The 87,163-nt window shown below is 73.5% G+C and carries 71 protein-coding genes and 2 riboswitches; of the genes, 46 read left to right on the forward strand and 25 right to left on the reverse strand.

Annotation, left to right across the window (positions count from 1 at the left end; all coding sequences use genetic code 11):
* Positions 1 to 270 precede the first annotated feature (270 nt).
* Positions 271 to 2,430, forward strand: a complete 2,160-nt coding sequence (locus tag AB0M29_RS31450) for a primosomal protein N' (RefSeq protein WP_365388938.1) — start codon at positions 271 to 273, stop codon at positions 2,428 to 2,430.
* Between the two features lie 115 nt (positions 2,431 to 2,545).
* Here the strand turns inward: AB0M29_RS31450 and AB0M29_RS31455 are convergent, their stop codons facing one another.
* The gene (locus AB0M29_RS31455; RefSeq protein WP_365388815.1) at positions 2,546 to 3,070 is read right to left on the reverse strand and encodes a hypothetical protein; all 525 of its coding nucleotides are present in this window, start codon (positions 3,068 to 3,070) and stop codon (positions 2,546 to 2,548) included.
* 234 nt (positions 3,071 to 3,304) lie between these two features.
* On the opposite strand from AB0M29_RS31455, the gene def reads away from it, so the two are divergent.
* From def to AB0M29_RS31470, 3 genes are read left to right on the forward strand one after another with little or no spacing between them, the layout of a single operon-like run.
* The gene (gene def, locus AB0M29_RS31460) at positions 3,305 to 3,871 is read left to right on the forward strand and encodes a peptide deformylase (RefSeq protein ID WP_365388817.1); all 567 of its coding nucleotides are present in this window, start codon (positions 3,305 to 3,307) and stop codon (positions 3,869 to 3,871) included.
* Positions 3,872 to 3,903: 32 nt separating this feature from the next.
* Positions 3,904 to 4,845 (forward strand): methionyl-tRNA formyltransferase, encoded by a 942-nt coding sequence (gene fmt, locus AB0M29_RS31465; protein ID WP_365388820.1) that lies wholly within the window; start codon positions 3,904 to 3,906, stop codon positions 4,843 to 4,845.
* A gap of 55 nt (positions 4,846 to 4,900) precedes the next feature.
* Positions 4,901 to 6,379 (forward strand): transcription antitermination factor NusB, encoded by a 1,479-nt coding sequence (locus tag AB0M29_RS31470; protein ID WP_365388822.1) that lies wholly within the window; start codon positions 4,901 to 4,903, stop codon positions 6,377 to 6,379.
* Positions 6,380 to 6,458: 79 nt separating this feature from the next.
* Here the strand turns inward: AB0M29_RS31470 and AB0M29_RS31475 are convergent, their stop codons facing one another.
* Entirely contained in the window at positions 6,459 to 8,612 is a 2,154-nt protein-coding gene (locus AB0M29_RS31475; RefSeq protein WP_365388824.1) for an MMPL family transporter, read from the reverse strand.
* Between the two features lie 210 nt (positions 8,613 to 8,822).
* Here AB0M29_RS31475 and rpe point away from each other — a divergent pair, with 210 nt between their 5' ends.
* From rpe to AB0M29_RS31490, 3 genes are all read left to right on the forward strand, one after another.
* Positions 8,823 to 9,488 carry a ribulose-phosphate 3-epimerase gene (gene rpe / locus AB0M29_RS31480; protein ID WP_365388827.1) on the forward strand — a complete coding sequence of 222 codons (666 nt, stop codon included), beginning with the start codon at positions 8,823 to 8,825 and terminating at the stop codon, positions 9,486 to 9,488.
* Between the two features lie 122 nt (positions 9,489 to 9,610).
* Positions 9,611 to 10,597 carry a sugar-binding domain-containing protein gene (locus tag AB0M29_RS31485; RefSeq protein ID WP_365388941.1) on the forward strand — a complete coding sequence of 329 codons (987 nt, stop codon included), beginning with the start codon at positions 9,611 to 9,613 and terminating at the stop codon, positions 10,595 to 10,597.
* A gap of 45 nt (positions 10,598 to 10,642) precedes the next feature.
* The gene (locus AB0M29_RS31490; protein WP_365388829.1) at positions 10,643 to 11,107 is read left to right on the forward strand and encodes a barstar family protein; all 465 of its coding nucleotides are present in this window, start codon (positions 10,643 to 10,645) and stop codon (positions 11,105 to 11,107) included.
* Between the two features lie 27 nt (positions 11,108 to 11,134).
* On the opposite strand, the gene AB0M29_RS31495 is transcribed toward AB0M29_RS31490, so the two are convergent.
* On the reverse strand, positions 11,135 to 12,244 hold the full coding sequence (locus tag AB0M29_RS31495) for a hypothetical protein (protein ID WP_365388943.1): 1,110 nt from the start codon (positions 12,242 to 12,244) through the stop codon (positions 11,135 to 11,137).
* A gap of 211 nt (positions 12,245 to 12,455) precedes the next feature.
* Between AB0M29_RS31495 and AB0M29_RS31500 the strand changes: the two genes are divergently transcribed.
* The 5 genes from AB0M29_RS31500 to AB0M29_RS31520 all read left to right on the forward strand — a co-directional run bounded on the left by AB0M29_RS31500 (position 12,456) and on the right by AB0M29_RS31520 (position 18,225).
* Positions 12,456 to 13,160 (forward strand): hypothetical protein, encoded by a 705-nt coding sequence (locus AB0M29_RS31500; RefSeq protein WP_365388832.1) that lies wholly within the window; start codon positions 12,456 to 12,458, stop codon positions 13,158 to 13,160.
* Positions 13,161 to 13,409: 249 nt separating this feature from the next.
* Positions 13,410 to 14,849, forward strand: coding sequence for a GuaB1 family IMP dehydrogenase-related protein (locus AB0M29_RS31505; RefSeq protein WP_365388833.1), 1,440 nt, complete (start codon positions 13,410 to 13,412; stop codon positions 14,847 to 14,849).
* Between the two features lie 114 nt (positions 14,850 to 14,963).
* Complete coding sequence (locus AB0M29_RS31510; protein WP_365388945.1) at positions 14,964 to 15,416, forward strand: Lrp/AsnC family transcriptional regulator; 453 nt, start codon at positions 14,964 to 14,966, stop codon at positions 15,414 to 15,416.
* A 229-nt stretch (positions 15,417 to 15,645) separates the two neighbouring features.
* Positions 15,646 to 16,446 (forward strand): carbon-nitrogen hydrolase family protein, encoded by an 801-nt coding sequence (locus AB0M29_RS31515; RefSeq protein WP_365388836.1) that lies wholly within the window; start codon positions 15,646 to 15,648, stop codon positions 16,444 to 16,446.
* Between the two features lie 60 nt (positions 16,447 to 16,506).
* Positions 16,507 to 18,225 (forward strand): NAD(P)/FAD-dependent oxidoreductase, encoded by a 1,719-nt coding sequence (locus tag AB0M29_RS31520; protein WP_365388837.1) that lies wholly within the window; start codon positions 16,507 to 16,509, stop codon positions 18,223 to 18,225.
* Positions 18,226 to 18,241: 16 nt separating this feature from the next.
* Here AB0M29_RS31520 and AB0M29_RS31525 read toward each other — a convergent pair whose 3' ends face one another.
* Together AB0M29_RS31525 and AB0M29_RS31530 are read right to left on the reverse strand one after the other, a co-directional pair.
* Positions 18,242 to 18,922 carry a DUF5995 family protein gene (locus tag AB0M29_RS31525; RefSeq protein WP_365388839.1) on the reverse strand — a complete coding sequence of 227 codons (681 nt, stop codon included), beginning with the start codon at positions 18,920 to 18,922 and terminating at the stop codon, positions 18,242 to 18,244.
* A 45-nt stretch (positions 18,923 to 18,967) separates the two neighbouring features.
* On the reverse strand, positions 18,968 to 19,849 hold the full coding sequence (locus tag AB0M29_RS31530) for an NAD(P)-dependent oxidoreductase (RefSeq protein ID WP_365388841.1): 882 nt from the start codon (positions 19,847 to 19,849) through the stop codon (positions 18,968 to 18,970).
* Positions 19,850 to 20,011: 162 nt separating this feature from the next.
* Here AB0M29_RS31530 and AB0M29_RS31535 point away from each other — a divergent pair, with 162 nt between their 5' ends.
* Both AB0M29_RS31535 and AB0M29_RS31540 read left to right on the forward strand, forming a co-directional pair.
* On the forward strand, positions 20,012 to 20,854 hold the full coding sequence (locus tag AB0M29_RS31535) for a helix-turn-helix transcriptional regulator (RefSeq protein ID WP_365388843.1): 843 nt from the start codon (positions 20,012 to 20,014) through the stop codon (positions 20,852 to 20,854).
* A 505-nt stretch (positions 20,855 to 21,359) separates the two neighbouring features.
* Positions 21,360 to 22,586, forward strand: a complete 1,227-nt coding sequence (locus AB0M29_RS31540) for an alginate lyase family protein (protein WP_365388946.1) — start codon at positions 21,360 to 21,362, stop codon at positions 22,584 to 22,586.
* 140 nt (positions 22,587 to 22,726) lie between these two features.
* Here the strand turns inward: AB0M29_RS31540 and AB0M29_RS31545 are convergent, their stop codons facing one another.
* Positions 22,727 to 23,962 carry an MFS transporter gene (locus tag AB0M29_RS31545; protein ID WP_365388845.1) on the reverse strand — a complete coding sequence of 412 codons (1,236 nt, stop codon included), beginning with the start codon at positions 23,960 to 23,962 and terminating at the stop codon, positions 22,727 to 22,729.
* Between the two features lie 40 nt (positions 23,963 to 24,002).
* Here AB0M29_RS31545 and AB0M29_RS31550 point away from each other — a divergent pair, with 40 nt between their 5' ends.
* The 11 genes from AB0M29_RS31550 to AB0M29_RS31600 all read left to right on the forward strand — a co-directional run bounded on the left by AB0M29_RS31550 (position 24,003) and on the right by AB0M29_RS31600 (position 34,613).
* Complete coding sequence (locus AB0M29_RS31550; RefSeq protein WP_365388949.1) at positions 24,003 to 25,238, forward strand: ROK family transcriptional regulator; 1,236 nt, start codon at positions 24,003 to 24,005, stop codon at positions 25,236 to 25,238.
* 420 nt (positions 25,239 to 25,658) lie between these two features.
* Positions 25,659 to 25,789, forward strand: a riboswitch (FMN riboswitch).
* Between the two features lie 146 nt (positions 25,790 to 25,935).
* A complete protein-coding gene (gene ribD / locus AB0M29_RS31555) occupies positions 25,936 to 27,036 on the forward strand; it encodes a bifunctional diaminohydroxyphosphoribosylaminopyrimidine deaminase/5-amino-6-(5-phosphoribosylamino)uracil reductase RibD (RefSeq protein WP_365388847.1) in 1,101 nt (366 codons plus the stop codon).
* Between the two features lies 1 nt (position 27,037).
* Positions 27,038 to 27,646 carry a riboflavin synthase gene (locus AB0M29_RS31560; protein WP_365388850.1) on the forward strand — a complete coding sequence of 203 codons (609 nt, stop codon included), beginning with the start codon at positions 27,038 to 27,040 and terminating at the stop codon, positions 27,644 to 27,646.
* Positions 27,643 to 28,329 carry a nicotinamide mononucleotide transporter family protein gene (locus tag AB0M29_RS31565; RefSeq protein WP_365388852.1) on the forward strand — a complete coding sequence of 229 codons (687 nt, stop codon included), beginning with the start codon at positions 27,643 to 27,645 and terminating at the stop codon, positions 28,327 to 28,329. Before AB0M29_RS31560 ends, AB0M29_RS31565 begins: the two co-directional genes overlap by 4 nt.
* A complete protein-coding gene (locus AB0M29_RS31570) occupies positions 28,326 to 29,618 on the forward strand; it encodes a bifunctional 3,4-dihydroxy-2-butanone-4-phosphate synthase/GTP cyclohydrolase II (protein WP_365388855.1) in 1,293 nt (430 codons plus the stop codon). Before AB0M29_RS31565 ends, AB0M29_RS31570 begins: the two co-directional genes overlap by 4 nt.
* A gap of 57 nt (positions 29,619 to 29,675) precedes the next feature.
* A complete protein-coding gene (gene ribH / locus AB0M29_RS31575) occupies positions 29,676 to 30,161 on the forward strand; it encodes a 6,7-dimethyl-8-ribityllumazine synthase (protein ID WP_365388858.1) in 486 nt (161 codons plus the stop codon).
* A 33-nt stretch (positions 30,162 to 30,194) separates the two neighbouring features.
* Complete coding sequence (locus tag AB0M29_RS31580) at positions 30,195 to 30,467, forward strand: phosphoribosyl-ATP diphosphatase (RefSeq protein WP_365388860.1); 273 nt, start codon at positions 30,195 to 30,197, stop codon at positions 30,465 to 30,467.
* 111 nt (positions 30,468 to 30,578) lie between these two features.
* Positions 30,579 to 31,427, forward strand: a complete 849-nt coding sequence (gene hisG, locus AB0M29_RS31585; RefSeq protein ID WP_365388862.1) for an ATP phosphoribosyltransferase — start codon at positions 30,579 to 30,581, stop codon at positions 31,425 to 31,427.
* Positions 31,427 to 31,954 carry a PH domain-containing protein gene (locus tag AB0M29_RS31590; RefSeq protein ID WP_365388864.1) on the forward strand — a complete coding sequence of 176 codons (528 nt, stop codon included), beginning with the start codon at positions 31,427 to 31,429 and terminating at the stop codon, positions 31,952 to 31,954. The genes hisG and AB0M29_RS31590 overlap by 1 nt, the downstream gene beginning before the upstream one ends.
* Positions 31,955 to 32,157: 203 nt before the next feature.
* Positions 32,158 to 33,489: a hemolysin family protein gene (locus AB0M29_RS31595; RefSeq protein ID WP_365388866.1), complete on the forward strand. Its 1,332-nt coding sequence runs from the start codon at positions 32,158 to 32,160 to the stop codon at positions 33,487 to 33,489.
* Positions 33,486 to 34,613, forward strand: a complete 1,128-nt coding sequence (locus tag AB0M29_RS31600; protein WP_365388868.1) for a hemolysin family protein — start codon at positions 33,486 to 33,488, stop codon at positions 34,611 to 34,613. Before AB0M29_RS31595 ends, AB0M29_RS31600 begins: the two co-directional genes overlap by 4 nt.
* A gap of 12 nt (positions 34,614 to 34,625) precedes the next feature.
* Here the strand turns inward: AB0M29_RS31600 and AB0M29_RS31605 are convergent, their stop codons facing one another.
* Both AB0M29_RS31605 and AB0M29_RS31610 read right to left on the reverse strand, forming a co-directional pair.
* Positions 34,626 to 36,524 (reverse strand): AAA family ATPase, encoded by a 1,899-nt coding sequence (locus tag AB0M29_RS31605; protein ID WP_365388871.1) that lies wholly within the window; start codon positions 36,522 to 36,524, stop codon positions 34,626 to 34,628.
* A 445-nt stretch (positions 36,525 to 36,969) separates the two neighbouring features.
* Entirely contained in the window at positions 36,970 to 37,590 is a 621-nt protein-coding gene (locus AB0M29_RS31610) for a hypothetical protein (protein ID WP_365388873.1), read from the reverse strand.
* 110 nt (positions 37,591 to 37,700) lie between these two features.
* Here AB0M29_RS31610 and AB0M29_RS31615 point away from each other — a divergent pair, with 110 nt between their 5' ends.
* The 7 genes from AB0M29_RS31615 to AB0M29_RS31645 all read left to right on the forward strand — a co-directional run bounded on the left by AB0M29_RS31615 (position 37,701) and on the right by AB0M29_RS31645 (position 47,177).
* Complete coding sequence (locus AB0M29_RS31615; RefSeq protein ID WP_365388875.1) at positions 37,701 to 38,819, forward strand: Xaa-Pro peptidase family protein; 1,119 nt, start codon at positions 37,701 to 37,703, stop codon at positions 38,817 to 38,819.
* A gap of 162 nt (positions 38,820 to 38,981) precedes the next feature.
* Positions 38,982 to 40,400 (forward strand): peptidase C39 family protein, encoded by a 1,419-nt coding sequence (locus tag AB0M29_RS31620; RefSeq protein ID WP_365388877.1) that lies wholly within the window; start codon positions 38,982 to 38,984, stop codon positions 40,398 to 40,400.
* Positions 40,401 to 40,650: 250 nt separating this feature from the next.
* On the forward strand, positions 40,651 to 41,892 hold the full coding sequence (locus AB0M29_RS31625) for a carbohydrate-binding protein (RefSeq protein WP_365388879.1): 1,242 nt from the start codon (positions 40,651 to 40,653) through the stop codon (positions 41,890 to 41,892).
* Between the two features lie 284 nt (positions 41,893 to 42,176).
* Positions 42,177 to 42,992, forward strand: coding sequence for an SAM-dependent methyltransferase (locus AB0M29_RS31630; RefSeq protein WP_365388881.1), 816 nt, complete (start codon positions 42,177 to 42,179; stop codon positions 42,990 to 42,992).
* Between the two features lie 38 nt (positions 42,993 to 43,030).
* Positions 43,031 to 45,163, forward strand: coding sequence for an EAL domain-containing protein (locus tag AB0M29_RS31635; RefSeq protein WP_365388950.1), 2,133 nt, complete (start codon positions 43,031 to 43,033; stop codon positions 45,161 to 45,163).
* 58 nt (positions 45,164 to 45,221) lie between these two features.
* Entirely contained in the window at positions 45,222 to 45,797 is a 576-nt protein-coding gene (locus AB0M29_RS31640) for a 3'-5' exonuclease (protein WP_365388883.1), read from the forward strand.
* 123 nt (positions 45,798 to 45,920) lie between these two features.
* On the forward strand, positions 45,921 to 47,177 hold the full coding sequence (locus tag AB0M29_RS31645) for an SLC13 family permease (protein WP_365388952.1): 1,257 nt from the start codon (positions 45,921 to 45,923) through the stop codon (positions 47,175 to 47,177).
* 18 nt (positions 47,178 to 47,195) lie between these two features.
* On the opposite strand, the gene AB0M29_RS31650 is transcribed toward AB0M29_RS31645, so the two are convergent.
* Complete coding sequence (locus AB0M29_RS31650) at positions 47,196 to 49,049, reverse strand: protein kinase (RefSeq protein ID WP_365388886.1); 1,854 nt, start codon at positions 49,047 to 49,049, stop codon at positions 47,196 to 47,198.
* A 254-nt stretch (positions 49,050 to 49,303) separates the two neighbouring features.
* Here AB0M29_RS31650 and AB0M29_RS31655 point away from each other — a divergent pair, with 254 nt between their 5' ends.
* Entirely contained in the window at positions 49,304 to 49,723 is a 420-nt protein-coding gene (locus AB0M29_RS31655) for a YrdB family protein (RefSeq protein ID WP_365388888.1), read from the forward strand.
* A gap of 205 nt (positions 49,724 to 49,928) precedes the next feature.
* Positions 49,929 to 51,104 (forward strand): acyl-CoA dehydrogenase family protein, encoded by a 1,176-nt coding sequence (locus tag AB0M29_RS31660; RefSeq protein WP_365388891.1) that lies wholly within the window; start codon positions 49,929 to 49,931, stop codon positions 51,102 to 51,104.
* Between the two features lie 140 nt (positions 51,105 to 51,244).
* Here the strand turns inward: AB0M29_RS31660 and AB0M29_RS31665 are convergent, their stop codons facing one another.
* Positions 51,245 to 51,781 carry a hypothetical protein gene (locus AB0M29_RS31665; protein WP_365388893.1) on the reverse strand — a complete coding sequence of 179 codons (537 nt, stop codon included), beginning with the start codon at positions 51,779 to 51,781 and terminating at the stop codon, positions 51,245 to 51,247.
* Between the two features lie 294 nt (positions 51,782 to 52,075).
* On the opposite strand from AB0M29_RS31665, the gene AB0M29_RS31670 reads away from it, so the two are divergent.
* The 5 genes from AB0M29_RS31670 to AB0M29_RS31690 all read left to right on the forward strand — a co-directional run bounded on the left by AB0M29_RS31670 (position 52,076) and on the right by AB0M29_RS31690 (position 59,067).
* Positions 52,076 to 53,317, forward strand: coding sequence for an FAD-binding protein (locus AB0M29_RS31670; protein ID WP_365388895.1), 1,242 nt, complete (start codon positions 52,076 to 52,078; stop codon positions 53,315 to 53,317).
* A gap of 59 nt (positions 53,318 to 53,376) precedes the next feature.
* Positions 53,377 to 53,817, forward strand: a complete 441-nt coding sequence (locus AB0M29_RS31675) for an Lrp/AsnC family transcriptional regulator (protein WP_365388897.1) — start codon at positions 53,377 to 53,379, stop codon at positions 53,815 to 53,817.
* Positions 53,818 to 53,984: 167 nt separating this feature from the next.
* Positions 53,985 to 55,532: an amidohydrolase gene (locus tag AB0M29_RS31680; protein WP_365388954.1), complete on the forward strand. Its 1,548-nt coding sequence runs from the start codon at positions 53,985 to 53,987 to the stop codon at positions 55,530 to 55,532.
* Between the two features lie 1,022 nt (positions 55,533 to 56,554).
* Positions 56,555 to 58,183, forward strand: coding sequence for an apolipoprotein N-acyltransferase (gene lnt / locus AB0M29_RS31685; protein WP_365388955.1), 1,629 nt, complete (start codon positions 56,555 to 56,557; stop codon positions 58,181 to 58,183).
* The gene (locus AB0M29_RS31690) at positions 58,183 to 59,067 is read left to right on the forward strand and encodes a polyprenol monophosphomannose synthase (RefSeq protein WP_365388899.1); all 885 of its coding nucleotides are present in this window, start codon (positions 58,183 to 58,185) and stop codon (positions 59,065 to 59,067) included. The genes lnt and AB0M29_RS31690 overlap by 1 nt, the downstream gene beginning before the upstream one ends.
* On the opposite strand, the gene AB0M29_RS31695 is transcribed toward AB0M29_RS31690, so the two are convergent.
* Together AB0M29_RS31695 and AB0M29_RS31700 are read right to left on the reverse strand one after the other, a co-directional pair.
* A complete protein-coding gene (locus AB0M29_RS31695; RefSeq protein ID WP_365388900.1) occupies positions 59,060 to 59,833 on the reverse strand; it encodes a hypothetical protein in 774 nt (257 codons plus the stop codon). The genes AB0M29_RS31690 and AB0M29_RS31695 overlap by 8 nt on opposite strands.
* Positions 59,834 to 59,896: 63 nt before the next feature.
* The gene (locus tag AB0M29_RS31700) at positions 59,897 to 60,517 is read right to left on the reverse strand and encodes a PadR family transcriptional regulator (protein WP_365388902.1); all 621 of its coding nucleotides are present in this window, start codon (positions 60,515 to 60,517) and stop codon (positions 59,897 to 59,899) included.
* Between the two features lie 144 nt (positions 60,518 to 60,661).
* On the opposite strand from AB0M29_RS31700, the gene AB0M29_RS31705 reads away from it, so the two are divergent.
* Together AB0M29_RS31705 and fxsA are read left to right on the forward strand one after the other, a co-directional pair.
* The gene (locus AB0M29_RS31705) at positions 60,662 to 61,201 is read left to right on the forward strand and encodes a hypothetical protein (RefSeq protein ID WP_365388904.1); all 540 of its coding nucleotides are present in this window, start codon (positions 60,662 to 60,664) and stop codon (positions 61,199 to 61,201) included.
* Between the two features lie 60 nt (positions 61,202 to 61,261).
* A complete protein-coding gene (gene fxsA, locus AB0M29_RS31710; protein ID WP_365388906.1) occupies positions 61,262 to 61,858 on the forward strand; it encodes an FxsA family membrane protein in 597 nt (198 codons plus the stop codon).
* A gap of 195 nt (positions 61,859 to 62,053) precedes the next feature.
* Here fxsA and AB0M29_RS31715 read toward each other — a convergent pair whose 3' ends face one another.
* Entirely contained in the window at positions 62,054 to 62,428 is a 375-nt protein-coding gene (locus AB0M29_RS31715) for an RNA polymerase-binding protein RbpA (RefSeq protein WP_093713023.1), read from the reverse strand.
* 256 nt (positions 62,429 to 62,684) lie between these two features.
* Positions 62,685 to 63,344, reverse strand: a complete 660-nt coding sequence (locus tag AB0M29_RS31720; RefSeq protein WP_365388909.1) for a hypothetical protein — start codon at positions 63,342 to 63,344, stop codon at positions 62,685 to 62,687.
* Positions 63,345 to 63,440: 96 nt separating this feature from the next.
* Between AB0M29_RS31720 and AB0M29_RS31725 the strand changes: the two genes are divergently transcribed.
* Positions 63,441 to 64,928, forward strand: coding sequence for a PLP-dependent aminotransferase family protein (locus AB0M29_RS31725; RefSeq protein WP_365388911.1), 1,488 nt, complete (start codon positions 63,441 to 63,443; stop codon positions 64,926 to 64,928).
* A gap of 166 nt (positions 64,929 to 65,094) precedes the next feature.
* Here AB0M29_RS31725 and AB0M29_RS31730 read toward each other — a convergent pair whose 3' ends face one another.
* Both AB0M29_RS31730 and AB0M29_RS31735 read right to left on the reverse strand, forming a co-directional pair.
* On the reverse strand, positions 65,095 to 66,684 hold the full coding sequence (locus AB0M29_RS31730) for a hypothetical protein (protein WP_365388914.1): 1,590 nt from the start codon (positions 66,682 to 66,684) through the stop codon (positions 65,095 to 65,097).
* 127 nt (positions 66,685 to 66,811) lie between these two features.
* Positions 66,812 to 67,006, reverse strand: a complete 195-nt coding sequence (locus AB0M29_RS31735; RefSeq protein ID WP_365388915.1) for a hypothetical protein — start codon at positions 67,004 to 67,006, stop codon at positions 66,812 to 66,814.
* 274 nt (positions 67,007 to 67,280) lie between these two features.
* Here AB0M29_RS31735 and AB0M29_RS31740 point away from each other — a divergent pair, with 274 nt between their 5' ends.
* From AB0M29_RS31740 to AB0M29_RS31750, 3 genes are all read left to right on the forward strand, one after another.
* A complete protein-coding gene (locus AB0M29_RS31740; protein WP_365388917.1) occupies positions 67,281 to 67,907 on the forward strand; it encodes a uridine kinase in 627 nt (208 codons plus the stop codon).
* Positions 67,908 to 67,951: 44 nt separating this feature from the next.
* On the forward strand, positions 67,952 to 68,968 hold the full coding sequence (locus AB0M29_RS31745; RefSeq protein ID WP_365388918.1) for a GNAT family N-acetyltransferase: 1,017 nt from the start codon (positions 67,952 to 67,954) through the stop codon (positions 68,966 to 68,968).
* A gap of 402 nt (positions 68,969 to 69,370) precedes the next feature.
* Positions 69,371 to 69,544, forward strand: a riboswitch (cyclic di-AMP (ydaO/yuaA leader).
* Between the two features lie 4 nt (positions 69,545 to 69,548).
* Entirely contained in the window at positions 69,549 to 70,415 is an 867-nt protein-coding gene (locus tag AB0M29_RS31750; protein ID WP_365388920.1) for a peptidoglycan DD-metalloendopeptidase family protein, read from the forward strand.
* A 104-nt stretch (positions 70,416 to 70,519) separates the two neighbouring features.
* On the opposite strand, the gene AB0M29_RS31755 is transcribed toward AB0M29_RS31750, so the two are convergent.
* The 6 genes from AB0M29_RS31755 to AB0M29_RS31780 all read right to left on the reverse strand — a co-directional run bounded on the left by AB0M29_RS31755 (position 70,520) and on the right by AB0M29_RS31780 (position 80,412).
* Positions 70,520 to 73,270 carry an AAA family ATPase gene (locus AB0M29_RS31755; RefSeq protein ID WP_365388921.1) on the reverse strand — a complete coding sequence of 917 codons (2,751 nt, stop codon included), beginning with the start codon at positions 73,268 to 73,270 and terminating at the stop codon, positions 70,520 to 70,522.
* Positions 73,271 to 73,280: 10 nt separating this feature from the next.
* Positions 73,281 to 74,075 (reverse strand): phytanoyl-CoA dioxygenase family protein, encoded by a 795-nt coding sequence (locus AB0M29_RS31760; RefSeq protein WP_365388923.1) that lies wholly within the window; start codon positions 74,073 to 74,075, stop codon positions 73,281 to 73,283.
* A gap of 58 nt (positions 74,076 to 74,133) precedes the next feature.
* Positions 74,134 to 75,282, reverse strand: a complete 1,149-nt coding sequence (gene rho / locus AB0M29_RS31765) for a transcription termination factor Rho (RefSeq protein WP_365388926.1) — start codon at positions 75,280 to 75,282, stop codon at positions 74,134 to 74,136.
* 297 nt (positions 75,283 to 75,579) lie between these two features.
* Complete coding sequence (locus AB0M29_RS31770) at positions 75,580 to 77,712, reverse strand: restriction endonuclease (protein ID WP_365388928.1); 2,133 nt, start codon at positions 77,710 to 77,712, stop codon at positions 75,580 to 75,582.
* A gap of 86 nt (positions 77,713 to 77,798) precedes the next feature.
* The gene (locus tag AB0M29_RS31775) at positions 77,799 to 79,091 is read right to left on the reverse strand and encodes a D-alanyl-D-alanine carboxypeptidase (RefSeq protein ID WP_365388930.1); all 1,293 of its coding nucleotides are present in this window, start codon (positions 79,089 to 79,091) and stop codon (positions 77,799 to 77,801) included.
* A gap of 205 nt (positions 79,092 to 79,296) precedes the next feature.
* A complete protein-coding gene (locus tag AB0M29_RS31780) occupies positions 79,297 to 80,412 on the reverse strand; it encodes an inositol-3-phosphate synthase (protein ID WP_365388931.1) in 1,116 nt (371 codons plus the stop codon).
* A gap of 192 nt (positions 80,413 to 80,604) precedes the next feature.
* Here AB0M29_RS31780 and AB0M29_RS31785 point away from each other — a divergent pair, with 192 nt between their 5' ends.
* Positions 80,605 to 81,831, forward strand: a complete 1,227-nt coding sequence (locus AB0M29_RS31785) for a transglycosylase family protein (protein ID WP_365388932.1) — start codon at positions 80,605 to 80,607, stop codon at positions 81,829 to 81,831.
* Here the strand turns inward: AB0M29_RS31785 and AB0M29_RS31790 are convergent.
* From AB0M29_RS31790 to AB0M29_RS31800, 3 genes are all read right to left on the reverse strand, one after another.
* Positions 81,801 to 82,580, reverse strand: coding sequence for a phosphatase PAP2 family protein (locus AB0M29_RS31790; protein ID WP_365388934.1), 780 nt, complete (start codon positions 82,578 to 82,580; stop codon positions 81,801 to 81,803). The two genes, AB0M29_RS31785 and AB0M29_RS31790, sit on opposite strands and share 31 nt — an antisense overlap.
* Before the next feature lie 152 nt (positions 82,581 to 82,732).
* Positions 82,733 to 83,737, reverse strand: coding sequence for an aldo/keto reductase family protein (locus AB0M29_RS31795; RefSeq protein WP_365388935.1), 1,005 nt, complete (start codon positions 83,735 to 83,737; stop codon positions 82,733 to 82,735).
* Positions 83,738 to 83,819: 82 nt separating this feature from the next.
* A complete protein-coding gene (locus tag AB0M29_RS31800) occupies positions 83,820 to 86,678 on the reverse strand; it encodes a discoidin domain-containing protein (RefSeq protein ID WP_365388937.1) in 2,859 nt (952 codons plus the stop codon).
* Positions 86,679 to 87,163: the final 485 nt, after the last annotated feature.

Genomic DNA, 87,163 nt, shown 5'->3' on the forward strand with positions numbered 1-87,163 from the left:
TCTTCGGATGGGGCGGGGGCCCCCCCCCCGTCGGGGCGCGGGGAACTGCGCGACCAGCCGTCGCGTGGCTGTAGGTCACCACCGGCCCCAATGGGGCAGACGCGTGGTCTTCGGACCACCGGCCGGTGGGGGCTGAGCGCGCAGTTCCCCGCGCCCCTTCGGGGCACGTCCGGTGCCTGGGCCTCCGCAAGCGCAGCGCGCTTCCCCGCGCCCCTTCGGGGCACAGCCTTGTCGGAGGCTTCTGGTAAGAATCAGAAGGTGAGCGGCGAGATGGGGGACGAGGGGGCGCATCCCGGGGCGGAAGGCACCCCGGGGGGAGGGGAGCAGCTGGCGCTCATCCGGGAGACCGTGCGGAAGGCGAAGGAGCCGAAGGCAAAACCGCGAACCTGGCGCGGAGCGCCACTCGCGGAGGGACTGCCGGTGGCAAGGGTGCTGGTGGACAAGGGCCTGCTGCACCTGGACCAGTTCTTCGACTACGCGGTGCCGGCCGCGATGGACGAGGAGGCCCGCCCGGGCGTGCGGGTGAGGGTGAGGTTCGGCGCCCGGGTGGTGAAGGGCCGCCGGGAGGGCGGCACCCTGCACGACGGCTTCATCGTGGAGCGCCGCGCGGAGAGCGACTTCCGGGGCCCGCTCGCCCCGCTCGCCCAGGTGCTGTCCACGGAAGTGGTCCTCACCCCGCCACTGCTGAAGCTGTGCCGCCAGGTCGCCGACCGGTACGCGGGCGCGCTCGCGGACGTGGTGCAGCTCGCGGTGCCGCCGCGGATGGCGCGGGCCGAGCGGGAGGAGTCCCCGCAAGCACCGTCGACCGGGGGGACCGGGCACGGGCCGCCGGAGCCCGGCAGCTGGGCCCGGTACGCCACCGGCCCGGCGTATCTGCAGGCGCTGGCCCGCGGCGACACCCCGCGGGCGGTCTGGCTGGCGCTGCCCGGCCCGCACTGGCCGGGGGAGCTGGCCGCGGCGCTCGCCGCCACCCTCGCCTCCGGCCGCGGCGCGCTGGCCGTGCTGCCCGACGGCCGGGCCGCGGCCCGGGTCGACGCCGCGCTCACCGAACTGCTCGGTGAGGGCCGCCATGTGCTGCTCACCGCCGACCTCGGCCCCGAGGAGCGGTACCGCAGATGGCTGGCGGTCAGCCGGGGCGCGGTGCGCGTGGTCGTCGGCACCCGGGCCGCGATGTTCGCGCCCGTCGCCGACCTCGGCATGGTCGCGCTCTGGGACGACGGGGACTCCAGCCACGCCGAGCCGCACGCGCCGCAGCCGCACGCCCGCGACGTACTGCTGCTGCGCGCGGCCGAGGAGCGCACCGCGTTCCTGCTCGGCGGCCTCACCAGCACCGTCGAGGCCGCCCAGCTCGTGGAGAGCGGCTGGGCGCTGCCGCTGGCCGCGCACCGCGACGCGGTACGGTCCGCGGCACCGCTGATCCGTACCGTCGGCGACGCCGACCAGGCGCGGGACGAGGCGGCCAGGGCCGCCCGGCTGCCGTCCCTGGCCTGGACGGTGACCCGGGACGCACTGGCCCGCGGCCCGGTGCTGGTCCAGGTGCCGCGCCGCGGCTATGTGCCCAAGCTGGCCTGCGGCAGCTGCCGGGCGCCGGCCAGGTGCACGGCCTGCGCGGGCCCGCTGGAGCTGCGGGACCAGGGCGGCACCCCGCACTGCGGCTGGTGCGGGCGGCCCGCCGCCGACTGGCACTGCCCCGAGTGCGGCGGCTTCCGGCTGCGCGCCTCGATCGTGGGCGCCCGGCGCACCGCCGAGGAGCTGGGCCGCGCCTTCCCCAAGGTGCCGGTCCGCACCTCCGGCCGGGACGCCGTCCTCGCCTCGGTCGGCGCCGCGCCCGCGCTCGTCATCGCCACCCCGGGCGCCGAGCCGGTCGCCGACGGCGGCTACGCGGCGGCGCTGCTGCTGGACGGCTGGGCCCTGCTCAACCGGCCCGACCTGCGCGCGGGCGAGGAGGCGCTGCGCCGCTGGGCGCTCGCGGCGGCGCTGGTACGGCCCGCGGGGGAGGGCGGCACCGTCGTCGTGCTCGGCGAGCCGACGCTCCGACCGGTGCAGGCGCTGGTGCGCTGGGACCCGGCCGGGCACGCCCTGCGCGAGCTGGCGGAACGGGCGGAGCTGCGCTTCCCGCCGGTCTCCCGGATGGCTTCGGTGACCGGTTCGCCCGCCGCGGTCGCCGAACTCGTCGACCTGGTCCGGCTGCCGCCCGGCACCGACCAGCTCGGCCCGGTCCCGCTGCCGGTCCCCGCCGTCTCCGCCACCCGCACCCGCCGCCACGGCACCCCGCCCCCCGGCGAGCAGTGGGAACGCCTCCTGCTGCGCGTCCCGCCCGGTAGCGGCTCCGCCCTGGCCGCCGCCCTCAAGGAGGCCCAGATCGCCCGCGCCACCAAGGGCAGTCCCGCCCCGGTGCACATCCGCATGGACCCGACCGACATCGGTTGAGCCTGCCGCAGCCGTACGGGGCGACGTACGGCGACGCCCCGGCGTGCCGACGCCCCGGCGTTCCACCTGTCGGCGTGGGGAACGGCGGGGCGTGGGTTCGGGTGGTGCGGTGCTGTCAGCCCGTGCGGGGGCCGGGGAGGGCGCTCGGGAGGGCGCCGGCCACCGCGCCGGCGGCGGGGTCGTCGCGGGCGGGCAGCGGGCCGGGCATCGAGCGCGCGGCCGGCACCGAGGTCAGCGGGCTGCCGGTGGCCGACGAGGGGCGGGCCGCCTGCTCGTCCGGTCCCGGCGGGGCGCTGCGACGGCCGCCGTAGCGGCGGTGGACCGCCTGTTTCGTCACCCCCAGCGCCGAGCCGACGGCGTCCCAGGAGAAGCCCAGGGAGCGGTCGAACTCCACCGCCGCCGTGACCAGGGTCTCCACGCTGTCCCGCAGTTCCTGAGCGAGCCGGACGGTCGGGGCGGGCGCGCGGCCGTACACCACGAATCCGGCGGTGGGGCCGCTGCGGCGCGGCCGGTAGACATTGCCCAACTGGGCGGTCAGGGTCCGTAGTGCGTCCACCTGTCGGCGGACCCTCTCGATGTCCCGCACCAGGAGGTGCAGGCTTGCCCGTGCCTGGGCGTCAGGGGTTGCGTGGTCGGGCATCAACAAGCCTCTCCAACCGGCGGTTACTGAGGATCGGGCCGTGTGCATTGACCCGATTTCGGTCAAACTCTCTTGACCAACGCGTCAGCCGCCCAAGGAGTCACGCAGGAAGAGGCGCGGCCTTCCGGTCGGGGGGCGCGCGGACGCGCCACGCACCCCCGCCGCGCCGCCCCCGCGGCACATCTAGAATTGACCCTTGTCCGTCCGCCGACCCCGCGACAGGAGCCCGCTCCCGTGTCCGTCAAGCCCATCCGTCTCTTCGGCGACCCGGTGCTGCGTATGACGGCCCAGCCGGTCACCACCTTCGACGCGGAACTGCGCACCCTCGTCAAGGACTTGACCGAGACCATGCAGGCCGCACCCGGTGCGGGGCTGGCGGCGCCGCAACTGGGCGTCTCCCTGCGGGTGTTCACGTACTTCGTCGACGGCGAGCTGGGCCACCTGATCAACCCCGACCTCAGCCTCAGCGAGGAGGAGCAGGACGGCCCCGAGGGCTGCCTGTCCCTGCCGGGGCTGACGTACGACTGCAAGCGGGCGTACGGCGTCGTCGCCAAGGGCTTCAACATGTACGGCGACCCGGTGACTGTCGAGGGCACCCAGCGGCTGGCCCGCTGCATCCAGCACGAGACGGACCACCTGGACGGCATCATCTTCATCGACCGGCTCGACACCGAGCAGCGCAAGGCCGCGCTCAAGGCGATCCGCGAGGCGACGGAGGGCCCCGACGGCTGGGGCGCCGCGGGCGAGGGCAGGCCCCGGGTGCGGATCTCCCCGCACGACACCTTCGGCCGCGCGCTGTAACCCCACCTCAACCGAGAGGCACACCCCGCACGATGAGGCTCGTCTTCGCCGGCACCCCCGAGGTCGCCGTTCCCGCCCTGGACGCCCTGCTGGCCTCCGACCGGCACGAGGTCGTCGCCGTCGTGACCCGGCCCGACGCGACCGCCGGCCGCGGCCGCAAGCTGCTGGCCAGCCCGGTCGCGCAGCGCGCCCAGGAGGCCGGGATCGAGGTGCTCAAGCCCGCCCGGCCGCGCGAGGAGGACTTCCTGGCACGGCTGCGCGAGATCGCCCCCGACTGCTGCCCGGTCGTCGCGTACGGCGCGCTGCTGCCCAAGGTGGCTCTGGAGGTGCCCGCGCACGGCTGGGTCAACCTGCACTTCTCGCTGCTGCCCGCGTGGCGTGGCGCGGCGCCCGTCCAGCACGCGGTGATGGCCGGTGACGAGGTGACCGGCGCCTCGACCTTCCTGATCGAGCAGGGCCTGGACTCCGGGCCGGTCTACGGCGTGCTCACCGAGCAGATCCGGCCCGCGGACACCAGCGGCGACCTGCTGGAACGCCTCGCGCACAGCGGCGCGGGACTGCTGGTGGCCACCATGGACGGCATCGAGGACGGCCGCCTGGAGGCGCGTACCCAGCCCGGCGACGGCATCACGCTCGCCCCGAAGATCACCGTCGAGGACGCGGCCGTCGACTGGGCCGCGCCCGCGCTCCGGGTCGACCGGCTGGTGCGCGGCTGCACCCCGGCGCCCGGCGCCTGGACCCTCGTCGACGGCGAGCGGCTCAAGCTCGGCCCGGTCACCCCGGACCCGGCCCGTACCGATCTGGCACCCGGCGAGCTCTCCGTCGCCAAGAACGCCGTCCATGTGGGCACCGGCAGCCACGCGGTCCGCCTCGGCGACGTCCAGCCGCAGGGCAAGAAGCGCATGCCCGCCGCCGACTGGGCCCGCGGCACCCGCGTCGCCTCCGGCACCCTGCTGGGCGCGCAGGCCACCTGACCTGCCCCGTACGCTGGACACCTCACCACCCCCCGACATCCGGAGCACCTTGCCTGTGAACGACCAGCCGCGCCGCCGTCCCCAGGGCAAGCCGCAGGGCGGCAGACCCCACCGGCGTCCCCAGAAGGACCCGGTGCGCATCCTCGCCTTCGAGGCGCTGCGGGCGGTGGAGGAGCGCGACGCGTACGCCAACCTGGTGCTGCCGGGGCTGCTGCGCGCGGCCGAGCAGGACGCGGTGCGGCGGGGCAGGCAGTTCGACCGCAGGGACGCGGCGCTCGCCACCGAGCTGGTCTACGGGACGCTGCGCAGGCAGGGCACCTACGACGCGGTGATCGCGGCCTGTGTCGACCGGCCGCTGCGCGAGGTCGACCCGCCGGTGCTCGACGTGCTGGGGCTCGGCGCCCACCAGTTGCTCGGCACCCGCATCCCCACCCACGCGGCCGTCTCGGCCACCGTGGAACTGGCCCGGGTGGTGCTCGGGGACGGGCGGGCGAAGTTCGTCAACGCGGTGCTGCGCCGGATCTCCGCGCGCGACCTCGACGGCTGGCTGGAGGAGGTGGCGCCGCCGTACGACGAGGACCCCGAGGAGCATCTGGCGGTCGTGCACTCGCACCCGCGCTGGGTGGTCTCCGCGCTGTGGGACGCGCTCGGCGGCGGGCGGGCCGGCATCGAGGACCTGCTGACCGCGGACAACGAACGGCCCGAGGTCACCCTGGTGGCCCGGCCCGGCCGGTCCACCCCGCGGGAACTGGCGGACTCGATGCCGCCGGGCACCAGCGAGCCGGGCCGCTGGTCGCCCTACGCGGTACGGATGGCCGAGGGCGGCGACCCGTCGGGCGTCGAGGCGGTGGCCGAGGGCAGGGCCGGTGTGCAGGACGAGGGCAGCCAGCTCGTCGCGGCCGCGCTGGCCGCCGTGCCGCTGGACGGCCGCGACACCCGCTGGCTCGACGGCTGCGCGGGCCCCGGCGGCAAGGCGGCGCTGCTCGCCGCGCTGGCGGCGGAGCGCGGTGCCGCACTGGTCGCCGCCGAGAAGCAGCCGCACCGGGCCCGGCTGGTGGCCCGCTCGCTGGCGGGCAACCCCGGCCCGTACCAGGTCGTGGTCGCCGACGGCACCCGCCCGGCCTGGGCCGAGGGCTCCTTCGACCGGGTGCTGGTGGATGTGCCCTGTACGGGTCTGGGCGCGTTGCGCCGCCGTCCCGAGGCCCGCTGGCGGCGCCGCGCGGAGGACGTCGCCGGTTTCGGTCCGCTCCAGCGCGGCCTGCTGGCCGAGGCGCTGCGGGCCGTGCGGGTCGGCGGCGTCGTCGGCTACGCGACCTGCTCGCCGCATCTGGCGGAGACCCGCGCGGTCGTCGACGATGTGCTGCGCGACGCGGCACAGGCGCGCGGGGGAGTGGCCGTGACGGCCGAGCGGATCGACGCCCGCCCGTACCTGCCCGGCGTGCCCGCGCTCGGCGACGGCCCCGACATCCAGCTCTGGCCGCATCTGCACGGCACCGACGCGATGTTCCTGTCGCTGCTGCGCCGTACGGCCTGAACTCCCTTGACGCCGACAGCCGTACGGCCCGGGCCCCGGTAGCGGGCTCGGGCCGTACGACGCTGTCCAGCGGTGAGGCTCAGTGGCGCTCGGCCGGTACGTCCTGCTCGCGTGCGGACGCCGCCGGCGGCTCGGCGGTGTGCGGCGCGTCGAGCTTGCTCGGCCACCACACGCGGTGGCCGAGGTCGAGGCTGATCGCCGAGACCAGCACCGAGCGGACCACGAAGGTGTCGAGCAGCACGCCGAAGGCGACCGCGAAGCCGATCTCCGCGAAGCCGACCACCGGCAGGGTGCCCAGGACGGCGAAGGTGCCCGCGAGCACCAGACCGGCCGAGGTGATCACCCCGCCGGTCGCCGCGAGGCCGGTGCGCACACCCTGCCGGGTGCCGTGCTGCATCGACTCCTCGCGGATCCGGGTCATCAGGAAGATGTTGTAGTCGATGCCCAGGGCGACCAGGAAGACGAACACGAACAGCGGGAACGACGTGTCCTGGCCCGCGAAGTCGAAGACGTGCTTGAAGGCCAGGGCGCTCACCCCCAGCGCGGCGCAGAAGGACAGCACCACGGTCCCGATGAGGACCAGTGGCGCCACCAGGGCCCGCAGCAGCACCGCGAGGATGACCAGCACCACCAGCAGGATCAGCGGGATGAGCAGCTTGTTGTCACGCGCCGAGGCGCGTTCCGCGTCGATCTGGACCGCGGTGCCGCCGCCGACCTTGGCCTGTGCTCCGGCGATGGTGTGCACGGCGTCGCGGGCCCGGTCGACGGTGCTCTTCGCCGCCTGGCTGTCGGGCCGGTCGACCAGGGTCGCCTCCAGGTAGGCCTTGCCGTCCTTGGTGGCGGGGATTCCCGGTGGGGTGCCGACCGAGCCGGGCGCCACACCCTTGACGGTGCCGAGTGTGGCGGCCACCTGGGCGGCCTTGTCCGCCTGGGCGATCACCACCAGCGGCTGGCCGCCGCCCGCGGGGAAGTAGCGGCCCTGGACCGTCTGGCCGACCACCGAGTCCGGGGTGTTGGTGAAGCTGTCGGCGGTGGACAGGCCGTGCGCGTTGAGCGAGAACAGTCCGAGGCCGAGCGCGCCGAGGATCACCACGGTGGTGACCCAGACGGTCCGCGGCTTGCGGCTGACGCGGTCGCCGATGTTCGCCCACAGGCCGGTCTGGGTGGGCTCCGCGCTGCCCACGTGCGGGACGGCGGGCCAGAACACCCAGCGGCCGAAGATCACCAGCAGGGCGGGGAAGAGGGTCACCATCGCCAGCAGTGCCACGATCACGCCGATCGCGGCCACCGGGCCGAGACCCGAGGTGGAGTTCATGTCGGCGGCCAGCAGGCAGAGCATGCTGAGCGCCACCGTGGCCGCGCTGGCGATGATCGCGGGACCGGCCCGGTGCAGCGCCAGTGCCATCGCCTCGTGCCGGTCCTCGTGCCGGCGCAGTTCCTCGCGGTAACGGGCGACCAAGAGCAGCGCGTAGTCCGTACCGGCGCCGAACACCAGGACCGTCAGGATGCCCCCGCTCTGCGCGTTGACCACCAGACCGGCGTGCTTGGCGAGCAGATAGATCACCGCCTCGGCGGTGAACAGCGCCCCGACCACGGAGATCACCGGCAGGAACAGCAGGCTCAGACTGCGGTAGGTGACCAGCAGGATCACGATGACCACGCCGAGCGCCGCGAAGAGCAGGGTGCCGTCGATACCGGAGAAGGCGTCGTTGGAGTCGGCGGCGAACCCGCCGGGCCCGGTGATGTGCACCTGGAGCCCGTTGGTGTCCTTCTCTGCGGTGGCCCGCATCTCCTTGACGGCGTCCGAGATGGCGGTCCAGCCGCTGGGGTCGATGGTGATGGGCACGATGAGCTGGGCGGCCCGCGGGGCGCTCGTACGGTCCAGCTTGGGGCCGACCGTACGGTCGCCCACGATGCCGTGCGCGGTCAGCTTCCTGATCGACGCCGCGTCGCTGTTGATCTTGGTGACGTCGGCCGGGGTGAGTCCGCCCGGCCGGTTGTAGATGAGCACCGCGGGTGCCGACTCGGGCACGAATGCCTTCTGCTCGTCGATCACCTTGGTGGACTCGGCCTTGCTCGGCAGCCAGTTCGCCGAGTCGTTCTTCTGCGCGTCGGTGAGTTTCTGGGCCAGTGGCGAGACCGCCACCAGCACGATCACCCACAGCGCCAGTACCACCCACTTACTGCGCCGCCCGCACACGAGGTGCGCTATCCGTCCAGCTCCGCCGGCCATGCGTTCAGCCCCCAGGTTCGCTCGTGGTGTGTCCCCCTGCCCTCCGACGCGCTGCCTGGAGAGTGGTCGGCACCAGCATGGCACCGGCGTTCGGGATGCGCGCGGCGGTTTTCCGTAACACGCACGGACTGTCACGGTCCGCGTCCGGCCCGGGTCACCAGGGGCGCCCCGGCCGGTCCGCGGGTGTGCCGTATCTGGTTTGCTGGGCACATGAGCGTGCAGATCTGCCCCAGCATCCTTTCCGCCGACTTCGCCCGGCTCGCCGAGGAGGCCCAGGCCGTCGAAGGGGCCGACTGGCTCCATGTCGACGTGATGGACAACCACTTCGTGCCGAACCTGACGCTGGGCGTCCCGGTGGTGGAGTCGTTGCGCAAGGCGACCGGCATCCCGCTCGACTGCCATCTGATGATCGAGCAGCCGGACCGCTGGGCGCCCGCCTTCGTGGAAGCCGGGGCGGGCTCGGTCACCTTCCACGCGGAGGCCGCGGCGGCGCCGGTCCGGCTGGCCCGCGAGATTCGGGCCAAGGGCGCCCGGGCGTCGATGGCGCTCAAGCCCGCCACCCCGATCGAGCCCTACGAGGACCTGCTGCCGGAACTCGACATGCTGCTGGTCATGACGGTCGAACCCGGCTTCGGCGGCCAGGCGTTCCTCGACATCATGCTGCCCAAGATCCGCCGTACCCGGGCGCTGATCGACAAGCACGGGCTGCAGATGTGGCTCCAGGTCGACGGCGGGGTGTCCGCCGAGACCATCGAGCGGTGCGCGGAGGCGGGCGCGGACGTGTTCGTCGCGGGCTCCGCGGTGTACGGTGCGGACGACCCGGCCGCCGCCGTCCGCGCGCTGCGCGAGCAGGCCGCCGCGAAATGCGCCCACTGACACCGGGAACCGCACCGGACTACGCGCCCGTAGGGCCGCTGCATCTGCGAGGATGAGCGCGGAGCGGATCAGATGGGCAACTGGGGAGTAGCGACGTGAGCACAGGCCGCACACAGGTGCGCATGGGCCCCGGCGAGATGGTCCAGGCGGCGGCGATGGCACGTCGCTTCTATCTGGAGGGCAAGTCGAAGATCCAGATCGCCGAGGAGTTCGGGGTCAGCCGGTTCAAGGTGGCCCGCGTCCTGGAGACCGCGCTCGAACGGGATCTGGTGCGGATCGAGATCCGGGTCCCCGCCGAGCTCGACGCCGAGCGCTCCGACGCCCTGCGCGCCCACTACGGTCTGCGGCACGCCGTCGTCGTGGAGACCCCGCCGGACCAGGCGGACGCCCCCGACCCGGAGAACCTGGGCGCGGTCGCCGCCGACCTGCTCGGTGAGCTGGTCGCCGACGGCGATGTGCTGGGCCTGGCCTGGGGCCGCTCCATCATCACCATGGCCAACGCGCTGGACCGGCTCGCGCCCTGCACGGTCGTCCAGCTCACCGGGGTGTACGACGTGGGCACCGCGGAGCGCGGCTCCGTCGAGGCGGTCCGTACCGCCGCCGCGGTCTCCGGCGGCGAGGCCCACCCGCTCTACGCCCCGATGGTGCTCGCGGACCCGGCCACCGCCGCGGCGCTGCGCGCGCAGAGCGGGATCGCCGCCGCCATGGGCTACTTCGACAAGGTGACCGTCGCGGTGGTCTCCATCGGCTCCTGGGCGGCCGGGATCTCCACCGTGCACGACGCGCTCACCGACAAGGAGCGCGAGCACTACGCGGGCCTCGGGGTCGCCGCGGAGATGTCCTCGCACCTGTTCGACGCGCAGGGCCGCCGGGTCGGCCGCGACCTGGGCGAGCGCTGCATCACCATCGAGGCCGACCGGCTGCGCCGGATCCCCGAGGTGCTGGCCATCGCGGGCGGCACCAGCAAGGCCGCCGCGATCGACGCGGTGCTCCGCTCAGGACTGGTCACCAGCCTGGTGACCGACACCGCCGCCGCCGACCACCTGCTGCACGCGACCGGCCCGGCGCCCCGCCCCGCACTCGACCGGGCGGATCCTGACGGCACGTAGTCGCGTACCGCGACTCGGGTGACCTGGTGTGGCAGCATCTGCGGCATGCTGCTGCGGTCCGCTCCGCGCGCGGGCGCCCCGGTCCACAGGGGGGTCGGCGCCGCACGCACCGACCACCCCTACCAGACCTCCGAGGCGGTCCCCGCGATGACGGTCACCCCACCGCCGGACGGCGACCGTCCCGGGCACCCGACGCACGTGCTGCTCGACCTGACCGGCGTGGTGAACCGCCAGGCGTTCATGGACCGTTGCACCGCCGAGCTGCATCTGCCGGACTGGTTCGGCCGCAACTGGGACGCCCTCGCCGACTGCCTCACCGACCTGTCGTGGTGCCCCGCCCCGGCCGGCGGGCGCCGGCTCACCGTGCGCGGCTGGCAGGAGTACGCGGCGGCGATGCCGCGCGAGTGGCGGATCGTGAAGGACATCCTGCGCGACGCCGAGGTCTTCTGGCGCGGCACCGACGCCGTACTGACCGTCACCCTCGCGGGCGACGACGTCCGCGGCGGCTGACCCGCCCGGGCATCGCGGCTCGCCCGGCTACCCGCCGCGCCCCGCCGCCCGCCGACGGCGGCGCCGCGTCCTGGCCGGCCAGAGCAGGACGGCCGCGGCCGACACCACCACGAACGCCAGCCGCAGCAGGCCGCGGGTGGAGCTGGACGGCACCAGCAGCGCCCCGCCGTAGAGCGTCGCGAACGCGATCCAGCTCCACCAGGGCACCAGCCGCCGCTGCCCGACGGTGTCCCACAGCAGCGTGCCGAGCAGGACCGAGGCGGTGTAGTACGTGTAGACGCTGGGGTCGAGCAGGATGCGCGCGTCGGCGCCGAGCAGCACCACGGCGGGCCAGCGACCGCGCCACACCGCGGCCGCGCCGAGCCCCATGCCGACCGCGAACTGCGCCGGGCGGTCCCACCAGGGCGTCGACGGGTCCGAGACGCCCAGCCAGCGCAGGGACGAGGCGGGCTGGTTGGGGATGGTGAACCTCGCGGCGGAGACCGACCCCAGGTCGCCCAGGTAGAACGGCAGCCAGGCGAGCGCGGTCAGCCCGACCAGCCACGCCAGCGCGCGTCCCCACAGTGGCCGGGGCAGCGCGAGGACCAGCGGCAGGAAACCGAGCGCCCAGGGCTTGGAGTCCGCCGCGAGCGCCAGCCATATCCCCACCGCGGTGGGCCGCTGCCGGGCCACCTCGTGCACGGCGAGCGTGGTGAAGAACAGCGCCAGCACGTCGTCGAGGTGGCCGAACCGGACCGAGACCTCCACCCACATCGGGATGAAGGCCAACCCGGCCACCAGCAGCCGCTGTTGCAGCCGCCGGTGGTTGGTGCCGGTGCCCCGGTGGTACCAGGCCGCCGTCCGCCCCACCAGGACCAGCATCACCAGCCCGAGCGCCGACATCACCGCCTCGGCCAGCAGTTGGCCCACCCGGTCGGGGAACGGCGCGAAGAGCCTGGCCGCCACCAGGCTGACCGGGCCGATCTGCAGCTCGGGGTGGTGGGCGTAGACCGACAGACCGCCGTCGGGCGCGCCGCTGAAGAGCAACTGCTCGCCCTGGCGCAGATAGTGCCAGGAGACACCGCCGCGCGGCGCGACGACGAGGAACCACAGCGCCGTCCACCCGGAGAGCAGCACATGGTGTCTGCGCAACGGCAGGCCCGCTATCCGGCCGGTGTCCGCGCCGTAATCCGTGACCCCGCTCGAAGCAACCGAACCGCGCACCCGCTCCTCTTCCCTTCGGCCGGACAATCCAGCGCTGGGTCAGATCGGGTATCGCGCGGGTCGGTTCGGTCGCGGGAGGAAACATCCGGCAAAACTCTCGTGACGTCACGCCGGACCCGTTCGCCGCGTACGCCCAGGGGGGACCATGCGCACCACTCGTACCACCGTCGCCGTGCTCGGTGCCGCCGCGCTGCTCTGCGCGGCGGCACTGTCGGGATGCAGCTCGGGAAGCGGTTCCGGGGCCGACTCCGGGGGCGACTCCGGGGGCGTCGGCGGCGGCGGTTCGGGGAGCGCGGGGAGCGGGCCTGAATGGGGTCCGGCCGACCAGGGGCTGCTCACCTGGAACTACGACCCGTCCGCCGCCGGAGCCACCTGGAACCCCACCGCCCGCACCAACGGCTACCTCTTCCTGACCGCCGTCCTGCTGCGCGCCCCCGCGACGCTCACCCATGTGCTGTACGGCCTGTCCGGCGCGCAGACCAGCGGCCTCACCCCCGGCGAGAACGTCATCGGGCTGTACGACTCCCGCGGCGCGCTGGTGGCCAGGACGGGCGACCAGACCGCGATCTGGTCCTCCACCGCACGCCAGAAGGTCAACCGGGTCGCCTGGGAGAAGCCGTACCGGGCGGCGGCCGGGCGCTACTACGTGGTGTTCCTCTACAACGGCGTGACCTCCGGGCTGAACTTCAAGGCGTCCGGCGCCGGGGCGACCGCCAACGCCGGGGCGCCCGCGGGACGGATGCGCTATTCGATGATCAGGAGCGACAGCACCGCCCTGCCCGGCACACTGCCGCTGGGCAGGCAGACCACCCCGCTGCCGTTCAACAGCCAGTGGATCGGTCTGGACTGACCGCCCCCGCCCCCGCCCCGGCACCGGCGCCCCGGGCCGCCCCCCCCGCACGGGTCGCCGGTGATCTTCGGACGAACGTACGGAACGGCCCGGCTGCCGGTCGGGCGAAGCCACAGAGCTGACGCGTGGGTTCGCCCTGAGCAGGGGATATCGGTGATGATGGCGTAGGAGCCGCAATCTGACCGGGTAGCCGGTCCGGTGCTGACCTCCCGCCGCTGCCGAGATGAATTCGCAGGTGAGAGAGTTAGTATGCGCTTCCTCAATGACATCCAGCCGCCGTACGACCTGACGTACGACGATGTGTTCATGGTGCCGAGCCGCAGTGCGGTCGGCTCCCGTCAGGGTGTGGACCTCAGGTCCCCCGACGGCACGGGCACCACCATCCCGCTGGTGGTGGCGAACATGACCGCCATCGCCGGGCGCCGGATGGCCGAGACGATGGCCCGCCGCGGCGGTCTGGTGGTCATCCCGCAGGACATCCCGATCGACGTGGTCGCCGACGTCGTGGGCTACGTCAAGGACCGCCACCTCGTCCTGGACACCCCGATCACCCTGGCGCCCTCGCAGACGGTCGCCGACGCGCTGTCGCTGCTGCCCAAGCGGGCGCACGGCGCGGGCGTGGTCGTGGAGGACGGGCGGCCGGTCGGTGTCGTCACCGAGTCCGACCTCACCGGAGTGGACCGCTTCACCCAGCTCTCCGAGGTGATGTCCCGCGACCTGCTGCTGCTCGACGAGGGCATCGACCCGCGGGAGGCGTTCAACCGGCTGGAGGACGCGCACCGCAAGCTGGCGCCCGCCGTGGACGGCGACGGCAGGCTGGCGGGCATCCTCACCCGCAAGGCCGCGCTGCGCGCCACCCTCTACGAGCCCGCCGTCGACGACCGCGGGCGGCTGCGGATCGCCGCCGCCGTCGGGATCAACGGCGACGTGGCGGGCAAGGCCAAGCAGCTCCTCGACGCCGGGGTGGACACCCTGGTCGTCGACACCGCGCACGGCCACCAGGAGTCGATGATCGCCGCGGTCCGCGCGGTGCGCGGTCTCGACCCGCGGGTGCCGGTGGTCGCGGGCAACATCGTGGCCGCCGAGGGCGTGCGCGACCTGATCGAGGCGGGCGCCGACATCATCAAGGTCGGCGTGGGCCCCGGTGCCATGTGCACCACCCGCATGATGACCGGTGTCGGCCGCCCGCAGTTCTCCGCGGTGCTGGAGTGCGCCGCCGAGGCCCGCAAGTACGGCAAGCACGTCTGGGCGGACGGCGGGGTGCGCCACCCGCGCGACGTGGCCATGGCGCTGGCCGCCGGTGCCTCCAACGTGATGATCGGCTCCTGGTTCGCCGGTACCTACGAGTCGCCGGGCGACCTGCAGCACACCGCGGACGGACGCCCGTACAAGGAGTCCTTCGGGATGGCCTCGGCTCGCGCGGTCCGCAACCGCACCAGTGACGAGTCGGCCTACGACCGGGCCCGCAAGGCGCTGTTCGAGGAGGGCATCTCCACCTCGCGGATGTTCCTCGACCCGGCGCGGCCGGGCGTCGAGGACCTGATCGACGCGGTGATCGCCGGTGTCCGCAGCTCCTGCACCTACGCGGGCGCCGCCTCGCTGGCCGAGTTCGAGGAGAAGGCCATCGTCGGCATCCAGAGCGCGGCCGGCTACGCCGAGGGCAAGCCGCTGCACGCCAGCTGGACCTAGGACACGCCCGGGGACCCGCCGCTCCGCCAGGGATCCCGCCCCCGCCGAGGGGCGGGTCCCGGGGGCCGACGCCCGGATCTGCCCCCGGATGTCTCTATCCTGCGAGTTGTGAAGCTGCTCAACGATCTCGACGAACGCATCGTGCACGCCCTCGCCGAGGACGCCCGCCGTTCCTACGCCGACATCGGCGCCCAGGTGGGCCTGTCCGCGCCGGCCGTCAAACGCCGGGTCGACCGGCTGCTGGCCGAGGGCGCCATCACCGGCTTCACCGTACGGGTGGACCCGGCGGCGCTCGGCTGGCAGACCGAGGCGTTCATCGAGATCTACTGCCGCCGCAACACCTCGCCCAACGACATCCTGCACGGCCTGTCCCGCTACCCCGAGGTCGCGTCCGTCTCCACCGTCACCGGCGACGCGGACGCCGTCGTGCAGGTCTTCGCCTCCGACGTACGCCACTTCGAGCGGGTACTGGAGCGGATCGCGGGGGAGCACTTCGTGGAGCGGACCAAGTCGGTGCTGGTGCTGTCGCCGCTGCTGCGCCGCTACAGCTCGGGATCGCCCACCTGACAGCCGGTCCGGGGCGGGTTTCGGAGCGTCCCGGGGGCGGGTCCGGGGCCCGGGAAGCGACGTGGGTCACAGGGCGCAACGAATCGCCGAAGCGGGCAGAAAAGACGCAACGGATCGCTGCTCCGGACGAACAACCGCGCCTTGTCCGTGCGGGACGGCCGACCGTACCGTCGTAGGCGTCCCCCTAACTGGCCGCCTCCCCGGCGCGCCCGACCCTGCGTGAGGTTCGATGTCGTCGCTGCGCACCGCGCTCCTCCAGGGCCCCGCGGGCGTGCCCGGCTCCGTGACGGAGTCGCTGGACGCGCTCGACGGCGCCGCCCGCCGGGCCGCCGCCGAGGGTGCCCGGCTGCTGGCCACCGCCGAGATGTACCTGACCGGGTACGCGATCGGCGACCAGGTGGCGGCGCTCGCGGAGCCCGCCGACGGCCCGTCCGCCCACCGGGTCGCCGAGATCGCCGCCCGCCACGGCCTCGCCATCGCCTACGGCTACCCCGAACGCGACGGCGACGCGGTCTACAACGCGGTGCGCCTGGTCGGCCCGGACGGCGCCCCGCTCGCCGACTACCGCAAGACCCATCTGTTCGGCGACTTCGAGCGGGCCGCCTTCACCCCCGGCGACACCCCCGTCGTCCAGGCCACCCTCGACGGCGTCCGCGTCGGCCTGCTCATCTGCTACGACGTGGAGTTCCCCGAGACGGTCCGCGCGCACGCGCTGGCCGGCACCGAACTCCTCGTCGTCCCCACGGCGTTGATGCGGCCGTACGAGTTCGTCCCCCACACCCTCGTCCCGGCCCGCGCGTACGAGAGCCAGCTCCATGTGGCGTACGTCAACCGCAGCGGCGCCGAGGGCGAGTTCCACTTCACCGGGCTCAGCTGCCTGGCGGGTCCCGACGGCGTGGTCCGCGCCCGTGCCGGGACCGGCGAGGAACTGCTGGTCGCCGACGCCGACCTCGCGCTGATCGCGGCCGTCCGGGCGGACACCCCGTATCTGGCCGACCGCCGCCCCGAGCTCTACCGCTCGCTCGGCTGACCGCCGCCCGAAGACCGCCAGCCCCGCCCCGCCCCACCGCACAGCCAGGAGAGCCATCCCATGACGTCCGTGCCCACCGCGGTCCATGACGAGCAGCACGCCGAGGCCCAGGCCGCGCCGCCCATCACCATGTTCGGCCCGGACTTCCCGTACGCCTACGACGACTTCCTGGCCCACCCCGCGGGGCTCGGCTCGATACCCGCGACCGAGCACGGCACCGAGGTCGCCGTCATCGGCGGCGGCCTGTCGGGCATCATCACCGCCTACGAGCTGATGAAGATGGGCCTGAGGCCCGTCGTCTACGAGGCCGACCGGATCGGCGGACGGCTGCGCACCGTCGGCTTCGACGGCTGCGACCCGGGCCTGACCGCGGAGTTGGGCGCGATGCGCTTCCCGCCGTCCTCGACCGCGTTCCAGTACTACGTGGACCTCGTCGGCCTGGAGACCAAGCCGTTCCCCAACCCGCTTGCGCCCGACACCCCGTCGACCGTCGTCGACCTCAAGGGCGAGTCCCACTACGCCACTTCGGTGGAGGACCTGCCCGAGGTCTACCACCAGGTGATGCACGCCTGGAACGCCTGCCTGGAGGACGGCGCCGACTTCTCCTCGATGCAGCGGGCGCTGCGCGAGCGCGACATCCCGGAGATCCGGCGGATCTGGTCGGCGCTGGTCGAGAAGCTCGACAACCAGACCTTCTACGGCTTCCTGTGCGACTCGCCGTCCTTCAAGTCCTTCCGGCACCGGGAGATCTTCGGCCAGGTCGGCTTCGGCACCGGCGGCTGGGACACCGACTTCCCCAACTCCATCCTGGAGATCCTGCGGGTCGTCTACACCGGCGCCGACGACGACCACCGCGCCGTCGTGGGCGGTTCGCAGCAGCTCCCGACGCGGCTGTGGGAGCGCGAGCCGGACAAGACCGTGCACTGGCCGAAGGGCACCTCGCTGCGCTCCCTGCACGGCGGCGACCCGCGCCCGGCCGTCACCGGCCTGCACCGCACCGCGGGCAACCGGATCACCGTCACCGACGCCACCGGCGACATCCGCACCTACCGCGCCGCGGTCTTCACCGCGCAGAGCTGGCTGCTGCTGTCCAAGATCGCCTGCGACGACTCGCTCTTCCCGATCGACCACTGGACGGCGATGGAGCGCACCCACTACATGGAGTCGTCCAAGCTGTTCGTGCCGGTCGACCGGCCGTTCTGGCTGGACGAGGCCGTGGACGACCGCGGCGAGCCGACCGGCCGGGACGTCATGTCGATGACGCTCACCGACCGGATGACCCGCGGCACCTACCTGCTCGACGACGGCCCGGACCGGCCCGCCGCCATCTGCCTGTCGTACACCTGGTGCGACGACAGCCTGAAGTGGCTGCCGCTGAGCGCCACCGAGCGGATGGAGGTCATGCTCAAGTCGCTGGGCGAGATCTACCCGAAGGTCGACATCAGGAAGCACATCATCGGCAACCCGGTGACCGTCTCCTGGGAGAACGAGCCCTGGTTCATGGGCGCGTTCAAGGCCAACCTGCCCGGCCACTACCGCTACCAGCGCCGTCTGTTCACCCACTTCATGCAGGACGCCCTGCCCGCCGACAAGCGCGGCATCTTCCTCGCGGGCGACGACATCTCCTGGACCGCCGGATGGGCCGAGGGCGCCGTGCAGACCGCGCTCAACGCGGTGTGGGGCGTCATGCACCACCTCGGCGGCACCACCGACCCGACCAACCCGGGACCGGGCGACCTGTACGACGAGATCGCCCCGGTGCTGCTGCCGGAGGACTGAGGCCGCGCCTTCGGGCCTAGCGGTCGCCCAGCGGCGTCAGCAGGAAGCGGCCGACCAGGGCGACCCCGGCGTCCAGCCGCTCCGCGCACTCGGCGTACGCGCCCTCCAGGTGGCGCAGGGACCACAGCACCCGGGACGCGGCCCAGGCCGCGTCCCGGGCCCGCTCCAGGCTCCACGAGCCCACCAGATGGGTCAGCGGATCGGCCCGCTCCAGCGGGTCGGGCCCCGGCATCAGCTCCTCGCGGACCCGGACCTCCATACCGGTGAGCACCTCGCCGATCCGGTCGAAGTCGCCTTCCAGCGCGGGCGGTTCGCAATCGGCGACCCGGCAGGTGTCGACCACGGCGAGCGCCAGGTCATGGCCGATATGGGCGTTGATCCCGGCCAGGGCGAACTGCAGCCCCCGGATGTCGTGGTGGCCGCGCACCCGCAGCAACGCCCGCCAGCACGCGGGCGGACGGCGCCCGGCCGCGTCGTCCCCGACCGCGGTGAGATAGCGGCCCGCGAACCGTACGGCCAGCTGCCCGGCGGTCGCGGTGTCCGCGAAGGCGCCCGCGGCCAGCCGCCGCTCCAACTCCTCGGTGACCGACAGGTACACGCGGTTGAAGACGGCCACGCCGTCTCCCTGCGGCAGCGCCGCGCCCAGCGCGCGCATCCGGCTCACCACGGTGCCCACGCCGGTGGGGGTCGTCGTCATGCGGCCAGCCTCCACCGCGCGGACGGCCGTACGCGGGCGGCGCGCTCAGAGCGCGCCCGCGTCCCGCGCGGTCCACACGGACGGGTACAGCGGGCGGAAGCCGAGTTCGTCGCGGATCCGCAGGGTGGAGACGACGCCCTCCCAGGGGTCGGGGAGCGGCCGGTCGGCCATGCCCCCGGGCAGCGCGGCGCCGTTGAGCCGGTGCAGTTCGGCGGCGGTGACCGGGGCGTCGTCGGCGATGTTGAAGACGCGGCCCGCCGCACCGGCCGCGTACAGCACGCGCAGCAGGCCCTGGGCGACATCGGCGTGGTGGACCATCTGCAACCGCTGGTGGGCCGCCCAGCCGGCCGCCCACCGCATCGACTGGGCCAGATGCGGGTCGCCCTCGCCGTAGACGAAGGCCAGCCGCCCGACCCGCACGTCCAGGCCCTCCTCGCGATGCAGCGCCAGCAGGCCACGCTCGGCCTCGTGCTTGGACTCCGGATAGGCCCCCCACATGGGTGAGCCGGGGATCGGGGCGTCGTCCTCGACCGCCGGGCGGCCGCGTCCGGCGCCGTACACCAGGTTGGTGCTGACCTGCACGAAGCGGGTGACGCCCGCGTCGAGCGCGGCGCGGCCCAGGCCGAGCGCGGCGTCGCGGTTGACCGCCCACGCCTCGTCGTCGGGGACGCCGCGGAAGGCGGCGGCGATGTTGACCACCCCGTCGACGCCCGCCAGTGCCTTGGCCACGTCGCCGGCGTCGCGCAGCTCGCCGGTGACGGCCTCCGCGCCGAGCCGGGCCAGCGGCTCCGCCCGCGCCGCGTCGCGTACCAGTACCCGTACGGTGTCGGCGGGCGCGCCGCCCGCCGCGGTCGCCGCGTGCTGCAGCAGCCGGGGGACGAACCTGCGGCCGACCTGACCGGTGGCGCCGGTGACCAGGATCTTCATGGTGAACTCCTCGTGAGGGGGCCCGGTGCTCGCTCCGGGCGGGCCGCGCCTCGGCGGCTCCGGTTCCACCCTGCGCGGCGCCGCGGCGGGCCGGGAGAGACCCGCTGATCCAGGGAGTGGCAGTCCCTGGATAGCGGCGGGCCGCGGCCGCATGCTGGAAGGGTGGACAGACCCGAACTCGCCGACTTCCTGCGCCGCTCCCGCACCCGGCTGGCCCCCGCCGACGTGGGGCTCTCCGCGGGCGCCCGGCGCCGCACCCCCGGGCTGCGGCGCGAGGAGGTGGCCCAGCTCGCCGGGATGTCGGTCGACTACTACACCCGGCTGGAACAGGCCCGCGGACCCCGGCCGTCCCGGCAGATGCTCACCGCGCTGGCCCGGGCGCTGCGGCTGACGGCGGACGAGCGGGACCACCTGTTCCACCTCGGCGGCGAGGAGCCGCCGCGCGAGGCGGGCGGCAGCGGGCACGTCCGCCCCGGGCTGCTGCTGGTGCTCGACCGGCTGCACGACACCCCGGCGCAGGTCGTCAACGACTGCGGCGACATCCTGGCGCAGAACGCGATGGCCGCGGCCCTGCACGGCGACGTGTCCGCCCGGCCGCCGCGGATGCGCAATGTGGTGCGGCGGATGTTCACCGACCCCGAGGCCCGCGCCAGGTTCCCCGAGGAGGACCACGAGACGCTGGCCCGCAACCATGTCGCGCATCTGCGGGCGGTGCTCGCGGCCCGGCCCGACGACCCGCGACCGGCCGCGCTGGTCGCCGAACTGCGCGGCTCCAGCCCGCTGTTCGCCCGGCTGTGGGAGGAGCACGAGGTGGCGGTGCGGCGGTCGGACACCAAACGGATCCTGCACCCGGTGGTGGGGGAGCTGACCCTGGACTGCGAGGTGCTGCTCAGCGCCGAGCACGACCAGCGGCTGATCGTCTACACCGCCCGTCCCGGCACCGAGTCCTACGACCGGCTTCAACTACTGCGCGTGGTGGGGCTGCAGGACCTCTCGGTCGGCTGATACCGCCGTCCACTCATGCGTGACAGTCCCAACTGCCTTGCCTCGTACGGGTGATGGAGGCGCGCCCATGCCATGGCGTATTCGCGCGGCACTGTTTGGGCACTTGTTCTCCCAACGGTGCGTGAGGGGACGCTAACGTGGAGACACGGTCCGGCGGGCTCGATTCCCCCGTGCGCGCCCGCCGGACCCCTGTCCTCCTGTGGTGTGACGTCTTCCGCCAGGAGCCCCGGAGTCTGCCGTGAGTGCCCCGGCCTCCACCTCCCGCCGCGAACCCCGGTGAATCGCGGTGAATCGCGGTGAATCGAGTCTTTCCGGGCAGATTCAGCCCACTGAACCCCACACCTGACATGAACGGATCCTGTCCAGGCCATTGCCGTGGGCGGAGGCTGACCCTACGCTCCAACGATTGTAAGAGTGAACGAAGTTCATATACCTGATTGGAGTGGTGATGAGGAGAGGACTCCCCATGCTGTTCGCCGCCGGGCTCGCGCTCGCGGCGACGCTGATGTCCGGCTCACCGGCGGGGGCGGCACCGCACCACCGTCCCGCCCCGCCGGTCCGCCAGGCGCCGAAGACCGTCGTGCTCGACGGCGCGCGGCTGCGCCAGGCGAGCATCGCACTGCACCACGGCGACAAGGCGCTGACCGCCACCCTCGCCCAACTGACCGCGCAGGCCGACCAGTGGCTCGGCCAGGGCCCGTGGTCCGTCATGGACAAGCCGCAGACCCCGCCCGGCGGCGACAAGCACGACTACCTCAGCCAGGCCCCGTACTGGTGGCCGACCCAGCCGAAGACCGCGGACAACCCCTGGGGCTGCCCGTACGTGCAGAAGGACGGGGTGCGCAACCCCGACGTGGACACCATCACCGACCACGACGGGCGCGGGAAGGTCTTCACCTCCGTTTACACCCTGACGCTGGCCTGGTACTACACCGGCAGGGCGGCCTACGCCGAGCACGCCGCGCAGATCCTGCGGACCTGGTTCACCGACCCGGCGACCCGGATGAACCCCAACCTCGACCACGGCCAGATCATCCCCTGCAAGACCGACGGCCGGGCGATCGGCATCATCGACTTCTCGCAGCAGTTCACCGACGTCCTGGACGCCACCGCGATCCTCGACACCGGCGCCCCCGGCTGGACGAAGAGCGACCACGCCGGAATGCAGAGCTGGTACGGCGACTTCGAGACCTGGCTCGGCGGCACCTTCGCCGCGGACGAGGCGAACGCCGCCAACAACCACGGCACGTTCTTCGACATGCAGCTCGCCGCGCTCCAACTGGCCACCGGCCACCGGGACCTGGCCCGGCAGACGGTGATCGCGGCCAAGGCCAAGCGGATCGACCCGCAGATCGCCGCGGACGGCGGCCTGCCGCAGGAGCTGGCCCGCACCCGCAGCTACCACTACACGACCTTCGACCTGCTCGCCCTCACCCGGCTCGCCGACATCGGCCGGCACGTGGGCGTGGACCTGTGGAACTACCGCAACCCGGCGGGCGCGGGCATCAAGCAGGCGGTGGAGTTCCTGCTGCCCGCCGCCACCGGCCGAGCGGCCTGGGCCTACCCCGAGTTGGAGTTCCAGCGCTTCGCCGCCAGTGACGTGGTGCGCGCGGCGGCCGACGCGGGCGACGCCAAGGCGAAGGCGGCCGTGCCGCTGCTGGAGGCGCCGCCGGGCGGTGACCTGTGGCCGCTGCGACCGGCCGCGGAACAGCTCGACCCCATCTCCGGCTGATCCCCACGGACTCGGCGCGGACCCCCATAACGCGCCGGGGCGCGACGGCCGTACGTACGCCATCCGTACGGCCGTCGCCGTTCCCCCTCGCCTCGCCTCGCCTCGCCCCGCCTCGCCCCGCCGTGCCGTCGTCCGTCCGGCTACTCGGCCGCGGCGGGCAGACCCGCGGCCGCGGGGTCGGGGGAGCCCGCCACCGCTTTGCCCGGCGGCGGCTTCACGACGCCGGCGCCGAGGACCAGCCCCAGGGTCAGCACGGTGACCAGGGTGAAGGAGACGGTCAGCGAACTGGCTCCGGCGATACCGCCGATCGCGGCGGGAGCGATCAGACCCGAGGTGTACGTCACGGTCGCGACGCCCGCGATCGCCTGGCTGGGGTTCGGGCCGCGCCGCCCGGCGGCGGCGAAGCAGAGCGGGACCACCACGGCTATCCCGACGCCCAGCAGCGCGAACCCCGCGATCGCCGGGACCTGGTGGTGCGAGGTCACCACCAGCGTGCCGCCCAGGGTGGCGACCACCCCGCCGGTCCGCAGCGTGGTCACCGGGCCCAGCCGCCGTACCGCGAGGTCACCGAAGAGCCGGGTGACCGCCATGGTGCAGGAGAAGGCGGTGTACGCCACCGCGGCGATCCCGGGGGAGGCGCCCGCGATGTCGCGCAGGTACACCGCGCACCAGTCGGCGCTGCCGCCCTCGGCGAAGACCCCGCAGAAGCCGATGGCGCCGATGACCAGAGCCGCCCGCGGCGGGAGGGCGAAGCGCGGCGGGGCGTCCTCGCCGGCGGTGGGCCTGATGTCCGGCGCCCCGGCGCAGACGGCATAGCCGGTGACCACCAGCACGGCGGCCATGGCGCCGAGGTGGACCCGGGCGTCCAGTCCCGCGTGGGCCGCGGGCACGCCGATGGCCGCGCCGACCAGGGTGCCCGCGCTCCACATGCCGTGCAGCCCGGACATGATGGACTTCCCCTTGCGCTCCTCGATCTCCACGCCGAGCGCGTTCATCACCACATCGGCCATCCCCGCGCTCGCGCCGAAGGCGAGCAGCGCCAGGCAGAGCCAGGGCAGGCCGGGCATGAGCGGGGGCAGTGCGAGGACCGCGCACCACAGCCCGAGCAGCAGCCGCAGTGCCGCCCGCGAGCCGAGCCGGTGCATCAGCCGTCCGGCCAGCGGCATCATCAGTGACGAGCCGATCGCCGGGCAGGCCAGGGCCAGTCCGAGCGCGGCCGCGCTGAGCCCGAGGTGGTCCTTGATCCACGGGATACGGGTGGCGAAGGTGCCGGCCGCGGCTCCGTGCACGGCGAAGACGACGGCGATGGTCAGATGGGCCCGGCGGACGGCGGGCGGAGTCGCCTCGGTGGCGGCGGCGCTCTTCATGCGGCTCATGCGGCGTAAACTATCAGGAAGCCTGCCTGAAAGTTAAGAGATATTCGCCGGGGTCTGGAAGGATCGCCGTATGACCGCCACCCGCGCGCACTCCGGTCGCAACGCGTCGCCGCGTACCGCCCGCGAGATCAACGACCGGCTCGCCCTGCGGCTGCTCCAGGCGGAGGGTCCGCTGACCGCCGCCCAGCTCAAGGAACTGACCGGCATGTCCCGGCCGAGCGTCGCCGACCTGGTCGAGCGGCTCCAGGACTCCGGTCTGATCGAGGTGGTCGGCGAGGCGGGCGAGGCCCGGCGCGGCCCCAACGCCCGGCTGTACGGGATCGTCGCCGACCGTGCGTACGTCGCCGGGCTCGACGTCCGGATCGAGAGCGTCGGGGTGGAGATCGCCGACCTCCTCGGCCGTACCGTCGCCCGCGCCGCACTGCCGGTCGCGCCCGGCACCGACGCCGCCCGGATCGTCGAGGACGGCATCGAGCTGCTGCGCGCGACCGCCCGCGGCGCGGGAGCCACCGCGCTGCACACCGTCGCCTGCGGCGCCCCCGGTCTGGTCGACCCGGTCACCGGGCGACTCAGCTCCTCCGGGGCGCTGCCCGCCTGGCACGGCGACCTCGTCGACGAGGTGCGGGCGCGGCTCGGCGTGCCCGTCCTGCTGGAGAACGAGGTCAACCTCGCCGCCGTCGCGGAACAGCGGCTCGGCGCCGCCCAGGACGGCGACACCTTCGTGCTGCTCTGGCTGGGCGGCGGCGTCGGCGCCGCCGTGGTGCTCGACGGCCGGCTGCGCCGCGGGGCCTCCGGCGGCGCGGGCGAGGTCGGCTTCCTGCCGCTGCCCGGCACCACCCGGCTGCCCACCGCCACCGACTGCGACGACGGCTACCACGGACTGGTCGGCAGCCGGGCGGTCTGCACGCTGGCCCGCGCCCACGGCCTGCCCACCGGACCCACCCCCGACGCGGCCACGGCGGCGCGGGCGGTACGGGACGCGATCGCGGCCGGACCCGCCGCCGACGCCTTCCTCGAGGAGCTGGCCTCCCGTATCGCCCTGGGCGCCGCCGCGATCTGCGCGGTGCTCGACCCGGGACGGGTGGTCCTCGCCGGAGAGGTCGGCCAGGCGGGCGGCGACGCGATCGCCGAACGCGTCGCCGACCACCTCGCCCGCCTCTCCCCCCTCCCCACCCTCGTCCAGGTCAGCGCGGTCGAGGGCGGCGCGGTACTCCGCGGCGCCGTGGTCTCGGCGATGGACGCGGCCCAGGAGGCGCTCTTCGCCCCAACTGGATAAGGAGCCCGCTGCCGCGGGATGTCCCGACGCCTGGGCGCCGCGGTGCGGTTGGCGTCCGGGCGGGTCCGCGCCCGTGCGCATTCGCGGCGCGGTCCCCGCGCCTGCCCGCTGCCGCGGCCCGGCTCGTGCCCGCGCGTCCGAGGCGGCGGGCGTTCTCGCCGGGCGTCTCTGCCACCTCTCGCCGCAGGCGTGTCTCCGCGCCCGCCCGCTGCCGCGGCGCCTGAACGCCTCAGGCGGCTCCGCCGCCTCTCGCGGCACGTGCATCACTGGTGTCCCGCCGCGCTGCGTGGCGGGGTGCGTCCCCCGGACGGCCGTGGTGTCCAGGGCGTGGGACGGGTGACCACCTTGTGAGTCAGACCACAGGTAATGGCTGGATCGGGGGTTGCCTTGCGTGGCACACTGATCTCGTACCAGTGACGTTTGCGCACTCCGGGGTCGGTGTAATTCCGAACCGGCGGTTATAGTCCGCGACCCGTCCGCAGCCAGCGGCCGGTTGACCAGGTGAAATTCCTGGACCGACGGTGAAAGTCCGGATGGGAGGCAGTGCGCGGCGGGCGTTCACTCGGGTACGCCGCCGTCGGCGGGCGACATGCGCGCAGCGCGTTCTCGTCCGCGGTCGTCCCAGGCGTCCCGGTGTGCGGTGTTCCCGTCCAGTCCCACGCCCCGGAGTCCGTGCCCGATGAGGCAGGAGGACCCGGTGGCCACCGCCACGGAAACCGACGCGATGCGACGCGCTGTCGCGCTGTCCGCACGCGCCCTCGGCGACACCGCCCCCAACCCCGTCGTCGGCTGTGTGATCCTCGACGCGAGCGGCACGCCCGTCGGCGAGGGCTGGCACCAGCGCGCGGGCGGCCCGCACGCCGAGGTGCACGCACTGCTGGCGGCCGGTGAGCGGGCCCGCGGCGGCACCGCCCTGGTCACCCTCGAACCCTGCAACCACACCGGCCGCACCGGCCCCTGCGCCCAGGCGCTGATCAAGGCCGGGATCGCCCGGGTCGTGTACGCGGTCGCCGACCCCAACCCGTCCGCCTCCGGCGGCGCCGCCACCCTGCGCGCCGCCGGCGTCGACGTCGAGGGCGGCCTGCTGGCCGCCGAGGCCGAGGCCGTCAACATCGCCTTCCTCACCTCCGTACGCCTCGAACGCCCCTATGTGCGCTGGAAGTACGCCGCCACCCTCGACGGCCGGATCGCCGCCGCCGACGGCTCCAGTCGCTGGATCAGCTCGGCCGAGTCCCGCGCCGACGTCCACCGGCTGCGCGCCGAGGCCGACGCGGTCGTCGTCGGCTCCGGCACCCTGCGCGCGGACGACCCGCACCTGGCGGTCCGCGGCATCGACGGCGTCACCCAGCCGCTGCGCGTCGTCGTCGACACCCGGGCCGTGATCACCCCCGACGCCCGCGTGCTGGACGACGCGGCCCCGACCCTGGTCGCCGTCGGCAAGGACGCCGACACCGCGCACCTGCCGGGCGTCGACACCGTCGCGCTGCCGTACGGCCCGTCGGGACACGGCGTCGACGTGACCGCGCTGCTCGCCGCGCTGCACGCCCGCGGGGTGCGCTCGGTCCTGCTCGAAGGCGGACCGACGCTCGCCGGGGCCTTCGTCGCGGCCGGCGCCGTCGACCAGGTCGTCGGCTATCTCGCCCCCGCACTGCTCGGCGCCGGGCCCACGGCCCTCGGCGACGCGGGCATCAGCACCATCGCGCAGGCCCTGCGGCTCGACGTCACCGACGTCGCCCGGCTCGGGCCCGATCTGCGCGTCACCGCCGTTCCCACCGCCACCGCCCCTCAGGAGAGCTGAAGTGTTCACCGGAATCGTCGAAGAACTGGGTGAGATCACCGCCGTCGAGGACCAGGGCGACGCCAGCCGCTTCACCGTCCGCGGACCCGTCGTGACCGAGGGCGCCAAGCACGGCGACTCCATCGCGGTCAACGGCGTCTGCCTGACCGTGGTCGAGTTCGGCGACGGCGCGTTCACCGCCGACGTGATGGCCGAGACCCTCAAGCGCTCCAGCCTCGGCGCGCTGGCACCCGGCTCGCGGGTCAACCTGGAGCGCCCGATGGCGCTCGGCGGGCGGCTCGGCGGCCATCTGGTCCAGGGCCATGTCGACGGCACCGGGGCGGTCCTGGAGCGCACGCCCGCCGAGCACTGGGAGATCATCAAGATCTCGCTGCCCGCCGAACTGACCCGCTACGTGGTCGAGAAGGGCTCGATCACCGTCGACGGCATCAGCCTCACCGTGGTCGAGGCGGGCACCGACTACTTCACCGTCAGCCTCATCCCGACCACGCTGGCGCTGACCACGCTCGGCATCAAGCAGCCCGGCGAGCCGGTCAACCTCGAGGTCGACGTCATCGCCAAGTACGTGGAGCGCATGATGGGCACGGGGGAGCCGGAGGCCGCGCGATGAGCGCACTCCACTGGCTCGACAGCGAGGCGTTCACGGCCTTCGACCAGCACGTGATGTGGTCCGACATGATCGGCAACCTGCTGGGACTCGGCGCGCTCGCCCTCGGCTGGCGCCGCGCGATGCTCACCTGGCCGGTGCAGCTGCTGTCCGGTGTGGTGCTGGTGGCCGCCTTCTGGTCCGCGCACCTCGGCGGCGGCGTCGGCAAGCAGTTCGTGGTGATCACCGTCGCCGTCTGGGGCTGGTTCCAGTGGCGGCGCGGCGGCGCCGCGTCGGGCCGGCTCACCATCAGGTTCGCCACCTGGCGGGAGCGCGTCCTGCTGGTGGTCGCCACGGGCCTCGGCACCCTCGCCGTGGCCTCGCTCTTCCTGGCCTACCCGTCGCTGTCCTGGAACCCCTGGCCGGACGCGTACATCTTCACCGGCACCCTCGCCGCGATGTACGCCCAGGCCCGCGGCTGGGTCGAGTTCTGGTTCGCCTGGCTGGCCGTCGACATGGTCGGCGTGCCGCTGAACTTCCACAGCGGGCTGCCGTTCTCCGGCCTCGTCTACATCATCTACTTCGTCCTGGTGATCGTCGGGATGTACGCCTGGTGGCAGCAGACCAGGGCGGACGGATCCCCGGCACCGCACCCCGACGAGACCCGGCCCCACCCGAGCACGCTGACGGAGGGAGTGACGGCATGAACGCCGTGACCGCACTGCATGACGACTGGTACGAAGACGGCGACCTCGCCCTCGACCCCGTCGAGCGCGCCATCGCCGACATCGCCGCGGGCCGCCCCGTGGTGGTCGTCGACGACGAGGACCGCGAGAACGAGGGCGACCTGATCGTCGCCGCCGAGAAGATCACCCCCGAGACGGTCGCCTTCATGATGACCGAGTGCCGCGGGCTGATCTGCGTGCCGATGGAGGTCCCCGACCTCGACCGGCTCGACCTGCCGCAGATGGTCGACGCCAACACCGAGTCGATGCGCACCGCGTTCACCGTCTCGGTGGACGCGAGCGCCGCGCACGGCGTCAGCACCGGTATCTCGGCGGCCGACCGGGCCACCACGATACGGATGCTGGCCGACCCCGCCTCCGAGGCGGCCGACTTCGTCCGCCCCGGGCACGTCTTCCCGCTGCGCGCCCGCACCGGCGGCGTGCTGGTCCGCAACGGCCACACCGAGGCCGGGGTCGACCTGGCGCGGCTGGCCGGTCTGCGCCCTGCGGCGGCCATCGTGGAGATCGCCCGCGAGGACGGCACCATGGCCCGGCTGCCGGAACTGGTCCCCTTCGCCCGCAAGCACGGCCTGTCGATCATCTCCATCGAGGACCTGATCGCGTACCGCCGCTCGACCGAGCCGACCGTGCGCCGCGAGGCCGAAACCACGCTGCCCACCGTCTACGGCGACTTCCGCGCCCACGGCTACCGCAGCACCGTCGACGGCGTCGAGCACATCGCGCTGGTCGCGGGCGACATCGGCGACGGCACCGACGTCCTGGTCCGGGTGCACTCCGAGTGCCTGACCGGCGACGTGTTCGGCTCGCAGCGCTGCGACTGCGGCCCGCAGCTCCAGGCGGGGCTGCGCAAGGTCGCCGAGGAGGGCCGCGGGGTCGTGCTCTACCTGCGCGGGCACGAGGGCCGCGGCATCGGCCTGATGTCCAAGCTGCGCGCGTACGAACTCCAGGAGCGCGGCCGCGACACCCTCGACGCCAACCTGGAGCTGGGCCTGCCCGCCGACGCCCGTGACTACGGCGCCGCCGCGCAGATCCTCACCGACCTCGGCGTGCGCTCGCTGCGGCTGATGACCAACAACCCCGCCAAGACCGGTGCGATGATCAGTCACGGCCTCGACGTGCTGGGCCGCGAGCCGATGCCGGTCGACGCGGGCGAGCACAATCTGCGGTACCTGCGCACCAAGCGGGACCGTATGGGCCACGACCTGCCGTGGCTGGACGCGGGGCAGAGCACCACCTGCGCCAACCAGTAGCACCGACCAGCAGAAAAGCAGACCAGCACACCAGCAAGCACAGAACCGAGGAGAGAAGTGAGCGGTAAGGGCGCCCCCGAGCTGACCGTGAAGAACTGCGGCGACCTGCGTGTGGCCGTGATCGCGGCGCAATGGCACACCGAGGTGATGGACGGCCTCGTGGACGGCGCCGTGCGCGCCCTGCACGACCTCGGCATCGAGGAGCCGACCCTGCTGCGGGTGCCGGGCAGCTTCGAACTGCCGGTCGTCGCGAAGGTGCTGGCCGGTCGCGGCTACGACGCCATCGTGGCGCTCGGCGTGATCATCCGCGGCGGCACCCCGCACTTCGAGTACGTCTCGCACGGCGTCACCGCCGGGCTGACCCAGGTCGCGGTGGAGAGCGGTGTGCCGATCGGGTTCGGCGTCCTCACCTGTGACAACGAGGAGCAGGCGCTGGACCGTGCGGGACTGCCCGGCTCGAACGAGGACAAGGGGCACGAAGCGGTCACGGCGGCCGTCGCCACCGCGACCATTCTGCGCTCCGTGTCGGAACCCTGGCGCTGAGCGGCCGGAGGTTCCCCGTAGGCTAGGACCACCATGGCCAACAAGACATTCGAGGAGCTCTTCGCCGAGCTCCAGCACAAGGCCGCCACCGGCGACCCCAGCACGTCCCGCACCGCCGAACTGGTGGGCAAGGGCGTGCACGCGATCGGCAAGAAGGTCGTCGAGGAGGCGGCCGAGGTGTGGATGGCCGCCGAGTACGAGGGCGCCGACGCCACCGCCGAGGAGATCTCCCAGCTGCTGTACCACGTTCAGGTGATGATGGTCGCCCGGGGGATCTCCCTCGACGACGTCTACTCCCATCTCTGACCGAGCACCAACAGAGCACCCACAGAGCACCACCTGATCCGGCACCGACAGATCCGGCACCACCCGATCCCGTACGACTCCGCGTCACTCCCACAGAAGGAACCCGGTCCCATGCTGCGCATCGCCGTCCCCAACAAGGGCTCACTGTCCGCACCCGCGGCGGCCATGCTCCATGAGGCCGGCTACCGGCAGCGCAAGGAGTCCAAGGAACTCGTCCTCGTCGACCGCGAGAACGAGGTGGAGTTCTTCTACCTGCGCCCCCGGGACATCGCGATCTACGTCAGCTCGGGCCGCCTCGACATCGGCATCACCGGCCGCGACCTGCTGCTGGACTCCGGTGCCAACGCCGAGGAGATCCTCCAGCTCGGCTTCGCCCGCTCCACCTTCCACTACGCCGCCAAGCCCGGCACCGCCGCGTCGGTGGCGGACCTCGACGGCAAGACGGTCGCCACCTCGTACGAGGGCGTCGTGGAGAAGCACCTGGCCGACAGCGGCGTCGAAGCCTCGGTGGTGCACCTCGACGGGGCCGTCGAGACCGCCATCCAGCTCGGCGTCGCGCACGCCATCGCCGACGTGGTCGAGACCGGCACCTCGCTGCGGAACGCCGGTCTGGAGATCTTCGGCGAGCCGATCATGGAGTCGGAGGCCGTGGTGATCCGCCGGGTCGGCGCCGACGGCGACGACGCCAAGGTGCAGCAGTTCCTGCGCCGCCTCCAGGGCGTCCTGGTCGCCCGCCGCTACGTGATGATGGACTACGACATCCGCGTCGAGCAGGTCGAGCGCGCCGTCGCGCTCACCCCCGGCCTGGAGTCGCCCACCGTCTCCCCGCTGCACCACGAGGGCTGGGTCGCGGTCCGCGCGATGGTCCCCAGCAGCGAGGCCCAGCGGATCATGGACGAGCTGTACGACCTCGGCGCCCGCGCGATTCTGACCACCGGCATCCACGCCGCCCGGCTGTGATGACCGCGGAGGACGGCTCCACCGACCGGGCGGACGACACGGCGGCGGCGCTCGCGCTGCTGCCCGTCACCTTCCGCCCGGTCGTCACCCGGGTGGTGCTGCTGAGTCTCGGGGTCGCCCTGCTGGTGGCGCTGAGCACCGTCGCGGTGCTGATGCCGCACGACGGCGCGTCGCCCTGGAGCACCGGCGACCGGATCGTCGTGGTGCTGATCGGCGTCGTGGTGCTCGGCGCGCTCGCGGTGCTCAGCCGCCCCAAGGTGGTGGCCGAGCGCGACGGCCTGACGGTGGTCAACCTGACGGTGCGGCGGCGGCTGCACTGGGCCGAGGTGCTCGGGGTGGTGCTGCGGCCCGGCGACGCCTGGGTCCATCTCGACCTGGCCGACGGCACCACGCTGGCGGTGATGGGCATCCAGCCCGGGATCGCCCGTGAGCAGGCGCTGCGCGACGCCCGGCTGCTGCGCTCGCTGGCCGAGACGCTCAGCCAGCCGGGGGCGGACAGCGGAAGCCCGGCCACCGGACCGCGGTGAGCCGACCGGCCGCCGTTCTTCGCGCGCGCGGCGGCAATAAGTACTCTGGGGACGAACGGCGCCGACCGCGCTCGCCCCGCACCATCGGTGCACCGCCCGCGGGGCCCCGACGAACCGAGGAGTGACACTCACACCCCGATGGACGAACCGTCCGGTAGTACCTGCGCCGCCCCTCCCTCATGGCATTTCGGAGCGGCGGCATCATGAGCACCTCCCTGCTGCTGCTCGCAGCGGCCCTCGTCCTGATCCTCGCCAACGGCTTCTTCGTCGCCGCCGAGTTCGGCCTGGTGACCGTGGAGCGGCCCGCCGCGGAACGCGCCGCCGCCGCTGGTGACCGCCGGGCCCGCAGCGTCGTGGCGGCCCTGCGCAAACTCTCCTTCCAGCTCTCCGGCACCCAGCTCGGCATCACCATCACCTCGCTGGTCGTCGGCATGCTCGCGGAACCCGCCCTCGCCGACCTGCTCACCGGCCCGCTGACCTCGGCCGGGCTCCCCGAGGGTGCCGCGCCCGGCATCGCCGTCGTGCTCGGCATGATGATCGCCTCCGCCGTCCAGATGGTGATCGGCGAACTGGTCCCCAAGAACTGGGCGGTCTCCCGCCCGCTGGCCGTCGCCCGGGTGGTGGCGGGACCGCAGCGCGCCTTCTCCCGCGCCTTCCGGCCGGTCATCGAGCTGCTCAACCGGGCCGCCAACCGGCTGGTGCGGATGCTGGGCGTGGAGCCCGCCGACGAGCTGGCCTCCGCCCGTACCCCCACCGAACTGGTCTCGCTGGCCCGGCACTCCGCCCTGGCCGGGGCCCTGGAGCAGGACACCGCGGACCTCTTCGTCCGCACCCTGTCGCTGGGCGACCTCACCGCGGAGAACGTGATGACCCCCCGGGTGCGGGTCAGCGCGCTGGAGGACACCGCGACCGCCGCGGACGTCCTCAACCTCACCCGCGCCACCGGCCTGTCCCGCTTCCCCGTCTACCGGGAGCGGCTCGACGACATCGTCGGCATGGTGCACCTCAAGGACGCGCTCGCCGTCCCGGCCGACCAGCGCGACCGCACCCCCGCGGGCCGGATCGCCGTCGCCCCGCTGCTGGTTCCCGAGACGCTGCCCGGCCAGCTCCTGCTGGAGATGCTGCGCAGCCAGCAGCCGATAGCGGTGGTCGTCGACGAGTACGGCGGCACGGCCGGCGTGGTCACCCTGGAGGACATCGTCGAGGAGCTGGTCGGCGAGGTGCGCGACGAGCACGACGCCGCCGACCTGCCGGAACTCGCCCAGGCAGCGCCCGAGTCGGGCCTGCCCGCCTGGGACGCCGACGGCAGCTGCCGGATAGACACCCTGGCCCGGATAGGTCTGCGGGCCCCCGAAGGACCGTACGAGACGGTCGCCGGACTCGTCGCCGACCTGCTGGCCCGCATCCCCGAACCGGGTGACGAGGCCGAACTCCCCGGCTGGCGGCTGCGGGTGCGCGAAGTGGCCCACCACCGCGCCGAACGCGTCCGGATCGTGCGTATCGCACCCGACGCGGGGGAGGAGACGCCGGTATGAGCGCCCTCCAACTCCTCTTCGCCCTGCTGCTGGTACTCGGCAACGGCTTCTTCGTCGGCGCCGAGTTCGCCCTGGTCTCCGTGCGCCGCAGCCAGATCGAACCGCTGGCCGCCGGCCAGCGCCGGGCCCGTACCGTGCTCTACGGCCTGGAACACCTCCCCGAGATGATGGCCGCCGCCCAGTTCGGCATCACCATCTGCTCGCTGACCCTCGGCGCCGTCGCGGAACCGACGGTCGCGCACCTGCTGGAGCCGGTGTTCTCCGCCCTCCGGATGCCCGAGGACCTGGTCCACCCGATCGGCTACGTGCTGGCACTGGCCGTGGTGGTCTTCCTGCACCTGGTGATCGGCGAGATGGTGCCGAAGAACCTGGCGATGGCGGCGCCGGAGAAGACCGCCCTGTGGCTCAGCCCCGGACTCGTCGGCTTCGCCCGGGTGTTCCGCCCCGTCATCGCCGTGCTGGGGACCTGCGCCCGGCTGATCCTGCGGGCCTTCAGGGTCGAACCCAAGGACGAGGTCGACGCCGTCTTCACCAGTGCCGAACTGACCGTCCTGGTCGAGGACGCCCGGCAGGCGGGGCTGCTCGACCACGACGAGCAGGAGCGGCTGGAGGACGCGCTGGAGCTGGGCACCCGCCCGGTCACCGAAGTGCTGCTCGCCCCGGCCGACCTGGTCACGCTCGCCCCCTCGGCCACCCCGCGCGAGGTCGAGGAGCTGACGGTACGCACCGGCTACTCCCGCTTCCCGATCGCCGCGACCGGCGGCGACCCGGGTCAGGGCGGCGCCGGGGAGCAGGACGGGGCGGCGCTCGGGTACCTCGGCTATCTGCACGTCAAGGACGTCCTCGACGTGGAGGCGGTCGACCGCCCGGTGCCGCAGCGGTTGTGGCGGCCGATCACCACCCTGCGCGCCGACCTGCCGCTGGACGACGCGCTCACCGCGATGCGGCGGGCCGCCTCGCACCTGGCGGCGGTCGCCGACGCCTCCGGCCGGGTCCTCGGCCTGGTCGCCCTGGAGGACGTCCTCGAAATGCTGGTCGGCGAGGTCCGCGACCCGTCCCACCGGGATCCCGCGGTGCCCGCCCCCTCGCCCGCACCCGCCGACCCGGGGGAGCTGGTGAGCTGAGGGCTCCCGCGGCTACTCGGCCGCGTCGGGCGGGGTCACCCCGGGGCCCCGCCCGGACAGCACCTCGCCGTACGCCTGCATCAGGTCGGGCAGCCGCAGTGTGGACAGCTCCTCGCGGCTCGGGGTGGCCGGGTACTCCGACAGCCGCAGGTCGCGGTAGGCGCAGCTCTTCTCGTACAGCGTGCGCAGCAGGCGGCCGTTGCCGAGTTCGTCGATCCAACCCTGGTCCACCACGTGCCCGGCGATGGCCAGCAGCTCCTCCAGCGCCTCCTCGTCCCACTGGTCGCCGTTGTCGGCCGCCAGCACCTGGCCGATACGGGTCAGCTCCAGCGGGCGGTAGCTGGGGAAGTCGACCCGGGTGGTGAAGCGGGAGCTGAGACCGGGGTTGGCGGCGAGCAGCCGGTCCATGCCCTCGGGGTACCCGGCCAGGATGACCACCAGCCGGTCGCGGTTGTCCTCGGCGCGCTTGAGCAGCACCTGCAGGGCCTCGTCGCCGTACGCGTCGCCCTTGCTGTAACCGGAGTTGGACAGCGCGTACGCCTCGTCGACGAACAGCACACCGCCGAGTGCGGAGTCGATCAGCTCATTGGCCTTCACGGCGGTCTGGCCGAGGAACTCGCCCACCAGGTCGGAGCGTTGGGCCTCCACCAGATGGTCGCCGCCGAGCAGGCCGAGGGCGTAGAAGACCCGGCCGAGGATGCGGGCCACGGTGGTCTTGCCGGTGCCGGAGGGGCCGGAGAAGACGAAGTGGCGCTTGGGCGGCTGGACCGGCAGGCCCTGCCCGGCCCGCAGCCGGGCCATCCTGAGCTGCGCCGAGAGCGCCCGCACCTGGCGCTTGACCGGCTCGAGCCCCACCATGCGGTCGAGTTCGGCCAGGGCCTGGGTGAGCAGCACCGGATCGGAGCCGCCCATCGGGAGCTGGCTGGGCAGTCCGCCGCCCAGTGGGGACGTGGACCGGTCCCGTACGTCCTCGTCCAGCGCGCCGCCGGTCAGCAGCGCCTCGTCCGGGTCGGGTCCCGGCGCCGCGGAGACGCCGCCGTCGCCGGGGTCGCCGAGCAGCGCCGCGTCCAGGTCGCCGCCCTCGGGCATCGCCTGGCCGCTCCCGGCCAGTGACACCGCGGCCAGGCCCGCGCTCTCGTCCAGCCCGTCGTCGGTCTCGTGGATCGCGGCGAGCCGGGCCGCGGTGTCCATGAACGCCGGGTCCACCCGGTGCACCGCGCGGTACAGCGGCACGGCGGCGGCGGTGCGGCCGGTGCCCTCGTAGGCGCGGGCCAGCCAGTAGCGCAACTCCTTGCGCTGCGGCTGCTCGCTGCGGCAGCGCATCAGGGCCGCGGCCAGCAGCGGCTCGGCCTGGCCGCACATCTCCAGCCTGACCCGGGCCATCCCGCCGAACAGGCCCGCCTCGATGCCCAGTACGGGGTCGCCGAGCAGCGGCTCGGTGTGCCGCACCAGCCGCTCCCAGTCCTTGACCAGGTAGTCGCGGCAGGCGTACAGAAAGCGCACCTGCGGGTCGGTGTCGACCGGAGGGCAGTCCGCGAGCGCCCGGTCCAGCTCGGCGACATGGCGGCCGTCCAGCCAGTGCGAGGCGTGCGCCAGCAGCAGGTCGCGGCTGGTCTCCAGCACCGGCTGCACCCACCAGCCCAGCCAGTACCAGGAGTTGAGGGTGCGGCGGTGGGCGGCGCGCTGCTCGCCGAAGCGGTCCCGGTGCCGGTACATCTGCAGCAGCGCCGTCGCGGTGTCGGCGCGCAGCGCGTGCAGGCCGAGCCAGGCGTCCGCCATGCCGGGGTCGATCCGCACCGCGGACCGGAACTCCTCCTCGGCCTGTACGTAGGCGCCCATCGTGTACGCGTCCACGCCGCGCAGCCACGCGAGATCGGCCGGGGCGCCCGGACGCTCGGTGCCGAAGTCCATCAAGTCCCCACCAATCGTTCCCCCGCGCCACGCCGGACCGCTGCCCCTTCGGCCCCCAACCCCTGGTCCCGGGGCGGGAGTTGGAACAGGCAGCGGCACACCCCCGGCCGCCGCTCCCGCCCGTTTCGCATCGTACCCGCGATGTCGTGCGGGCCGTAGGGTGCCGCGAGGCGTCGGCCGGGAGCAGCCGGTGGCGGGGGCTTCGACGGACGGCCGCCGAGCGGTGACGCTGCGTGAGGAAACAGGGGCCTCGACGGGCCGATCACGGCCTGGAGACAGGACGAAGCCCCCGGTCACGGGGGAACAACCGGGGGCTCCGCGTTCACTGAGCGGTCGTTCACAACCGCTTGTTGAAAACGTAATTGCTGGATACCCGGCCGGTCAAGCGGTGCCGACCGACATCCGCACGGGTGTCACGCGGCAGCGGCGCACCGCCGTCGAGTCGTCACCGCGGGTGACCGCCGGGCGGCTCCGGACGGCGGGTGGCGGGGCCCGGAACCGCCCGATATCCGTCATCCGTCTGATGGACCAGGAGATCCGCGAACGGGCGTGAGGGGTCCGCCGCGAAGTGGTCGTCCTCGTCGCGGGTCCACCCGGTCCAGAAGTGCGCCAGCTCGGGTCCGTCGCGCAGCAGCCCGCGGCGCCGGGCGGTCGCCGGGTCCACCTCCAGCCACAACAGCCGTGCCAGGTACGGGCGTACCACCCGCCGCCCGCTGCCCACCCCGTCGAGCAGCACCACCGGCGCCGCCGGGATCTCCCGCTCCCCGGCGAACCGGCGGGCGGTCCAGTCGTAGCGCTGATGGCGGGCGGTACGGCCCTCGGCCAGCGGTCCCAGCACCTGGGCCGCCAGCCGCTCCTCCCAGCCGAACGGCTCGGTGTGGGTGGCCAGATCGTCCAGATGGACCACCGGCGCGCCGCCGAGCCGCTCGGCCAGCCGCCCGGCGAGTGTGCTCTTGCCGGAGCCCGCGTGGCCGTCCACGGCCACCAGCCGCACCGGTCCGCAGGAGGGGGTGAGCGCGGCCAGCGCGTCGGCCAGCGGAGCGAGAGCGAGACCGTCGTCGTCCATGGACCGCAGCGTAGGGTCTGCCGCCCCGATCTCCACGGCGGCTCTCCACGCGCGCGGCTCGCCACCGCGCATCGCTGCGGCGGGGGGCGCGGCGGATTACCGTGGACGGCGTGACAGACTCCGCGCTCCACCCCGCCGATCGCCTCGCACTCGCCCGCAAGGCCACCGCCGACGCCGGGCTCGACGTGATGCTCGTCTCGCCCGGCGCCGACCTGCGCTATCTGACCGGCTACCAGGCGCTGCCGCTGGAGCGGCTGACCTGTCTGGTGGTGCCGGCCACCGCCGACGCCTTCCTGGTGGTGCCCAACCTGGAGCGGCCCGCCGCGCTGGCCTCACCCGCCGGCGCCCTCGGCATCGACATCGTCGGCTTCGGCGAGACCGACGACGCCTACGCGCTGATCGCCCGCCGCATCCCCGTCGGCGCCATCCGGTTCGCCGTCGACAACCACATGTGGGCCGAGAAGCTGCTCGCCTTCCAGGCCGCGCTGCCCGCCGCGCAGCCGGTGCTCGCCGGGGACGTGCTGTCGGAGCTGCGGATCCGCAAGAACACCGCCGAGGTGGCGGCGCTGCGCCAGGCGGGCGCCGCCATCGACCGGGTGCACCGCAGGATGGGGGAGTGGCTGCGGCCGGGCCGCACCGAGCGCGAGGTCGCCAAGGACATCGCGGACGCCATCGTCGAGGCGGGCCACGAGCGCGTCGACTTCGTCATCGTGGCCTCCGGGCCCAACGGCGCCAGTCCGCACCACGAGGTCTCCGACCGGGTGATCCACAGCGGCGACCCGGTGGTCGTCGACATCGGCGGCACCACCGCCGACGGCTACTGCTCCGACTCCACCCGGACCTACGCGGTCGGCGAGCCGCCCGCCGCGTTCCGCGAGCTGTACGAGGTGCTGCTGCGCGCGCAGACCGCGCAGACCGAGGCGGTACGGCCCGGCGTCACCTCGGAAGAACTGGACGCGATCGGCCGCGACATCATCACCGACGCCGGATACGGCGAGCACTTCATCCACCGCACCGGCCACGGCATCGGGCTGGAGACCCACGAGGAGCCGTACATCGTGGCGGGCGGCAAACGCGCGCTGGAACCCGGAATGGCGTTCTCGATCGAACCCGGGATCTATCTGCCCGGCACATTCGGCGCGCGCATCGAGGATATTGCGGTGTGCACGGAAAGCGGCGGCGAGCGGCTCAATCTGACAGGACGTGACCTGGTGGTTCTCCCCGGCTGAGCGGGCTGCGGGCTTTCAGAGGTCCAGTCCAATATTGGTGTCCGGCGCGCGCCGAGAACCCTGGTGGAAACGGCCGGTGAACGACGATAGTTGTCCCCACCTGCCACGCCTTTCCAAAGGGGCGGCGGGAATTTCCCGTGTCCACCGAGGGGAACACCGCACATGACCAGACATGCGCCCCGGCGTGCCGTGCTGACCGCCGCGCTGGCGGCGGCCGCGGCGACCGCGACGGCGACATCCGCCTCCGCAAGCCCGGCCTCCGCCGCTCCGGCCGCGTCCCCCCGCGCGGCCGGTGCCGCCCCCGCGCGGCACGACGGGGGCGGCGCCACGACCGACGACGCACCCGTCGACTACCACGGCTGGACGTCGTACCCCGACTGGCTGTTCGGCGACCGGTCCGGCACCCGCCCGGTGCCGGGGCGGCGGCCGGGACTGCAGATCGGCCGGGCGACCGGCACCTTCACGTACACCGACCCGCACACCAGCACCACCGCCACCTGGGAGACGGCCACCTGGACCTCCCCGGTACGCCGTCTGCCGCACCCCGCCAGCGAGCTGATCGCCTCGTGGAACGCGGACACCCCGGCGGGCACCTGGCTCCAGGTCGAACTGCTCGGCACCTACACCGACGGCACCGCCACCCCCGCCTACATCATGGGCCGGTGGACCGCGGGCGACGGCCCCGACGACATCCGGCGCACCTCGGTGGACGGCCAGACCGACAACAAGAGCAGCATCTGGACCGACACCTTCTCCATCGACGACACCACCGCGGGACCGCTGCTGGCGTCGTACCGGCTGCGGCTGACGCTGCTGCGCAAGCCCGGCAGCGAGCTGACCCCCACGGTGTGGCGGCTCGGCGCGATGGCCTCGAACATCCCCGACCGCTTCACCGTCCCGGCCTCGGTGCCCGGCGTGGGCGCGGGCATCGAACTGCCGGTGCCGCACTACTCGCAGAACATCCACAAGGGCCAGTACCCGCAGTACGACAACGGCGGCGAGGCGTGGTGCAGCCCGACCTCGTCGACGATGGTCATCGAGTACTGGGGCCGCGGCCCGACCGCCGCCGACATGGCCTGGGTCGACCCCTCCTACGCCGACCCGCAGGTCGACCAGGGCGCCCGCTACACCTATGACTACCAGTACGAGGGCTGCGGCAACTGGCCCTTCAACGCCGCCTACGCGGCGACCTACCGCGACCTGCAGGGCGTCATCACCCGGCTGCACTCCCTCAACGACATCGAGCGCCTGGTGAAGGCCGGGATCCCGGTCATAACGTCACAGTCGTTCCTGGCCTCGGAGCTGGACGGCGCCGGCTACGGCACCTCCGGGCATCTGATGTGCATCGCGGGCTTCACCCCGGAGGGCGACGTGGTCGCCAACGACCCGGCGTGCTCCGCCGACGACCGGGTCCGCAACGTCTACAAGCGGGCCCAGTTTGAAACGATCTGGCTGCGCACCAAGCGGATCAACGCCTCCGGCGGAGTGAGCGGCGGCACCGGCGGTGTCTGCTATCTCTACTTCCCCGCGCACCCGAGCCCCGGGCAGCGCCGCGCGCTCGCCGCGGTCGGCGTGGTCTGACCGCCGCCGGGCCCCGCCCCCGACAACCCCCCGGGGTGCGGGGCCCGGACCTGGGGTTGTGCGGGCGCGGTGGGGCGGGACGGGTTCAGCGGGCCGGTCGCCGTACATGTGGCGGGACGGAAAACGGACTCAACGGGCAAGTGGTAGAGACCAATTGGTGGATTGCTCTAAAGGTCTGGACCAGCCCATTGACGGGTCCGCGCCAGGGCAGGATTCTGACTGCCACGTTCCCCCCACAGGAGGTTCCGACGTGAACCGCTTCAAAGCACTCGGCTCGGGTGTGGCCGCCGCCGTCCTGGCCGTGGCCGGGCTCGGTACGGCCGCGGCGCTGAGCTCAGGACAGGCCAGCGGAGCCACCGTCTCGCCGAACGCCCTGGGCAACAACTGGTACGCGGCAGCCCCGTATCTGATGCCCACCGACAACAACCCGCCCGACGCGACGGCCATCATGGACGCCACTGGCCTCAAGGCGTTCCAGCTCGCCTTCATCCTGGCCCCCAACGGCGGTGGCTGCAGCCCGACATGGAGCGGCACCAGCCCCGTGTCGTCGGACACCGCGGTGGGCGGCGTCATCTCCGCGATCCGCGCCAAGGGCGGCGACGTCTCCGTCTCGATCGGCGGCTACGGCGGCACCAAGCTCGGCCAGGCCTGCTCCGACGCCGCCTCCACGGCGGCCGCGTACCAGCAGGTGATCACCAAGTACCAGCTCAAGGCGATCGACTTCGACCTGGAGGAGCCGGAGTACGAGAACACCGCCGCCGTCGCGCACGAGATCGGCGCCGCCAAGATCCTCCAGCAGAACAACCCCGGCCTGTACGTGTCGGTGACCACGGCGGGTACCGCGGCGGGCACCGGCTGGTTCGGGCAGCAGATGCTCAACGAGGCCAAGTCGCAGGGCTTCACGCCCAACAACTTCTCGATCATGCCGTTCGACGGCGGCTTCAACGGGGCGGCGTCGCAGACCAGCGCGCTCACGGCCTTCAACGGCCTGCTGAAGACCACCTTCGGCTGGGACACCGCGACCGCCTACGCCCACGAGGGCTTCTCCGGCATGAACGGCCGCAGCGACTCCGGCGAGTACTTCTACCAGGCGGACTTCCAGACCGTGCTGGACTACGCGACCAGCCACGGCATGGGCCGCTTCACCTTCTGGTCGCTCAACCGGGACCGGCAGTGCAACCCGCCGGACAACGGCACCACCTCCGGCACCTGCAGCAGCGTGGCGCAGAACCCGTGGGACTTCGCGAAGTTCTCGGTGAAGTTCGCCGGCGCGACGCCGCCCAGCAACCCGCCCACGACGACTCCGCCGACCACCACCCCGCCCGGCGGCGGCAGTTGCACCGTGGCCGAGTGGAGCGCGAGCGCGGTCTACGTCAACGGCAACGAGGTCGCGCACAACGGCCACAAGTGGAAGGCCAAGTGGTGGACCACCAACGAGGAGCCCGGCACCACCGGTGAGTGGGGCGTGTGGCAGGACGAGGGCGCCTGCTGAACCTGTCCGAAAAACGACTGCGGGTCCGTGGCTGATTGTGGCCGCGGACCCGCTTTGTGTGTGCATGTTGTGTGCGTGTCTTCGCAGGTGCGCGTTTTCGCATATGCACATGCCGGTGGTTGTTGTCCAAAAACGGACGTCTCATTTCCGGTTGTGTGTTTCACTCCGAACATGTGATCAGTAGCCTCTCAGGGTAAGCAGGAGCCCCCGACCACGCCGTGGCCCATCGCCGAACAGCCGCCAGTGACGCGTCCGTTGAGCCCCATGACCTGGAGACCGCAACCGTGACCGACCGTCCTTCCTGGGCCCCGCAGGGCATTGATCTCACCGTGCCCAGCGTTTCCCGGATCTACGACTACTTTCTCGGCGGCTCGCACAACTTCGAGGTGGACAGGGAGGCCGCCAGGCTCGCCCTGGAGGTCATGCCGGGTATTCCCAAGATCGGCCAGGCCAACCGCGCGGTGATGCGCCGCGCGGTGCGATTCGCCGCCGACCGGGGAATCACGCAGTTCCTCGACATCGGCTCGGGCATCCCCACCTTCGGCAACGTGCACGAGGTCGCCCAGGCGGCCAGCCCCGGCGCCCGTGTCGTCTATGTCGACAACGACCCCGTCGCGGTCGCCCACAGCCGCGCCGTACTCGACGGCAACGACAACGCCACGATCGCCGCCGCGGACCTGCGCGACCCGCTCAGCATCCTCGACAGCCCCGAGACCAAGGCGATGCTCGACCTCGACAAGCCGGTCGCGCTGCTGCTGGTCGCGGTGCTGCACTTCCTCACCGACGCCGACGACCCCTGCGCGGTGGTCGCGACCCTGCGGGACGCGCTGGCGCCCGGCAGCGTCCTGGTGGTCACCCACGCCACCCTGGAGGGCGGCTCGATGTCCGACGGGCAGCGCGGCGTCCAGGCGGTCTACCAGCGCACCACCACCCCGCTGATCATGCGGACCCGGGCCGAACTGGAACCGTTCTTCGACGGCTTCGACATCGTCGACCCCGGCATCGTCCCGCTGCCCTTCTGGCGGCCCGACACCCCGGTCAACGAGGACGACGACCCCGCCATGCTGCACGGCCTCGCGGGTGTGGGGCTGAAGGCGTGACCGCCGGTCCGGCCGCCGCCGGGAGCGACGAGGGCACCCTGGCCGAAGGGGACCCGGCCGACAGCCTGCGGCGGTTCGCCGCCATCTGGAGCCGGGCGATCTACCCGGTGACCGCCACCTCGATGACGCGCGGCGAGTTCGAGGACCATCTGGTCCCGCTCGCCCGGGTGCTGAGCGACGCCCTGCACGGGCACCCCTTCGACCCGCGCCCGGCCGTCGGCGTCGGCGCCGCGCTGATCGCCGCGCACTGCACCGACCCCGAGGCGCTGCCCAGCATCCTCGGCGTGGTCGACGCCTACCTGGTGCTCTACTGCCCGCCGGGCCCCGGCCTCGCCATCGACGAGAGCCGGGCCCGCTGCGCCCGGCTCCAGCACGCGATCAGCGTCGGCTTCTCCCGGGCGCTGCGCGAACGCACCCTGCGGGAGCAGGAGTCCATATCCAGGGCGGCGCTCAACGCGCAGACCGAGGCGGAAGGCGCGCTGGCGGCCAGCGAAGCCCGGTTCCGCGCGGTCTTCGAGGGCGCCGCCATCGGCATCGGCATCGCCGACCTGGACGGCCGCGTACTGGAGATCAACGACGCGCTCTCCCGGATGTTCGGCAGCGCGTCACACGTCATGCGGCGCAACGTGAGCGAGTGGGTGCACCCCGACAACGCGCCGGGCACCCGCACCCTCAACGCCGAACTGGTACGCGGCGACCGCGAGTCGTACCACGTGGAGAAGGCGTACCCGCGCGCCGACGGCTCGCTGCTGTGGGCCAACCTGCGGGTGTCGCTGATGCGCGACTCCGAGGGCCGGCCGCAGTACCAGCTCGCCCTGCTGGAGGACATCACCGAGCGGCGCGGCCTGGTGCAGCGGCTGCGCCACCAGGCCACCCACGACGCCCTCACCGGACTGCCCAACCGCACACTCTTCTTCGAGGCGCTCGACGAGGCGCTCGCCTCGGACAGCGGCACCAGCCGGATCGGCGTCTGCTACCTCGACCTCGACGGCTTCAAGGCCGTCAACGACAGCCTCGGCCACGCCGTCGGCGACCAGCTGCTGGTGGCCGTCGCCGAACGCCTGCAGTCCTGTGTCACCTCCAACGACCAGCTGGTGGCCAGGATCGGCGGCGACGAGTTCGTCGCCCTCTACACCGACCCGCCGAGCACGTCCGACGTCACCGCCCTGGCCGACCGCATCCTGGACGCGCTGTCGGCGCCGGTGCTGCTCGACGGCCGCGAACTGCCCGTGCACGGCAGCATCGGCATCGTGCACAGCGCGGTCGGCTCCCGTGGCGCCGCCGACGTGCTGCGCAGCGCGGACATCACCATGTACCGGGCCAAGGACATGGGCGGCAACCGGTACGAGATCGCCGACCCGGACGCGGACGCCCGCGCCATCACCCGGCACGGCCTGACCAACCAGCTGCCCAGCGCGCTGGAGCACGGCGAGTTCTTCATCGAGTACCAGCCGCTGGTCGGGCTCGACGACGGCGCGGTGCACGGCGCCGAGGCGCTGATCCGCTGGAGCCACCCGGTGCACGGGGTGCTCGGCCCCGACCAGTTCATCCCGCTCGCCGAGAACACCGGCCACATCGTGCCGCTCGGCCGCTGGGTGCTGGAGGAGGCCGCCCAGCAGGCCAGGGAATGGCAGCGGCAGCACCGCGGCGGCCGCCCGCCACGGGTCAACGTCAACCTCTCGCCCGTCCAGCTGCACCACCCCGAGCTGGTCGCCGAGGTCGCCCGGGTGCTCGACGAGACCGGTCTCTACCCCGGCTCGCTCTGCCTGGAGGTCACCGAGAGCGCCCTCATAGGAGCCGACGAGGACGCGCTCAAGCCGCTGCGCAGAATCGCCGACCTCGGCGTCGAGATCGCCCTCGACGACTTCGGCACCGGCTACTCCAACCTCTCGTCGCTGCGCTGGCTCCCGGTCAGCGTCCTCAAGCTCGACCGGTCCTTCACCCGCGGTATGCGCCGCCACCCCGCCGACCCCGTCGACCTCAAGATCGTCGGCGGAATCGTCTCCCTCGCCCACGCGCTCGGCCTGACCGTCACCGTCGAGGGCGTCGAGACCCGTACCCAGGCCGAACACCTGCGCAACCTCGGCTGCGACACCGGCCAGGGCTGGTACTACGCGAGACCCGGCCCGCCCGAGCGGCTGCACACCCTCAGCCTGGCCGACGCGAGCTGACCGCCCGCCGCCGTCAAATCCCGTGCACCCGCGGTGACTACGCGCGTAGTCTCCGCGGGTGACCACGTCCTACGGTTCCCCGCTGCTGCTGAACGTCGTCGACGTCGAGGCGACCTGCTGGGACGGCGACGCGCCGCCCGGCATGCCCTGCGAGATCATCGAGATCGGCCTGACCACCGTCGACCTCGACGCGGGGGAGCGGACGGCCAGGCACCGCATCCTGGTCCGCCCGGCCCGCTCCACGGTCAGCGCCTTCTGCACCGAACTGACCGGCCTCACCCAGGCCGAGGTCGACGGCGGTCTGGCCTTCGCCGACGCCTGCCGCGAACTGGCGGTACGCCATGAGGCGGGGCGCCGCCCCTGGGCGAGCTGGGGCGACTACGACCGCAAGCAGTTCACCCGGCAGTGCCAGGCGGCGGCCGTCCCGTACCCCTTCGGCGCGCGGCACACCAACGCCAAGGCGGTCTTCACCACCGCCCGCGGCCTGCGCCGCCGCCCCGGCATGGCGCAGGCGCTCACGCTGGCCGGTCTGCCGCTGGAGGGCCGCCACCACCGCGGCGAGGACGACGCCTGGAACATCGCCGCCCTGGTCCTGGACCTGGCCGCGCGGGGCGACTGGCCGCGGGAGGGATAGCCGGCGCGTTCGGGGGTACGCGGAGCGGGGGCCGGAGGGGTCCACCGGGGCGGCGGGAGCGCATGGTGGAATCGCAGGGTACGGCCGACCGACCGTGGACACCCCGAGCACCAGGAGCGACCGCTGAACACCGCCGCCGCGGAGGCCCTGTCGGTTGCCGCACTCCTGATCGTCCTGGCCTTCGCCGTGCTGCGCCCGCACGGATGGCCGGAGGCCGCGGCCGCGGTCCCGGCCGCCGCGCTGCTCACCGCCGTCGGGGCGGTCTCGCCGTCGGACGCCTGGGCGCAGGTCAGGGAACTGCTGCCGGTCGTCGGCTTCCTCGCCGCGGTGCTGGTGCTGGCCGAGCTGTGCGCCGACGACGGCCTGTTCACCGCCGCGGGCGACGCGGTGGGGCGGGCCTGCCATGGCGAGCCGCGACGGCTGCTCGCCGGGGTGTTCGCCGTCGCGGCGCTGGTCACCGCGGTGCTCAGCCTGGACGCCACCGTCGTCCTGCTCACCCCGGTGGTGATCGCGACCGCCGCCCGCGCCGGCGCCCGTGCCCGCCCGCACGTCTACGCCTGCGCGCACCTGGCGAACTCCGGCTCGCTGCTGCTGCCCGTCTCCAACCTGACGAACCTGCTGGCGTTCACCGCCGCGGGCGTGTCCTTCACCCGCTTCGCCCTGCTGATGGCGGCGCCCTGGCTGCTGGCCGTGGGCATCGAATACGTGATCTTCCGCGGCTACTTCGGCACCGACCTCGCGATCACCGAGCACGCGCCCGAGCCCGGCGAACCGCCGAAGATCCCGGTCTTCACCCTGGTGGTGCTCGGCCTGACGCTCGTCGGCTTCGCGGTCACCTCGCTGGGCGGCCTCAACCCGGCGTGGGCGGCGCTGGCGGGCGCGCTCGTGCTGGGCGTACGGGCACTGCGCCGCCGCCGGGCCACGGTTCGCGGCCTGGTGGCGGCCGCGGGACCGCTGTTCTGCCTTTTCGTGCTCGCCCTGGGCATCGTGGTGAAGGCCGTCGTCGACAACGGCCTGGCCGATGCCGCCGACCGGGTGCTGCCCGACGGCAGCGGCCTGCCCGAACTGCTGGCGGTGGCCGCCTTCGCCGCGGTGCTGGCCAACCTGATCAACAACCTGCCCGCCGTCCTCGCGCTGCTCCCGCTGGTCACCGCCGGAGGTCCTGGCCCGGTGCTGGCCGTGCTGATCGGCGTCAACCTCGGCCCCAACCTCAGCTACGCGGGCTCGCTGGCGACCCTGCTGTGGCGGCGCGTCCTGCACGACCACGGCACCGACTCGAACCTCGGCACCTTCACCCGGCTCGGCCTGCTGACCGTGCCGCCGACGCTGCTCGCCGCCACCACGGCGCTGTGGGCCGGACTGCGGCTGACCGGGACCTAGGGCGGGCCGCGGTCACTGTCACTCCTGCTTGGCGAAGGTGCGCGGCGAACCCGTCGCCCCGCCGCTGTCCAGCCGCAGGGTGCTCGCGCCGGTCTGGGTGACCTGGTAGCGGTTGTGCACCGGGCACTGGCCGGTGACGGACGCGTCGGTGGGGTGGCTCTCGGCCGCCTCGAAGACGAGATAGCCGGGGTGCACCTCGGCCAGCAGCAGCGCCTCCGTACACCCCAGGTTGCGTCCCGTGCCGACCTCGTCGACATCGCTGACCTGCTGTCCGACCACACTGCCGCGGTTGCCCGCGACGAGGGTGAGGGTGACGGTGAACCGGTCGGTACGCGGCTGCCCGGCGCCGGAACCCGACGGGTTGCCGGGGCCCGTGCCGACCCAGGTGCCCACCCAGGAGGCGGGCAGCGCGTCCGCCGACGACCCGGAGGAGCTGGTGCCCGTACTGCCGCTGTCTCCCTTGTCGGGGTGGCGGTTGGTCAGTGCGCCGATCACCGCCAGCAGGACCACGATGCCCACCGCGATGGGCGCGATCCACCGTGCCGGGCTGGGCTTGCGGATCGGGGGCAGCGGCCGTACGGGCTGCGGGCGCATGGGCCCCTGCGGCTGCTGCTGGTGGGGTCCTTGCGGCGGTGCCTGGTGGGACGCCGCGGCCGGGCCCCAGCGGGCGCCGGACGGCGCGGGGCGGACCGGGGCGGGGGAGTAGGGGCGGGCGGTGTTGCCCGCGTTGCCCGGTCCGGGCCGCATGCCGTGCGGGCCCTGGGCGAGCGGCGGGCGGCCGGGGCCGGTCAGCGGCCCGGCGGGCGGGCCGGTGCGGGGCGCCGCCTGCGGGGCGACCCGGGGCGCGACATGCGGTGCGAGGTGGGGTGCGGACTGCGGCGCCGCCTGCGGTCCCGACGACGGTCCCGACCGCTGCCCCGCGGCGGGAGACGTCGGGGCGTACGGCGACGGGCCGAGCACGGGAGCGGGGTCGGCCAGCGCGGCGCGCGTCTCGGCCTCGCGGTCCGCCACGTCCTGGGCCAGTCCCGCAGGCGTGGTCGCGGCCCAGTCCTGGCGGTCCTGGCCGGGCAGCAGCCCGAGCGCCTCCCGCGCGGTCGGCCGGGTCTGCGGGTCCTTCGTCAGGCAGGCCCGCACCAGCGGCGCCACCGAGTCGGGCAGCCCGCTGAGATCGGGCTCCTCGTGCACGACGCGGTACAGCAGCGCGGGAGTCGAGGTGGACTCGCCCGGTTTGCTGAACGGCCCGTGCCCGGTGGCCGCGTAGACCAGCACGGCGGCCAGCGCGAAGAGGTCGCCCGGCTCGGCCGAGGCCCCCGCGGTGGCCTGCTCGGGCGCCATGAAGCCCGGCGAGCCGATCACCCCGCCGGTGCTGGTGTGCCGGGAGTCCTCGGCGGCCCGCGCGATGCCGAAGTCGATGAGCTGCGGCCGCTGCCGGGCCAGCAGGACGTTCGACGGCTTCACGTCGCGGTGCGCCAGACCCGCCTGGTGCACCGCGTCCAGCGCCTGGCACAGCTCGGCCGCCAGCGCGGTGACGGCCGCCTCCGGCAGTGGCCCGTGCGCCGCGACCCACTCGGCCAGTGACGGCGCCGCCACGAACTCGGTCGCCAGCCACTGCGGACGGCTGCCCTCGGGACTGAAGTCCACCACTGCCACCGTCCACGGCGAGCGCACCCGGTCCGCGTGCCGGATCTCGCGCGCGAACCGCTCCCCGAAGCCCGGGTCGAGCCCGAACTCGGACCGTACGGTCTTCAGCGCCAGTGCCCGCCCGGCAGGCGTACGCGCCAGGTAGACCTGTCCCATTCCCCCCGCGCCGAGCCGCGCGAACAGCGGATATCCGCCGACCGTGCGCGGATCCGCGCTGTCCAAGCTCTCCATGCGCAGCAGCGTAGGGCCGCCGGGCACCCGGCGGGGGCGTGATCCTGCTCATCCGCCGACCCGCTGCCGTACTCAACCGGGGCGATAACCAGTGGCGTTGTCGGACCCGCGTGCCAGAATCGGCCTGGAGTGATCGAGGGGAAGCGATCACGCGCATCACGGTCACGGGCAGCACACTCACGCCCCATGTTTCACCGCGCCCAGCGCGCGATCGATCACGCACGACGTGCGACGCACCACGGGGGGTTCCACGCATGGCCTGGCACAGCACCAGCACGCATCCGGCGAGTCTGGCCGTCCGCCTGTTCCTGGAGCTCGGCGCGCTCGGCGCCGACGCGTGGGCGGGGTGGCATCTCGCCTCGGGCGGGTGGCGGTATCCGCTCGTGGTCTTCCTGCCGCTGCTCGCGGCCACTTTGTGGGGCGTCCTCAACGTGCCCGGCGACCCGTCGCGCAACGGGGAGGCGCCGATCCCCGTGCCCGGCCCGGTGCGGCTGGCCGTGGAGTGGACCGTGTTCGGCTCGGCGGTGGCACTGCTCGCCGCCGCGGGGGCGACGGTCGCGGCGGGCTGCTTCGCGGTGCTCCTCGTCGGCTACCACCTGACGGCGTACGACCGGGTGCGCTGGCTGCTCGGCCGGGCGCCGATACCCGCCGCGGTCCGGTCCGGCGGGCGGTGACCGAAAGGTGACCGGAAAGTGGCACGGTGGGTAACGGGCGCCCGTGACGGCAGGCGTCCGATCAGGCATACTCCAACGCGCCAGAACCGCTGATCACCCCATGCCGCGACCCGGCGGGGGACCATCGGTTCATGGGCACTGCCCACCGACGGACCGCCTCACCCACGGCGCGCCGCCGACGCCCCCGACAGGGAGGAGTGCCGCGATGCCGCAGCACGGCCCACAACCGGTCGTCCGCCACCTGCCGACCGAGGAGGCGCGCGACCTGCTCGCCCTCACCCGGGACCTGGCCCAGCGGGAGATCGCCCCCGTCGCGGCCGCCGAGGAGGACGCTGGGCACTTCCCGCGGGAGACCTTCGCCCTGATCGGCGAGACCGGCCTGCTCGGTCTGCCCTACCCGGAGGAGTTCGGCGGCGGCGGACAGCCGTACGAGGTCTACCTCCAGGTCCTGGAAGAGCTCGCCGCCGCGCGGCTCACCATCGGCCTGGGCGTCAGCGTCCACACCCTCGCCTGCCACGCGCTCGCCCACTTCGGCAGCACGGAGCAGCGCAAGGAGCACCTGCCCGAGATGCTGGGCGGCGGCCTGCTGGGCGCCTACTGCCTGTCCGAGCCCGCCGCGGGCTCCGACGCGGCGGCGCTGCGCACCCGCGCCGTCCGCGACGGCGACGAGTGGACCATCGACGGCACCAAGGCGTGGATCACCCACGGCGGTGTCGCCGACTTCTACACGGTGCTGGCCCGCAGCGGCGGCGAGGGCGCGCGCGGCATCTCGGCCTACCTGGTGCCGGGCGACGCGCCCGGGGTGGGCGGGGCGGTGCCCGAGCGGAAGATGGGCATGAACGGCTCGCCGACCGCGCAGGTGCACTTCGACGGGGTGCGGATCCCCGACAGCCGCCGGATCGGCGACGAGGGCCAGGGCTTCACGATCGCGCTGGCCGCCCTGGACTCGGGCCGCCTCGGTATCGCCGCCTGCGCCATCGGCCTGGCACAGGCCGCGCTGGACGCGGGGCTCGGATACGTGCTGGAGCGGCGGCAGTTCGACCGGCCGCTGGCCGACTTCCAGGGCCTGCGCTTCATGATCGCCGACATGGCGACCAGGATCGAGGCGGGCCGCGCGCTCTATCTGGCGGCGGCCCGGCTGCGGGACGCCGGACAGGACTTCGCCCGGCAGGCCGCGATGGCCAAGCTGTTCTGCACCGACACCGCGATGCAGGTGACCACGGACGCCGTCCAGCTGCTCGGCGGCTACGGCTACACCGCGGACTTCCCGGTGGAGCGGTACATGCGCGAGGCGAAGGTGCTGCAGATCGTCGAGGGCACCAACCAGATCCAGCGCATGGTCATCGCCCGCCATCTCGCGGGCCCGGAGACCAGGGGCTGACCGCGTCATGGCTGCCCGGCCGCACCTGTAGGGCAGCCAGGGCCGCACCGACGGCCGCGCCGCGCCCTGCCGAGAGCGCGGCGCCGGCCTGCCGGACGTCACAGGGGGCGCGGTGTACCGCGCCGGGGGAGCGTGGGCGGTCAGGCCGCCACGCGGTGCGCCGGGCGGCGGCGGGGCGAGGTGCGCGGGGCGCTCTCGATCGGCGCCGTCTCCAGCTCGCGCGGGACCGGGACCCGCAGCGGACGCGAGCCGGGCCCGCCCACGTGCGAGAACGGCTGGGTGCGCCAGTCGAGGCCGTCGGGCAGCGTCAGCAGCGAGGCCAGCTCCTGCTCGCCGCCGCCGGTCGCGAAGCCGTCGACCGGCCGGGCCTCGTCCACCGGGCGGCCGGAGCCGCCGCAGACGGTCAGGCCGAACGGGTTCCAGGGGCTGGCGCACAGGGCGTGCTCCGGAAGCGAGGTCTCGTCCGCGAAGACCGAGATCGGCCGGGCGCAGTCGGGGCAGGAGAGCCGGACGACCTCGCGCAGCTCGTCCTCGAACGCCTCGTCGGCGTCCTCGGCGTCAGCCGCGTCCTCGTCCTCCAGCTCGGGCAGGACGGCGAGCACGAACTCGCGTTCGTGCCCCTCCTCGAAAGCCGGCTGCGAACGATCGCTGCGGCTGTGGCGCACATGGTTACGCATCACGCGTCTCCCCCGTTGGACGGATTGCCCTCTTGCCGGGCCGGCCGGGCTTCACTCCCTCGGCCATAGCGAGCAATTCCCGCCGCGCTACGCGGGTAATCACGTCACGGAGTGGTTACGGGTGCGTACGGTGTGGCCTTCGTCACACTCCTTTCGGGAACCGGAGCGTGCGCCCCTGGAGTGCGCCCGCGCACCCCCCTGCGCCCCCGTGCGGCGGCTTGCCCCCGGCGGCGGATAAGGTGCGAACAGGCGAGGCCAGGCGGGTCCGCCGACCGAGGAAAGCGGCTCACCGGGATGCGTACCAACTGGGCGGGGAACATCACCTTCTCGGCGGAGCGCGTCCACCGCCCGGCCACTCTCGGGGAGCTGCGGGCGCTCGTGGCGGCCGGCCGCCGGGTGCGCGCGCTGGGCAGCGGCCACTCGTTCAACACCCTCGCCGACACCGACGGCACCCTCGTCGAACTGACCGCGATGCCGCCCGAGATCACCGTCGACAGCGCCGCGCGCACGGTCCGGGTGGCCGCCGGGGTGCGGTACGCCGAACTCGCCGCCCGGCTGCACGCGCAGGGCTTCGCGCTGCCCAACATGGCCTCGCTGCCGCACATTTCGGTGGCGGGCTCGGTCTCCACCGGCACCCACGGCTCCGGCGACGCCAACGGCGGCCTGGCCACCTCCGTCCGCGCCCTCGAACTGGTCACCGCCGACGGCGAACTGCGCGCCCTCGGCCGCGACACCGACGGCGACCGCTTCGACGGCGCGGTGGTGGCGCTCGGCGCGCTCGGCGTGGTCACCACCCTCACCCTGGACCTGCTGCCCGACTTCGCCGTACGCCAGCACGTCTTCACCGGCCTCGAACTGGCCGACCTGGACGCGCACTTCGACGCGATCACCGGGGCCGCGTACAGCGTCAGCCTGTTCACCGACTGGCAGGCGCCGCGCTTCACCCAGGTGTGGCTCAAGCAGCTCGCGACGGCGCCCGCGCCCGACTTCCCGTGGGCGGCGCCGGCCACCGGCCCGATGCACCCCGTACCGGGCATGGACCCCGTGCACTGCACCGCCCAGGAGGGCAGTGAAGGGCCCTGGCATGAGCGGCTGCCGCACTTCCGGCCGGAGTTCACCCCCAGCAACGGCGCGGAGTTGCAGTCGGAGTACCTGCTGCCCCGCGCGCACGCGTCCGCCGCGCTGCACGCCCTCGCGGAGCTGCGCGCGGCCGTCGCGCCGGTGCTGCAGATCTGCGAGGTGCGCACCGTGGCCGCCGACCGGCTCTGGCTGAGCCCGGCGTACGGGCACGGCACCCTCGCGCTGCACTTCACCTGGGTGCCGGACACCGCCGCGGTGCTGCCCGTGCTCCGGCTGATGGAGGAGCGGCTCGCGCCGCTCGGCGCCCGGCCGCACTGGGGCAAGGTCTTCACCCTCGCGCCCGCCCGGGTCCGCGCCGCGTACCCCCGAATGGCGGACTTCCAGGCGCTGGCCGCCGAGACCGACCCGGACGGCACCTTCCGCAACGCCTATCTGGAGCGGCTGCTCAAGGCGTAACCAAACCGTGCGTCTTCACACGTCACACGGCCGCGTCACGCAGGGTAAGGTCATCGGCTGTGGAGGAGCTGGACCGGCACATCGTGGAACTTCTCGTCGCCGATGGGCGGATGAGCTACACCGACCTGGGCAAGGCCACCGGCCTGTCGACCTCGGCGGTGCACCAGCGTGTGCGCAGGCTCGAACAGCGCGGCGTGATCCGCGGCTACGCCGCGATCGTCGACCCCGAGGCGGTGGGTCTGTCGCTGACGGCGTTCATCTCCGTCAAGCCGTTCGACCCCAGCGCACCCGACGACATCGCGGACCGGCTCGCCGAGGTCCCCGAGATCGAGGCGTGCCACAGCGTGGCGGGCGACGAGAACTACATCCTCAAGGTGCGCTGCGCCACGCCCATCGAGCTGGAGCACCTGCTGACCCGGATCCGCACCCTGGCCGGCGTCTCCACCCGCACCACGGTGGTGCTCTCCACGGCGTACGAGGCCAGGCCCCCGCGCGTCTGAGCGGTACGCCGGGGGAGAGACTGTTCCCCATGCACCATTCCTCCGGGGCGCGCCCCCTCGCCTCCCTCCGCCCGGACCACGCCGACACCGGTGTCGAGGCGGCCACCGGCACCGTGCTGCTGCGCGGCGGCACCGTCTACAGCCCCGCCGACCCCTTCGCCACCGCGATGGTCGTCGACGGCGGCACCGTCGCCTGGGTGGGCTCGGAAGGGGCCGCGGACTCCTTCGCCGACGGTGTGGACACGGTCGTGCAGCTCGACGGGGCGCTGGTCACCCCCGCCTTCACCGACGCCCATGTGCACACCACCGCCACCGGTCTCGCCCTCACCGGGCTCGACCTGAGCGACGCGGCGAGCCTGGCCGAGGCGCTGGACCGTACCGCCGCGCACGCCGCGGCCCACCCGGGCGACCGGGTGCTGCTCGGCCACGGCTGGGACGAGACGCGCTGGCCCGAGCGGCGCGCGCCCAGCCGTGCCGAGCTGGACGCGGCGACCGGCGGCAGGCCGCTCTACCTGACCCGTACCGACGTGCACTCCGCCGTCGTCAGCAGCGCGCTGCTGGAGCTGGTGCCCGGGGTCGCGGGCGAGCCCGGCTACGACCCGGCGGGGCCGCTGACCCGCGACGCGCACCACGCGGCGCGGCGCGCCGCCTACGCCGCCGTCACGCCCGGGCAGCGGGCCGACGCGCAGCGGACCGCGCTGCGGCACGCCGCCTCGCGCGGCATCGGCGCGCTGCACGAGTGCGGGGGCCCCGAGATCTCCTCCGAGGACGACCTCACCGGGCTGCTGGCGCTCGCCGCGGCCGAACCCGGCCCCCGGGTCTTCGGCTACTGGGCGGAGGCCGCGCGCAGCGCCGCCGACCTCGACCGCATCCTGGCCCTCGGCGCGACCGGCGCCGGCGGTGACCTCTTCGTGGACGGCTCGCTCGGCTCCCACACCGCCTGCCTGCACGCGCCCTACGACGACGCCCCGCACTCCGGCGTCGCCCACCTCGACGCAGAGACCGTGGCCCGCCACCTGACCCTGTGCACCGAGCACGGCGTGCAGGCGGGCTTCCACGCCATCGGCGACGCCGCGATCAGCACCGTCGTCGAGGGTGCGCGCGCGGCCGCCGCCGCGACCGGCGTGGAACGCGTACGGGCGCTGCGGCACCGCGTCGAGCACGCCGAGCTGATGACGGCCGCCACCATCGCGGCCTTCGCCGAGTTCGGGCTGGTCGCCTCGGTGCAGCCCGCCTTCGACGCCGCCTGGGGCGGCTCGGAGGGCATGTACGCCCGCCGCCTCGGCGCCGAGCGGGCCGCGTCCCTCAACCCCTACGCGGCCATGACGCGCGCCGGGGTGCCGCTGGTCCTCGGCTCCGACAGCCCCGTCACCCCGCTCGACCCGTGGGGCGCGGTCCGCGCCGCCGCCTTCCACCGCACCCCCGAGCACCGGATCTCCGCCCGCGCCGCCTTCAACGCCCACACCCGCGGCGGCTGGCGCGCGGTGGGCCGCGACGACGCGGGCGTGCTGGTGCCCGGCGCCCCCGCCCACTACGCCGTCTGGACCGGCGGTGACCTGGTCGTACAGGCCCCCGACGAACGCGTCGCCAACTGGTCGACCGACCCCCGCTCCGGCACCCCTGGCCTGCCCGATCTCACCCCCGGCCGCCCCCTCCCGACCGCCCTGCGCACCGTCGTCGACGGCCGTACGGTCCACGCGCGGCCGAACGGGTGAGCCACCGCTTCCGCCATGCGCCCGAACGGTGCGGCCTCACCCCGTCACGGCGTGTCGGGGCGCCGCGCCCCGGTCGGCACTGACCTGCTGATTTGACGAAACCCCGCAGGTCACAGGGGTGTTGACAGCCGATAGCCCGAGGCGAGTAGGTTCGGCCAAGTCCACCACAGGACGTCGGACCGGGGGCCCTCCGCGGTTCTGTCGACCGCCGCTGGGCCATGGGGTGTCGCGCCGCACGTGCACGCCGCCACTGGCAGCCAGGTCCAGCGTCAGCGGCGCGGAACGCGGCTCGCCAGTGGGCCCCTCAGCAGAGGGCGAGTGCCGCCCGGTCGGCAGGTGTGACCCGGGAAGGGCCCGGACGCCCAGTAGACAACGGCCTTGGTACCGACCCGCAGCCAGCGAGTCCCAGGTCGGCCCGAAGGGCATCCGGGCCCGTTCCGCAGCTCCTGCCGATCCGCAGCCTGGGGGTGCCCCCGGACGGAGTCTGGGGGAGAGTCCCGTCGGGCCGATGGGCATCCGGGCCCGTTCCGCAGCTCCTGCCGATCCGCAGCCTGGGGGTGCCCCCGGACGGAGTCTGGGGGAGAGTCCTGTCGGGCCGAAGGGCATCTGGGCCCGTTCCGCAGCCTGGGGGACCGTCCCGTCGGCCCGAAGCGCGTCGGGCCCGTTCCGCAGCTCCTGCCGATCCGCAGCCTGGGGGTGCCCCCGGACGGAGTCTGGGGGAGAGTCCCGTCGGGCCGATGGGCATCCGGGCCCGTTCCGCAGCCTGGGGGACCGTCCCGTCGGCCCCAAGCGCGTCCCGGCCGCGTTCCGCAGGTGTCGTCCGGTTTTCGGGGGAGGGGGAGGCTTTGCGTACCCGGGGCCCGCTTGGGGGCCATCAGGAGGTACGGTCACCTTCACCACCTCTCCACCTGCAGGAAGGCCGCGACGTGCGCACGCGACCCGACACCGCCCCCGCGGCGGACGCGGCAGAGCTTGTCGAGGAGCCGCAGCCCGACACCGGGCGGGCGGCCGCGAACGGCTCAGTGACCGCGCCGACGACGCCCGAGCCCGAGTCCGAGCCCGAGGCGTCCGCGCCGCGTGCGTCGCGGCGGAAGCGGTTCGCCGCGCTGGCCCGGCGGTCCGCGCCCAGTACGGCGGTGGCCGCGCTGAGCGGGGCGGCGCTGAACCTGGCGTTCCCGCCGTACGACGTGTGGCCGATGTCGATCGTCGGGGTGGCGGCGCTGTCGCTGCTGATGCGCGGCCGTACCGTCCGGCAGGGCGCCTGGCTGGGCTTCGCCTTCGGGGTGCCGTTCTTCATGTGGCTGCTCTCCTGGCTCGACGTGGTCGGCTGGGACGCGGTGATCGGCCTGTCGGTCGCCGAGGCGGCCTTCCTGGCCGCCCTGGGCGCCGCGCTGGTGGTGACCCGGCGGCTGCCCCTGTGGCCGCTGTGGGCGGCCGCCCTGTGGGTCACCGAGGAGCTGGCCCGCGACCGGCTGCCGTTCGGCGGCTTCCCGTGGGGGCGGCTGGCCTTCGCCAACACCGGCTCGCCCTTCACCCCGCTCGCCGCCCTCGGCGGCGCCCCGCTCGTCACCTTCGCGGTGGCCCTCAGCGGCACCCTCCTCGCCGCCGCGGCCGTCGCCGCGGCCCGGCTGCGCACCGCCCCCCGGGACCTGCGCGGCGCGCTGCCCGGCGCCGGGGCACTGCTGCTGTCCGCCGCCGTGCTCGGCTCCGGCCTGCTGGTCCCGGTGCACACCAACGCCACCGACCACGTCAAGATCGCCGTCGTCCAGGGCAACGTCCAGCAGCCGGGGCTGCACTTCCTCGGCCGCCCGATGATGATCCTGGACAACCACGTCCAGGCCACCCTGAAGCTCGCCGCCGACATCAGGGCGGGCCGGGTGCCCAAGCCGGATCTGGTGCTCTGGCCGGAGAACTCCTCCGATCTCGACCCGTTCTCGAACCCCGCCGCGTACGACAAGATCACCTCCGCCGTGCAGGCGGTCGGCGTGCCGGTCCTGGTCGGCGCCCTCGTCGACGGCCCGGACGCCACCCACGTGCAGAACGAGGGCATCGTCTGGGACCCGCAGACCGGCCCGGGCGCGCACTACACCAAGCAGCACCCGGTGCCGTTCGGCGAGTACGTGCCGTTCCGCAAGGAACTCACCAAGGTGATCAGCCGGCTCGACGAGATCCCGCGCGACTTCTACCACGGCAAGGGCACCGGAGTGCTGCAGATCGGCCCCGCCCGCCTCGGCGACGTGATCTGCTTCGAGGTCGCCTACGACAGCATCGTGCGCGACACCGTCAACGCGGGCGCCCGCGCCATCGTCGTACAGACCAACAACGCGACGTACGGCCGTACCGGCCAGCCCGAGCAGCAGCTCGCGATGTCCAAGCTGCGCGCCGTCGAGCACGGCCGCGCCGTCGTCACCGCCGCCACCAGCGGGATCAGCGCGATCGTCGCTCCCAATGGCAAGATCGAGCAGCGCAGCAAGGAATTCACCCAGCAGGTGCTGAGTGCGGACATCCCGCTGCGTGACGAGATCACCGTCGCCGACCGCGTCGGTACGGTTCCGGAGTGGACTCTCGCTATGGTGGGGCTCTTGTCCTGTGCGGCCGCCTTCGCGCTCGGCAGGCGCGACCGCACACGCATGGCGAATAAGGGGCAGTAGTGAACGACGGCGAGCAGCGGAGTTTCGGGCCGCTCGGCAAGGTCCTGGTCATCATCCCGACCTACAACGAGGCCGAGAACATCCAGCCGATCGTTGAGCGGGTCCGCGCCTCGGTGCCCGAGGCGCACATCCTGGTGGCCGACGACAACAGCCCCGACGGCACGGGCAAGCTGGCGGACGAGCTGGCCGCGGCCGACGAGCAGGTGCAGGTGCTGCACCGCAAGGGCAAAGAGGGCCTCGGGGCCGCCTACCTGGCCGGTTTCCAGTGGGGCATCGACCACGACTTCGGCGTCCTGGTGGAGATGGACGCGGACGGCTCGCACCAGCCCGAGGAACTGCCCCGGCTGCTGCACGCCCTCAAGGGCGCGGACCTGGTGCTCGGCTCGCGCTGGATCCCCGGCGGACGGGTCGTCAACTGGCCGAAGTCCCGGGAGTACCTCTCGCGCGGCGGCAGCACGTACTCCCGCCTGCTGCTCGACGTGCCGATCCGCGATGTCACCGGCGGCTACCGGGCCTTCCGCAAGGAGACCCTGGAGGGCCTGGGGATGGCCGAGGTCGCCTCGGCGGGCTACTGCTTCCAGGTCGACCTGGCGTGGCGTGCCGTCAAGGCCGGTTTCCATGTCGTCGAGGTGCCCATCACCTTCGTCGAACGCGAGCGCGGTGACAGCAAGATGAGCCGCAACATCGTCGTCGAGGCGCTGTGGCGGGTCACCGCGTGGGGCGTCGGCGCCCGCGCGAGCAAGCTCGTCGGCCGCGGCGCGGCGCGCGGCGACAACCGCCCCGGGGCGGCGGCAGCCGACCGCCCGGCGGCCCCTCCGCAGAGCGACGCCGCGGCCCGCACCCCGGAGCACACCGCCGACTCGGCGCCGGGCAAGCTCACTTGAGGATGTTCACGGCCCTGGCCACCACCAGCACCACGGTCATCAGCGAGACCACGGACTGCAGCAGCATCAGCATCTTCGCCCACCGCGTCACCGGCATCACGTCGGTGGGGCTGAAGGCCGTGGAGTTGGTGAAGGACAGGTAGAAGTAGTCGAGGTACGCGGGCTCCCAGTGCGGGGGAGCCAGCTCGGGCGACTGCATCTGTACGAAGAGGAAGTCCGGCACATCGCGCTCCCCCTGGGCGCGCGCCGCCGGACCGCCGCGGTCCAGCTCCCAGTAGAGCAGCCCGAAGATCACCACATTGATCAGCCAGATGGCGCCGCCGGTCAGCAGCAGGGTGGCGGCGGGGGCCGGCTCGGTGCCGCGGACCAGCCCGACCACCAGCCGGGCCGCCGAGTAGCCGTTCGCGACGCCGATCGCGAGGGTGAGGACCAGCCCGAGGGCCCGGTAGCCGCCGGAGCGGCGCTCGATGCGGTGCGGGTTGCCCGCGACCAGCGCCGCCAGCAGGAGCAGTTCCACCACCGGCATCAGCCAGCGCGGCTGGACGGACAGCCGGTGCGGCAGCAGGAACTGGAAGGCCACCACCGTGACCACCGCGCCGGTGGAGGCCCAGCGCGGCTCCCCGCGGGTCACCCGGCGCCAGGCGGGCTCCAAGCTCCGCTCGGCGTGTGACAGCTCGTCGCGGGCGGGCGTGAGCAGTGTCTCGATCCTGGCCAGCCGCTCCGCCAGGGACTCTTCACGGCCGTCCGGCCCGGGTGTCTCGTTCACGCGGCACATCGTGTCGTCCCGCCGCGGCCCCAGTCCAGTTCACCGGCCCGCGACCGGGGCCCTTCACCCGTCGGCCGCGGGCTCCTGCTCCCCGGCGAGCGCCATCAGCTCCGACGTCGACCAGGCCAGCCTGCCGGTGCGCAGGTCGTCGGAGACCGCGCGGACCCAGTCCAGCTCGGCGGCGGTCACCGCGCGCAGGTACTCGGACTCCAGCATGGTGATCCGCGGCAGCCCCTCCGCCGCCTCACCGGACAGCGCCGACTCCAGGTCCTTCAGCTCGCCCTCCAGCAGCCCCGCCCGCCGCTGAAGCGCGTCGGTGATCTCCCGCGGGGTCAGCAGCAGCAGATGGGACAGCGCCGCGGGGAACTGCGGGAACTCCTGCTTGGGCTGTTCCAGCATCTCCAGCAGCCAGGTCCTGGCGGTCTCCCGTCCCGCGTCGGTGATCTCGTACACCGTCCGCTCCGGGTACTGCTGGTCGCGGCCGGTCTCGCGGACGGCGATCAGTCCGGCGGCGAGCAGCCGCTCGATGGTCCGGTACAGGCTCGCGCGCTGCCCGACGTTGACGACCTGGTCCTTGCCCCACTGCTTGATGAGCCGCTGGATGCCGTACGGGTGCAGCGGCTTGTACTGCAGCAGGGCCAGCACGGTCAGGCCGAGCGGGGAGCTGCGGGGGAGTGTGGTCATGGACCGCATACTACTCCCAAAATTACTAGTTGACGCAGAACTAGTTGCAGTGCAACTATCGAGTCATCGACAACGGGTCGACAGCGAGTCGGCGGCGACATCGACGAGCGACACCGCGAGGGTTCGGAAAGGACCGGCACCGAGATGCACACCGCGACGCACACCACCAGGACGACGTCAGAAGAGATCGAGACCACCGGCCGGGCCGCCACGGAGCGCGTCCACGTCGACCACGCCGTGACCAAGCGGTTCGGGCACTGGACCCGCGCGGACCTCGTGGAGGTACGCGCCCGCAGCGGCTGCGTCGTCCTCGACCTGCGCTCGCCGGAGATCCCCGACGACGTGGAGATCCGGCTCGACCTGCGGCACGCGCTGCTCAAGGTGCTGGTCGCCGACGACACGGCAGTCGACCACTGGGACCTGCGCTGGACGGCCAAGGGCAGGGTCAAGGACGGCCAGGGGGCGGGTGAGGAGCCGGGCAAGCGCCGGGTGCGGCTGGTCGGCACCGCGACCGACAGCGAGATCCGGGTGCACCGCGGCGGGATCGCGATCCTGTCGGCGATGTTCTCCCGGGAGTATCTGCGGGACCTCCGCCGCGCCCACGCCGAGGGCGGCCACCCGACGGTCGACGACCCGGCCCGTGATGCGGCCCCGGAGCCGGCCCCGGCGTCGTCCGCGCGCTGACGAGCGGCCGCGCCGCCGTTCAGATCCGGGCTTTACCCGGTCTTTGGCACACTTGACCGTATGACGACGAGTACCCCGCCCCCCGTCCGCCCGCAGCCCGTGCGGCAGCAGCGTCGCTCGCGCGCCCGCACCGTGCTGCCGCTGGTGGTCGCGGCGTGGGCGGTGCTGGAGATCTGGCTGATGACGGTGGTCGCGGACGCCACCAGCGGCTTCACCGTACTGCTGCTGCTCCTGGCCGGCCTGGTGTTGGGAGCCGCCGCGGTGAAGCGGGCCGGGCGCAGTGCGTGGCGCAATCTCACCGCTTCGATGCAGCAGGGCACGCGGGATCCGGCGTCCGGGGATGGCACCGCACCGGCGGCTCCCGCCGGCGGCGGGCGTACGGGCCTGGCGATGCTCGGCGGACTGCTGCTGATGATCCCCGGCTTCCTGTCGGACGCGGTGGCCCTGGTGCTGCTCTTCCCGCCGACCCGCAAGCTGGTCGGCCGGATCGCGGACAGGTTCGTCGGCGGGCGGCTGGCGGCGGCCGATCCCGGTTCGGTGGGCGACCTGTTCCAGCAGGCGCGCACCGCGAACGAGCAGATCCGTATCCACCAGCCCGACGGCAAGGTCATCCAGGGCGAGGTCGTGGACCGCGGCCAGGGCCCGGACCGCGGCTGAGCGGCTGACAGCGGTACGACCGGCTCACGGGCCGGCGGTACGACCCGGCCGTACGGGCGGCTCACGGCCCGGCGGTACGGCCGGTCGCGGGACCGGAACACGCCAGGGGCGGAGCGCTCGAAAGCGCTCCGCCCCTGGCGAAGTGTCGGGGGCCCGTTGCCTGGTCTCGACTGGTCGCGGGCCCGTTGCCTGGTGTCAGGCGCTCTTGCGGTTGTCTCGCGGATGGACCGCGATGTTCATCGCCCCGGAACGCAGGACGGCCAGCCGCTCGGCCAGCACCTCCTCCAGCTCCTCGAGCGTGCGCCGCTCCATGAGCATGTCCCAGTGCGTGCGCGCGGGCTTTGTCGTCTTCTCCTCCGGGCCCTCTCCGTCCACCAGCAGGGCGGTCTGGCCGCAGGCGCGGCACTCCCACTCCGGCGGAATCTCGGCCTCAACCGAGAACGGCATCTCAAATCGATGGCCGTTTCGGCATGCGTACTCAACGGTCTGGCGCGGGGCCAGATCGATACCGCGGTCGGTCTCGTAGCTGGTGGCCCCGAGTCGCGTGCCGCGGAGAGCTCGCTCACTCATGAATCGTGCCTCCCGGGCTTGGTCGCCCACAGGACAGGTGTCGCTGTCGTCGTCATCCGGTCAACGTCCGGTCGGCGGTGAAGATTCCCGTTTCGGGACATGCGTCGCCCGTCGTGCCGCCCCTGTTTGTACCCACCGGTGCCCGGTTTGTCACATCTGAGCGGAGATGTCACCCGGTGTTGTCATATCTTTTGCGTGCAGTAACGCTCAAGCTGCAGGGCCAACCGCGTACACTACCGGTCCGCACCGCTCACGGCTAAATCGTATCCGCGGCAGCGCGTTCCGGCGCGTCCCGGCGAATCACCACAGACCCGGCGACCGGCAGGTCAGAGGGCGACTCGGGCATGGCGAAGACCCGCAGGAAGAACTGCGCCAGCGGGCCGATGGCCAGGGCGTAGAGGACGGTGCCGGCGCCCACCGAGCCGCCGAGCGCGAACCCGGCGGCCAGTACCGTCAGCTCGATACCCGTCCGGACCAGCCGGACCGAGCGGCCGGTCCTGCGATGCAGCCCGGTCATCAGGCCGTCGCGCGGGCCGGGGCCGAAGCGGGCGGTGATGTAGAGGCCGGTGGCCACGCCGTTGAGCAGCACGCCGGAGAGCAGCAGCGGGACGCGTACCGCGAGGCGGCCGTCGTACGGCAGCAGGTCCAGTCCGGCGTCCATGGCCAGTCCCACGACGAACACGTTGGACACCGTGCCCAGCCCCGGCCGCTGCCGGATGGGCCACCAGAGCAGCAGTACCGCCGCGCCGACGACAATGGAGACGACGCCGATGCTCAGCCCGGTCAGCCGGGACAGGCCCTGGTGGAAGACGTCCCAGGGGTCGAGGCCGAGACCGGCCCTGATCATCAGCGCCGAACTGGCGCCATACAGGGTCAGTCCGGTGTAGAGACGGATGAGGCGGCGATACGGGAACAACGGGACCCCCTGGCGAACGTGTCGGCGCGCATGCCACCCTGTGGCTTGTACCTGCTTCGGTTCAACGGCCAATCTGCGGAAGGTGGACTGGAATCCATGTCCCAGTGGACTGCGTCAGTGAGCGCGGCACATCTCGCCCGGCTCCTCGCGCCCCGGCCGCAGCCGGGCGGCGGGCGGAAGCTGCCCGCGTACCGCGGAGTCGCCGACGGGATCCGGCTGCTGGTGCTGGAGGGCCGGGTCCAGGTGGCCGCGCGGCTCCCCGCGGAGCGCGAGCTGGCGATGGCGCTCGGTGTCAGCAGGACGACGGTCGCCGCGGCGTACGAGGCGCTGCGCGCGGAGGGGTTCGCCCGCTCCCGGCGCGGCGCGGGGAGCTGGACCGCGATCCCCGACGGGCACGTGCTGCCCTCGCGCACCCTGGAGCCGCTGCCGCCGGACGCCGGAGGGTCCGCCATCGACCTGGGCTGCGCGTCGCTGCCCGCGCCCGAGCCGTGGCTGAGCCGGGCCATGCAGGGGGCGCTCGCCGAGCTGCCCGCGTACGCCGCCACCCACGGTGACTTCCCGGCGGGGCTGCCGGTGCTGCGGGAGGCGATCGCCGACCGGTACACCGCTCGCGGGGTGCCGACCATGCCCGAGCAGATCATGGTCACCACCGGGGCGATGGGCGCGATCGCCGCCGCGGCCCGGCGGCTGGTCGGCCCCGGCGAGCGGGTCGCGGTGGAGTCGCCCAGCTACGCCAACGTCCTGGAGCTCTTCCGGGAGACCGGGACCCGGCTGGTGCCGGTCGCGCTCCGCGAGGGGCTGGCCGGGTGGGACATGGACGCCTGGCGGCGGGTGCTGCGGGACGCGGCGCCGCGGATGGTGTACGTGATGCCGGACTTCCACAATCCGACGGGCACGCTGGTCGGCGACGACCAGCGGCGCGATCTGGTGGAGGCCGCCAGGGCCGCGGGTACGGTCGTCGTCGCCGACGAGACGATGGCCGAACTCCTGCTGGACGACGAGGAGCCGGCGGCCCGGCCGATGGCCGCGTTCGACCGCGGCGGGACCGTGATGACGGTCGGCTCGGCGAGCAAGGCGGTGTGGGCGGGGCTGCGGATCGGCTGGGTTCGCACCACCCCCGACGTGGTGCGGCGGCTGGTGTCGGCCCGCGCCTATCTGGACCTCGGCTCGCCGGTGATCGACCAGCTCGCGGTGGCCTGGCTGTTGCGGGGCGGCGGCTGGGAGCAGGCGCTGGCCGCGCGGCGGGCACGGGCCCGGGAGTGCCGCGACGACCTGGTGGCGGCGCTGCGGGAACGTACCCCCGGCTGGGAGTTCACCGTGCCGCGCGGCGGCATGACGATGTGGGTGCGGACCGGGGACGTCTCCGGCTCCCGGCTCGCCGTCGCCGGTGAGCGGCTCGGTGTCCGCGTCCCCTCAGGACCCCGCTTCGGCGTCGACGGCGCCTTCGAGTCCTACGTCCGCCTCCCCTTCACCGTCAGCGGCCCCGCCGCCACGGAAGCGGTCACCCGCCTCGCCGAGGCGGCGGACGTCGTCCGCTCGGGCGGCGGCGCGGAGGGCGAGGGCTCGGGCCTCTTCGTCGCCTGAAGGTGCGGCTCCGCCGGGGGATGTCGGCGAAGGCGGTTCGGCACCGCCGGGCCGCGCCGTACGGCGTCTCGCCGTTGCGGCGGGTTCTTGTGGCTGCGGTGGGTCGGAGGGCGGGATGGTCGTCCCGCACCATGACCCGCCGCAGCGGCGGGCTGTCGGCAGACGGTCAGCTGAGTTCTAGGTCGGCCACCGTGCGGACCACCGCTGCCTTGCGGAGGGTCACCGGTTCGGGGAGCGGGGGGGTGGCGGGTTCTTCGGGGGTGCCGGGGAGGAGGGCGAGGACGGCTTCGCGGTGGGGGGCGGAGGTCTCCTCGTCGTAGGGGTCGGGGGTGGCGGGGACCTGGAGCCGCAGGACCGGGCCGGTGCCGAGCCGGGCGTAGCCGCGGCCCGGGGGGACGTCCGCGGCGGGCGTGGTGAGCTGCGGAGCGCCCAGCACCGCGGTGACATGCTCGGGGGCGAGCGGTCCCAGGACGACCCGCGCCCGGGTCTGCGCGATCACCAGCGGTGCCAGCGCCTCCGTCGCGTCGAGCTGGTCGGCCACGGCGACCGCCACATTGGCCGTACGCCCGTGCCGCAGCGGCACGTCCAGCAGCGCCTGCGGATCCTGCCGCCCCTCGGCCAGCGCGAGCTGCGTCAGCGCGGTCGGCCGGTCGACCAGGATCCACAGCGGACGGCGTACGTCCTCGGCGACCGGATTGCCCGCCTGCCGTGCGCGGTTGACCGCGATCAGCCGCCGCTCGGTCTCGTTCGCCGCCCACTCCAGGGTGGCGGCGGCCCCGGCGAGACCGCTCTCCACCGCGAGCACGCCGGGCCGCCCCGACAGGCAGGCGAACTCGCCGGTCCCGCTGCCGTCGACCACCACCACGTCACCGTGCGCCAGCGCCTGGAGGGCGATGGACCGCAGCAGGCTGGTGGTGCCGGTGCCGGGCTGCCCGAGCGCGAGCAGGTGCGGCTCGGTGGAGCGGGCGCCGGTGCGCCACACCACGGGCGGGGCGTCCCGGGTCCCGTCGCCGCCGGTCACGGGCACGGTCCGCTGCACGGCGCCCGCGTCGGTGAAGCCGAGCACCGTCTCCCCGGGAGAGGTGACGAACCGCTGCGCGACGATGTCGGTCGGCAGCGGCGGCAGCGCGGTGAGGGTGAGGTGGTTCTCCTCCTCGTTCCAGTCGAAGCGGTACTCCCGCCCCCGTCCGGCCTTGGCGTGCAGCAGCTGCTCGACCCGCGCCCGCGAGTCCGCCTCGCCGTCGGTGAAGTACGCCGGGTACCGCAGATGCAGCCGCACCAGCCGGCCCTGCCGGAACTCGTACTCGCTGAACGCGGCGTCCCAGCTTCCGTCGTGCGCGTAGAGCGGCGCGGGATCGGCGGGGTCGGACAGATACGGCACGAGCGCCTCGTACACCGACTGGAGCCTGCCGGTCTCGGCCTCGCTGGGTCCCGCGGGGGCGACCGGGGTGCGGTCGCGGCCCATCCATCCCGCCGACGCCATCAGCGCGGCGATGGCGAGCAGCGGGCCGTACGGCATCATCACCACGACGACCAGGGACGCCGCGGCGAGCAGCAGCGCCGGGCCGCGCCGGTCCTTCGGGGTACGGCCCCACCAGCCGCCCGCCCAGGAGCTCTGCTTGCGCAGGCCCCGGGCGATGGTGATGACGGGGTGGAGCACGTCGGTGGCGCTGTCGGCCGCCGAACGCGCCAGATCGCGACCGCGGACGAGTCCAGGTCGGCTGCTCAGGATGGAGGGGAGGGGACGCCTGGCCACGGGGTGCTCCATGGTGGTTCGGTGTGCGGGAAGTGCCGGGAGAGCTGGTGGGCCCGGCGCGGGGCGACCGCTGCCGGGCCCGTGGTGGAGTGGCCGCCTGCGGGCGGCGGCCGGATCCCGTCGGCGGCTACATCCGGATCCCGCTCAGCAGACCGGCCAGGCTCGCGCCGCCCGCCTTGATGCTCGGCGCGATGGCCGTGCTGGAGAGGTAGAAGCCGAAGAGGGAGCAGACCAGGCCGTGTGACGCCTTCAGTCCGTCCTTGCGGAAGAACAGGAACGCGATGACGCCGAGTAGGACGACGCCGGAGATGGACAGGATCATTGGGCTATCTCCTGGGTGATGGGGACGGTCACCATGAGTTCTTCCAGGCTCACAAGAAGTAATAGATCCTGCCCAGCGGCAAATGGGTGATTTGTAGCGTTTTTCCACCGTGTGGGGGAGTGGCGGGTCCGGTGCTCGCCGCGAACATTGCCCGCCGGCACGGGTTCATGCGCCCCGCGGGCCCAGGTCCCGCGAGTGGAGCAGTGCCCTCCGCCGTTCGGGGGGCGGGGGCCGTGTTCCCCGGGCGCGCCGCCCGTCGGGCAGGATGGCCGGTGTGCAGCTCACCCCGATCACCTGGCCGCGGATGGCCGAGGCGCTGGCGGAGCGCGCCGCCGCGGACGCGCCGCCGGGCGCCTGGTGGCGGATGGCCGTGGACGGCGCCCCCGCCGCCCGTACCGGCGATCTCGCGGACGCCGTCGGCGCCGCGCTGCCCGCCCTCGGCCGCCCCGCGCTGCGGGTGCGCGCCACGGACTTCCTGCGCCCGGCCTCGGTGCGACTGGAGTACGGCCACGAGGACGTCGACGCGTACTACCAACTCTGGCTGGACACCGGCGCGTTGCGCCGGGAGGTGCTCGAACCCCTGGGCCCCGGCGGCACCGGGCGCGCCCTGCCGTCGCTGCGGGACCCCGCCACCGACCGCTCCACGCGCGCCGAGTACGTCCAACTGCCGCCGGGCGGCGTGCTGGTGCTCGACGGCCCGCTGCTGCTCGGCCAGGGCCTGCCGCTCGATCTGACGGTCCATCTGCGGCTGTCGCCGTCCGCGCTGGAGCGCCGTACCGACCCCGCCGAGCGGTGGACGCTGCCCGCCTACGCGCGGTACGCGAGCGAGGTGCTGCCGGAGCGGACCGCGGACGTGGCCGTGCGCGCCGACGACCCCCGGCACCCGGCCTGGACGGGCTGAGCCTTGCCGTGGGACCGCGCGCCCCACTAGCGTCACCAACCACCATGACTGTCGCCATCGCGCCGCTGACTTCCGAGCACATACCTCTGGCCGCGCAGCGGTACGACCGCTGGTTCTCGCGGGCGAGACTGCCCCCGTCGCAGCGCTCGTGGCTGTCCGACGGGCCGGTCCGCGGCGAGGAGTTGCTCGGCAAGCTGCTGGCCACTCCGGGTCTCGAGGCGTGCCGGGCGCTGGACGGCGACGGCGGGCTCTGCGGGCATCTCGCCGCGGTCCCGGTCGACCTCGGCCCTGACGACCCGGCCGCGCTGCGCAGCCACCCGCGCTCGGCGCTGGTTCCCTACGGCGGCCACGCGCTGCCCGGCGGGCGCGAGTCGGAGGTGCTGCGCGGCCTGTACGCCAGGGTCGCCGAACGCCTCGTCGCCGACCGGCGGCTGGTCCACTACGTCGAGGTACCGGCGGGCGAGGCCGCCACCGCCCCCTGGTCCGACCTCGGCTTCGGCCGCGAACTCGTCCAGGGGCTGATGGCGGTCAAGGCCCGCGGGCGCCAGCCGCGCGGTGTCGAGGGGCTCGGCATCCGTCGCGCGGGCCCCGGCGACCTGCCGCAGATCGGCAGGATGGCCGCCGAGTCCTCGCGCCGGCAGCGCGAGTCCGCGATGTTCCTGCCGCAGCCGGAGGGCGCGCTCGCCGCGCTGCGCCTGCACTACGCCGACGCGCTCGCCGACCCGCGCTCCGCCGCCTGGATCGCCGCCCGGCGCGGCGAGGAGATCGGCATGGTGCTGGTCGTCCCCGCCACCCCCGACCCGGTGATCCCCGAGTCCTGCGTCGCCCTCGCCGAGGCCTACGTGGAGCCCTCCGCCCGCGGCGAGGGCATCAGCAGGGTGCTGCTGGCCACCGCGCTGGCCTGGGCGTACGACAACGGGCACCGCTACATGTCGGCCCGCTGGCACTCCGCCTCGCCGCTGGCCGCGGGGCACTGGCCCGCGGTCGGCTTCCGGCCGGTGGCGTACCGGCTCTGCCGCACGCTGGACGCCCGGATCGGCGGCAGGCCCGGCACCTGGTGAGCCGCGGCCGGGCGTGGTGAGGACATGGGTGGAATATCCGAAATGCCCTGCAAATAGAGGTATTTCAGCGTGATGCGGCTCACTTCATGACACCGGAGTGAGGCGCGTCACGCCAGGAACACGGTCCGATTGCCCGGGAGTACCCACGGTGTCCGATCCGGGTGCTTTATCACCCCATGTCTGACGGGCTTTCACCCAGGGTGAGTGTGATGGCCACGCTGTGGTGGCCCTCGGGCGACGGGGTGTGACGAGGCGTCCCGGTGTCCGAGCCGGGGTGATTTGCGGCGCATCGCGGTTGGTTGCCCGCAGATCGGACAGTCGTCTAGCTTCGCTCTCCGCGGGTCGGATACCCGCGATCATCCGTCGGGCGGAACGCCGAATCCTGCCGCCGCCCGGTTTCCTGGACTTTGATCACCGACGGCAGGGGCGGGGGACCCAGGTAAGCCGCCGTACCGCGGACGCGGTACGGCTCGGGGTGAAGTTCGCGGCGCCGTGCACAGCGACGGCCGGACCCACGCGACCGGGCATCTCCTGCCCGAACCCGACAGCTCACCTCGCAGGCGTAGGAGAGGAATCCCCCATGCCCGCACAGGGACAGCACCGCAAGCCCCGCAGCCTCAGCCGCCTCACCCGGATCTGCGTCATCGCCGGTACCGGTGGTGTCGCCATCGCCCTGCCGCTGGTGGGCGCCGACATCGCCTCCGCGCAGACCCCGGCCTCCGCGCCCGCCGCCGTCGCCGCCCAGGCCCCGCACGCGGCCCCCAAGGCCGCCCCGAAGGCCACGCAGTACAAGGTCGTCCGCGGCGACACCCTGTCGAAGATCGCCACCAGCCACCACGTGGCGGGCGGCTGGCACCGTGTCTACAACGACAACAAGACGGTCATCGGCTCCAACCCGAACATCATCCGCCCGGGCGAGAAGCTCACCCTCAACGGCCCGAACACCGCGCAGCACGCCGTGGTGAAGAAGGCCGTGCCCGCGCCCGCGAAGAAGGCCGTCAAGCCCGCCGCGAAGCCCGCGGCCGTGAAGACCACCGACTCCGGCTACACCAAGCCGGTCGGCAACGCGGCCATCGGCACCCCGTACCACCAGGCCGGTTCCAACTGGTCCAGCGGCTACCACACCGGCGTCGACTTCCTGGTCGGCACCGGCACCCCGATCCACGCGATCGCCGCGGGCACCGTGGTCTCCGCGGGCTGGGACGGCGCGTACGGCAACGACGTGATCATCAAGCACCCCGACGGCAAGTACACCCTGTACGCCCACCAGTCGCAGCTGCTCGTCTCGGCCGGCCAGACGGTCACCGAGGGCCAGCAGATCGGCCTGTCGGGCGCGACCGGCAACGTGACCGGGCCGCACCTGCACTTCGAGGTCCGCACCACCCCGTACTACGGCTCGGACATCGACCCCGTCGCCTACCTGGCCGCGCACGGCGTCACCGTCTGACTCCACGGCTGACCCCAGGTCCCCGTCACACCGCGAACCCCAGCGGTACGGCGGCTCCAGTGCCCGCCCGGTCCACGACCGGGCGGGCACCGCCATGTCCGGGGTCAGCCGAAGAGCGCGGCCAGTTCGCCGCGCGAGACCACGCCCAGCTTCGGATACGCCTTGTACAGGTGGTAGCCGACGGTCCGCGGGCTGAGGAAGAGCTGCGCCGCGATGTCCTTGTTGGACATGCCCTGTGCGGCCAGCCGGACGATCTGCGACTCCTGCGGGGTCAGCCCCGCCTCGTCGGCCGCCGACCTGCTCTCCTGACCCACCGTCACCGAGGCGCCGGACGCGCCCAGTTCGCTGCGGGCCCGGTCCGCCCACGGGCGCGCGCCGAGCCGTTCGAAGGTGTCGAGCGCGGTACGCAGCCGGCCGCGCGCCTCGCTCTTGCGGCGCGCCCGGCGCAGCCACTCCCCGTACAGCAGCGCGGTGCGGGCCGACTCCATCGCCCGGCGGTGCGGGTCGTGCGCGGCGAGGGCCGCGGTGAAGAGCCGCTCCGCCTCGGTGTCCGGGGCCAGCAGCGCCCGGCAGCGCAGCACCAGCGCCCGCGCCCAGTCCTGGCCCGACCGGTCCGCCCACGCCGTGAAGCGAGCGAAGGGCTCCTCCGCGCGCTCGGGCGTGCCCAGCCGGACCGCGGCCTCCAGCAGGTCGGGGACGCTGCGGGTGGCGCAGATGTGGTGCCGTACCGTCGCCTCGGTCAGCAGCGCGAGCCGGTCGAGCGCCGACTGGGGGTGGCCCAGGCCCAGTTCGTGCAGCCCCTGCGCCCAGTACGCCCACGGGGCGCCCGGGGCCATCGCCCCGCCCGTGCCGCCGGACAGCGCCTCGTCCACGTGGCGGCGGCAGCCCTCCTCGTCGCCGCGGACCGCCGCCACATGCGCCAGGACGCTGCTGAGCTGGCTGACCCATTGAGCCTGCCCGGTGTCCCGGGAAATGCGCAGCGCCTCGCTCGCGGTGGCGTGGGCGTCGTCGTAGCGGCTCTCGAAGATCTCCGCCTCGGAGTGGAAGAACATCAGCGTGGTCAGCCTGCCGACGCCGCCGCTGTCGCGGCTCTCCGCGATCAGCGCGCTGGTCAGCGCGTGCGACGCGGCGTCCTGGCCCAGCGTCAGGCCGACCCCGCAGAGCATCACCAGGTCGCGCGGGTCGAGCCGGCCGTCCCCCGCGGCGCGGGCCGCGGCCGCCGCCTCGTCCAGGGCGGGCGGTGTGCTGCTCGCCGCGCGGCCCAGGGCGCGGGTCAGGAAGTCCGCGACCGGCCGGATCGGCGCGTCCGCGGGCAGATCGAGGGCGGCCAGCCGCTCCAGGGTGTCGGCGACCACGTCACCCCCCAGATACCAGGCGGTGTGCGCGGCCTGCACCAGCATCCCGCCGGCCCGCGCCGGGTCGGACGTCGCGACCAGCCCCGCGCCCTCGGTCAGCAGCCGGTGCGCGGCGGGGAAGTCGCCCTGCCAGAAGTCGGCGAGCGCGCGGACGTGCAGGGTCCTGGCCCGCAGCGCGGGATCGGTGGCGGCGCGTCCGGCCAGCTCCGCGAAGCCCCTGGCCCGGTCGATCTCCCCGGCCTCCGAGGCGGACTCGGCGGCCCGCACCAGCCGCCCGGTGCGGGCGGCGGGATCGGTGCTGAGCCGGGCGGCCCGCTCATAGGCGAGGGCGGCCGCCGTGTAGCCGCTCCGCTCGCGGGCCCGGCCCGCGGTGTCCTCCAGCGCCGTGGCCACCGCCTCGTCGGGGCCGGTGGCGGCGGCAGCGAGGTGCCAGGCGCGGTGGTCGGGATCGCGGACCGGGTCGGCGGCCTCGGCGAGCGCCCGGTGGGCCGCCAACCGCTCCGACAGCGGCGCCCGTTGGTGGATCGCGGCGCGCACCAGCGGATGCCGGAAGCGCACGCTGTCGCCGTCCACCACGACCAGGCCGCTGTCCTGAGCGGGCGCCAGATCCGCCACGGCCGCGCCGAGTCGGGCGGAGGCTCGCAAAATGGTGCCCAGTTCGCCGGTGTGGTCGGCGGCGGCCACCAGCAGCAACGCCTGGGTGGCCTGCGGGAGATGGCTCACCCGGCCGTGGAACGCCATCTGCAGGCGGCTGGTGAGCGGCAGCGCGCCCGGCCCGTCGATACCGGGGGAGGCGGCGGGCGAGGCCGCGGCGCCCGGCTCGCCCCGCAGGCCCAGCGGCAGTTCGAGCAGTGCCAGCGGATTGCCCTGCGCCTCGGAGAGCACCCGTTTGGCCGCGGTGTCGGACAGCGCGCCGCCGCGCTCCGACAGCAGCGCCGCCGCCGCGTCCTCGCCGAGTGCGTCCAGCCGCAGCTCCGGCAGGCCGGGCGCGGTGAACGCGCCCTCGCCGTCCCGGGCGGCGAAGACCATCGCGATCCCCTCCGCGTCCAGCCGGCGGGCGGCGAAGATCAGCGCGTCGGTCGAGGCCCGGTCCAGCCACTGGGCGTCGTCCACCACGCACAGCAGCGGCCCGTCGCCCGCGTGGTCCGACAGCAGCGACAGCACGGCCAGACCCACGAACATCGGCTCGCCCGCGCCGTCGGCCGCCAGCCCGAAGGCTGCGCGCAGCGCCTTCGCCTGCGGCACCGGCAGCGCGTCCAGCGAACCCAGCGCCGTCCGCAGCAGCAACTGCAGCCCGGCGAAGGGCAGTTCGGCCTCGAACTCGACGCCCGAGCCGCGTACCACCGTCATCCCGTCCGCATGGGCCACCGCGTGCTCCAGCAGCGCGGTCTTGCCGATCCCGGCGGCCCCGCGCAGCACCAGCACACCGCTGCGCCCGGTACGCGCCCCGTCCAGCAGCGCGCCGATCGCGGCGGCCTCCCCGTCCCGTCCGTGCAGCATGGTGGGCACGCTAGCCGATCGCCTCGCCGGGGCCGGCACCGGCGGCGAGGCCGTGCCGGATCGCCGCCTCGACGGGTGAGTACCCGCCGTCGGCGCGCTCCAGCTCGTAGGGGACCGCCGGGTGGAGCGGCGGCTGCGCCATGAAACGGGGGCGGCTGCCGTGGTGCGGCTGCGCGGCGTGCACCAGGAACGGGTGGCACAGGTACACATCGCCCGGGCTGCCGGTGGCCAGGGCGAGCGGCCGGTGCGCACTGGCCGCGACCAGTTCGGGGGCGATCGCCAGCCCCGAGGCGCCCTCCTCGCCGAACCGCCGCAGGATCGGCGGCACGTCCAGATGGGAGCCGACCCGGATGCGGGTCGGCGCGTCCTCGGGACCGACCTCGGAGAACAGGAAGAGCATCAGCAGCGCGCGGTCCTTCGACCGCAGATTGGCGAAGTACCAGTTCGCGCCGGGCGGCAGATAGCTGCCCTCGATGTGCCAGCCCGCGTCGTCCGGCTCCTCCGGGTGCGGGAAGCGCAGTGGGAACGACCCCAGTGACGGCCGCGGCACCCAGCGGCCCGCGCCCACCAGCCGGTCGAACGCGGCATGCAGGACAGGGGTGTTGGCCGCCTCGACGAAGGGCGGCTGTGCCATGTCGTGGACCCAGTGCACCGGCTTCGTCCAGGTGGCGGGGTCGTCCGGGTCGCAACCGGTCCGCTCCCACAGCAGGTCCGCGCAGGCCGCCGCGGTCTCGGCCGGGAAGGCGCCCTCGATCGTCACGAACCCGTCGCGCAGGAAGCGCTCCTCCAGCGAGTTGTCGTCCACCGGCCGATCATCATGCGGCCGGACGGCGGGTCGCCACTGAATTTCCGGCCGGTGGCGGTCAGTCCTGGGCGCCGGGCAGCGTGGCCTGGATCTGCCGCAGGAAGGCGGCGTTGTCGGGGGACTGCCGCAGCCGTTCCAGCAGCACCTCCAGGCCGGACTGGGCGCCACGGCCGTGCAGCGCGCGGCGCAGGCCGCGTACCACCGACAACTCGGCGGCCGGGATGAGCAGTTCCTCGCGGCGGGTGCTGGAGACCGTGACGTCCACGGCCGGGAAGATCCGCCGCTCGGCCAGCGCGCGGTCCAGGTGCAGCTCCATGTTGCCGGTGCTCTTCAGCTCCTCGTAGTAGTAGTTGTCGGCGCGCGAGCCGGTGTCCACCAGCGCGGTGGCCAGGATGGTCAGCGAGCCGCCCTCCTCGGCCGTGCGGGCCGCGCCGAACAGCCGCTTGGGGCCCAGCAGCGCGGCGGCGTCGACACCGCCGGAGAGCGTACGGCCGTTGTTCGAGGCCGCGTTGTTGTACGCCCGGCACAGCCGGGTCAGCGAGTCGAGCAGGATCACCACGTCCTGCCCCTGCTCGACCAGCCGCTTCGCCCGCTCGACGGCGAGTTCGGCCACGGCGATGTGCACCTTGGCGGGCTGGTCGAAGGTGGAGGAGATCACCTCGCCGCGCACACTCCTGCGCATGTCGGTGACCTCCTCGGGGCGCTCGTCGAGCAGCACCACCATGAGATGGCAGTCGGGGTGGTTGGCGGCGACGGCCGCCGCGATGCTCTGCAGCACCATGGTCTTGCCGGCCTTCGGGGGCGCCACGATCAGACCGCGCTGCCCCTTCCCGACCGGGGTGACCAGGTCCATCACCCGCCCGGCCATGGCGCCCGCGCCGGAGCCGTGCTCCAACCGGAGCCGCTCACCGGGATGCAGGGGGGTGAGGTCGGCGAAGTGCGGGCGGCCGCGCAGGGATTCGGCGGGCAGACCGTTGACGAGGTCCACCCGGCCCAGCGCCCCGGGCCGCCCGGTGACACCGGTCACCAGATCGCCCTTGCGCAGGCCCGCCTGCCGGATCTGGGCCTGCGACACCTGGATGTCGTCGGGTGACGCCTGCCACCCGTGGGTACGGAGGCGGCCGTGGCCGCCGTTGAGGTCGAGTACGCCCAGCACCCGGTCCGGCAACTTCTGCTGGACGGGCGGGCGTTCGAGAGTCTCGGTCATGAGGATCGTCCTTTCGCGGACGGAAGTTCTGCGCACGACGCATCGCCGTGCGGGGGTGACTTGCGGGGATTTCGGCGTGAGCGGGCACGACACGCTCCACGAACCGCGAAGACCACCGGTGGCCGGACGGACGGAAAAGCTCAGATGCCGGAAGGCGGCCGGTGAGGAGAGGCACCGCCGAGAAGGGGGTGCGGATTCACTGTCGGCACGGGCGCCGCAAACAGGGCGCAGACACGTGCTGCTGTGAAGGTAACACACGAGTGGGGGAAGTTGTTCCCCCCTTCGGGCTTCAGGGGGTCATTCCACCGCTATGCCGTGCTCCTCGACCAGTGCGACCAGGCCGCCGGGGCCCGCGTAGCCCTTGCCGCCCGCCACGAAGCGCCAGTCGCCGTCGGCGCGCCTGCGGAAGGAGCCGAGCACCAGAGCGGTCTCGCCGGGCCTGCCGTCGGAGACGTCCAGCCGGTCGGCCTCCGTCCCCGAGGGGTCGGTCAGCCGGATCCTGGCGTCGGTGAACCCGGTGAGGTCGGCGCCGGGGTCGGCGTCCGGGTCGATCGCGGCGACCAGCACCACCCGGTCGGCGCGCGCCGGGAGCCGGTCGAAGTCCACCCAGATCGCGGCCTTGTCCTCGCCGGAACCCGGCATCATCCGCACACTGCCGTCCGGGGTGCGCAGGTTGTTGAAGAACACGAAGTGGTCGTCGTCCAGCACCCGGCCGCCCGCGCAGACCAGCGCGCACACGTCGAGGCGGACGTCGCCCGACCACCACATGCCGAGCACGCTCGCCGAGTCGTCGGCGTCGCCGGAGTCGTCGAAGCCCGGCATGTCCGGCACGGTGGCCGGATGCGCCGGTGCGGGGCCGCGGTCCTCGCCCCGCGGGTCGCCCAGCCGCCCCCGCAGACCGTGCTGGTGCAGCAGGTGGACCAGTTCGGGTCCCGAGACCAGCGTCATCGGTTTGCCGCTGGCGAAGGTGTACGAGCCGGGGCCGAAGCCCGAGGTGGTGATCAGCACCCCCTTGTTCGCGCCCTCGCTCTGCACCGTGCCGTAGAGGTCGCGCACCGCGGTGGGCGGCACGGTGTGCCGGTACCGCTTCACCTGGACCACGATCCTGCCGCCCCGTATCGGGTCGGGATCGAGCGCGTCCACGTCCACCCCGCCGTCGCCCGAGCGCTCGGTGGTCACCGCCTGCATGCCCATGGCCCGGAACAGCTCCGCGACCAGGTCCTCGAACTCCAGCGGGTCCATCGAGAACAGCTCGGGCTCCTCGTCCCCGCCGTGGGTGACCACCGCGCGGCCGACGTCCTCGGGCAGCCGGCCGGTCCGTACCGGGGTCCGCTTGTCGGGACGCGCGGAGAGCTGCCCGCGCAGGGCGCCCACCAGGCACTCCTCGGCGTCGACCTGCGCCAGGTTCAGCGCCGTGAACTCGGCCCTGGTGACCATGACGGTGGCGAGGAAGACCTGGGAGCGGTGGCCGGTGGCCGGGTCGGTGTCGTCGACGAACCCGTTGAGGACCACCGAGTCGAGGACGTCGAAGCGGTCGGCGGCGAACAGCTCGCGCAGCACCAGCAGCACACAGCCCGCCAGCAGGGCGCGGTACGCGGCGCGGCGCTCGGCGGCCGGCCGCGCGACGTCCTTGTCCCGGTCCGCGGTGGGCATGTACCGGACCGCGGACGCCTCGGGGACCGCGGCGTACCCCGGCAGCTCCCAGTTGAGCACGAGTTGGCGCTCGGCGGCGCCGAAGGACGCGGACACCTGGCGGGGCAGGTCCTGCGGCCAGGCGCCGGAGGCGTAGAGGGCGGCGGTCAGATACTCCACCACCGCGTCGGGGTCGCGCTCGCGCAGCGCGGCGACCGAGGCCGTCACCTCGGCGTTGTGCCGGCGTATCTCGCCCAGCCGCTGGTCCGCCCACTCCTGGTACTGCCGCTGGTAGGCGGCCAGTTGCCGCTGCCGCTGGGCCTCGGCGGCCTGCGCGGTCCGCAGGTCGGCCTCGTACCGGGCGCGGGCCTGTTCCCGCTCCTGGCGGCCGCCGAAGCCCCAGCCGCCGCGCTGCGGCGGCGCGTAGGCGTCCGGGTGCGGCATCGGGACCGGCTCCGCCAGACGGCCCGGCGCGAACGGCTCGATCCGCTCCGGCGTCATCAGCGCCTCGGGCGTGAAGGGCGGCGCGGCGCAGCCGGCCGCCAGCAGCCCGGAGAGCTCGGCCATCCGCCGGTCCAGCTCCTCGGTGCGCAGTCGCGCGTCGGCCTCGCGGCGCTGCCGGTAGGCGGCCTGCTGCTCCCGGTGGCTGCGGGCCGCCGCCCGCTCGGCCTGCCGCTGGCGGCGCTCCCGCTCCCGTTCCTGCTGCGCCCAGGCCCGGCGCTCCGCCTCCTGCTGGCGCTGCTGCTGCCGCTGGACTTCGGCCCATGCGGATACCGGACCGGTGCTACGGCGGGTCATACGGGGACGGCTTCCTTTCGGCGCGCCGGGACGCGCACGCTGCGGTCCACCAATCCACCGAGCGTACTGCCGCCGCTACTTCGCCGTCACTGCCCCTCCTTCCCGCCGTTGCCGCGGGTCTTCGCCGAGGACCGGCGGCGCAGTACCAGCACCGAGCCGGCGGAGGCCAGTGCCAGGGCGCCGCCCACGTACCAGGCGGTGGGGGAGGAGGGCGCGGCCTCCGCGCGGGTGGGGGTGTGCGGGGCGGCGGCGACCGGGACCGGAGCGGGGTGGGTGTCCTTCTCCGCGGGCAGCGGGTGGCCCGTGGCGATGCGGTAGTCGGCGCTGGTGGCGTTGAGAGTGCCGACCGAGCCTGCCTTGCCCGCGGCCTTGAACCCCCAGTCCAGCAGGGCGCCCGCCTCGTGGTAGACGGCCTGCGGGAGGCCGGACTGCGGGTTCATCACGGTGGCGATCAGGGTGCGCGAGCCGTGCCGGGCGGCGGCCACCAGGGTGTTGCCCGCGTTGGTGGTGTAGCCGTTCTTGACCCCGATGATGCCCGGGTACACCCCGACACCGTTGGCGCCGGTCAGCAGCCGGTTGGTGTTCTGGATGCCGAAGGACTTCACCAGGTTGCCCTTGGCGTCGTAGCCGCCGGGGAACTCGGCGGTGGCGGTGGAGACGTATCCGGCGAAGTCGGGGTTGGACAGGCCCGCGCGGGCGAAGAGCGCCAGGTCGTAGGCCGAGGAGACCTGGCCCGGGTAGTCGTAGCCGTCGGGGGAGACCACATGGGTGTCGTCGGCGCCCAGCATCCGTGCCTTGGCCTGCATCTGACGGACGGTCAGCGCCACCGAGCCGTTCATGTGCGCCAGTACGTGCACGGCGTCGTTGCCCGAGCTGAGGAAGACCCCGCGCCACAGGTCGGCGACGGTGTACTTCTGCTGGGCCTGGACACCGACCAGGCTGCTGCCCGCGCCGATGCCCGCCAGGTCGGCGTCGGTGACCACATGGGTGGTGGTCGCGGGGAAGCGCGGCAGCACGGTGATCGCGAACAGCGTCTTGAGGGTGCTGGCGGGCGGCAGCGCGCGGTGCGCGTCCTTGGCGGCGAAGACCTGGCCGGTCCGCGCGTCGGAGATGGTCCACGACAGCGCGGTCAGCGACGGCGGGGCCGGTACGCCGTCGGTCGGCTGGTAGACCACACCCCCTCCGGAGAGCAGCGGGCCGCCCACCAGCGCCGAGGTCGCGGCGGCGGCCGACGAGCCCTGCCCGCCGTCACCGGAGGCGACCGCGGCGGGCGCGAGGGCGACCGCCGCGGCGGCCAGGCAGCAGCCCACGGCGAGGCTGGTGGCGAGGGTGGTACGGCTGTGGGCGGGGCGGGACAGCGGGGGGCGGAAGACGTTCATGGCGTCACCGTAAAAACGCATCCGGCGGTACCGCGCGGTGGCGGGGACCATCCGGATGAGGCACACGGCCACCGGCGTGACGTGCCGCGACCCGATCCGGCGTTTTCCCGACGGTCCGTCACATCACCACCGGCGTGACGTGCCGCGGTCCGGTCCGCCGATATTCCGACGGTCCGTCACATCGCCGCCGCCCGCCGTCCGCTGATCAGCCGTCGGACAGTGCGCGCAACCCGGCCGCGACCTCCGCCTCGTCGAGCGCGACCGGCGGCGCCTTCATGACGGCGGCGGCCACCGGGTCCACCACACCGCCGATCCCGCGGTCCAGCGCGGCCTTCAGGCAGCGGACCGCGTCCAGGACGTTCCCGGCCGCGCTCGGCGAGTCGTCGACCTCCATCCGCAGGTCGATCTCCAGCGGGGTGCCGCCGAAGCCCTCGCCGTCGATCCGGATGAAGGCGACCTTGCGGTCGCCGAGGAAGGGCACGAAGTCCGCCCCGACATGCGCGGGCGCCCGCTCACCGGAGCCGCCGTAGACGCCCTGCGTCTTGGTGGCCTTCTTCGTCGCCATCCGCTCCGGGTCCTGCATGTTGAGGAAGTCCATGTTGCCGCCCGCCAGCAGCTGGTACGTGCTGCGCAGCCGTACGCCGTTGCGGGCCAGCACGTCCACCAGGGCGCGGTGCAGCAGGGTCGCGCCGAACTGGCTCTTCAGGTCGTCCCCGGCCAGTGGGAGCCCGGCGTCGGCGAACGCCGCCGCCCACCGCGGTGAGCGCGCCACCGTCGAGGGGATGCAGTTGAGGAAGGCGCACCCGGCCCGCAGCGCGGCCTCGGCGTACAGCTCGGAGGCCGCCTGGCTGCCCACCGGCAGGAAGTTCACCAGCACATGGGTGCCGCTCTCGCGCAGCCGCCGCACGATGTCGTCGAGTGTCGCGGCGCCGCGGGCGGCCACCCGCTCGGAGCTGCTGCGGCCGACCCCGTCGCTCAGCGCGCCCTCGGTGACGGGCACGCCCAGGTGCGGGACCTCGGCGAAGGCCCGGGAGTTGTTCGGCTCCGCCCAGATCGCCTCGGACAGGTCGAGGCCGGTTTTCGCGGTGTCCACGTCGAAGGCGGAGGTGAAGCGGATGTCGGAGACGGCGTAGCCCGCCAGCACCGGGTGGGTGAGCCCGGCGGGTGCGGTGTCCTCGCCGGTCCCGGCGTCCGCGTAGAACCGCACGCCCTGGACCAGGGACGACGCGCAGTTGCCCACTCCGACGATGCCGACGTTGACGGTGGGTCCCGCGGTGCCGCTGACGCCGCCGGTGGCGGCGGTGCTCGTTGAGTCGATCATCGGATGAGCGTACCGAGGCGTGTGTGCGCCCCGGCGCCGCCGGTATCGCGACGCAGCGCACTCTTGCGGTCACTCTTGTGGGGGACTATGCGGGGGGCCTATCTTTGGCGCGCCCGTATTGCGGGCGTTCGGCAGCCCACGGCCTGTACGGCAGCCAAGGCCCGTACGGCCGGTCCTGGAAGGACTCGTGCCATGCCCTTACGCGGACGCCACCGCCGCTACCGTCCCAGCAGGGTGTCGCAGGCATCCCTCACCGTCACCGCGGGCGGCGCCGGTCTCGCGCTCCCCCTGATCGGGCTGAGCAGCGCGCACGCGGCGGCCGGGAGCGTCTGGGACAAGGTCGCCAACTGCGAGTCCTCGGGCAACTGGAAGATCAACACCGGCAACGGGTACTACGGCGGCCTGCAGTTCGCCGCCAGCACCTGGAAGTCCTTCGGCGGTACGGTCTACGCGCCGCGCGCCGACCTGGCGTCGAAGAACCAGCAGATCGCGGTGGCCGAGCGGGTGCTGCGCAGCCAGGGCCCCGGCGCCTGGCCGGTCTGCTCGGTACGTGCCGGACTCACCCGGGAGGCCGCGACCGCCTCGCACACGGTGACGGTGCCCGCGGCGAAGGTACGGCCGCTGTCCGCGCGCGAGACACCGCTGAAGACCTCGCACCCGAGCACACATCCCGCCACGCACCCGGCCTCGCACCCGGCGCAGGCGCACACCGCGCCGGCCGCCGCCCACAACTATGTGGTGGTGCCCGGCGACACGCTCTCCGGCATCGCCGCCGACCACCACGTCACGGGCGGCTGGCCCCGGCTCTACGCCGACAACCGCGCGGTCGTCGGCGACGACCCGGACCTGATCCTGCCCGGCCAGCGGCTCGCGCTCACCGCCCCGCACACGAAGCCGGCGCCCGCGCCGCAGGCCAGGCCGCGTACGGCCACCGCGCCCAAGAAGTCCGTGGCGCCCGCCGGGACCCGCACCCTGGAGCGTACGGCCAAGCCCGCTGACGCACCGTCACACACCGCGTACACCCTGCCGGTCAGCGGCGCGCCGATCGGCACGCCGTACCACGCCTCCGGCGCGCACTGGGCCAGCGGCTACCACACCGGCGTCGACTTCCTGGTCGGCACCGGCACCAGCGTGAAGTCGGTGGCCGCGGGCACCGTGGTCTCGGCGGGCTGGGGCGGCGCGTACGGCTACCAGATCGTCATCCACCACGCCGACGGCCGCTACAGCCAGTACGGGCATCTGTCGCAGATCTCCGTGAAGGTGGGCCAGAAGGTCAACTCGGGTCAGCGGATCGGCCGTTCGGGATCGACCGGCAACGCCACAGGGCCGCATCTGCACTTCGAGATCAGGACCGGACCCGTCTACGGCGACGACATCGACCCGCTGGCCTATCTGCGCTCCCACGGCGTGTCCGTCTGAGCCGAGTCCGCTTCGGGCGGGTCGGATCCGGTCGTGCCTTCCGGCTCCGGCTCCGGGCCGCCGCGCCGGACGAACGCGGTGAGCGGCGGCAGCGTCAGGCAGAGCCAGCAGGCGGCGAACAGCCAGCCGCCCAGCACGTCGGTCGGCCAGTGCACGCCCAGGTACACCCGGGAGCAGCCGACGGCCGCGGCGAGCAGCACGGACACCCCGGCCAGCACCTGCCCCGGCCTTCCGGGCAGCGCGCGCAGCAGTCCCCAGGCCAGTAGTCCGGCGGCCATCGCGCTGCTCGCCGTATGGCCCGAGGGGAAGGCGTGGCCCGAGGCGTGCACCGCCCAGTCCGCGGCCGGCGGGCGCGCCCGGTGCACGGCCAGCATCAGCGCGCTGCGCAACAGCTGCCCGACCGCCAGGACGGCCACCGCGAGCAGCACGGTCACCGCTCTGCGCCGCCTCCCGGCGCCCGGGCCGCCCCCCAGCCAGCCGCCGAGCGCCGCCGCGAGATAGGGGACCGGACCGGTGCCCAGATCGGTGACGGCGCGGGCCGTCGTCACCATCGCCGACGGCCGGTGCGCGACCGACCAGCGGTGCGGACCGGTGTCCACGCCGTACGGGACGCCGCCGCGCCAGGTCACGAACCAGGCGAGCAGGCCGAGCAGGAGGGCGAGGACGACCGGCGGCAGCGCGCGGCGCGCGGAGGGGCGGCGCACCGCGAGGCGGCGGCCGCCGGCGGGGTGCCGGTCGGGAGCGGTCATCGTGGGGCGCGCCCTTCCCCGGGGAGCGCGGCGAGGGCCCGCCCGGCCGTGTGCGTGGAGCTGTCCACAGATCGTCTACAGATCTGTAGTCACTCTACGCCCCGGCCGGAGCGGGCCCGCCGCCGTACGGAATGAGCAGGGCGGATACGGCGTCACGGACGCCGTGCGGGCGCGTTCTGCCGGGTCTTCTGAGGGTCGGTGACGGCGACGGGCGCGAGGACCGCGTCCATCTTCGCCAGCAGGTCGGCGTCGAGCTTCACACCGGCGGCCCTCACGTTCTCGGTGACCTGCTCGGGGCGCGAGGCACCGACGATCGCCGCCGAGACGTTCGGGTTCTGCAGCACCCAGGCGACGGCGAGCTGGGCCAGGCTCAGCCCGGCGTCCGCGGCCAGCGGGTGCAGCTGCTGCACCCGCTCCAGCACCTCGTCGCGCATGAAGCGGCCGATCATGTCCGCGCCGCCCTTGTCGTCGGTCGCGCGCGACCCCTCGGGCGGCTGCTGCCCGGGCACGTACTTGCCGGTCAGCACGCCCTGCGCGATCGGCGAGAAGACGATCTGGCCGATGCCCAGCTCCGCCGAGGCGGGGACGACCTCGCCCTCGATGACCCGCCAGAGCGCGGAGTACTGCGGCTGGTTGGAGACCAGTGAGATGCGCAGCTCGCGGGCGAGCGCGTGGCCGCGGCGGATCTCGTCCGCGGTCCACTCCGAGACACCGATGTAGTGCGCCTTGCCGGAGTGCACGACGTCGGCGAACGCCTCCATCGTCTCCTCCAGCGGCGTGAACCGGTCGAAGCGGTGCGCCTGGTAGACGTCGACATGGTCGGTCTGCAGCCGCCGCAGGGAGTTGTCGATCGATTCCATGATGTGCTTGCGCGACAGGCCCCGGTCGTTGTGACCGGGGCCCGTCGGCCAGTAGACCTTGGTGAGGATCTCCAGGCCCTCGCGGCGCTCGCCCTTGAGCGCCCGGCCCAGTACCGACTCGGCGCGGGTCTGCGCGTAGACGTCGGCGGTGTCGAAGGTGGTGATCCCCGCGTCGAGCGCCGCCCGCACACAGGCGGTGGCGGCGTCCTCCTCGACCTGGGAGCCGTGGGTGAGCCAGTTTCCGTAGGCGATCTCGCTGATCATCAGGCCGCTGCGGCCGAGGTGACGGTATTCCATGGGAGCGACCCTAGATCGTCACCCCGGCCCGCGGCGAGGTCGGTCCGGGCCGGTCCCACGGCGGGCCGGCCCGGCGGCGGCCTCAGGAGCCGTACGCCTCCAGTTCGGAGAGCTGGCCCGCCGGCCAGCCGGTGTTGGCGGTGAAGGTCAGCCGCAGGTAGCGGGTGCTGGTCGGGGTCAGGGTGATGGTGACGCTGTCGCCCGAGGAGGGGTCGAAGGTGTATCCCGCCGAGGACTTGAGCGTGGTGTACGAGGAGTTGTCGGTGGACCCGAGGACGCTGAGGGTCTCGGTACGGGTGCCCCAGCTCGGGGGGAGCTTGAGGACGAGGCGGCCGACGGTCCGCGACGCGCCGAGGTCGACGGTCAGGGACTGCGGGAAGGCGCTGTCGGTGCTCTCCCAGTAGCTGTCGGCGTTGCCGTCCACCGCGTGGGAGGCCACGTAGACGTCCGTGTGCCCGGTGTCGGAGGCGGGCTGCCCCTGGGCCAGGTTGGTGCCGGCCGGCGGGGTGGTGGGCGGCGGGGTGGTCGGCGGAGGCGTGGTGGGCGGGGTGCCGTCGGCCGCGTACACCTCGAACTCCGCGATCTGGCCCGCGGGCCAGCCGTCGTTGCCCGTGATGGCCAGCCGGACGTAGCGGGCGGTGGCCGCCGCGAAGGTGAGCGTGGCCGTGTTGCCCGACGACGGGTTGAAGGTGACGCCGCCGGAGCCCTTCAGGGTGTTCCAGTTGGAGTTGTCCGTGGAGCCCTGGACCGCCAGCGTCTCGGTGCGGGTCGCCCAGTCGGTGGCCGGCGGGAGCTTCAGCGTCACCTTGCCGATCGACTGCGCGGAGCCCAGGTCGACGGTGAGGTTCTGCGGGAAGGCGTTGCTGTTGCTCTCCCAGTACGTGCTCGCGTTGCCGTCGACGGCGTTCGCCCCCGTGTAGTTCTGCACGGACGACGAGGCCGTGGTGGCGTGGCCCTGGGCCAGGTTGCCGTTCGGCGGGACCGTCGGCGGTGTGGTGGGCGGAGTGGTCGGGGGAGTGGTGGGCGGGGTCGTCGGCGGTGTGGTGGGCGGGGTCGTACCGCCGCCACCGCCGGTCGGCACGCCGCCGTTCGTCCACACCGGGGTGGGCCAGGTGCCGGTGCAGGTCGTGCCCGTGTTCCAGCCGGAGTTGCCGCCGCCGTCGGTGATCGCGAAGCCGGTGCCCACGCAGTTGTGGATCGGTGTCGCGGCCTGCGCGATGTTCTTCGCCTTCACGTTGGTGAACTTCATCGTCGCGTTGGCCTGCGCCTGGATGGCGTAGGTGCCGGCCCCGTCGATGTTCACATTGGTCATGTTGACGCCGCTGACACCGCCCTCGATGGTCTGGATCGCCTCGTAGGAGCTGTCCAGGATGTCGGTGTCGGAGACGTTGATCGTCGCGCCGCTGATCGGTTCGTTGAGCCCGTCGAACCAGATGGCGCCGACGCCGAAGTTCCAGTTGAAGTCGCTGTTCCCGGCGCGGATCAGGGTGTTGCGGGCCGCGGTGATGGTGCCCGAGACCGCCGTGCCGGAACCGGAGTTGACGCCGGGGTAGCGGTTGGCGATGTGCAGGCCGCCGCCGTTGGTGATGGTGTCGGCCATGACGTTGTCGGACAGATTGAAGTCCTTGCCGCCGTACGTGACGACGTTGTTCGCCAGGATCGGCAGCACCACGGTGTCGTGGTCGAAGCTGTCACTGACGTTCGGCACGTTCTGCGGCCAGGAGGCGAGGCCGTCGTCACCGGTGTTCCGCACGAAGGTGTTGGTGACGGTGGAGTTGGTCACCCCGGTGTGGAAGTTGACGCCGTCGGCGGTCGTGTCGAGGATGCGGCTGTTCTTGATGGTGAAGTGGTCCATCGGACCGTCCATCCAGGCGCCGACCTTGACGTGCTGGATCCACAGGTCGTCCACGGTCGAGTTCGACATGGCGCCGCCGATGCCGTTGACCTGGTCGTCGTCGACCCGCTCCTGGATGTCGCCGATGATGGCGAAGTCCTTGAGCGTCACGTTCTTGCTCGGGCCGCCGGCCTCCTGCGGGCGGATCGGCCCGGTGTAGCCGCCGCCGGACACGTACTTGCCGTAGAAGCCCGCCGCGCGGTTGCGGTTGACCGGGTCGCGGCCGCCGAAGACGGTGTACCAGGGACCGGCGCCCTGCACGGTCACCCCGTCCACCACCACATGGTCGTAGAGGGTGTACGTGCCCTGCGGGATGTAGACCGTCTTGCCCTGTGCCTGGCCCGCGTTGACCGCGGCCTGCATCTTCGCGGTGGAGTCGGTGGCACCTGTCGGGTCGACGCCGTAGTCGGTGACGGCGTTGATCGAGCCCGCGGGCTGCGTGATCGGCGCCGCGACCTGCTCGAAGTCGGCCAGGTCGATGGTGAAGGACGGCGACTGGGCGGTCGAGGTGACCTGCACCCGCACCTTGGTGCCGGTCGGGAGGGTGGACCCGAACATGGTCCGCGCCTCGTCGTAGAAGTGGTGCGGGTTGGAGTCACCGGGGTTGTTGTTGAACGGATAACCCCCGTAGTACCAGCTGTACTTGGACGTCACAGGCAGCGTCTTCACCGACGAGCCGTTGACCTGTACGTCCAGGGCTGCGTCGCGGCCCTTGCCGTCGGAGGTGTCCGGGATGCTGTACCGCAGCGACATCGCGTTCGCCGGGGCGGTGAGGGTGAACTCGACGTACTGGCCCACCGCGTTGAGGGTGACCGCCTGGCGGCCGGACGCCTCCGACGGCAGGTGGCCGTAGTACCGGTCGGGCCCGATCAGCGTGCCGTTGGTGGCGGCGTACTCCGCCTCCAGCTCCTTGAACGGCACGTTCGCGCCGCGCCCGGAGATGCCGATCGGCGACGGCGCGGGCACGCCCGCGGCATGCGCCGCGGGCGCGTTCGCCAATGTCACAGCGGTCAGCGCGGCCGCCGCGGCCACCGCGAACGACAGCACCGCCGCGGTGCCGCGCCGTCTGAGTCGGTGGCTGCGTAGGGGGGTTGGCTCATGGCTGTGCGGTAGGTGCGACACAGGCACACGTCCTTGCGGGGTCAGGGGGGCGGAGGGGGGAGTTGCACCCGGCCAGGCGGGGAGAGACTACGAGTCGCGTCGCAGTAAGTCCATGAGTCTGCGCAAAAAGACGATGGCTCTTCGCAATATTCGCGATACCTGGCCGTCATTTCGGGACGTCGATGCCCTTGCGTAGGTCGTGCCCCGAAGGGGCGCGGGGACGCGCGCTGCGCTGGCGGAGGACGGTGCCCTACAGGGGCGCGGGGAAGGTGCGCTGCGCTGGCGGAGGTCGGTGCCCTACAGGGGCGCGGGGAACTGCGCGCTCAGCCCCCACCTGGCCGGTGGTCGGGAGACAACGCGTCTGCCCCATTGGGGCCGGTGGTGACCTGCAGCCCGGTCATGGGCTGGTCGCGCAGTTCCCCGCGCCCCTA

Source organism: Streptomyces sp. NPDC051976 (assembly GCF_040680795.1).
In the GTDB taxonomy this organism is placed as follows: Bacteria; Actinomycetota; Actinomycetes; order Streptomycetales; family Streptomycetaceae; genus Actinacidiphila.

Excerpts from the sequence above, each read along its gene's own strand:
- AB0M29_RS31450 (WP_365388938.1), top strand. The coding sequence starts at position 271 with ATGGGGGACGAGGGGGCGCATCCCGGGGCGGAAGGCACCCCGGGGGGA.
- AB0M29_RS31455 (WP_365388815.1), bottom strand. The coding sequence starts at position 3,070 with ATGCCCGACCACGCAACCCCTGACGCCCAGGCACGGGCAAGCCTGCAC.
- fmt (WP_365388820.1), top strand. The coding sequence starts at position 3,904 with ATGAGGCTCGTCTTCGCCGGCACCCCCGAGGTCGCCGTTCCCGCCCTG.
- AB0M29_RS31475 (WP_365388824.1), bottom strand. The coding sequence starts at position 8,612 with ATGGCCGGCGGAGCTGGACGGATAGCGCACCTCGTGTGCGGGCGGCGC.
- rpe (WP_365388827.1), top strand. The coding sequence starts at position 8,823 with ATGAGCGTGCAGATCTGCCCCAGCATCCTTTCCGCCGACTTCGCCCGG.
- AB0M29_RS31485 (WP_365388941.1), top strand. The coding sequence starts at position 9,611 with ATGGGCCCCGGCGAGATGGTCCAGGCGGCGGCGATGGCACGTCGCTTC.
- AB0M29_RS31490 (WP_365388829.1), top strand. The coding sequence starts at position 10,643 with ATGCTGCTGCGGTCCGCTCCGCGCGCGGGCGCCCCGGTCCACAGGGGG.
- AB0M29_RS31500 (WP_365388832.1), top strand. The coding sequence starts at position 12,456 with ATGCGCACCACTCGTACCACCGTCGCCGTGCTCGGTGCCGCCGCGCTG.
- AB0M29_RS31505 (WP_365388833.1), top strand. The coding sequence starts at position 13,410 with ATGCGCTTCCTCAATGACATCCAGCCGCCGTACGACCTGACGTACGAC.
- AB0M29_RS31515 (WP_365388836.1), top strand. The coding sequence starts at position 15,646 with ATGTCGTCGCTGCGCACCGCGCTCCTCCAGGGCCCCGCGGGCGTGCCC.
- AB0M29_RS31520 (WP_365388837.1), top strand. The coding sequence starts at position 16,507 with ATGACGTCCGTGCCCACCGCGGTCCATGACGAGCAGCACGCCGAGGCC.
- AB0M29_RS31525 (WP_365388839.1), bottom strand. The coding sequence starts at position 18,922 with ATGACGACGACCCCCACCGGCGTGGGCACCGTGGTGAGCCGGATGCGC.
- AB0M29_RS31530 (WP_365388841.1), bottom strand. The coding sequence starts at position 19,849 with ATGAAGATCCTGGTCACCGGCGCCACCGGTCAGGTCGGCCGCAGGTTC.
- AB0M29_RS31540 (WP_365388946.1), top strand. The coding sequence starts at position 21,360 with ATGTCCGGCTCACCGGCGGGGGCGGCACCGCACCACCGTCCCGCCCCG.
- AB0M29_RS31545 (WP_365388845.1), bottom strand. The coding sequence starts at position 23,962 with ATGAGCCGCATGAAGAGCGCCGCCGCCACCGAGGCGACTCCGCCCGCC.
- AB0M29_RS31565 (WP_365388852.1), top strand. The coding sequence starts at position 27,643 with ATGAGCGCACTCCACTGGCTCGACAGCGAGGCGTTCACGGCCTTCGAC.
- AB0M29_RS31570 (WP_365388855.1), top strand. The coding sequence starts at position 28,326 with ATGAACGCCGTGACCGCACTGCATGACGACTGGTACGAAGACGGCGAC.
- AB0M29_RS31580 (WP_365388860.1), top strand. The coding sequence starts at position 30,195 with ATGGCCAACAAGACATTCGAGGAGCTCTTCGCCGAGCTCCAGCACAAG.
- hisG (WP_365388862.1), top strand. The coding sequence starts at position 30,579 with ATGCTGCGCATCGCCGTCCCCAACAAGGGCTCACTGTCCGCACCCGCG.
- AB0M29_RS31590 (WP_365388864.1), top strand. The coding sequence starts at position 31,427 with ATGACCGCGGAGGACGGCTCCACCGACCGGGCGGACGACACGGCGGCG.
- AB0M29_RS31595 (WP_365388866.1), top strand. The coding sequence starts at position 32,158 with ATGAGCACCTCCCTGCTGCTGCTCGCAGCGGCCCTCGTCCTGATCCTC.
- AB0M29_RS31600 (WP_365388868.1), top strand. The coding sequence starts at position 33,486 with ATGAGCGCCCTCCAACTCCTCTTCGCCCTGCTGCTGGTACTCGGCAAC.
- AB0M29_RS31605 (WP_365388871.1), bottom strand. The coding sequence starts at position 36,524 with ATGGACTTCGGCACCGAGCGTCCGGGCGCCCCGGCCGATCTCGCGTGG.
- AB0M29_RS31610 (WP_365388873.1), bottom strand. The coding sequence starts at position 37,590 with ATGGACGACGACGGTCTCGCTCTCGCTCCGCTGGCCGACGCGCTGGCC.
- AB0M29_RS31620 (WP_365388877.1), top strand. The coding sequence starts at position 38,982 with ATGACCAGACATGCGCCCCGGCGTGCCGTGCTGACCGCCGCGCTGGCG.
- AB0M29_RS31650 (WP_365388886.1), bottom strand. The coding sequence starts at position 49,049 with ATGGAGAGCTTGGACAGCGCGGATCCGCGCACGGTCGGCGGATATCCG.
- AB0M29_RS31655 (WP_365388888.1), top strand. The coding sequence starts at position 49,304 with ATGGCCTGGCACAGCACCAGCACGCATCCGGCGAGTCTGGCCGTCCGC.
- AB0M29_RS31660 (WP_365388891.1), top strand. The coding sequence starts at position 49,929 with ATGCCGCAGCACGGCCCACAACCGGTCGTCCGCCACCTGCCGACCGAG.
- AB0M29_RS31665 (WP_365388893.1), bottom strand. The coding sequence starts at position 51,781 with ATGCGTAACCATGTGCGCCACAGCCGCAGCGATCGTTCGCAGCCGGCT.
- AB0M29_RS31670 (WP_365388895.1), top strand. The coding sequence starts at position 52,076 with ATGCGTACCAACTGGGCGGGGAACATCACCTTCTCGGCGGAGCGCGTC.
- AB0M29_RS31680 (WP_365388954.1), top strand. The coding sequence starts at position 53,985 with ATGGTCGTCGACGGCGGCACCGTCGCCTGGGTGGGCTCGGAAGGGGCC.
- AB0M29_RS31700 (WP_365388902.1), bottom strand. The coding sequence starts at position 60,517 with ATGACCACACTCCCCCGCAGCTCCCCGCTCGGCCTGACCGTGCTGGCC.
- AB0M29_RS31705 (WP_365388904.1), top strand. The coding sequence starts at position 60,662 with ATGCACACCGCGACGCACACCACCAGGACGACGTCAGAAGAGATCGAG.
- fxsA (WP_365388906.1), top strand. The coding sequence starts at position 61,262 with ATGACGACGAGTACCCCGCCCCCCGTCCGCCCGCAGCCCGTGCGGCAG.
- AB0M29_RS31715 (WP_093713023.1), bottom strand. The coding sequence starts at position 62,428 with ATGAGTGAGCGAGCTCTCCGCGGCACGCGACTCGGGGCCACCAGCTAC.
- AB0M29_RS31725 (WP_365388911.1), top strand. The coding sequence starts at position 63,441 with ATGTCCCAGTGGACTGCGTCAGTGAGCGCGGCACATCTCGCCCGGCTC.
- AB0M29_RS31735 (WP_365388915.1), bottom strand. The coding sequence starts at position 67,006 with ATGATCCTGTCCATCTCCGGCGTCGTCCTACTCGGCGTCATCGCGTTC.
- AB0M29_RS31745 (WP_365388918.1), top strand. The coding sequence starts at position 67,952 with ATGACTGTCGCCATCGCGCCGCTGACTTCCGAGCACATACCTCTGGCC.
- AB0M29_RS31750 (WP_365388920.1), top strand. The coding sequence starts at position 69,549 with ATGCCCGCACAGGGACAGCACCGCAAGCCCCGCAGCCTCAGCCGCCTC.
- AB0M29_RS31755 (WP_365388921.1), bottom strand. The coding sequence starts at position 73,270 with ATGCTGCACGGACGGGACGGGGAGGCCGCCGCGATCGGCGCGCTGCTG.
- rho (WP_365388926.1), bottom strand. The coding sequence starts at position 75,282 with ATGACCGAGACTCTCGAACGCCCGCCCGTCCAGCAGAAGTTGCCGGAC.
- AB0M29_RS31770 (WP_365388928.1), bottom strand. The coding sequence starts at position 77,712 with ATGACCCGCCGTAGCACCGGTCCGGTATCCGCATGGGCCGAAGTCCAG.
- AB0M29_RS31775 (WP_365388930.1), bottom strand. The coding sequence starts at position 79,091 with ATGAACGTCTTCCGCCCCCCGCTGTCCCGCCCCGCCCACAGCCGTACC.
- AB0M29_RS31780 (WP_365388931.1), bottom strand. The coding sequence starts at position 80,412 with ATGATCGACTCAACGAGCACCGCCGCCACCGGCGGCGTCAGCGGCACC.
- AB0M29_RS31785 (WP_365388932.1), top strand. The coding sequence starts at position 80,605 with ATGCCCTTACGCGGACGCCACCGCCGCTACCGTCCCAGCAGGGTGTCG.
- AB0M29_RS31790 (WP_365388934.1), bottom strand. The coding sequence starts at position 82,580 with ATGACCGCTCCCGACCGGCACCCCGCCGGCGGCCGCCGCCTCGCGGTG.
- AB0M29_RS31795 (WP_365388935.1), bottom strand. The coding sequence starts at position 83,737 with ATGGAATACCGTCACCTCGGCCGCAGCGGCCTGATGATCAGCGAGATC.